The organism is Blautia stercoris, from assembly GCF_054657695.1.
In genome coordinates this window covers 346,029-461,371 of record NZ_BAAHYF010000001.1, presented here as the reverse complement: position 1 = coordinate 461,371, position 115,343 = coordinate 346,029, and the positions used below count along the sequence as shown (strand labels likewise).

Sequence of the window (115,343 nt, the reverse complement as noted above, 5' to 3'; positions counted from 1 at the left end):
AAAGAAGGTGATAGAGAATGGAAGAAAAAGGAACGATGCACGTACATCTGTTGACGGAGCTGACTGGAAATCTTTATTCAGAAGAATCCGAATGGGAAGAAGAGTGGTCGGAGAGTGATGAATATGGAATGCCATTAGATGGAACAGAACTTGCCGATTATGAAGAAGTCATCCGAGAAGAACTGGAACGCTATGGGGAAGATGATCTCATGCAGTATTTTGACGGAAGTGAGTCCATTCAGGAAAAGATACAAAGTGCAGTTGTTACGATAGAAAACAAAGACGGAATCCTGTACGGCTGTACCAAACTGGAATTAAATGAATTTTTAAGTCAGGAAGAACTACAGGAATTCACCGAATACATTACAGGGCAGTACAGTGACGGGTGGGGTGAAGGATTTGAACAGAGGGATATCAAGGTAGATGGTGGAACGATGAATGTGCATTTTTGGCATCCTAATATGGAACAGCCGAAAATGTATGAAAAGAAAACAGAGCAGATTCCGACAAAGCCTGAGAAACAACGTCCCAAGTTACAGCTCCTTGGACATGATGGGAATATTTTTTCCATTATGGGCGATGCCTCAACTCTTTTGAAAAAGAATAAACAGACAGCAGAAGCAAAAGAAATGCGTAAAAGGGTATTGGAAAGTGGGGACTATTACAAAGCACTTTTGATTATCAGCGAATATGTAGAAACTGAGTTGAGTCCGCCGCCCAAAGAAAATAAAAAGACAAAGAAGAAAAATCAGCCGGAACGCTGAGAAAAGAAAGGATGATGCCTATGACAAATGGCCTGAGTTTGGAAGAACTTATGAAAGAGGGAACATACCCGGAGGAATATACTGAAGGGGAAAACTGGAAAATATTACATGGAGATACATTAAAACTGGTCAAAGCATTCCAGCCGGGAATCTTTGATGCAGTTATTACCGATCCGCCGTATGCATCCGGTGGAACAAAACAGAATGAAAGAAATCGTACTACAAATCAGAAATACAGCAGTATGAGTGCTGCCAATGCACTTCCGGATTTCGATGGGGATAACAAAGACCAGAGATCTTGGACGCACTGGATGGCTGAATGGCTCTATGATGTGCGGAAAGCCTGCAAGAAAGGTGCTCCGATCTGTCTGTTCATTGACTGGCGTCAGTATCCATCGATTACCGATGCATTGCAGTGGGCAGGATGGATCTGGCGAGGAACAGCGGTGTGGGATAAGGGAAACTCCCGTCCACAGAAAGGCCGTTTCCGCCAGCAGGCTGAATATATTGTGTGGGGCAGTAACGGACCGATGCCGATCAACCGTCCGGTATCTTGTCTGCCGGGCGTCTTCCGATATGGCAATCCGCAGAACCGGATTCATGTGACAGAGAAACCGTTGCAGCTTATGAAAGATGTTATCCAGATTTGTGAACCGAGAGGGCTGATCCTGGACCCGTTTGTCGGAGCAGGAACAACTGTCCTTGCAGCGGTTATGACAGGTTATCGTGCAGTGGGAATTGAGGTAACAGATGCCTACTACAAACTGGGAAGTGACAGAGTGAAAATTGCATTAGAAGCAGAGCAGAAAGAGGATGAAAAGTAGCCGGGATGTCCAATTGGACATCTTGTTTTTTATAGAGAAAATGAGTGGCATCCAACTGGATGCAGGAAGGAGATGGAGCGTATGGAACAGGCGCTGGCTTATGTGTGCTGTTCAGCAGAAGAAAGCCGGGTAAAAGTGCAGAAATATTGCAGAAAAATCTATGAACTTGGGTATGTACCAATCTGTCCGAGATTTGTATTCTCACCATTCTTGGAAGAGTCTGATGCAGAAGATATGCAGGGATATGGAAGAATGTCCCATATCCTTTTACGGAGATGCCGGATGGTAGTCGTATGTGGGAAAGAAGTGACAGGAACAATGAATACCGAAATCAGTATGGCAGACAGACTCCATATCATTTGTACGACACTTGATGGACTGGTACAGATAAAAGAATCAAAATAAATCAGAATCGAGTCAATCCGGTGCTACAGAAACTGGCGGTACTCGTTTTGCAAGCATAGCGTTTGGATATCCAAACGCACTTTGGGGAGAACCCCAATCCCCCGGACACAGACGGAAATGGAAAGGAAGGATCAAGTCATGTTAAGAAATGGAGTAATGATTGTAATCGCATTGATGAGCGGAGGATTTATAGGAGTGATAGTGACCTGTTGCATGGTTGCAGCGAAAAAATCCGATGAGGATCTTGGCGGTATGATGAAAGAGGAAGAGAAAAAAGAAGGGACGGTGATGCAATGCGAAAACGAAACCATGTGATCCCGGTACGGCTTAATGCAAGGGAAGTCAGGGAACTGAATGAGCAGGTCGAAAGAAGCGGTCTGAGCCGGGAAGAGTTTATGCGTTCGTTGATTTTAGGAGCGCAGGTTCATGCAAAACCCTGTGAGCATCATCCCGAATTGCTCCGAAAGATTGCAGGCTTATGCAACAATGCCAATCAGCTTGCACATGTTGCCAATGCTTCTGGTATGGCAAGCGAGCAGAGTATTCAGGAAATGCTGCGGCTTACCAAAGAGACATGGCATCTGGTAAAGGAAGAGTGGTAATGACCGATGGCTTATACAAGTGTTATCCCCGTCCACCGCCTGGACCGTTCCATCGAATATGTGAAAGACAAAGAAAAAACCACACAGAAAGCAGACTCTTTGGAGGCTGCCATTGATTATGCCATGAACCGGACAAAGACGGAACAGGCGGTCTTCGAAGATACCATCGGATGTACCAATGAAAATGCGTATGCAGATATGGTGGCAACAAAAAAGAGATTCCATAAGATGGGCGGTGTGGAAGGATACCATCTGGTACAGAGTTTTGCAGAAGGTGAGGTGACACCGGAACTGGCACATCTCATCGGACAGGAACTGGCAGACCGGCTCTTAAAGGGACAGTATGAAGTCGTTATCACAACGCATCTGAATACCAGACATTATCATAACCACATTGTCTGGAACTCTGTGAGCATGGCAGACGGGCGTAAGTACCACAGCAATGCAAAGAGTTATTATACGGAGATCCGGAAGATCTCCGATGAGCTGTGCAGAAAATATGGTCTGTCTATCATTGAATCCAATCAGAAAAAATCAATCCCTTATGTACAGTGGAAAGCAGAACAGGAAGGAAAGCCGACATGGAGAACGGCGATCCGTTTGGATATCAGGGAATCGGTACAGGAAAGCTACTCCTGGTCACAATTCCTAAAAGAGATGGAAAAGCGGGGTTATACATGGAAACTGAACAGGAAATACATTTCTTTAAAAGCTCCGGGAATGGAGCGGTATATTCGTCTGCGTTCCCTTGGAAAAAATTATTCTGAAGAGGAAATACGTGGGCAGATACTACAGCCCAAGGTGAAACGAGTCTATCAAAAGGCAGTACAGATTCATCCCAAAAAGAAACTGACCGGGATTCAGGCACTGTATTATTCCTATTTATATCAAATGGGGGTACTGCCAAAAAGACCGAAAAGGAGTCCATACGCTGTCAGAGAGGATATCCGGAAACTGGATCAGAGGATTGAACAGATTGAGTTTTTAATGAAGCATGACATTACGACCAGAGAACAGCTTGCCACATACCGTGAGCCGTTACAAAAGCAGATTTCAGAACTGATGAAGGAACGCAGAAAGCTCTATCGGAATGACAGTGAAGACAGTGGAAAAGCACGGCTGTCTGAAATCAATGAGGAATTAAAAAATCTCGGAAAAGAAGTCCGTATGACCGTCCGGATTGAAAAGCATTCATTGGAAATCGAAGAAAGACTTCGAAAGGCAGAAGAACAAAACCAGAATGAGAAACGTGTGGAACACAAAGAAAAAGAGAGTCAGGAGGTGAGATAAGTATGAATTACGGAGCAGAACCGGCAGATCAGGTGGTGCGGTACAGTCTGGAAGGAATGGAATACTCTTTGAAGATTACCGGAAATGTGGCAAAGCATGTGGCAATCTTTATTGCGGCCGCCCTGAAAGATCAGAAAAAGACAAGAGGGAAAACAAGGCTTACCAGAATGTTAAAGGAACAGCGCCCGATGAAATTTTTTACCGTTCCGGGTGACCGCTTAAAAGAATTTGCGAAAGAAGCCAAAGCGAGAGGTATCTTATATGTTGTCATCAAAGATAAGGTGAATCCGGATCAGACAGAGGTCATGGTATTTGCAGATGATGCAGCAAAGATGAACCGGGTATTAGACCGGATGAATCTGGATTTTGTAAAAGCAGAATCAGGCTCTATGGTTACAGAAGCAGTGGAAAAAGAGAATGCACCGGAAAAGGCAGAGAACCAGATGGAAAAAGAAACCGGGGAGAATGTACGGACAGAGACTGTTGTCCTGCCGGAAGGCAAGATAGAATTTGAACTGGATGATGCGGAAGAAATGTTCCAGATCGGGGATGAGGCTTTCCCGGAAGGAAATTTTACACATGCGCAGGAGGGGAAAGCAAAGAATCCGTCCGAACCTTTCTCGCGCAACAAAAATATTTCTTCCGGTCGGGAAACTAGCTGGGAAGAAAAGAATGAAAAACCATCTGTGCGGAAAGAACTCGGAGATATCCGTAAGGAACAGGAAGAGAAACGTAAGAGGCCGGACAGACGGAAAAATGCCAGAGAGAGCAGGAAGAAACGTAAGAATATGAAAACGAAAGGCAGGTAATGTATATGGATTTAACAGACATGATTTCAGGTGGAACGGAAGAACAGCAGATTCCTGAACAGAAATTGACCAAGGAAGAATATGCAGCCAAGAAGCAGCAGGAAAGAGAAGAGGTATGGGCTGAAGTAGATTCACAGGCACAGGGAGTTTTTCAGGATGGAGAAAAACTGAAAGGCTTTCTGGATTTTATGGCAGAGTGTAATACACAGAGAACTCCGAATCTGCTTTTGATCTACGGACAGCATCCGGATTTTAAGGTGGTAAGGTCTTATGAACGCTGGAGAGAAGAACACCGTTCAGTAAAAGCAGGGGAGCATGGCATTACTTATATGATTTCCACTGAATACGAAAAAGACGGAGAAATGCGGAGAGGATATACGATCGGAAAAGGATTTGACATCAGTCAGATGTCAGGAAAGCCATTAGAAGAACGCCCACAGCGAAGTCTGACAGAACTGGTAGGAGTTGTCTTAAAAGACCAGTCGGTGCGTGTACAGATTGAGGATAATCTGCCAGACAAAGTGCAGGCCCAGTACAATCCGAGATACCGTACCATTTATATCCGCAACGGAATGAGTGAAGTAACGACATTCCATGCACTGAACAGAGAACTGGCATGTGCAGCACTGGACCAGCATACCGGAACCTACAGCCGACAGAAAGTCAGCGCACAGGCATATTGTGCGGCCTATGTGATTGCAAAACGTTATGGTGTGGATGTTACCGGATTCAATCTGGAGTATATTGCACAGAGAAATGAATGTGGAAAGAAAGATCCGCAGGAACTGAGAGACTTTTTAAATGATGTCCGTCAGGCTTCCTACAGTATACGAAACCATATCGAACGCAATTTTGGTGCAAAGGAACAGGAGTATATAACCGATGAGTTCGCAATCGGAGACCCTGTAAAAATACCGGAAACCAAGGATGAAAAACCATCTGAACAAGTATCCGGAAAAGAGAAAAAAGCAAAGAGCCAGCCGGAACGATAAAAGTGAAAAAGTTGGACGGTTGGAGTAGCTATTACGGAGGTCTTGTGATATGGTTGGTGTAATAAAAAAAGGAGGTCAGCCAGATGACAAAATACTATTTGAAGATGGATAACATTATGAAAAATATGTTCGTGGTGGCACTGAATGATGAGCTGCAGGCACAGAGTGAGCAGGATGAATGTTTGGAAGAAACGAAAGCTCTTCTGAAAAAAGTAAGTGAATACGACCTCGCCCAGAAACGGCTGCAGATTACAGCCGGGGAACAAAGGCAGATCCGTAAGGCACTGAACAGGCTTAGAAGTAAATATCTTGCAGCCGGAAGATATAGTGATGGAATAGATAAAATCATTATTCAGGTTGCAAAACCGAATACCACCAGACACATGTTCTGGTAGAGAAAGGAGTGGTTGATTGGTCATTTATTCAAGAGAAAAAGTGGCACGACTTAGAGAACAATATCCGGCAGGAACAAGAATCTGTCTGGATTCGATGGACGGAGAAGCGGGTATGCCGCAGGGACTGGAAGGAACTGTGCAGTATGTGGATGATGCAGGTCAGCTCGGCATCAGTTGGGACAACGGCAGAAGTCTCTCACTGATACCGGGAGTGGATTCCTTTCATAAGAAAGAAGGACAGGAACATCCAGAAGAAAAGCCACGCAAGAAAAGAGAATCTGACTTGCAGAGATAAGTAAAAAAAAGCAGGACTTGGTTCTGTGTCTTGTCTTTCTGCCATTTGTCTGGTGGGCGGCAGCGATTACCGCTTGTGCCATTGCACCGGATAAGAATTTTATTCAAATCTTAGAAACGCTGAGCGAAAAACTCGAACAGCCGTTTTTTATCACGTATACACCGTATACGTTCAAATGTATTCTGATATTCACAGCAGCCTATTTCTTAGGCATTGGTATTTATGAATCCCAAAAAAGAAATTATAGAAGAGGTGTGGAACATGGTTCCGCAAAATGGGGCAACGTGTCCGAAATCTGCAGACGTTACTGCGAAAAACGATACACGCAAAATCTGCTTTTAACACAGCATTTCCGTATGGGACTGGACGGCTATAAGCACAAACGAAACCTAAATGTGCTGGTAGTCGGAGGTTCAGGAGCTGGAAAGAGCCGGACGTATGCAATCCCAAACATCATGCAGTGCAACTGTTCGATGGTGATTACTGATCCCAAGGCAGAACTTTTGCGTAAAACCGGAGGTGTTCTGGAACGGAATGGATATGAAGTCCGGGTTTTTGATTTGATCAATCCGGAGACTTCCTGGTGTTATAATCCGTTTGCGTATGTCTGGGATGATAAGGATGTACTGAAGCTGATCAATAACCTGATCCGCAACACAACACCGAAGGGAGCGCAGAGTTCAGACCCGTTCTGGGAGAAGTCCGAGACTGCACTTTTACAGGCACTTATGCTGTATTTGCTGCATGAGGCTCCACCGGAAGAACAGAACTTTCCGATGATCATGGAAATGCTTGGAAGCGCTCAGGTCAAAGAAGATGATGAGGATTACCAGTCCCCATTGGACATTTTGTTTGAAAGACTGGAAATGCGGGACCCGGAGAGTATTGCGGTCAAGCAGTATGCCATTTATAAGCAGGCAGCCGGAAAGACTGCAAAGTCTATTTTGATCTCGGTTGGTGTCCGTCTGGCAGCTTTTAACCTGAAACAGATTGCAAATCTGACCTGTACAGACGAACTGGACTTATACAGTATCGGGGAGAAAAAAGTAGCACTGTTTTGCTGTATTCCGGATGCCGACACCAGCATGAATTATCTGGTCGGCATGATTTACAGTAATCTGTTTCAGACACTGTATTATGTGGCAGACCGGAAGTACGGAGGAAGGCTTCCAATTCCGGTACACTGCATTATGGATGAATGGCCAAACGTAGCCTTGCCGGATGATTTTGACAAGATTCTGGCAACCATGCGTTCCAGAGGGATTTCCTGCAGTATCATCATCCAGAATATCGCACAGATGAAAGCCTTATTTAAAGACTCGTATGAGAGTCTGATCGGCAACTGCGATGAATTTTTATATCTGGGTGGAAATGAAAAAGAAGGACATAAGTATGTCTCGGAATTATTGGGAAAAGAAACATTGGATACCAATACCTACGGACAGACAAAAGGGCGTAGCGGCAGCTATTCGGTGAATTATCAGCAGACTGGAAGGGAACTTTTAACACCGGATGAAATACGGCTTTTAGATAACCGCAAAGCGATTTTGTTTATTCGTGGGGAGCGTCCGATCATGGACGATAAATATGATTTAAAAAAGCATGTGAATTTCAGATACACAGAGGACGGTGGTGCATCGCCTTATGATTATGCGAAAACACCACTGGCTCACGACGACCTAAAGATTGACATTAACAGATTAGACGACTACGAACTGCTGTCTACCGAAGACATCCTTGGTGAATAGCAGTTTTTTGATGGATTGGAGTGATGTGTATTGAAGAAATTTCTCACAGGAGAAAAGAATAGAACAAAAAAGAATACAACTGAAAAAATGACAACCCCGATGCCGATGGGGAGAAAACAGAAAAAGTGGATGAGCCTTTACATGGCACTGGTACTGACCGTAACGGTTGGAGCAACGACCGCATTCGCAGCCGGTGATCCGTTGTCCGTTATCAATAACCTGTCTACTTTTATTTTTTCCCTGATTCGTGCAATCGGTTTGATTTTGCTTGGATTTGGTGTTGTGCAGGTTGGTCTGTCTTTAAAAAGCCATGATCCAAGCCAGAGGGCAAATGGATTTCTGACACTGGCCGGAGGAGTAATTATTACGTTCGCCAAAGAAATCCTGGATCTGATTATGGCGTAAGCCTCTTTGAAAAAGTATATCAGGAAACAGCAGGAGTGCCGGAAGGTACTCCTGCATTCAAAAGTATGTTCAGGGAGGTGAAAGTTTTTGAGCGATAACTGGATTGTACAGAATCTGAACTCTGCGTTGTCTACATGGAGTGAAAAGATGGCAGAACTGTGGACACTGCTTACTGAAAATCCGGCAACTTTTAAAGGCGGCGGCATCTGGCGGATTATGACCAATATCAATGATGCACTGACAGCTATTGCCTATGGATTACTGGTGTTGTTTTTTGCAGCCGGAATCATTAAAACGTGTGGCAGTTTTACAGATCTGAAAAAGCCGGAACATGTGCTAAAAGCATTTATCCGGTTTGCACTTGCTCAGGGAGCAATCACGTATGGAATGGAACTTATGCAGGCACTGTTTTCCATTGTGCAAGGAATCGTGACAACCGTAATGAGTGGCTCCAGTATGGCAGGAAGCGTGACGGAACTGCCAACGGAGATTGTAGATAAGATCGAGAGTGTGGGAATGCTGGAATCCATTCCATTGTGGATTGTCACACTGCTTGGCAGTCTGCTGATCACCGTATTGTCATTTGTGATGATCCTGACAGTGTATGGCAGAATGTTCAAAATCTATATGTATACGGCAATCGCCCCGATTCCGATTTCCTCGTTTGCAGGAGAACCCACGCAGTCTATTGGAAAGAACTTTATCCGTTCTTATATAGGCGTGTGTCTGGAAGGGGCAATTATTGCACTGGCGTGTATTATCTTTTCTGCTTATGCGGCAAGTCCTCCGGCAGTGGGAGATACGGAGCTGAGTGCAGTTACAATCGTGTGGAACTATGTAGGAGAACTGGTATTCAATTTATTGGTACTTGTTGGAGCAATTAAGGCATCTGACCGTATTGTCAGAGAAATGATGGGACTTGGAGGTTAAAAAATATGGATACAAAGAAAACATTAAGATATAACTGGGAATTCGGACGTGAGACAGTAGCGATACGAGTGAGCTCTTATCGGAACAATGGGAATTTATATGTAGGACTCTGCCATAAGGAAGGGAGAGACTGGGAAGATTTTGGAGATGTAACCATTAATCTGCCCTATCAGTTCTTAGAGCCAAATGAGGCTTTTATAACAGGAGATTTTACCAAGGATATGCTTCATTTTATCAAGGAACATAAACTTGGAAAAGTGTTGAATGAAACAGGAAGATCAGGATATGCAACCTATCAGAAGGTAGCGTTTGACCTTGCAAGACTTGCGGAATTTGATCCGGAAGGCGTTGCGGAACACTGTAGATTTGCCGGGATAGAAGTACCGAAAGAAAAACCACAGAAAACGAAGAAACAAAACAGGGGAGAGGAACGATAATTTATGGAAGTAAAGATGAACAAAGAAATCAGGGACTATCAAGAATCCATGTTTATGGGACTGGACCTGAGACAATGTGTGTGTTCTGTTCTTGCGATTCTTACAGCAATCGGAATTTACTTTGGAATGCGTGATATTACCGGACAGGAAATAACCGGATGGCTGTGTGTGCTTGGTGCTGCTCCATTTGCTGCCTGTGGCTTTTTCAAATATCATGGTATGACAGCCGAACAGTTTTTATGGGCAGTGATCAAATCCGAATTGCTGTATCCGAAGAAACTGGTGTTTCAGTCGGAAGATATCTACTACTCCTGCATGCAGGAGACCATCTCGCTGGGAGAAAAGAATCAAAAGGATGGAGCGGAAATCATAAAAGAGCGGGAGCAAAAAGCAGAAGCAAAACAGAGAAAGAAACGCAAGGGAAGGAGTGATGCCTTTGATTAAAACCTTAAGTCAGGCACTTCGGATGGATAAGGAACGCTTCAAAGTTCCGAAATCCGTCCAACAGGCAATTCCCATCCAGCGAATCTGGCCGGATGGAATTTTTCAACAGGGAACGAAATTCTCAAAAACATATCGTTTTACAGATATCAACTATTATATTGCGAGTAAGGACAATAAGACAGAAATGTTTCTGGATTATTCTGAACTCTTAAATTCACTGGATTCCGGCATTTCTGCCCAAATTACCATCAATAATCGGAGAATCAATAAAGAAGAATTCGAAAAGTCTATTCTGCTTCCAATGAAGGAAGATGGACTGGACCACTATCGGGAAGAATACAACGAAATGCTCCTGTCTAAGATTACAGGAACAAACAACAGCATCTATCAGGAACGGTATCTGACCGTCAGTGTACATAAAAGATCGATTGATGATGCAAGAACCTATTTTGCACGTATCGGAACAGACATCGTAACACATCTGGCAAAGTTATCGTCCACAGCAGAAGGACTGGACGCAGAGAGCCGGCTCCAGATTTTCAGGGATTTCTTCAAGGGAGATGTCCCACAGGCATTTCCGTTTGATCTGAAACAATTTGCCAAGAAGGGAACAAGTTTCAAGGACTGGATGTGTCCGGATTCTATGGAATTTGAACGTGACCATTTTAAAATCGGTGACAGATACGGAAGAGTCCTGTATATGCAGGATTATGCAAGTTATGTCAAAGATGACATGATTTCAGAATTGTGTGACTTTAGCCGGAATCTGATGTTGTCGATTGACATCCTGCCAGTCCCTACGGATGAAGCGGTAAGGGAAATCCAGAACCGACTGCTTGGTGTGGAAACTAACGTGACCAACTGGCAGAGAAGGCAGAACGCTAATAATAACTTCTCGGCAATCGTACCATACGATATGGAACTTCAGAGAAAAGAAACCAAGGAAATGCTCGATGATCTGACAACCAGAGACCAGCGTATGATGTTCGGGATTTTGACAATGGTACATCTGGCAGACAGCAAAAAGCAACTGGATTCCGATACGGAACTGATTCTGTCAATCGCAAGAAAGCATCTGTGTCAGATGGCAACATTAAAGTGGCAGCAAGTGGACGGACTCAATACAGTGCTTCCTTACGGACTGCGAAAGATCAATGCCCTGCGTACATTGACAACGGAATCAACGGCTGTTTTAATCCCGTTCCATACACAGGAAATCCTGCAGCCGGGAGGTATCTATTATGGGCAGAATGCAGTCAGCAAGAACCTTCTGGTAGCCGACCGGAAGAAACTGATGAATGGAAACAGTTTCCGGTTGGGCGTCAGTGGATCAGGAAAGAGCTTTTCGGCAAAAGAAGAGATTGTGCATCTGGCATTGAGTACCGATGACGATATCCTGATTCTTGATCCGGAGTCCGAATTTACAAAATTAGTAGAGGCTCTGGGCGGACAGGTTGTAAAAGTATCTGCGACATCAGACAATCATCTGAATGCAATGGATATGGACGCAGCCTACGGCAATGAAAAGAATCCACTGATTGAAAAATCGGAGTTTATCCTGTCTGTGTTCGAGCAGTTGGTTGGAGCAGGAAATCTGTCGGCAAAAGAAAAGTCGATTCTGGACCGCTGTGCTGCAGATGTGTACCGGGATTATATCCGAAGTGGTTATACCGGAGAAGTTCCGACATTGAAAGATATGTACCGACAGTTGATGTTACAGCCGGAAGAAGAGGCAAGGGGACTTGCACTGTCATCCGAACTTTTTATCAATGGAAGCCTGAACACCTTTGCACAGCCGACCAATGTGAATAAGAAGAACAGGATCATGGATTATGATATCCGGGAACTGGGGGAACAGCTTATGCCACTGGGAATGCTGGTTACCTTAGACAGTATTTTCAACAGGGTAATTCAGAACTGGAAAGAAGGAAAAACGACATGGATATTTGCCGATGAGTTCTATCTGTTATTCCGCTATGAATACAGTGCAAATTTCTTCTACCGACTGTACAAGAGAATCAGAAAATACAATGGATTCGTGACAGGTTTAACCCAAAATGTTGAGGAACTTCTGAAATCGGACACTGCAAGACTGATGTTGGCAAACAGTGAGTTTTTGATTCTTTTGAATCAGGCAAGTACAGACAGGGAAGAATTGGCAGCTCTTTTGAATATTTCCGAAAACCAACTGTCCTATATTACAAATGTATCGGTTGGCAGTGGCCTAATCCGTTGCTCTGGGAATATCGTACCATTTGAGAATACGTTCCCAAAGAATACAGACCTTTATAAACTAATGACAACAAAACCGGGAGAATCATAATGAAGAAAAAAGAAGAAGTAACGATAACTTTTTATGCTGCAGAGTGCGGTGAGTTCCATGATTTAGGAGAATATACAAAATGCAGAACGCTGGAAGAGGCATATAAAAAGTACCAGAAATATTGTAGAACATCTGCCAATATGTGTCCGGCTATTGAGTTTTCTATTCATGATCCAGAATCAATTTATTCAGACATGGAATATCCATTACCGTTGTCATCAAAAGACAGGGGAGACTTGGAACTTGTGCCATATTACAACGAACATCCACTGGTAAATGAGGCAATCAGACAGGTGGAGCAGTTGCAGAAACAGCAGGAAAAAAAGAAACATCGGGATGTTGCCCGATGAGATAAGAGATACGGAAAGAGGGTGACCGGATGAAAGATATCAAGGAACGGGTAAGGGATAAGAATCCGAAGATTCGAAATCCGGCTGCCCGACTTCCGAAAGAACTGGTTCGCTCAGCGGTTCTGGAAGCAAAAGAAAAGCCAAGGGAACTACATGAAAAAAGCAGTGGGCAGTCAGAATCCCCAACACAGTATGGAACTGAAAAAATAGAATCCGTACAGTACAGAGCGGCGAGTGTGGCAGGAAAAAGTATAGGGAAAACCACATATCAAGGTGGAAAAAAACTTGCTGGAGTGACCTACAGGAAGATAAAGGAAAGAAAAAGCAGACAGGAAGAAGCGAAAGCTGCCGAAGAAGCAATGGAGCAGGGGGCAGAAAGCGGAAAGAAATTAATCAAGTTGAAACCGGAGCAGGCAGCACTTGCCAAGGAGAATGGTAAACGGCAGGTGAAAGCAGCACCGAGAGTGGTAAAAGTATCCGGTCTGTCTCAAGAAAAAATAAAGACACAGGCATCCATGCAGAAACAGCAGATGGAAAAAAGTCTTCAGGCGATGCAGAAAGCAAGAGCAGCCCAGATGGCAAGAAAGTCAGCACAGGCATCGGCAGAAAGTGGAAAAGCAGTCCTTCAGGTAACTGGAAAGGGTTCAAAGTTATCCGTACAGGGAATTACAGCAGCGATTCAAAAAGGGGTAGTAGCTCTTGAAAAAATGGGAAAATGGATTGCTGCCGGAGGTAGTGCATTTCTTCTGGTATTTATTCTGATTGTGGGAATCATTGCAGGAGCAGCTTTCAGCAGTAATTCGGAAAGCTCCGAATCCCTAAGTGAAGAAGTGCTTGCGTATACTTCTGTGATACAGCAGTATGCATCCCAATACGGCATTCCGGAATATGTGTCTGCGATACAGGCCATCATGATGCAGGAATCTGGAGGCAGGGGAACAGACCCGATGCAGTGTTCGGAAAGTCCATATAATACAAGATTCCCACACACTCCTGGTTCTATTACTGATCCGGATTATTCGATAGAGGTTGGAGTACAGACCTTTGCAGACTGTATCAGACAGGCAGGATGCAGCAGTCCACAGGATCTGGACAAGCTGAAACTTGCATGGCAGGGATATAACTATGGAAATGGCTACATAGGATGGGCATTGCAAAGAGGCGGTTATACAGAAGCCAATGCATTGCAGTTTTCACAGGAACAGGCAGCTTCGCATGGATGGAGCAGTTACGGAGATCCCCAATACGTTCCCCATGTGATGCGGTATTATTCCGGTGGCAGCCTGTTTGCTGGTTTGTTTGGTAATCAGCAGATTGTGTCGGTTGCAATGGGGCAGCTTGGAAACAGTGGCGGTCAGAAGTTCTGGAGCTGGTACGGATTTGACAGTCGGGTAGAATGGTGTGCCTGTTTTGTAAGCTGGTGTGCGGATCAGAGCGGTCTGATTGCAAGTGGGAATGTTCCTAAATTCTCATTGTGCAGTGATGGAGTGTCCTGGTTTCAGGGAAAGAATAAGTGGCAGAGTGGCGGAACAACTCCGACAGCTGGAATGATCATCTTTTTTGACTGGGATCATGATGGAACATCGGATCATGTAGGAATAGTAGAAAAGTGTGAAGGTGGAAGAGTTTACACGATTGAGGGAAATTCCAGTGATCAGGTACGGCAGAGAAATTATGCAGTAGATTACAGTTCTATAATGGGATATGGGGTGATAAATTGATGGTTTCTTTCATAATTTGTTAAGGATTTTATAAGGGAGTTAATGAATTCTTTGGAAAATAGTCACAAAATAGGCACAGTTGATTGATAAATTGTTATTGTAACTTTTAGTGATAGACATATAAAGAGTTAGAAATCTTTATAATTGACTTGAATTAGGAGGTAGTGAATATGAGTGATCAGAATGTAAAAGCAGCACAAAAATATTTAAATGCGATGTTTGGTGGACATAAGGATTGGGTAAAACTGGATGAAGATGGAAAGACCGGAACAGCCGTGATGCAGGGAATCATTCGTGCATTTCAGATTCAGAATGGAATCTCAACGATTACAGGAACGGTTGGACCACTTACTATTAATACCATGAAGAAGTTAGCCATTATTACAAAAATGGATCCGAATGATACTCCGCAGGTTAATGTATGCTTGATTCAGTGTGCTCTGTTTTGCAAAGGATATGCTGCTGGAGGAATTACTGGAATTTATTATACATCAGGAGTAAATGCAGTTAAAAAGATGCAGGAAAATGCAGGACTGGAAGTTACGGGCAAAATTGATTGGAAAGTTTGGTCTGGATTGTTATCCCTAAACTGGTTTACAAAGGTTTCTGGTGGGGATTCCAATATTGTTCTTATTCAACAGCAATTAAATAGTGACTGGTCAGATGTTATTGGTGTTGGACCTTGTGATGGAATTGCCTCAAGACAGACAATTTTGTCTTTAGTTGGTGCATTGCAGGCGGCTGAAGGAGTTACAACTGAATTAATTACAGATTTGAATTCAGTTAATTTTGGCGATGCAACAACAAATGCGTTTCCGGGTACATTACAGAACGGACAGAACTCGACGAAATATGTTCCATTTAATAAGATTGCTCAATACGGACTATATTTTAACGGATATAATCCGGGAAGATTCGATGGCGTGTTTGATTCGACTACAGAGTCAAAGGTGTCAGAATTTCAGGAGTTTTATGGTCTGACAGGAATTGGACTTGTAACAAAAGGAAAAGTAAATGTTTCTACTATGAAATCATTGCTTACGAGTAAAGGCGATACAAACAGGGCAGCAAAAGCGTGTGACTGTGCAACAGTATTAAATAAACAACAGGCATTAGATATAAAAAATGCAGGGTATACTCATGTAGGACGTTATCTGACAGGTTCTGTTGGAAAAGAACATACACCGAAATATTTGACATCAACAGAAGTGAAAAACATTGAAAATGCAGGATTATCGGTATTCCCGATATATCAGGATGGAGGATATGAATTAAACTATTTTAAGGATCCGTCCCAGGGAAGTGTTGATGCACAGACAGCAATTTTAGCAGCCGAGAGAATCGGTATACCAAGTGGAACGACTATATACTTTGCAGTGGATTTTGATTGTTATTCATATCAGATTGATACATTTATTATACCTTATTTTGAACAGATTCACATGATCTTTTTCAGTTCGACAAATGATAAAAATTATAAAGTCGGCATTTATGCACCAAGATATGTATGTACTAAAGTTTATGAAGCAGGATTGGCAAGTAAATCATTTGTGGCAGATATGTCAACTGGATTTAGCTGTAATTTGGGATATTCGATGCCGAAGAACTGGGCATTTGATCAATTTTGTGAGTTGAACTCATTTTCTTCATCACCTTCGTTCCCACTGGATAAAGATGCATATTCAGGGAGAGATACTGGATTTAAAAAGTTCGATGCCGTATCGACAAAAACAGATGAGGAAATAGCGCAAGAAAATCTTCGGGCAAAGGTAAAAATAGCACGAAATCAATATGTCTATAATGTAATGGAGCCGCTTGGTTATCTGAATAAAATTATGGATGTGGGTGTGGAGTATGATAAGGAAATTTCACTGGGAACAATGATGAGTCCTCAAGGAGCAATTGATATTTCTACTAAAATATCCACATCGCTTGAAAGTTCAACTGGTAAAATTTATAATATAAAAGTGGATATAGGAAATGATGGAGAATTGACACAAACTTGCAAAAATCAAATTATGGAGATTTCATCAAATTTATCAGATACAGGTATAGAGGGAGCAGATAACTTTGGAAATACGATAGAAAAAATTGCTTTATCGGTTAAATCTGGTAATATTGCTTTTGAAATAAATAATGTTTTTGCCAATAGTGTAGAGTTTTCCATTGTATTTAGTACATCAGATTTGCTGCCAGAAGAGGAAAAAGAGTGGACAATATCGGTTGCTTTGATTTTTACAATGACATTAAATTCTAATAGTGGTCTTGAATTTAATGTTGTAGAATTCACAAAAGAGCATAGTAATATACTGGCAGGAGCCGTAATATTAGTTCTTGCGGGTGCATTAGTTGTAAATGCAATTCCGTCAATTATTGCTTTATTTTCAGCTGGAGCAGGTACTGTTTTTGGTTTGTTGATTCAAGCGCTGTAAATTGTAAAAGAATAAAAGAGACAATGGCCAGAGGTTCGATTTTATAAAGAGGACCTCTGGCAAAAGGAGGATTAAGAAGAATGCATATTAAATCAATTGTGTCAGATGAGGATAGGGAAGAATTAGAAAGAATGCTTTCGCTTGGGTTTATAATTCCTAATCAATTATTTAAAACAAGACAGAAAAGTAGAATGATTATCTATATTTTTACACCTGTAGAATTTTTACTGTCGATTAATTGTTATCTGTCGGAAAGTTATTTGATGTTTGGAATAGGGATTGGAACTTGTGTGGCTTGTGTGGCTTGGATTATTTGGTATCAAATGATTGGTAAAAATTTTGAAAAAAATGTTCATGAATTTGTCTGGGGTAGATCAGGATATGAAACGGTGGATATCGATGAAAACGCAATTAAAATAGATGAAGATCAAATTTATGAATTTAAAAATATTGATAGAATGTTCTTATATAAAAACTTCTTTTTTTTCATAACAAATGAAAAGAAAATATTTATATTTAAAACGACAGATATGGAGTCGGATGAACTTATAAAAATTATTAAAACAACAGGGATTTTATTTGAAAAAAAAGAAAAACCATTTAATATTTATAAGTATTGTAAAAAAGGAAAAAGTTTTTAAAAATAAGCAGAGGATGGTGGATTTATCATCCTTTTAGAGAAGAGCATGTATTTTAAAGGGAATCTGGTTTTGCAGGTTCCCTTTTTGCCATCAAAAACGTTGATGTTTTATCAAATGACGCTAAAAATAAAAAGAATAATGCAGGGGGTGACATTATTAGTTATCGCTGTAATATTTGGATAAAATATAAATAAAACATAAAAAATATAAATAAATTATAAAATGGCGACAGTTTTTTCTTGTTCAAGTGTTTATTATATAGAGGACAAAATAAGACAGCAAAGGAAGTGGTGCTGTTGCATCGGAAAAATGACACAAAATTAGTGATGTCCATTCGGGAAAAGAATTGAAGGGGATTCTTTTCCCCATTTGTCGTGTTACGAAAGACTGAGGGTAAGAAAATATGCTAGAACTTGCAATCTGTGATGATGACATCATCCTATGTAATTGGTTAGAACAGAAGCTGCTCCATTATGGGAAAGCGAATGACTGTCAGATATCTATAGAAATATACTATTCTGCGGAGCAGCTTCTTAACAGGCTGGAAGAAGAATCCTACGATATGTTATTCCTTGATATTTGTCTGGAACATGAGAATGGAATTGATATCGGAACGGAGATACGAAAGAAAAATTATGGAAAAGAACTGCGGATTACCTATATTTCAACATATCAGGAATATGCTATGAAATTATTCCGTATTCATCCATTTGATTTTCTTGTAAAGGCAATCCGAGAGGAAGAACTTTTCCGGGTGATAGGTGAATTACGGGAACTGTTAAAAGAACGGAAGAAAATATTTGAATATACGGATACAAAAGGAATCCACAAGATTTCTTATGACAAGATCCTGTATTTTTATAGTCTGGGAAAAAGAGTACATATCGTGACATCGGAAAAAGAATATGAATATCGAGGAAAATTAAAGGATGTAGCGGATGTAACAGAAGAATATTTCTTACTGATTCACAAGTCCTATCTCATCAATATGGAACACGTGGAGCATTACGAATATGACAACGTGGTTATGAAAGACAAGACACGTCTCAGTATCAGTAAAGCAAATCGCAAGAAGGTCAGGGAAAGACTATTACAAACGGAGAAGAAAAGATTATGAATATCCATTTGATCACTTATCTGACAAGTAAATTATTCTGGATTTATACTGTGTTCCGTTACAATACCATCCTGTATCCAAAAAATGAGGATACACAAAAGCTATTTGCATATTTTTGTGCATATCTGCTTTCATGCTGGGGAAGCATGCAGTGGGGAACGATGTACGGAGATCTGATCTTTGAGCTGATAGCTCTGTTAATTATAACAGTGGCATATCAGGCAGACTGGCAACATCATGTCTGGAATACACTTATGGTATATATTATGGGAATTTTATGTGATGGGATTCCAATCGTGTTCTTTCAACGGTATGCGGTAGCAAGAAATCCGGTGCATCATCACATGGGACCGGGAACTATTGTAATGGGAAATTTTATATTCTTTTTACTGGAAGTCATTATTGAAAGAAAAGTAGGTGTAAAGAGAAGTTATTATATAAAGAACCGTCATTGGCTTGCTATGCTTTCTGTCCCGGTGATCAGCATTATAGTCTGTATCAGGATATTGCTGCCAGACAGAAGAGGTGTGCGGTCTACGATTGTATTATTCTTACTGTTTATCAATGTGTTTATTTTCTATCTGCACGATGAGGTTCAGAAAAGTTATATTGAAACAGCAAAACAGGAAGAGATGAAAATTCAGATGAGCCAGTATGCAAAAGAACTGGAGATGATGATGAAATCACAGGACAGGCTGAATAAGATACATCATGATTACAAGCACCATCTTACAACAATAGGGGCAATGGCAAAAACGGGAGGAAATGAAGAGATTCTATCGTATCTGAAACAAATGGAGAATATAGCCGGAACAGCCTTATGTCATCATTTATATACAGAAAACCGTAATATGAATAATCTGCTGAATTATATTTTGGAAGATTCGAAATCAGTAATTGAAAATCCGGAGATTTCTGTAGAAATACCGAATCATATAGGGGAAGAATTATTTGATATAAGTATAATAGTGGGAAATCTTATGGATAATGCTATTCGTGGGACAGCAGCTTCAGATGAAAGGAGATTATCGTTTCAGATGTATTATGGAAAAGGAATCATGAATATCCAGATTGAGAATAGCATAAAAGATACACCAAAAGTGCGGAATGGAATTTATCTGACAACGAAAAGCAGGAAAGAAGGACATGGAATAGGATTACAAAATGTGAAACTCGTAGTAGAAAAATATCATGGTCAGATGGAGATCTGCCATACGGAGAAATCCTTTCAAGTGAAAATATTATTATATATGAAATTAGATGAAAAATAGTAAGGCGATGGTGTCTTACTATTTTTTTCGACCGATTTCATCTATTTTTGCCACCTCAAGGGGCATTTTTACCATTTATGAAAATTTTGTGATTTTTTAGATTATAGTAGTGCCAAAGTCAGAAAAAAGGAGGGTAGCGGTTATTTTGTAAAGGAATTATAGAAAAAGATTACAAGAGGGAGAAAGAGACTATGAAGAGATTTCGAAAGTCGGCTATAGCCTTAGTACTTGCACTCCTGATGGCACTACAGGGAACAGAGCCTATTTTTGTACAGGCAAAAGAGGCCATTGAGGATGTACAGAAGAATGCAGATTTCTCCAGACCAGAGGCTTTGACGGAAGAGGAAGCAGGGATTACAGATTCCACATCTGGAGAACAAGATAAGAGTCAGCAGTCTGATGCGGACGTACAAAATGAAACGACGCCATCAGAAGATACAGAGACGCAGGAAGAACAGACAACTCCAGCGGAAGAAACAGAAGAAAATCCGCAGGAAAAAGAAGTGGAGTTGAAAGAACCACAGGATTACTATCCGATTCCAGAAGAACCGGAAGGTGAACTGATTGATTATGATGCCATTTCCAAGACTTATAAGACAGGGGACAAGCAGTATACAACCGTTTATGGAGGTTATGTCGGAACTTATAAGAATGAGGATGGAGATACCGAGCTGGTTGATAATACACTTGTAAAACCAGAAGAAGCAGATACTCCGGCATCCGAAGAAGAACCGGAAGCCAGCAGTGTAGTGGCAACTGAAGAAAAGGAAGAGAAAACAGAAGTTTATCAGAACAAGGCAAACGATTATGCTATCCTTCTTCCGGAACAGATGTCAGAAGAGAATGGTGTAACGATTGAAAATGGAAAGACCAGAATCGGGATCATTCCGGTAGATGGAGATTATACACATTCCGTTATTAAAGACAATGCGATCCTTTATAATGAAGTTTACGAGGGCGCAGATGTTCAGTATACAGTACTGGATTCCAGCATTAAGGAAGATATCGTACTTCAGCAGCCAACAGACAGGGAAGTCTATGAATACGAGCTGCAGATTCCGGGGTATCAGGCAGAAGTAAAAGACAATCAGGTCTATATCTATCCGGAAGGGAAGACAATCAAAGATGCGAAGTATCTTCTGGAGACGCCATCAATGGAAGATGCTGCCGGGGAAATCAGTTTCCTGATCACATTGGAACTTCGGGAAGAAGATGGAAAAACAATCCTGACCGTAAAACCAGATAGGGATTGGCTTTCGGCAGAAGAACGTCAGTATCCGGTCAGGATCGATCCGACACCAGTAGAGATTCAGAAGAGTTCCTTTAACATGATCGGTGTGGAAGAGGGAAGTCCTACCAGTCAGATTGGTGACAACAATTATCCGTATGTCGGATTTGATGATGGTATTAAGTCTGGGAACCTTGCAGGATTTGGTACTGCACACCAGAACTGCCGGACTTATATCAAAGTAAATTCAAATTTTAGTCAGATTCCGAAAGATTCCAAAATTGACAGTGCAACATTTGCAGTCAGTCAGAAAACTGCATACAGTGGTGGTGCATCCCAGTTTGGACTTTATCGTGTAGATCAGTCGTGGAACACCTCCATCACATGGAAAACAAAACCAGTAAATCTTACGTTTCAGGATGTACAGAATGCAAGTACCAGCAGGAACAGCTATATCAATTATGACGTCAAAGATCTGGTCAATGACTGGGTGCAGGGAACTCATGCGAATAACGGATTTGCACTGGTAGCCATTGCCGAGGCAAATAACCTTGGAGCTTCTATGCAGTGTGAGGTACTGAATAACAGGGCATCCGTTTATGGACCGAAACTCAGCATCCAGTGGTCACCGGCTGAAGATCCATATCTGCGAGATATGTCACTGGATGAAACAACGATCCTGCTTCGCCCGATGACAGAAAAGAATACAAATGGAAAGCTGAAGTTTGATGCCGTATTTGCAGACGGAATTGCAAAGAGCAAATCTACAGTAGAATATTATCTGCTTCCAGATGAGGAAAATGAAGAACATCACGAAACAGATGCAAAACCATTGTATTCCTATCCAGACAGTACTGAATACAATAAGCAGTTCCCGGAGGCGAATAAGTATTACAGCAAAGATTCCAACTGGCAGAGTGCACTGTATTCAGGGCTGACGAAGGACAAGCTTTATAAGATCAAAGCAAAAGCATCGAAAGAGATTGATGGAAAGCTGGAAACAGGAAAAGAAGTGACCAGTGACAGCTTTGTGATCTATGAAGTGAAGCAGTTTGATACATTCCCGAAGATTGCAAAATATTATGGTGTTCCGCTTAAGAACATTATGAAAGACAATCAGGTTATGGACGCACTGGTAGTCGCAAATAACACGATCTTTATCCGTAACCCACAGACAAATGTTCCATATAGTCCTGCACCGCTTACCGATCAGGATAAGATGCGGATTGACGGAGCATTGATGGGAAGAGGCCTGCACTGTGAATTTGGATTTGAACCAGTCAACTTAAATACTGGTAACTTCTACATGGATCAGTCCGATGCGACGATGAATGAACTGAATGGAGAATTCTCCATTACAAGAAGCTACAATTCCAAAGGAACAGACCAGCATTCCATGTTCGGACGTGGATGGAGCTTTAACTATGACCAGTCACTTTCTCAAATGGAGGACGGAAGTCTTCTGTATATGAGAGGGGACGGAAGTTATCTGATCTTTGATAAGAATGAAGATGGAAGCTACACTGCTCCGGATGGTTATGTATATGATTTAAAAGCAGTCAGCTATAAAGATACAGACCATGACTACATCGGATGGGAACTGACAGATGCGGATCAGAGCGTCTGGTCATTTGATAAATATGGAATTTTACGTTATGTAACGGATGTGAATGGATTTAAGACAGTATTAGATTATGACGATGATTATAATCTGAGTAAGATTACAACACCATCCGGAAAAACATTCGGGGTAAAACAGGATAAATTCGGGCATATCAAGGAACTGTCTCTTCCAGATGGTGGAAAAGTTTCTTACAAATATGATGAGCAGGGAAATCTGATATCTGTAACAGATCCGAATGGAACAACAAAAGAGTACAAATATGATGATGACAGCCGTATGACAAGCTGGAAAGATGAGAATGGCAATACGGTTGTAAAGAATACTTACGATAAAGAAGGAAGAGTTGTAGAGCAGACTGATGCAGAAAAAGGAACGGCAACTTTCAAGTACGGAAAGAGTTCTACTACAACAACGGATAACGAAGGAAATAAGACCGTTTATCATTATGATGATCAGTACCGCACAACATCCATTGAATATCCGGATGGAACAACCTGTGAAAAGACTTATAATGCAGAGAATCAGCTTGCTTCCGAAACGACAGCAGCCGGAACAAAAACTTACACTTATGATACATTTGGCAATGTAGCAACGGAGACAAGAGAGGATGGAAAGACAGCCTCTTATACTTATAATGAGCAGAATAAGCTGACCAGTGCAACTGGATATAACGGAGCAACGGTTACTTACAGTTATGACGGTAATGGAAATATGGTCACATCTACAAAACCGGATGGAACAGCCATTACCTATACTTACGATGACAAACATCGTATGGTATCCCAGACAGACGGCAGAGGTGTCACAACAACGTATTCGTATGACGGACCGAACATGACCGGATATGTGGATGGAAATGGAGCAGCATGGGGATTCACGTATGACGCGATGAATCGTGCAGTTACCATGACAGATCCACTTGGAAATGTAACCTCGAACAGTTACGATGCGAATGGCAATCTGACTTCCAAGACAGCAGCCGATGGCGGTGTGACCGCTTATACGCTGGATGGTGTGGGAAATATTACAGCAAGTACTGACGCACTGGGGAATACCACCACTTATACTTATGATAAGATGTACAACATGACCAGTGGTACAGATCCGAAAGGAAATCAGATCAGCTACGTTTATGATAAGAATTATCAGCAGGTCAAAGCAACCGATGCAAAAGGAAATACAATTACTTATAAGTATGACAGCATGGGACGTGTCATAGAAGAGAGTAATAAAGATTTTGGAACAAAGCTCTATGAATATGACAAAGCAGGAAATCTGAAAAAATATACCGATGGAAATGGAAATGCAACCGTATCCAAGTTTGATTCTCTTGGACAGGTGCTTCAGTCCAAAGATGCAGTTGGTAATATAACCAAATATGAATATGACGCATTAGGAAATGAAACCAAGATTACTTATGGAGATGGAAGCAGCCATTCCAAGGAATATGATAACTGCGGAAGACTCGCTAAAGAGACAGATGAATTAGGTGCAGTTACCACTTATACTTATGATGCGGCAGACAATCTGGTATCAAAATCAGATGACAGTGGAAGAACCTGGACTTATACCTACGATAATACAGGAAACCGCTTAAGTGAAACCAACCCAGAAGGTGGAACTACCACATATACTTATGATAAAGCAGGAAATCTGGTATCTTCTACCGATGAAGAGGGAAGAACAGATACTTATGCTTACGACAAGGCAGGAAATCTGACTACATCCAAAGATGCCCTTGGATATACCGTATCCATGAAGTATGACTTAAATGGAAATCTGGTATCCTCTACCGATGAAAATGGAAATACCAGTACCATGACTTACGATGGTAATGGAAACATGACATCGGTAAGCGATGCAAAGGGCAACATTACAGCAATGAAATATGATTCCACCGACAATCTGGAACAGACGGTGGATGCCCTGAAAGGAAAGACCACTTACGAATACGATTCACAGGGCAACAGCACAAAGATGACAGATGCCCTCGGCAATGCGTATAGTTATGTGTATGATAAAGAGGGAAATAACACATCCATAATACTGCCGACAGGGGACAAGGTGCTGATGGAGTACGATGCCATCGGACAGCTTGTAAAATGTACGGATGCACAGGGACTCGTAATTACCTATCAATATGACGGAGCAGGCAACCTGATCCATTCCTCCGACAATGGTGGAAACAGTATGGATTATACTTATGATGGTGCCGGAAATGTACTGACACAGACCGATGAACTTGGCAGGACAGCAACATACAAGTACGATCAGTACGGCAGACTCCTGAAACTTACTGAAGCAGACGGAAGTATCACATCTTATGAATATGATGTTATGGACCGCATTACAGCGGTAACGGATGCGGAAGGTCATAAAACAACCTTTACCTACGATAAAGTCGGCAACCAGTTATCCATGACAGAAGAAGAGGAAGCCACATATAAATACGCTTACGATAAGAAAGACCGGGTTATTTCTCAGACAAATCCACTGGGAGCATCCAGCACCTTTAAGTATGACGGAAATGATAATGTGACGGAATCTGTCGATGAAAACGGTACGGTTACCAAGTATGCTTACGATAAAAATGACAATCTCGTATCCCAGACAGACGGAAATGGAAATACGACAACCTACCAGTATGATGAACTGGACCGCAAGATCGGTGAGACTTCTCCGTTAAAAGAAACAAATGAATACCGTTATGATGCCATTGGAAATCTTACCAAATCAAAAGATCCGATGGGACTCATTACCGAATACAAATATGACAGCCTGAGTAACATGACGGAACAGATTTCTCCAAAGGGAGCAGTTACCAAATATGATTACGACAAGCATGGCAATGTCATTTCTGTAACGGATGCAAAGGGAAATGAGACACAGTACAGTGTTGATCTGAATGACAATGTCACAAAGATGACACAGGCGAATGGTGGAGAGTATACCTATAGTTATGATAAAGCCGGACGTCTGAAGAGTATGACCAGTCCACTGGGTTATACTAAAAATTTCTCTTATGATAAAGTGGACAACGTGGTAAAAGAAAGCGACAGCTTAAAGAGTACCACTACTTATACTTACGATAAGCTCCATAACATGAAGTCTTCTACCAATGCACTGGATGGAACAACCAGCTTTTCTTATGATAAGTATGGCAATCTGGTGAAGGAGACAGATCCGCTTGGACGGAGCAATACCTACAGTTATGACCTGGCAGGTCAGATGACTTCTGCAGCTGATCCGCTTGGTAAGATAACTGCTTACACTTACGACCCGGCAGGAAATATTACTGAGATCACCAAACCGGGTGGAAGAAAGACCAGCTATGGATATGATAAGAATTATAATGTTACATCTGTAACAGATCCGATGGGCTATGTTGCAAAGACAGTCTACGATAAAGACAACCGTGTAACAGAAGAGACCGATGCACTGGGGCAGAAGGAATCCTATACCTATGATAAGGACAGCAGGGTAACTTCTATTACAGACAAGCGTGGATTCACAACGGGATTTGATTACGATGCACATGGGAATATTCAGGTTGTTACAGATAAGACCGGATTAAAGAGCCATCTGGAATATGACAAGAATGACAACCTGACCAAAGTAACTGATGCCCTTGGCGGTGTAACAACTTATGGTTACGACAACATGGATAACCTGGTGACCTTCACCAATGCAGCAAATAAGACAACGAATTATACTTATGACTTAGAAGGCAACCTGACATCCATCAAAGATCCGGCAGGAAGAACGGAGAAATTCGACTATGATGAAAAAGGCAGACTGACCGGACATACACAGGCAAGCGGCAAGAAAACCACGTATGATTACGACAAACTGAATGACCTGTTGGAGAAATCTTATCAGGACGCAAAAGGCGAGACATCCGAAAAGGACGTGACCTACGCATATAACAGTGCCGGGGAACGGGTATCCATGAAGGATCAGACAGGCAAGAGCAGCTACGAATACGATGCACTTGGAAGAATCACCAAAGTGACAAGCGGTTCGAAAAAGGATGTCAGCTACGTTTATGATGACGCAGATAATCTGCAGGCAATCGTATACCCGGATGGGACAAAGATCAGCTATGAATACGACTTAAATGATAATCTGGTAAAACTGACAGACCGTAATAGAAAAGTAACCACTTACAAGCATGATGCACTGAACCGTGTGACAGAAGTTACTAGAAGTAATGGAACAAAGACGGAAGTATCTTACGATGCAGAAGATCATATCACAAAGATTGTGAATACCTGTGGTTCCTGCGGCAAAGTAATCAGTACTTATGAGTACAAGTACAATGATCAGGGATATGTAGTTGGAGAAACAGCTACGGAACTGGAAGCTGGAACAAGAAAGACGCCAAGCTGGGAAGACTGGTACAACTGGGGCGATACACAGAAAGAGACAGACAAAGCAGACTGTGAGCATCAGGAAAAAGAGATCCAGACGACACGTACCTATGAATACGATGACAACTGGGAACTGACACGCTGTACAGAAAAAGCAGAGGGCGGTAAAAAGACAGTCCATAATTATACTTATGACAAGATTGGAAACCGGACCTCTTACGAGAAGATCGAGGATGGTGTCAGCAAAGCAAAATATAACTATAAGTACAACGATTCCAACCAGCTCATCAAACGCACCAATGCAAAGATCTGGGGCGATCCGGGAACAACCTACAGCTATGATAAAGATGGCAATCTGATTCAGGAATGTGATAAGACAAACAGTGCAGATCCGGTTACTTATGAATACACAGCAGAGAATCGTTTGGCAGTAGTAAAACAGGGTGGAACAGTCCTGATGGCAGCCATGTACGATGGAGATAACAACCGGGTATTCGAACTTGATAACACCTATAAATGGGAAGACTGCTATGGCGATGAAGTCCTGATCCCGGCGAACCAGCGTACCGAAGATGGAAACAGCCCGAAAGAGCAGCTTGCCTCTCTGGTAAAAGGCGGTTCCAATGCCAAAGGATACACACTGACAGAGTATATCAACGATATCAATCGCGAGAATACAGAAGTCCTTGCAGAGTATGGAGCAGACGAGAAAGTACGTCAGGCTTATACTTATGGAGAAAGTGGAATCGGAGAACGGGTAAGCGTTGATAAATCGGAAGAAAGCAGTTATTATTTATATGACGGAAGAAACAGCGTGACCGGAATCCTGACCGAAACAGCTAATCTGACGAACAGTTATCAGTATGATTCATACGGTAACCTTACATCAGGAACAGCAGACGGTGTCAATTACTACGGTTACAATGGGGAGTCCACAAATGTAAAAACAGGACTTCAGTATCTGCGGGCAAGATACTATAACGCAGAGAACGGAACCTTTACAACTGAAGATAGTGACCTTGGAACGACAGAAAATCCATTGACCAGAAACCGCTACGATTATACGACCAATAATCCGCTGAATTACAGTGATCCGACAGGACATTCATTGTGGAGCAGGATTAAGAGTACAGCTAAAAAAGCAGCGAAAGCAGTCAAGAGTGTCGGCAAGAAAATCGTTAATACTGCGAAAAAGGTAGTCAAAACAGTAGTAAATACAGCTAAGAAAGCAGCAAAAACTATTGTTAACACAGTGAAGGGGGTAGCAAAAACTGCCAAAAATGCAGCTAAACATGCAAAACAGACATATCAATCTGTGAAAAATCGTGTAACCAGTAGCAGTACATATCAAAAGATCACATCCAGAGGAAGTCAGTTTATTCGTTCTGTAAGCAATGGGGTACAGAAAATTGGAAAAACTTATACATCTTTCAAATCCTATGTTTCAGAAAGAACGGCAGAAATCCGCTCAGAAGTGGTACGACATATGTGTACGACAACAAATCGTATTACAGATAAGCTTGGAAAAGTAGACTGGAATGCGGTGAAAAAAGTAGCCATTGGTATAACTGCGGTTACAGTTTCTGGTCTTGTAGTTGCTGCAACAGGCGGTTTGGCTGCAGGAGCAGTTCTGGCAGCATTGCCAGCAATGGGTGGCTTAGGAACGGCGATGGTTTCAGGAGCAGTTATTGGAGCTATTGGTGGAGCTTCATATAGTGCAGTGAATTCAGGTTTGTCTGGAAATAGTCTGAAACAAGTAGCAAAAGATACGTTAGTCGGTGGTATTGCAGGAGCAGTGACAGGTGGCGTTATGGGTGGCCTTAGTTATGGGGCTGGGAAACTTTTGAATGTAGTAAGGAGTGCAGGAAGTACCCATAATGATGGGATTGATAAATCGTTTAAAAAATTAGTTGCAGAAGTAACCGAAACAAAATTGCCAGAAGGCACTTGGGAAAAACCACCATTAGAGCGAGGAGATATTATTGACAAAGCTATGGGAAATAACTTGGGACACAATTTCCCGACCATAGATAAAGTAGAAAATGGTGTTGTGACTAGTGTTAAAAGCCGAGACTTAGGTGCAAAGACTTATCAAAATGGTAATAAATTGGAAAAGGTAATTGTCAAGGACATTAATAAAGTTTCAGGATTTATAGGAGAAACATTTAATGGTAAATTTGTTAATGCGGAAGAAATAGTGGGTAGACAATTACAAGTAGTTGTTCCAAATGTAACATTAAGCGAAGCTCAGATAAATGCAGTTAATAATGCTACAAAACATGGTATTGATAAAGGTGTTAAACTCATTATTACAGTAGGAAAATAATAGCAAAGTAAATAGCTTAAGGGGAATATTTTATTCCCCTTAAGTAATAGAGAGGAGAAAACGGATATGATTTCTGTATATTATAATCAAAAATATGGTTTCTTAATTGTGCCTAATGCCATTGAAAGGTTTATGGGATGTTATATTTCTATCGAACCTACAATTGAAATTATGGCTGAAGAAACAATAGATAAGATAGGCTGTGCAATTAGAAAAGGAATAAAAATTGCAGAAAGTTCCCCAAAAGTAGACGAATCTCAATTAAACAATTTTTGGAAACAAACAAAATATAAAAGTTTTCCAACATTTTCCAAGAATTATCAAAGAATTGATTTGAAACAAAATGGAGATGAATTAGAAATTAGAAGATGGGAACGGAATAATAGAGGGGGATATTCGCGAAAAACGGAAGAAAAAGATTATATTAATTTTATAGAAATGTCGGATTATGAATTGGGCTTGTTTATAAAAAAAATGTTTGAACCATGTGAAATTAGAATTGATGAAACAGAAAGATTTGAAACATTAGAGGGGAAAATAATTAGTTATTCGATTCCAAATGAGCATTATAAAAATATTGGTGATGGTCATACAGATTCTTATATGACATATAGAAATGAAGATTATGATAAGTTGTATATTTCTTTTTTGATAGGTGATGGAACTGATTGTACAGATGAAGTAAGCATAAAAAATCATTACAAAAAAATATACAAGCAAATGTCGAATATTAAATTTGAAAGTAAATGTAATAAAAAATATGTACATTTTTTAACAGAAAATGGAGAAGTATTGCTGAGTTTTATTGATAATGGTTATGTGGAGTTTTTTATGTGCATTCCATATAATATTGAAAGAAAAGTTCAAAAGGAGTCAATAGAACAGTATTTAAAAATGTTATTTTCGATAAAAATTGAAGATAAATAAAGCGTGAAGGAGAGAATATGCAAAAGAAGAATTGTGTTTTGTGCATAAGTATAGGAATTATAGTATGTATATTGTTATCAGCTTGCTCCAGACAACCAGACTTTGATGCCAAATCCTACGTCCAAAGTTCTCTTGATGCACACTATCATGGAGAATATAAGGACTATGCGAATCTGTTAGAAATCTCGGAAAAAGATGCCAAGAAAGAAATCGAAGAGGATTTTAATGAGAGTATCCAACAGCAATTTGATGATTCCGATAACATTACGGATAAAGGAATTGCTGATTATGCGGAAAAACTGACAGAAGTAAAGAAACTGGCAAAATACAAAGTACAAGATGTGAAAGAAGAGGATGGAGTCTATACAGTAAGTGTACAAGTTGAACCATCCAATGTATTTCAGACATTGCAACAAAGCTCTACAGAGGTAAGCAATGAAAAAATAAAGCAGGGATTGGATGGAAATGATCCGGAAGTCTTTGCAGCTGTATTAACAGAAAGTGTCCAGAAGAGTCTTGAAAAGAACAGATATGGAAAAGCTGTTACTGTAAACGTATCCGTGGAAAAAGATAACTCAGGAAAATATGGTCTTTTGGATACAGAGATGAATAAGTTGGAAGCAGCGATGTTCCCAACAGAATAAGAATGAATGGAAAGCTATCAGAGGAAAAAAACTGGTAGCTTTCTTTTAAACTCCAAGACAAGAAAACTTGTTAAAAAAGCTATTGTAATAGTAGAAAAATTATAATAAATAATGGATGACAAGAGTCTTTTATTCATTATGAGAAAAAGAAGGAATCTCCTATGAACCAACAAGAAATATTCACGTAAGATGGAAAAAAGTGCTGTAATCGAAGAGGTTGCAGCATTTTTTTCTTCGACATTTTTCGAACATTATAACGTACCTATCCGGTCACCGCCATGCTCCGATTTGATTTCTATATCAAAAATCAGATCGGAGGAAAGATAAATGGCTTATAACAAGACAAGTGAAGAACGAAAGTGGAATTATTGGAAAGAACAGGAAGAAAAGAAATTGCGTGAACTGGGAATGGAAGAAGAGAAGATCCAAAAGCTGCGCCAGATGGACAGGGAAGACTTTCTGGAAGAGCGCAGATACCGGGAACATCTGGATGAAACGATGCAGGATATGGATTCCATAAAAGAAAAGGACAGCGAGCTGTTTGCAAGGGATGTAAAGGAGCTTCTGGATCACATAGGTGATAAGCGAATCTATGAACTATTGAAAGAAACGGAGCATCAGACACTGGAAATCCTCTTACTCAGTACATGGGGATATTCTGGAAGAGAAGTTGCTAAGATTATGGGAATGGCAGAACAGACGATTTATACCAAAAGAAACCGTTTGAGAAAAAAATTAAAAAATTTATCAAAAATTGAATAATTATGGCGTTTTTCGTCGGCTATTTAATAGGCAGGTAAATTTTGCCAGTGTACTTTGACAACCTCATACCAGCATTACAGGTACGTTCCCGTAAGTAGAAGCGTGGCAGGAAGACGCGAGGACAGATGAAAAGGGCATGGAAGAAATTAGACCAGAAAGTGAGAGGCAGAGTTCTTTTGTGGCGTTTTCGTTTCGAGCGAATCATCTTTAACTGAAACAGGACCGTGGCGGTCTTTTGCGAGGATCACTTACGAGGGGATAATGATACATAGGAACTGCCAGTGAGCAGAGGATGGACTTTGGGTTGTAATCAGCAAGACTTTTAGAAAATCCGTGAGCGGTGCAATGCCAAGCATCCGCCTGTAATGTTCCCGTAAGGCAATGGGGGAGTCGAGGACAAATACAACGCCAAAAATCAAAAGTATAAGAAATCAAGGAAGAATGTGTCGTTGATATCAGATACATACGGCTGTAGGGAGAAATCCTTTACAGCCGTATTGATGTGATATCAGCACGCATATCAGGTAACAAATTATGTATTACACAAGAGAATATCTCAATAGAGCGCATCGAGAAATTGATACTATTTTCCGAGTGCTGTTCCCGGAACATGGAATGGCAGTAAGGGAAGAACAGATTATGTTATGCCACAAAATGCTGGATAACCTGCTGGGAAGAAACATAGCACTGTGTGACGCGGGTGTCGGTATCGGCAAGACGTATGCCTATCTGGTGGCCTGTGTTCTGATGAGAAAATATTCCCTCCTTGCAGAAGGATGTTCCCCTTATGAGCAGCGTCCGGTCGTGATATCCACTTCCAGCATTGCACTCCAGAAAGCAATTCTTACAGAATATATCCCTTTTCTCTCCCGGATTCTTCAGGAGAACGGGACGATTCAGGCCCCTATTAAAGCTGTGATACGAAAAGGGAAAGAGCATTTTGTCTGCGATGAGAGGTTGGAGCACCGAATCGTTGCAATCGAAGAAAAAAACAAAAATGCGTTGCAGAAAGAAGCTCTGCTGTCGTTGAAAGAACATTATGATATGGACGAAGTGTCCAACTTAAGTGGGTTTGACAGAAGGATGGTGAGTGTACCGAAGTTCTGTTCGGGAGACTGCCCGAAAAGAGGCTCATGCAGGTATCAGCAGTATCTGGAGCGTTCCAGAGATCATGAAATGTTCATTCAGATCTGTAATCACAATTATCTGCTGGCTGATGGTTATCACAGGCTGCAGGATTACCGCCCGTTATTAAAAGACTACCGAGCATTGATTGTCGATGAAGCACATAAGCTGCCGGATGCGGCAAAGCAGATGTTTGGGAAGAGCCTCTGTTATGACGATATCCGAGAAATCTGCTTTTATCTTGGGAATGAGTACCAAGGCCCGGAGATAAGAAAACTGTCCGGGACGATCCGGATGGTGCTGGACATCATAGGAGAAAACCACAGAACCAGATATGGGATAAAAGAAGAATTCCACATGACAGAAGAGTGTGCAATGTATTTATATGAGGGGATACAGACCATGAATAAGATCATAGAAAAATTAGAAAAGAAGATTCCAAAGTGGATCAGAAACAAGCTGGAAGAAACCAAAAGTGTGCTGGAATGCTTTTTCCATCAGGATAAGAAGTATGTGCTGCATCTGAAGCAGGACCATGACCACCGGATTATATTGTGTGCATCCAGCAGACGGATTCCACAGTATCTGGACCAGATGTTATGGAGCAGAGGAATGGGAGCGATTCTGACAAGCGGAACTTTAAAAACCGGACAGGGATTTTCCCACATTCGGAAAATGACAGGATTACAGAGAGTGCGGAGAGTCCGGGAATATGTGGCAGACTCCCCGTTTGAATATCAGAAGAACTGTCTGTTATATCTGCCAAAGAATTTGAAGACATGCAGAAGAGAAAGTCAGGAAGAGGCAGAGATGATAGCAGACCATATCCATTCACTGATCTGTTCGACTTACGGGCATACGCTAGTGCTGTTTACATCTTATCATTTGATGGGAAACGTTTACCAGATGTTAAGGGATGAAATTCCGTTCCCGATGATAGAGGTGTGGAGACATTCACCGGAAGAGATCACAAGATTTAAACAGATGGACAATGCTGTCCTTTTTGCAGCCGGCTCCTGTTGGGAAGGAGTAGACTTCCCTGGAGATATGGTATCTTCGCTGATTATAGTAAAACTGCCCTTTGCTGTTCCTGATCCCATCAGTGAAGCACAGAAGAAGGAATATGCCAGCCTGAAAGATTATATTCAGGCAGTGATTGTTCCAGACATGCAGAAAAAACTAAGACAGGGATTCGGACGTGCTCTCCGCACCGAGACAGATACTTGTGTCGTGTCCATTTTAGACGAGCGTGCAGGAGAAGGTGGCAGGTATCATGAGGAAGTAATGTGTGCGCTTCCGAGCTGCAAGATGGCAAAAGATATCAAGGATGTCCAGCACTTTATTCGAAACCGGAAAGGCGTGGAATACTACCTGTAACCGTTCGTGGTTCTGCTACAGAAAAAGCAGATTTTGCACGAAAAGTTTGGTGGTATTTCAAGGGCGTTTTCGGTGGGATTGTTGGTATTGATGAATAGCTATTTCGGCATGAAGTGGGTATACTGTGTATAGCGTTAGAGGAAAGGAGGCAGCTTATGATATACAAGGTGGAAACGATAAAAGATGGAACAGAAAAATATTTTTTCATCAGAAATCTGGAAACAATGAGTATTGAAGAACTGCCAAGTAAATATCTAATGCATAAGATTAAATGTAAACGTTCACCAAATACAGTGAAACGCACAGCATTTTCAATCTGCTATTATATGAAATATATGGCAGAGAAAGAAATGGAACTCACAGAAGTCTATCAGTTAGATTATGAAAAACAGACAGAACACTTTGTGGAATTTTTATACTGGCTTAAAGCCGGAAACCATACAGAGCAAACGGCTGGAGAAAAGAAGTGTCCGAATGAAGGAACCTGCAACGCATACTTAAAAGATGTGTTCAGGTTCTATTTATTTATAGAGGCAGAATATGAACAGTACGGAAGTCTCAAAACCTTATCGTATAACCAGATTATAGCGGTTAATCAGGTGGGAGTAAAAAAGGTACTGCGGAATCATTCTTTTAAAGCCTATCTGAAGGAAGAGGAACATCGTGGGAGAACAGCAAAAGAAAATCAGATTATTACAATTTTACAGGCCTGTACGAACCGAAGAGATCAGCTTCTGTTACTTATGTTAGCAGAAACCGGATACAGAATTGGGGAACTACTGGGAGTAAAATATGTCAAAGATATTGATTATAGGAATCACATGATAAGGGTATGCTTCCGGGAAGATAATGAAAATGAAGCGAGAGCCAAAAATGCGGAATACAGAAGTGCCAAGATAAGTAATGATACGTTTGAATTTCTCATGGATTATCTGGCAAAATATCGGAAAATCCTGCAACATCAGGATTACCTGTTTGTGAATATCATGGGTGAGAACATTGGAAAGCCATTAAGAGTGGACAGTGTATATGATATGTTGGACCGAATGGAAAAGAAAACCGGAGTTAAAATCACACCCCACATGTTACGTCACTATTTTGCAAATATGCGAAAGCAGGCAGGATGGGAACTGGAAATGATCAGTCAGGCATTGGGGCATAAACATTTGGATACGACTATAAAGTATCTGGACTGGCTGGATGATGAACTGATAGAAGCAAGTAATGAGTTTTATGCACAACACACTGCTATTTATGGGGCGGAACGTCTGCTGGAGTAGGGAGGTGTGAGAAATACCTATATATTTATTGCAACAGGCAGAACACATAACAGAATCTGAAGTAGATATTGAGAAGAAAAAGCAGGAACTATATTCAGAAATTGATGCACTTGGAATAAAAAGCGATTCAAGAATTAACAAATTGAAAAAGTTCTTGGCAGATAGAAAAATCTGGCATCTGGAAGAAATGGATTATCCTTTGCGAAATTCGTATGAACAATATTTAAGAGGACAGATACGATCACAAATTGTATCTTTCTATTTGAAAATATATGATACGGTAAAACAACAACATATCTATCAACAAATGCAGACGCTAAATGGAAAGCGGATATATGAATGGAAATATCAAAATAAAATTTATTTTCTGAAGTATTATCCGGAAAAGGAAATAGCTGAGACCTTTGAAACTTCTTATAAAACAAACCTATTGGTGTGGGATTTTACACAAAATTGTTCAGAAGTTTTAAAGAAACAAATTTTTTATACGTTGAGTCGTATCATTGCCAATACTTCAATGTCTAAGGCTTATAGAAATGTCAGGTTAAAATCCTTAAAACTTCTTTATGATTCTTGTGTTCAGTTAAATATTACGGATATTGGATTGCTGGAAATGGAACAAGTGGAAACTATTTTAAAGAATTTTCCCGAAACGAGTCAACGAAGTATTTTAGGTGAATGCAGAAGAGATGCGTTTATGCAGCAGGAACAGATCCAATGGGAAGCAAATGTATGGTATCTGGAACGATTACATCTTGGAAAACATCGGATAGACGAAAGTAAATCCTTAATTAGCATTTCTTTTATGGAAGTCAAGGAAATACAGAATCGAGAAATTTTACAGGCATACATGAAATATGAACTGGGAATTACTGGACAGGCAGTCAGCACGATTGTACGAAGATTTGTATGTATTAGAAATTTTATTGAACTGCTGGAACAAGAAAAGATACTGGCGATTCATGCAACTGTCGCAGAAGTAAAAAAGTATGCAGACGGCTTGCGAGAACGGGGAATACAGGCAAAGGGATTTAATGAAAGAATTTTCGGTATCGGTCATTTTTATAAATTCATGGAAGTTAAACAGTATATTACAAGAATGCCATTCCGAATTGAATATTTCCAACAAAAAGAAGTAATAGTACATCATGATCGTAGCGTTGAGGAAACAGTATATATGGAAATTTTGAAAAAATTATATCTTTTTCCAGAGCGATTACGATGTATGTTCCTACATCTGTGGTGTCTAGGATTACGGGCGAGTGAAGTGTGTACATTGAAAGGAAATGCTTATTATCAGCAGGGCGAGGATTATTGGATTCAGGTGTATCAGGTCAAAATGAAGAATTATAAAAGGATTCCAATCCCACAGGCACTTTATCAGATTATGAAAGTATACTTGAAAAAACATGAAATTCAGCCTAAAGAATTCATTTTTAAAAACAGCAGAGGTGGTGCTTGTCTATATGGTACATTCCGAACTCAGATGATAGAAGCGTGCCGGGAAAATAAGATTGCAAATGGAGAATATTTATTTCAATCACACGATTATCGACATACAGTAGCAACTATGTTTTATGACAGTCATGTATCACTGCAAAGTATCAGGGATTATCTTGGACATACTTATGAAGAGATGACAAGACAGTATATTGATTATATGCCGCAAAGGATTGCAAAAGCAAATGATGAGTTCTTTGAAATGCAAGGAAGTAGTTTAGCATCATGGCTAAAGAAAGAGGAAAAAGATGGAAAATGATATTATATACTTCAGCGATTTCCCCAATTTACAAGAAACAGGGACACGTAAGGATAATGGAAAATTTGATTTAACGTTGCTTCCAACGCAAGAATTAAAGGAAGAGTTTCGAGGTTATATTATGTATCGCTGCAAAAACGGAACGTTTAGAGCATTGATTCAGGATCGAACAGCTTATAATCATATTGCAAAGTTTTTGAACAGCAGAATAAATCGGAGAATCAAAAGCCTTGGAGATAGAAATCCAGAAAAATGGATATCACTTTTAAAAGGCTGGATGTTAGAACAGGGAATAACTATTGTAAAAGAAAAGAAGAGTGTGTATGGTACAGTAAGCTATGGCGAAGCAGTGACGATATTATATTTCAGAAACGTACTGAAATTTTTAGGGCCAGAAGATTTACGGGATGAGATAGAAAAAGATGTTTGGGAACTAAAAAATCTGGATATTAAAATCAGATCCAATCCAATTTATAATGTAAAAACACTGGATTTCAGAAAAATATATCAGCCAGATATCAGGGAAGAATGTAAGAAAGCTGTTTATATGAATCTGCAGTATGAAGCAATAGGAACTGTACAGGGAGAATTGACAATAATGAGGATATTCTCAGAATATCTCCAAAAAGAGTATTCCAAAATAAAAAGCTGCAGTGAAATAGACAGAGAAGTGTTGGAAGAATTTTTGATACATCTGTCAACAAAAGATACTTCCCATAGTGCGAATAGTTCTTATGTAATTTCATTAAGACGACAGTTAGAGACAATCGGAAAAATTTACAGCTATGAAAGATTGGAGCATTTATTTATTAATACGGATATTCCACCGGAAGTAAATGCAGAATTTAGAGTGTATTCTGATGATGAAATGAAACGACTGAATGCGGAAATTACACAGATGGATGTACAGATTGCAAGATGTCTTCTGATACATCAGATGCTTGGAACTAGGATATCAGATACCCTTACACTGAGACCAGATTGTCTGACGAGAGAAAATGGCCAAGATATGATTGAAATATATCAAGTTAAAACTAAAAGATATAAAAAACCGATCAGTAAAGAACTTGCAAAACTGTTACAGAGTTCTATTGAATATACACAGGAAAAGTTCGGTGATACAGAATACATATTTGTTAATGAAAAAGAACCTGACCGCCCGATGCAGTATATGGCTATAAAAACAAAAGTCATGTCCATGATACAGGAAAAGCAGTTGAAAGATGATCATGGCGAATTATTCGGGTTTGGAACGCACATGTTCCGGCACTACTATGGCGTCAAACTTACAGAAATGCATCTGGATGACTGGACGATAGCGAGACTATTGGGGCATAAAAGACTGAATAATGTACAGCATTACCGGAAAATGAGCAATCAAAGAATGGCAGACGAAACCAGAGAAGTAAGACAGAGGATGAGTGACATCATATATATGAGTCTGGCAAGATGGGGTGAAGAATATGAGCAAATACGACAAGATGATTGAGGAAAATCAGAGAAAAAGTAAAGAGAAAATTGAACTGGCATTGCAAGCAATACAAGATATGCTGGCAAATAAAGAACGTATCAGCGTTCCAAAGCTGATGAAGAAAACTGGATTGTCGAGAGGATTCTTTTATAAAAATCCAACCGTCCGGGATACATTGAACCAAGCAGTAGAGCAACAGGCCGGAATGATAGATCCAAGAAGAGAAATTCTGAACATGGCGATGGAAAAACAGATTGAACTGTTGAACCAGAAGGTGGCAGCTCTGAGCAGAGAAAATAAGGAACTGAAGAGAAAGAACGAAAAGTTACAGAAGGCATTACGGAAACAGGATTTGAATTTTATTAAGAACTTATAACATTGAAAATAATAAGATGGAAGAGATGTGTGCAGACACATCTTTTCATCGTTGAGGATAAAATATATAGAATGAGAATGGGATTGTTTTATGGTATACTAAAAGTGAAATGCTAACTTTGATATGAGGTATAAAACAATATGACAGAAATACAAATTAAAAATTTAATTAAAGAATATGAAAAAGAATATATTGAGTTTATGGAAATTGAGAAATTACCACAGTATAAGATAGATTTTTTTGAAATTAATGTTGAGGAAAGCGATGCAGCAGGATTCGCTTCAGCCGCCCAAGCTTACTATAATACGAAAACAGATGAACATATATTAAGGATATGCAAAAGTTCGGAAATACCAAGGTATATTGTGTTTCATGAATTTACGCATATTTTAGATACGGAAATGTATGCAAAGCAAGATTCTTGGAAATATATGGCTTTGTCTGGTTATACAGAATATCATGCAGCACAAGTTGAATTGATGATAATGTTAGGAGCAGATAGTATACAAACTCAAGATTTTTCATTTACAGTTGATGTTGAAATAGGTAATAGTACAGTTAGGAATTACCTAAACTCAAGACATCAATTAGTAGTGAATATGATGAATAGAACAGATTTTCCAAGAGATATTGAAGCATTAAAAACAACGGTAGGTGTGCTATATAATTATTTTGGAGTGCGTTCTATATGTAAAATGTATGCGAAAGATTATACTGAAGAAGTGGATAACACAATTATTATTCAGAAACTTTCAAAAGTATTATTTGAAGAGATAAATAGCTTTATGGTTGGATGGTTTAATGAAGCACAAGTAGAGCTGAGCTTTGTGTCATATATGAAAATAATGTGGCCTATGCTTCAAAGCTATTTTGGAAAAGAATGAAAGATAGTAACAGTAAACACAGTTTTGTATACAGTTAAACCCAGTAAAATCAACGCATGAGGGGAACTGGCTACATTTTAATTCCCGATCTGGTGGTATGTGGCTCCGACAATCATCAATACATTTTTAGAAGCTTATGATTTCAGTGGTAAAAAGATTGTGCTTTTTGCAACATCCGGAGGAAGTGGATTTGGGAACACTGTGAAAGAATTGCAGTCATCTGCACCAGACGCAATTATTACAGAAGGCAGACTGTTAAATCGTGGAACAAAACAGGAAATCTGTGAATGGGTAAACTCTTTATAAATAACAGCGTTATGGAGGTATATAGAATATGGGAAAAATAGTACAGACAGCAGGAAGAAATACACTTGGTGAATTCGCACCGGAATTTGCACATTTTAACGATGATGTACTTTTCGGCGAAAACTGGAATAACCAGGATATCGACGTAAAAACAAGAAGTATTATCACAGTGGTTGCGCTGATGGCTTCCGGAATTACGGATTCTTCTTTAAAATATCATCTTCAAAATGCAAAAAATCATGGTGTGACACAAAAAGAGATTGCTGCTGTGATCACACATGTTGCATTCTATGCAGGATGGCCAAAAGCATGGGCTGTTTTCAATCTTGCAAAGGAAGTGTGGGAAGCAGGCGAAAGAGATTTGCCATACGAAGAGGAAGCGATGCGTGCGCATGCTAAAGAGATGGCATTTCCAATCGGTGCACCAAACGATGGCTTTGCACAGTATTTTTCCGGCAGAAGTTTTCTTGCACCGATCTCTACTTCTCAGGTTGGAATTTTCAATGTGACATTTGAACCAGGATGCAGAAATAACTGGCATATCCATCATGCAAAAAGTGGAGGCGGACAGATCCTGGTATGTGTTGCCGGAAGAGGATATTATCAGGAGGAAGGCAAAGACGCTGTAGAAATGAAGCCAGGTGACTGCATCAATATTCCTACAGGTGTTAAGCACTGGCATGGAGCCGCACCGGATGAATGGTTTTCACATCTGGCAATAGAAGTGCCGGGCGAAAATAGTTCCAATGAATGGCTTGAACCGGTAAGTGATGAAGAATATAGAAAACTAAAATAGGAAGGTTGAAAAAAGTATATTTATAAGACAATTTGCATATGGAGGTTATATTTATGTTGAAAACAGAAGAATTAAAACTAGTATCTGAATGGGATAAAACTTTTCCAAAAAGTGAAAAAGTAGATCATGAGAAAGTGACATTTGCAAATCGTTATGGAATCACACTTGCTGCAGATTTGTATAAGCCGAAAAATGCATCTGGGAAATATCCAGCGATTGCTGTAAGTGGACCATTTGGTGCAGTCAAAGAACAGTGTTCCGGACTGTATGCGCAGACGATGGCTGAAAAAGGATACCTTACTATTGCATTTGATCCTTCTTTTACGGGAGAAAGTGGAGGCAATCCAAGATACATGGCTTCTCCGGATATTAATACAGAAGATTTCATGGCTGCTGTTGATTTCCTTTCTGTTCGGGAAGAGGTAGATCAAGATAGAATAGGAATCATTGGAATCTGTGGCTGGGGTGGAATGGCTCTTAACGCAGCTGCACTCGATACAAGAATAAAAGCAACGGTTGCATCTACCATGTATGATATGACAAGGGTAAATGCGAATGGGTACTTTGATTCTGAGGACAGTGAAGAAGCACGTTATGCGAAGAAAAAGTCGCTGAATACCCTCAGAACACAAGAATACTGTAAAGGCGAATATTCCAGAGCTGGTGGTTGTGTTTCTCTTCCGGTTCCAGAGGATGCCCCTTTCTTTGTAAAAGATTACAGTGAGTATTATAAAGGCAGATGTTATCATAAAAGAAGCCTGAATTCCAATGATGGCTGGAACAGTATTGGATGTATGTCATTTATGAATCAGCCAATATTAAAGTACAGTAATGAAATCAGAAGTGCAGTCCTCATTGTTCACGGAGAAAAAGCACACAGCTATTATTTTGGAAAAGATGCTTATGAAAATATGATTAAGGACAGCAAGTACACATCCAATAAAGAGCTGCTAACAATTCCAGGGGCTGTTCATACAGATCTTTACGATAATCTGGATGTAATCCCATTTGATAAAATCCAGAAATTTTTTGAAGAAAATGGAGTTGGTTAATTATGGTAAAAAAAGTATTGATCATATCGACAAGTCTTCGAGGAGGGAGCAATTCTGATATACTTGCAAATGAGTGTGCAAAGGGAGCAAAAGAAGCGGGGCATGATGTGGAACTTCTTTCTTTGAAAGGAAAAGATATAAAATATTGTATCGGTTGTCTAGCCTGCCAGAGGACTGGGATGTGTGTACAGAAGGATGATATTGCAGATATTATGGCAAAGGTAAAGAATGCAGAAGTTATTGTCTATGCAACCCCAATTTATTATTATGAGATGTGCGGTCAGATGAAAACACTTCTTGATAGATTGAATCCTTTATATTCGGCAGATTATTTATTCAGAGATATTTATATGATTGCAACTGCGGCAGAGAATGAGGAAAGTGCATTTGAGAAAGCCTATAATGGGCTGCAAGGCTGGGTAGATTGTTTTGAAAAGGCTTCCTTAAGAGGCATGGTCGGTGGCGGTGGAATTGATGCAGCAAATACAGCTGAGGATCATGTGGATATAATGAAGAAGGCATATGAACTTGGAAAAAATTTATAAGTTGATAAAATAATTCTAATTATTAAAACTAATAGTAACTCAATATTATCAATAGCAAAGCTATAAGTTTTCAAAAAATGGAGTCTTATAGCTATTTTTTTGCGCAAAAATAAAAAAATTTCTCCAACACCCTGTAAAAACACCGTTCTTCTTTTGTATATGTGAGAGATAAAAACAAAAAAATAAAATTTTTTGTTTTTGCCCACTGTATTTTACCCTCTGAGCGTTTCGTTATATGAGGGCGTAAAAAAGAAAGTCTGATGCAGTGGTAATAAATTGTTTTTGTGCTCTCAATTGAATCCAGGCCTGATTCATATGGAACAAGTAAATCAGAACAAAAAAAGGAGGAAGATGCGATGAACAAAGTGATTTTAATGGGACGGCTTATAAAAGCTCCGGAGATCAAATATTTGCAGGATGATAACAAAACTGCAATGGCGCGATATACGTTAGCGGTTGACCGGAGGTATGGAAAAGACTGGGAAAGGGAAGCAGATTTTATTCCCTGCGTGACATTCGGAAAGAATGCAGAGTTTGCAGAACTCTATTTGAAAAAAGGAACCAAGATCGTCATCAGCGGACGAATCCGCACAGGAAGTTATACGGACAGCGAAGGAGTGAAAAGATATAGCAGCAATGTTGTTGTAGAAGAACATTTTTTTGCTGAAAGCAAGAAAGCATCCGATACGGATCCAAAGGATGAGAAAGATGGATTTATGAGTGTGCCGGAAGAAGCAGAGTTGCCGTTTGAGTAGACAGATCTCTGGAGCTTAAGCGGAAAAGCGCACTTATATACTTTAGCAAGTATGTGCGTCCTCCGGAAGGATACTTCTTTCTGAAAGCTATTCCAAAAGAAGTTTTCGGATTGCATCCGATGAAGGGGTATCCCTTCCGGCATAGATGCCTAACCCATAAAAAGAAAACATGAAAATAGAAATAAAAGGAGGAAGTTGATTATGGCAAAAAAAGAAAATTTTCAGGAATATGTAGTACGTACACAAAATGAAATCGCAGGGACTGGATTTTTAAAGATCAGCAGAGGCGTGAACGTCTGGTAAAGGTGTACAATGAACGATTTAACAGCATCCGTCCCCGTGAATACGATGGCAGTCATTTGACTTTTCCAGGAATGAATCCGGAAATAGAACTTCGCCCACATCAGAAAAACGCTGCCGCACACCAGCTTTATGGTGACAATGTACTTCTGGCACACGTAGTAGGAGCTGGGAAGACCTATGAAATGGTAGCGGCGGCAATGGAAAGTAAAAGACTGGGATTATCACAGAAGAATCTCTTTGTCGTGCCAAACCATTTGACGGAGCAGTGGGGAGCTGAGTTCCTGCAGCTATATCCGGGTGCCAATATTCTGGTTGCAACCAAGAAAGATTTTGAACCAGCAAACCGAAAAAAATTCTGTGCTAGAATTGCTATGGGCAACTATGATGCTATTATCATCGGTCATTCCCAGTTTGAGCGTATCCCAATCTCTGATGAGCGGCAGGAAGATATGCTGCGGAAGCAGATTGATGATCTGGAAATGGCAATCCAGAGTGCAAGGTATGAACAGGACGGTGGACGTTATACTGTCAAACAGATTGAAAAGACCAGAAAAACACTGCAGACAAGACTGGAAAAACTGAATCAGAAAGAGAAAAAAGATCAGGTAGTTACGTTTGAAGAACTGGGCGTGGATCATTTGTATGTAGATGAAGCACACAGCTATAAAAATGCGTTTCTCTACACAAAAATGAGAAATGTAGCCGGGATTGCACAGAACGAAGCACAGAAGTCAGCAGATATGTTCAATAAATGTCAGTATCTGGATGAGATTACCTGAGGGAAAGGCATTACCTTTGCTACAGGCACACCAATCAGCAACAGCATGACGGAATTATATGTTATGCAGCGGTATCTGCAGAACAGCAAACTGCAGAATATGGGACTTGGATTGTTTGATTCCTGGGCTTCCACTTTTGGAGAAGTTGTCACGAGCATCGAACTTGCACCGGAGGGCTATGCTTTAATAGGACGATAAAGTTAACTGTCCTAAATTGAAAATACATAAGGAAGGAGGTTAAGAGAATGTCAAGGACTTCAAAGATTACAGCACTTTATGAGAGATTATCAAGAGATGATGACCTGAATGGCGAGAGTAATTCCATTACCAATCAGAAAAAATACCTCGAAGATTATGCCCGTAGGAATGGTTTTGAGAATATCCGCCATTTTACTGACGATGGTTTTTCGGGTGTAAATTTCAATCGCCCCGGCTTTCAAGCGTTGATTAAGGAAATTGAAGCAGGCAATGTCGGAACATTCTAAGCAGACGCTTGTTGTTGACCCTGTGGCTTCTGAGGTGGTAAAGCGTATCTTTCTGCTTGCAAATGAGGGCAAAAGTCCACGAGCCATAGCGGAAATACTGACCGAAGAAAAGGTTTTAATTCCTGCCGCATATGCAAAGGAATATCACCCAGAACAGTACAATGGGATTAAGTTTGCAGACCCTTATATTTGGGGCATATCTGCCATTAGAACGATTTTAAGCAGACAAGAATATCTTGGACATACTGTTTTGAGAAAGTCGGTCAGCACCAATTTTAAATTGCATAAGAGAAAGACTACCGATGAAGATGAGCAGTATGTGTTTTATAACACCCACGAGCCTATCATATCGCAAGAACTTTGGGACAGCGTTCAGAAGCGAAAGAAACGAGTGAACAGAGCTGCGGCAAGAGGTACACATACCAACCGATTAAGCGGTTATCTGTACTGTGCCGACTGTGGCAGAAGATTGACCTTGCAGACACATTACAGCAAAAAAGACCGCTCCTTGCAGTATTCGTACCGTTGCGGTGGTTATGCGAGCAGGGTAAATTCCTGTACTGCTCATTCAATAAGTGCTGATAATGTTGAAGCCTTGATATTATCGGCAGTTAAACGCTTTTCAAAATTCGTTCTGAATGACGAAAAAGCCTTTGCTTTGGAACTGCAATCCCTTTGGAAAGACAAGCAGGAGGAAAAGCCGAAGCACAATCAATCGGAGTTGAAACGCTGTCAGAAACGCTATGACGAACTCTCTACGCTCATTCGTGGCTTGTATGAAAATCTTATATCGGGATTGTTACCCGAAAGACAATACAAGCAACTGATGAATCAGTATGACGATGAACAGGCTGAATTGGAAGCGAAAATAGAAACGATGAAAAAGGAACTTTCCGAAGAAAAAGACAGCACTATGGATATTCAGCATTTTGTTTCGCTGATACGCAAGTATAAAAATCCTACGGAAGTTTCCGATTTGATGTTTACCGAACTCATTGACAAGATTGTGGTGTATGAATACGAGGGTGTAGGTAAAGCAAGAACGCAAAAGGTTGACATTTATTTCAATTATGTCGGACAAGTCGATATTGCCTACACCGAGGAAAAACTTGCCGAGATAAAAGAGCAGGAAGAACAGGAAGAAAAGAAGCGATTGGAGAAACAGCGTCAGCGTGAAAAAGCCTATCGAGAGAAGCGAAAGGCGAAAAAACTTGCTGAAAACGGTGGCGAAATCGTCAAAACAAAGGTATGTCCTCATTGCCAGACAGAGTTTGTCCCTACAAGCAATCGACAGGTATTCTGTTCAAAGGATTGTTGTTATCAGGCAAGGCAGGATAAGACGAAAGCCGACAGAGAAGCGGAAAAAGGCGATCACTATTACCGTCAGCGTGTATGTGCTGTGTGTGGTAGTACCTACTGGCCTACACACAGTCAGCAGAAATTCTGCTCCGAGGAATGTAAAAAGGTAAACCACAACAAGAAAACCTTGGATTTTTACCACAAGAAGCAAAAGGAGGAAGCACTATGCAAAGATTTATTACAGACGAAAGAACAGGTATCCGATACGAACTCATCGGAGATTACTATTATCCCTGCCTGACAGTAGAGGAAAGTCCTCCCCTTTCAAAATATGGACGGTTGCGGCAACGATATTTGGGGGAACATAAGCGTGTGCTATATTTTAATCTGCTGACAAGCAGAAAGTTATATGAACACCTTGCCGAAATTGATACTTCGGCTCGTGATATGGCGGAATATCTGATAAAGGAAATGGCAAAGAAGCAGGGTGTAACGGAAGAACTGAAAGCAACGGATATGATGAGATGGATAGGATTGATGAATAACATTCGAGCCTGTGCCGATGAGATTGTATTGAATGATATTGTGTATTCCTAACGGATACCAACCGAAGAAGAACTGCTGTCAAACCAATGGCAGTTTTTCTTTTTCGGCAAGTATTCAAGAAGTCATTAAGTCGTGAGTATAATCGAAGTGGTAGAAAAGTTACCTATTATATCGGTTGTAACTTTTTTATGAACTCTATTGACAAGAAAACTTGGTATGTGTATAATTAAAATATGCAAAGAAAACTTGGCATGGAGGCGTTTTTATGAAAAAGGACGAAATCTTAAATGCAAGCAGAAAAGAACATCGCAATAAGGACTTGGCTGAAATGGAAGTGGTATATCAAGCCGGAAGTCACGCAAGCAAAGTTGGTGCTTTAGTGTGTTGTTTGCTTTCGCTGTTATCTTCTGTGCTTGCTCACACTATGATTTACAGTCCGTGGGTTATATACTTCAGCATTATTGCAACACAATGGTTAGTTCGTTTTATCAAAATGAAGCGAAAGAGTGATTTGGTCTTGACCGTTCTGTTTTTTGTGCTTTCCATTTTGGCATTTGTTGGATTTGTTAGCCATCTTTTAGAGGTGAGAATATGAAAGAACAATTACAACTGAAAAATCACTTAAAGGAAGTTCGCACAGAAGCAAATCTTTCTCAAGCTCAGCTTGCAGAAATGGTAGGGGTATCAAGAAATACCATTAGTTCTATTGAAACAGGACAGTTTAATCCAACTGCAAAATTGGCTCTAATTCTTTGTATTGCATTGGACAAAAAATTTGAGGAACTATTCTATTTTTAGGAGGTCATTATGGAAAATATTATAATGTTGATTTTGGGAGTGTTCATATCTGTTGTGGGAATTGTAAATATCAAAGGCAATATCAGCACAATTCACTCTTATAACAGGCGAAAAGTAAAGGAAGAAGATATACCAAAGTATGGAAAAACAGTCGGCACAGGAACGCTGATTATAGGAATATCTCTTGTATTAGGTTTTATTGTTTCGTTTTGGAGTGAAATAATTATAGATTATATCATTCTTCCAGCAGTTATTGTCGGATTAGGCTTTATATTGTATGGACAGTTCAAATACAATAAAGGAATTTTTTGAGAATCAGGGAGGTATAAAGATGGAATTGAACACAATATCAGGTCTGGCGATAGCGGGAGTTATCTGCTCCGTTGTCCTCTCGATGGGGGTACCGATTGCTTTGTTCATTGCAGGAAGGGTGAAGCTTAAGGCAAGGATTTCCTCGTTCTTTATCGGAGCAGGAACCTATCTGCTGTTTGCCATGCTGTTGGAGCAGCTGCTGCATGTTCTTGTCATTCAGTTCTGCGGACTGAACGCACAGAGCAGGCCATGGCTTTACTATGTGTACGCGGCTTTGGCTGCAGCGGTTTTTGAAGAGACCGGAAGACTGATTGCCATGAAGTTCTGGATGAAGAAATGGCTGGATTTTCCAAATGCACTGATGTATGGAATCGGGCATGGCGGTGTGGAGGCCATTCTGCTCGGAGGACTCTCCGGAATCAGCAATCTTGTGTCCATGCTGATGATCAACAGCGGAGCCATGCAGAATACGCTGGCGGCACTTCCTGCTGAGTCTGCAAACCAGACCGTGTCACAGCTGTCGGCCCTATGGACAACACCGGCACCACTCTTTTTTGTAAGCGGAATCGAAAGAATCAGTGCCATCATTCTGCATATCGGGTTGTCACTGCTGATCTACCGGGCGGTAAAGGCAGGCAAATGCAGGACAGCGGCTTTTACAGCGGTTCTTGCATATGGGATTCATTTTATCGTGGACTTCTTTGCCGTGGCAGGTCCGGCGCTTCTTCCCATCTATGTGATTGAAATTGGTGTCTTTGTGATGGCAGCCGGAACTCTTGTTATGGCGCTGAAGATGGGAAGGATGGAAGAACTGTGAATTCCAGTTTTCTGCTATCATAAAACAGAATATATCTGACAGAACGCACCGTAGAAATACGGTGTTTTTTGTTACCCCAAACCCACAATTTCATACACAACCACAGGTTAGTACAAATACCTTATGTGCGTTTTTGAAAGGCTTAGAAAGGGATATTTACCCCGATTTTCGCCCCGAGAAATGACACAAATAAGGCTGAATGTATCTTCTCTGTGGTTTTTATATTTTCGGCAGGAAAGGAGGATTGCTTGCTATGCCGAGAATGAGCAAGAAGCGGAAACAAGAGTGGGCGTTGTTTCTGAATGATCGAAACCGCATTACCTACAACGAACTTTGCAGAAAATGCAGGAATGACTGTAAGCAGAGTTTCCGCTGTATTGTGGTGCTTTGCCCGAAATATTTATCGAAAAGGAGAACAAAGAAAAATGATTGAAAATGAAATGACTGTCAGCGTGCCTCTTGAAGTTGTCAAGGCGAGTGAAATCGAGCCGAAAGAAGTGAAATGGCTATGGTATCCATATATTCCGGTTGGCAAGGTTACGCTGTTGCAGGGCGATCCCGGCGATGGAAAAAGCAAGCTAATGCTTTCCATTGCCGCCCTGCTCTCAAAGGGCGAACCTCTGCCCTTTACCGAAACGGAAGAAAACGAGTCTATGACTATCATCTATCAGACAACGGAAGATGACGCCGATGATACGGTAGTCCCTCGCTTCAATTCGGCTGGTGGGAACGGAGAAAACCTCATCTTCATCAAGGAAGATGAAAAATCTTTGTCCTTTGGGGATAACCGTATTCGTGAAGCGATTGAGATGTACCACGCAAAACTTTTAATTCTTGACCCGATGAGTTCCTATATCGGAGAAAGTTGTTCGATGAACAATGCCAACGAAACACGAGCCGAGTTTAATCATCTGATAGCGGTTGCGAAAGATACAGGCTGTGCGATTGTGATTATTGCTCATATGAACAAGATGAGAGATACCAATCCCCTTTACCGTACTAACGGTTCGATTGACATTGCGGGTGCTGCAAGAAGTATTCTTGCAATCACACGCACACCGAACAAGGAAGTACCTGCGGAAAGATATTTGGTGCAGGTAAAATCCAACCTTGCCCCGACAGGCTCTGCCATTCTGTTTGAAGTATCTGAGAAAGGTGTGGACTTTATTTCCGAAATGGAAATGACAGCGGAAGAAGCGTTCCAATCCCTCGCCCCGAAAATCGGCAGACCCAACGATAAGGAAGTCAAGGCGAAAGCATTTCTGATTGAAATGCTGAAAGACGGAGAAATGCTTTCTTCGAATTGTGAAGAAAAACTTGAAGCCGCAGGGTTCAGGAAATCGACCATTAAAAAGGCAAAGAAGAACGCAGGAGTTATCTCCCGAAAGAAAGGTTTTCTGTGGTACTGGTCTTTGCCGATGAGCGATATACCGAGAGAATAAATGTAGGCTGTCTGCTGATGGGACAGTCTGTTTTTATGATTGAGGTATCAAAGGAGGTCAAGGGGGAACACCCTTGCCCACGACATCTTTGCAGACGAAGTCTGAAAGTGTCATAGTGGGTTACACACATTCAAAGAATGTTGTGTAATGGCTTCGCCCTGCCGAGAAAGGAGAGCAAAAATGGCGAAAAACAACAAGGCGGATATGAGTTGTGCAAGGGTTAAAAAGTACACCGCTTCTGATGTGAGCAAGGCAGAAAGACACAACGAACGCAAGAATGAAACCTATGAAAATATGAAAGTGATTGAGGAACGCATACCTTATAATGTGCATTTCAAAAAGCCTTTTACTCCGACCTATATGGAGCAATTAAAGCAGATGGAAGCTGACGGTATGGTGTCGCTTCGTGGATTGAGAAAAGACGCAACGCTCTTTAACGAGATTGTGATTGATGTGAACACGATGTACTTCGAGCGTAACGGTGGCTACGAATATGCAAAGCAGTTTTATGAGGAAGCGTTCCATTTCATTGAGGAAAAATTCGGTGCTGAAAATGTAATATCGGCAGTAATGCACGATGATGAAATCAATATAGCGGCAACCGAGGAACTTGGGAAAAAGGTGTACCACTATCATCTTCATGCTATGGTTCTGCCTGTGGTGGAGAAAGAAATCCTATGGAGCAAGCGTTGCAAAGATGAAAAACTGCGAGGAACGGTTAAGGAAGTAGTCAATCAGATTAGCCATTCAAAGAAATGGAAATCGGATATTCCGCTGACCGATGAAAAAGGAAATCCACTTCTTAGAAAAAATGGGAAACCGATGTTCCGAGCTTCATACAGCATACTGCAAGACGAATTGTTTAATTATATGACGGAGCGAGGATTCAAAGGCTTTCAGCGTGGCGAATATGGAAGTACCGCCGAACATCTTACTTCCCTACAATATCAAATCAAGCAGGACAAGGAACGATTGGAGAAGTTGCAGAAGCGTATTCAGCGTGAACAGATGAAGTATGAGCCTGCCCGTAATGTTTCCAAAACCTATAACGAGATTGACAGTATGGGGCAGAAAACAATCACGGGTAAAATGGCAATCTCCAAAGAGGATTATTCTCAACTGACTGCCCTTGCCAAAGAGGGCATTACCAGTCGTGCAGAAATCAGCGAATTAGAACAGAATGCAAACTATTACCGACAGAAATATTTTGACTGTGCAAACGCACTCGAAAGAATGAAAACTAAATACAACGAACTGAAAGAAAAGTGCGGACCTTTTCTTCAAGCGTTGGAGCATTTCCCCGAAGTTGCTAAACTTTTTACCGAAAAAGTGAAGCAACTTTTTTCTTTTAAGGAAGCGCAGGAACGAGCCGAAAAAGAAGCAAGGGAAAAAGAACGACAGGAGCGTATCAAGGCTCGCAGGAGTAAGCGTGGTATGGAAAGATAACCTTTTCCATTATACTCACGACTTAATAACTTCTTGAACTATTGAAAATCTGCGGTTATTGGGTGTTCCAATATGAATGCCCCACAATCAAATCTTATGAAAGAGAGGAGCGGACTATATGAAAGAACAGAAACATTCTTATTCGCAACGCATAGGAAAAACAACATTCATCGTAAATGTAAAGCAGTCCGAAAGTGCCAAAAAGCCTTTGAATACGGTGTTTCAAGACATCTGCAAGCACGAGGTTTTGGGCGATTTCTTTACGGACAAATCATTTAATTTAGAAAATCCACAAAAAGTATCTTGACAAACTCGACCCCGAAGGAACAGGATATCGAGCAAAATCAAGATTCGCCAGATTCTATAATATCCCGGAACTGATGAATATGTTTAAGAAAATTGCTGATATTAAGACTTCCGATCAATTAAAACTCCCTGTGCCGGAAGCAGAATATGAAACTGTAGTATTGAAGCCAACCGATCAGCAGAAAGAGATTGTAGAAAGTCTTGGTGAACGTGCAGAAGTAGTAAGGAATGGCGGTGTGGATGCAAGTGTGGATAACATGCTGAGAATTACCAATGATGGTAGAAAACTTGCATTAGATCAGCGACTGGTCAATGATTTACTGCCGGATGATCCAGGAAGTAAAGTATCTATTTGTGCAGAAAAGAGTTATGAAATTTGGAAAGACACAGCAGCACAGAAATCAGCACAGTTGATTTTCTGTGATTTGAGCACACCGAAAGGCGATGGCAGTTTCAATGTTTATGATGACTTGAAGAAGAAACTGATGGAGAAAGGTGTACCGGAAAAAGAGATTGCTTTTATTCATGATGCAAATACAGAAGGTATCATTGACCAGGAAGAAGCATTGAAATTATACGATGTCGGAGCAGATATCTATCTGAACACTAATTTTTCGTCACCAATCTATGTCACGGAACGCATGGAAATCGAACGAGGACCGGAGCATTATCAGATGTCCATGGCAGAACGGGAGCGTTTCCGTAACCTGGAATGGGAAATGCAGAAATATCCACAGATTCAGTCTTTGAAAGAGGCAAACTTGTTGTTAGGAACAAGGCGAACCTTTGGTATTTATCAGATCAAGGACGATTCACCGGGCGAAAACTATGCATTTATGAATATGAGTTTTATTGAAAGTCATGGTATGCAGATAAAAAAAGAAGATTATAAGCTGGTCTATGTTGGCGAATTACTGGGAAATATGTCACTGGATGATATTTTTGAAAGATTTAATATTGATAGACCGAAAGATTTCCGTGGGCATTCCCTGTCAGTCAGTGATATCGTAGTTCTGAATGATGGGGAAAAAGTAACAGCTCATTTTGTAGACAGTATCAGTTTTGAACAGCTAGATTCTTTCCTGAATCTGGAAGAACAGGTTCTTAGTGAACTGGCATATGAGGTAGGAGAACGTTACTTTGCTATTCAGAGAACAGAAGAAGGATATGATTATTCCTTTTACGATGAAGATTTCCGCCTGATGGATAGTGGCGTCTATGAAAATGATGAAATTTCTATTGAAGAAGCGGCAGAGGAACTTCTGGAAGACGAAGGCTGGACTGGAGAACGCATCCGTGGGGATTATGATCAGTTGATGGAAAAAGTGGAAGAAATGGATGAGGTTGTAATGGCAGAGATTCAGAAAAGCCAGGGCGAATATAAGCCTTTGGCAAAGGTGGAGGAACTGGAAGAGGCGAATTATAACATGATTGATAACGTCCTCAACAATATGCCACCGAAGAAAGAGCCTTATCTGGAATACTTTGCCACAGAATGCGATGAGTTCCATGACATGGGAGCTTATGAAAAAAGTACAGATGTTAATCAGATAGCTGCAGTCTATAAAAAATATAGGGAGAATCCAGAAACTGCGTATCTGGGATGCTCGATGGGAATTATCTATCGTGATCCGGAAGACCGTTACTACGATGATGCTGAATTTGCAATCGTAAAAGGAAATACAGTACTTGGAAATCTGATGGATGATGTTCGGTTTTATGGAGAACTTGCACTGGTACGGGAAGGGATTGAGAAAATTCATGAAGCATTGCCGGACTATAAGTATGTACCGATGAGGGATGTTCGAGAAGCAATGTATCCAGAGAAGATGACCACAGAACAGCTGGCAGAGGCAATGGATGAGATTGCAGAAGCTTTTGATCCGTATGAGTATCGGGATAATGTTGAGATGGGAGAAAATACGGTACAGGAAGTAATGTTGGATTTACAAAGCGGTAATATTCATTATTATGTTTCTTACTTGAAGGATATTGTAGACGAAGAATGCGACCAGTCTGTGCGTGCAGGTGTATTGATGGAAAGACTGAAAGCTTATGAACCGGAACTTCCCAAAGGTATGGAACCAATGGTGTATGTAAACTTCTGTGAAGAGAGTAATTTCATGAATCCAAGATGTCAGAAGTTATCCGAGTTGGATGCAAAAACAGCAGAAATGGATAAAGAATGGTATACAAAACGTGATCCGAAGACAGAGGAACCTACAAAAATCGCAAAGATATATGTGACGGTATATTATGCGGAAAAAGGCGAACAGATGCTGCATCATTTCAAGAAATCAATGGATATTGGAAATGGACATGGCGGTATTGTGAGTCAGTTAAAGTATGATAATGAAATGAAGCTTACAGATGAGTATTGGATCAATTACCAGAAAGGCAAAGGAAGTGAAGAGTTCCAAAAGTATATGTAAGATCTGATGGATATGCAGAATCATGTACTGCCGTATTTGCAGAGCTTTTGCAGTCTGGAAGAAAAAGGTGTGAAGGAGAGACGAGAACAGCAGGTGGCAGAGAAAAATGAGAGCAGAGAAGCTGTGCCGAGAGCTGGTGTTGAAATAAATACAGCAGTTAAGGACGCAGGGAAAGCTGAAAGAAAGGCAGTAGCACAGAAAAAGACAATGCCAGAAAAAGAAAAGAAACCGTCAATCCATGAATGCTTGGAAATCAATAAGAGAATCATCCAGGAAAAGCAGGGAAAAGATAAGCCGGAGAGAGGAGCTGATTTGGGTGTAAGGACAGTGTAGTATAAGCACAATGAGTCGGAGGTCACGGATGATAACGTGGCTTCCGGCTTTTTTGTTTTGAATATTTCTGGCAGAAAGAGGAGGTGTTCTGTTCATAGATGAAGCGTATGCTATGAAGAGTGACACAGCTATTACAGTGCTGCTTCAGGAAATGGAAAATCAAAGAGAAAATGTGATTGTCATTCTTGCAGGATACAATGAAAGAATGAAAGTATTTATGAAGAGAAATGAAGGATTGAAAAGCAGAATACCATATTGAATTGATTTTCCAGATTACACAACAGAGGAACTTACAGATATTTTTAAGCTGATGATCCATGAAAAAGGATTCTGTGTGACAGATGACGCAATCAAAGAGGCGCATTATATCTTTGAAAAAGTTAGAAATATCGATGATTTTGGGAATAGAAGATATGTACGTAATTTGATGGAACGTGCGGTTAGACAGCAATCCGTAAGATTACTTTCACAAAGAAGAAATCTGGGTGATATTCAAAAGGATGAACTCTTTCAGATTACGAAAGAGGATATCCAGATGCTTGGAGAGGGAGAAAAGAAGGAGAGAAAACCGGAAACGGCTAGAAAAGAATTAGATGACATGATCGGTTTAGCTTCTGTTAAAACAGTGATTCATAAAGCGATTGCCAAACATAAGATAAACAAGCTTTGTATGGATAAAGGTCTTCGAATGGAAAAATCTTCTTTACATATGGTCTTTACAGGAAATCCGGGGACAGCTAAAACCACAGTAGCCAGGCTATTTGCAGAAATTATGAAAGATGAGAAAGTATTATCGACAGGCGTGTTTGTAGAAGTGGGGCGTGCAGATCTTGTTGGTGATCATGTAGGCGCTACAGCACCATTAGTTAAGAAAAAGTTTAAAGAAGCACAAGGAGGAGTCCTTTTTATTGATGAGGCTTATTCACTGTGTGACGGCTATGACAATGGATTTGGCGATGAGGCAATCAATACGATCGTTCAGGAGATGGAAAATCATAGGGATAATGTGATTGTAATCTTTGCCGGTTATCCGGAACCAATGAAGGCGTTTCTTGACAGAAATCCGGGTATGCGTTCCAGAATTGCATTTAGCGTAGAATTTGATGATTACACTGTTGAGGAACTTTGTGAGATTACAAAATTGATGCTTTCAAGAAAACAAATGACAATCACAGAGGCAGGAATGAAAAAGTTAAAAAAGAATTTCGAGAGCGTAAAAGATAGCAGAGACTATGGAAATGGAAGATTTGCGAGAAAAATGTTGGAGAATCTTATGACCTGGCAGTACAATGGCAGCAAGTCAACCATTGATGAGTTTCGGACATTGAGCCGGGAAATGCAATATGAAGTGATTGATTTTATAAAAGACTTTATGATTTACGAAGAACTGACAGTTAATGGAAAAAACTATTTATTAGTTCACGGAGGATTGGGAAATTACTATCCGGGAAAAGATATTGAAGAATATTCCTTAAAAGAATTGATATGGGACAGGGCTGAGTATGATATCCAATATTTTGAAGATACATACGTGGTAACAGGACATACACCGACACAAGGAATTATGGGGAATCCAAAACCGGGTTATGTATACAGGGAGAATCATCATATTGCGATTGATTGTGGCTGTAATCGAAGAAATGGACGTTTGGCTGCAGTTTGTCTAGATACAGGACGGGAATATTATGTTGAAAATAAGGTGGGAAAACGAAATGATTGATTTACAATATGCGAAGAAAGCTTTTGAAAACTATTTGAATGATTATGACCAAAAAAATGAAAAGATAAAGTTGAAGATTGTGCATACTCATGGAGTGATGGAATGCAGTAAAAAAATTACAGAAGATATGAAACTGTCCGCAGAGGATTGTGAGCTCGCTCAGATTATTGGATTGTTACATGATATTGGAAGATTTGAACAATTGAAATGTTACAACAGTTTTGAACCGGGAACGATGGATCATGCAGCATTCGGTGTGAGAATTTTATTTGAGGAGAGACTGATTCGGCGTTTTGTCGAAGAAAATAAGTGGGATGAAATTATAAAAACAGCAATAGGACATCATAGTGATTACTGCTTAAAAGGAATTACGAATGAGCGAGAATTGATGCATGCTCAAATCATACGTGATGCAGATAAACTTGACAATTGCAGAGTGAAGCTCGAAACAGCAATTGATATTCTCATGGGAGTTACTGCAGAATAGGTAGGAATGTCAGAAATTACGCCAGAAGTTATGCGGCAATTCAAAAATCATAAATCAGTTCTATTAGAGACAAGAAAGACAAAGATGGATTATTGGATATCTTATCTTGCATATTTTTATGATATAAATTTTAAAGCGACATATGAAAGTATAAGAGATAACCATTATGTGGATAAAATTATAGGAAGGATTCCGTATACAAATCCAGATACTGGAAAACAGATGGAACAAATAAGAAACGAAATGAATCTATATATTCAAAACGCTATAAATGAGAATGGAAATTACAGATAAATATAATTGAGATTTTGAAGGCGATTTACAATTTTCAGCATAGTGAACAGAAGATGAATAATATATGTAAGGTGGTAGGAAATGGCTTATTACATAACAGGAGATTGCCATGCACATTTTGATAAGTTAATCTGGTTGGCAAGATTCAATAAAGAACTTGGAAAAGAGGATGTGATCATTTTATTGGGGGATGTCGGATTAAACTATTTTGGGGCTGACAAAGATCGGGAGAAAAAAATACTTGCGGATTTTCCAAATTATTTCCTGTGTATTCATGGAAATCATGAGGAAAGACCTTATCATATACAAACTTACAGAACACAAATTTGATTAGATTATTCGAAATGGTATTTCGGACATTATCATGACAATATTCAATATACAGATGCTCAACTACTGTATGAAGAAATCAAAGAGTTAGGAGAAGCAGATTCTGTTCAGAAAGTAGGAAGACCAAGGTACAGAGTAGGAGAAATGGTGTATTTTACCTTTGGAAAAGAGGACGCAAGGGAAGGATACGAAACGGATTACCATGGTTTGAATCAGAACAGCCGGATGAAGTGATAAAAGAATATGTGGAACAGCAGTTGGATAAAGCCAAGTGGAATGTGGATATCGTACTCTCGCATACAGTACCGATTGAAGCGGAACCCGTGTGGGCGTTTATTCCAGGGCTTGATCAATCAGCAGTGGACAAGACAACGGAAAAATGGCTACAGAAGATTTATGACAGGTTAGATTTCACAGAGTGGTATGCAGGACATTACCATGTAGAAAGTGAGGAGTGTGGAATACGAATTATGTATGAAGATTATGATGAAATTTGTGCTGAAAAGGAAAAGTTTTGAATATCATAGCAAATAAACTCATGCTAAAGGGGAAAGAGTATGCGATCAGCTTTTTAGATGGCGGTGGATGATGACATCCTTGTAAAGAATCCATTCGGATTTCAGCTTGCCGGAGTATTGGTAAATGACGCAGTCACAAGAGAGGCAATTTCCAAAAACCAGATGAGAAAGTTCCTAAAGTTTGTGCATGACGATGTGGTGTACTGTAAATATTATGAAGTGGTGTACATACTCTTTCATACGGGAACGCGAATATCAGAATTTTGTGGACTGACGCTGAAGAACATTGATCTTGAGAACAGAACCGTAAATATCGACCACCAGTTGCAGAGAACATCGGATATGCGATATATCATAGAAACCACAAAGACTGATGCCGGAACAAGGGCACTGCCAATAACAGAAGGATGTAGCAGAAATGTTTCAGGCAATTATCGAGGACAGGAATGCTCCAAAAGTGGAAAAATCCATTGATGGCTACAGTGGGTTCCTTTTCTATGATGATAATGGAATGCCCCTTGTGGCAATGCACTGGCAGCACCAATTTAATCATATGGTCGGCAGATACAACGATATCTACCGGGTACAGATGCCAAATATTACACCGCATGTGTGCCGCCATACCTACTGCTCGAACATGGCAAAATCGGGAATAAATCCGAAGACTCTTCAATGTTTGATGGGACATTCGGACATAGCAGTAACTTTGAATGTCTATAACCATGTTGGACTTGAAGATGCGGAGAAGGAACTTCACAAGATGCAGAGTATGGAAGATGCTAGAAAAGAGATGGGACTTTCAGATAAGGATGATAGACCATTAAAACAGAATATGTTCAAAGTAGTGTAGTGAGTTATAAAATTAGCACTTAGGCAGAAATTAATATGATACCTCTGAAGTAGACAAGGTAAATAACCAAAATCTACTTTGGAGGTATTTTTATGGGAAGAAAACCCAAGTGTACGGTTGAAGAAAAAATTTCTGCTGTCGAGGATTATCTGAATGGAATACGTTCTGTCTCTGAAATTATGGTAGATTTATCTATAAAAAGTACACGAACTATAAGAGACTGGATACTGGCATATCAAAGTGGGGGAATAAAAGCCCTCTGCTCTGTTACAGCTAACCATTCCTATTCCAGTGAATTTAAAATTGAAATGGTTCGGAAGTATATCAACGGGGAAGGATCGGTTACCGATTTATGCGCCAGATATGGAATTCCTGCACATGCAACACTACAAAAATGGATTTCGTTGTATAATGCCAATAGAGAACTTAGGGATTATGATCCCAAGAGGGAGGTCTATATGGCAGAAGCACGAAGAAAGACAACGTTAGCTGAACGTAAGGAAATCGTTGAATACTGTATTACCCATAACCGTGATTATAAAGGAACAGCTTCTCTATATGATGTTTCTTATAGCCAGGTGTACTCATGGGTCAGAAAATATGATGCTGTTGGGGAAGATGGACTGTCCGATAAACGCGGGCACCACAAAACGGATGATGAAGTCGATGAACTGGAACGGCTGCGCCGGGAGAACCTGCGACTAAAGCGCCAGCTTGAAGAAAAAGATATGGTGGTGGAACTGTTAAAAAAAGTGAAGGAATTCGAAGGAATGTGAGGCTTGGAAAACTACGGTTTGAATCAAAATATCAGGCAATAAAATATTTTTACGAAAAAAAGCAATGGAGTGTCAACTGGATGTGCAAACAATTGGGCATATCACACGCTGCTTACTATAAATGGCTACACCGGACAATTCCAGAGCAGGAATCCGAGAACACAAAACTGGCAGAACTGATAAAGGAGTATGACGAGCGGTTCGGACATATCTTGGGATACAGGCGGATGACAAGCTGGATCAACCATTTCAATCACACCAGCTACAGCAAGAACAGGGTTCACAGAATCATGAGGAAGCTGGGAATTCATTCTATTATCCGTAAAAAGAAGAAGAAATACCAGTCGTCCAGACCGGAGACAACAGCGGAAAATAAGCTGAAGAGGGAATTCAATGCAACGAAACCTAATGAGAAATGGGCTACGGATGTTACGGAATTCAAGGTTCCTGAGACTGGCAGGAAACTATATCTCAGTGTCATCATTGATCTATATGATCGCTTTCCAGTTGCGTATGTCATAAGCGGAAGAAATGACAATAAGCTCGTGTTTGACACATACGATAAGGCTCTCAAAGATAATCCGGATGCCAGGCCGATTTTTCATTCTGACAGAGGTTTTCAGTACACGAGCAGAATATTTCAGAAAAGGCTTCGAGAACAAGGCATGGAACAGTCTATGTCCCGTGTTGGACACTGCATTGATAATGGTCCTACTGAAGGATTATGGGGGATTATCAAATCAGAGATGTATTGTATGTATAAGATAACCGACGAGATATCTTTACGTTCGGCAATCGACAAATATATAAAATTTTATGCCGAAGAAAGACTGCAGGAAAGATTCCATTGCAAAACGCCACTGGAAGTACGAAGCGAAGCATTATCAGCGGAAACCCCGATACAATATCCGATTGCTGAGAACAAAAGAATAGAAGCATACAAAGCAAAATGGTGTGCATAAACGTCTCATAACATAAATATCCGCCACACTGAGTCAAATGTGGCGGATATCTATAAACTTATTTTAGATTTTTTACTTGTCTACTTGACAGGGGGCTGATCAAATGTCTAGGTGCCTTTTGGTGTTAGCGCCACTTAACGATTGTGGGTGTCAAAACACCCGTTTAGTGATATAATGAACTTCGTATATTCATTTAAATGGAGGTGCTTATCATGGCAGTCCCAAAAGTTGACGGACAATTTATAGCAGAGGCTATTAAATATATTGATGAGAATGGAGTTCCTTGGCACAATACAAGTACCAAGTATGAGTTTGTATGGGAAAACGGTAATACCTATCCACCAAAGTATGTCATCGCAGTAGCAAATCATTTGCAGAATGGTGCAGAGATAGATGTATCTGGATATAATGCTGTCGAAGCAAAAAACTATCTTATTGCAAAAGGATATGAGATTCAGATTAAGCAGACAAAATACGAAATTACTATAACATCAGATTCTGTTACTTCTACTGATGATTCATTCACTATGGATAATATTAGTGCAGGAGATGTGTTCAAGCCTTTGGATGCATCATTTGTTGCTGTCGATGGAACTGTTATCAAAAGAAATTATGGGAAAGGTGAGAGACGGAATACAAACCAAACTTTACCACGTATTGCGTTTCAAATTTATGAAAAACAGATTGCAGCCTTGCCAGTAGAAGAAAAAGAACAGTTTCCAATTTGTCAATACGCTCCAGATAAGGAAATGATTCGTGGAATTTATTACAGCAAGGACGAAGCAAAAGCACACAATATAAATCCGTTCAATACAATGTCGTATGATTATGATGATGGTAGACAGTTTGTAATTTATTCATGGAATATCTTTACAACTCTTAGATTTGTTCAGGAGTGTTTGACACGTTTCGGTAATCCGGGAGATTCCTTCAAATTGGTTTATCGTGAGAAGGACGAGAAGGAAAATGCAGAGGAAGAGGCAGCAGTTGTAGAGGAAGTAAAACCAGCAGAATTTAATGGCTATCTGAATCCATATTCTACTATGCTTGTGGAATCTAAGAACATTATATTCCGAGGTGCTCCAGGAACTGGAAAGACTTATCTTGCAAAAGAAATTGCTACTGACATTATTAGCAATGGATATTTTAATGATTATACGATGCTTACAGATGAGCAAAAGCAACAGGTAGAGTTTGTCCAATTTCACCCAAGTTATGACTATTCGGATTTCGTAGAAGGACTCCGTCCAAAGACGAATGAAGATGGTTCTATGGGTTTTGAATTGCAGGATGGCGTGTTTAAGAAATTCGTGGATAAGGCTAGAAGAAACTATGAGAATTCTAAAAAGTCCACAGAGGTCATTGCAAATGAATTATCTGTTCAAGAAGCAATGAAAGAGTTCTTTGATGATGTGGACACAGGAAATAACACATTCAAGACTAAAACGGGTACAGAATTTACAATCACAGATGTCGATGATGAGCATATTTATCTTTCAATACCACAAAATGCATCCATCAACAGTATCCGATTGAATATTTCTGAAATTAGACAGATGTTAGAGTCTGGAAGAGAATTTAACAAATTAAAAGATATTACAGAATTTTTCAATATCAATTTTACACAGCAGAGATATTCCTACAATCTTGTTATTTTTAACGAGATTCAGAAAAAGAAAAAGGCTGCAAAGATTATAAGACAGGAAGAGTTGAAGAAATATGTATTCATCATTGATGAGATAAATCGTGGTGAGATATCTAAGATTTTCGGAGAGTTGTTCTTTGCTGTTGATCCAGGATACAGAGGTGTGGCAGGAGAGGTTTCCACCCAGTATGCAAACCTTCATGCTGATAGCAATGAAAAATTCTATATCCCAGACAACGTTTATATTATTGGTACGATGAATGATATTGACAGATCTGTAGACAGCTTTGATTTCGCTATGAGACGAAGATTCCGTTTTGTGGAGCTTCGTGCAGATGAGCGCCTTGAGATGCTTGATAACTTGAACAACGAAGAGAAAGAGGCTGAGGCAATTGCCAGAATGTCAGCTTTGAATGTGGAAATTGCAGCAACAGAAGGTCTGAATGAAAACTATCAGATTGGTGCATCCTATTTCTTGAAGCTGAAGAATATTGACTTTGACCAGTTATGGTCAGATTATCTACATCCGTTGTTACAGGAATATATAAATGGTATGTATGATGAAGAAGGTATTATGGAGCGATTTAAGAAAGCATATAACCAAGGGAAGTCGGATGGAGTTGATGTAGATGAGTCGAATTAAAATAAAAGATAATTCGAGAATACCTAAGGCGTCATTGTCTGGCATATCACTTCTGACAAGCAAAATTGCAGATAAAACTTTGGAGCAGTTGGAGAATGAAGGGATATTTGTATTCCCGGAAATTCTTAGAGATGCAGATGATATCACAAAAGACCAGATGATTTTACAGAGTGTAAACAATTATTATTTGTCAAGCAATGTCATGGGCTTCATGGGACTTGGAGATGAGAAGCTCATAGTTGAATCAAGATTTAGTGGTAACGGGCAGGACTTCCTGTTTCAATATTTGCTTGAGAGAGTATTTGATGTCCCGAATATTGTGGATTTGGAAACAGATGCGAACAATGATGATTGTGTTTTCAATCTGCTTGTTTTTATCTTCCCACATTACTTAAAGAGTGTCATGCGTAAGGGTGTCTTTAAGACTTATGTGAGAAAAACATACAATGACAGCAATGTTAAGGGAACGATAGATATAGCGAGACACATTGTTAAGAATACACCATTTGTTGGTAATGTAGCATATTCGCAGAGGGAGTATTCCTTTGATAATGATTTGATGGAATTAATCCGTCATACGGTGGAGTTTATCAAACATAAGTCATACGGACATAAACTGCTTGCACAGGCTAAGGATGAGGTCAAGGATGTTGTAGCGGCCACTCCTAACTACGAGATGTGTAACCGACAGAAGATTATCGATGCAAATAAGACCAATACCATTAGACACGCATATTACCGAGAATATTGTGAACTGCAGAGCTTGTGTCTACTTATCTTACAGCATCAGAAACATCAGATTGGAATGGGAAGCAAGAAGGTATATGGATTGCTCTTTGATGGCGCATGGCTCTGGGAAGAGTATATGAATTCAATTGTGGACGAGATTTTCTATCATCCGATGAACAAAGCTACAAAAGGTTTTCAGCGTTTGTTTGACCATAATCGCGGACTTATCTACCCGGACTTCATCAGCAGAGACTCAGAGGCACGAGTGATTGCAGATGCGAAGTACAAACCGATTGATAATATTGGAAACAAGGACTATCTGCAGGTATTGGCATATATGTTCCGATTTGATGCCAAGAAGGGATTTTATTTTTATCCTGAAATGGGAGAGGAAGAAGATGCTGTTATGTGGCTCAATCGTGGTTCGACTTATGAGAAGAATGTAGAGGCACGAGAGGATATTTGTCTCATCAAGCACGGATTTCAGATTCCGACCGGGATAGATGTATATAGTGTTTTCACAGAGCAGATGCGATGTAATGAAATCAAATTCCTTGATGGAATTTTAACGTCCGTGAAATAGGAAAAATATACCTTTTAACGATGCACCCCCTCGGTTTAGAAATACTCCAAAGGGGGTGCAAAATCCAGAGTAGTAATCCCGAAAATTTTGACTACGATTTTACTACGAATGAGGGGTGTGAATTGCACTGTTTTGCCGTATTTTGCAAAATCGGCACTTAAAATGTAACTTTTATAAATAGAAGAAACAAGTCGGCAAAATGCCCCAAAACACGGCATTTCTCGGCTTTTTATGATAGGAGAATTTTATGATAAGAGTTTTATTCATCTGCCACGGCAATATATGTCGTTCAACTTTATCAGAGAGTGTATTTACTTATAAAGTAAAAGAATTAGGTTTGTCCGACAGATTCGTCATAGACAGTGCTGCAACCAGCACAGAAGAGATTGGAAATCCTCCTCACAGAGGCACAGTAAACAAATTAAGAGAAACAGGAATTCCATTAGTGCCTCATAGAGCAAAGCAGATTTCGTTGTCAGATTATGATAAGTTTGACTATATCATCGGAATGGATACTGCAAATATACGAAATTTGAACCGGATATTAAAGGGAGACCCAGAGGGAAAAGTGTACAAGTTTCTTTCTTTTGCAGGTTCGGGAAGAGATATAGCAGATCCATGGTATACAGGTGATTTTGATACAACGTACAATGATGTAATTGAGGGATGTGAAGGATTTTTAGAATATCTGAAACAAGAAAATAAAATCTGATTTAACCGAATCAAGTAAGTTTTCTGTTTCAATTGTAAAAAGCAATAAGTAGAGATGGGAATTTGCTGGTATCAGGTTGACTAAAAAAACAGGGAAAGTAAGAGTGGTTTTTGCTACTTACTTTCCCCGTTTGATTATTTCAATAATTCTTCTAAGTCAGCTTTTGGAACAACGCCAATGGATTTTTTGTAAACTTCTCCATCTTTGAAAACAACGATAGCTGGAATTCCTGCAATTCTATAGCGTGCTGCGAGTTCCGGTGCTTCATCTACGTTAACTTTTCCGACTTTGTAAGCACCGTTTGCTTCATTTGCCAGTTCCTCGACAATCGGAGCAAGCATTTTGCAAGGCATGCACCATACAGCCCAAAAATCAACTAAAACAGGAACATCAGAGTTTAAAACTTCTTCTTCAAAATTTTCATTGGTTAATGTAATTTCCATGAGTTACGTCTCCTTTATAAAGTTAGTAGAAATAAGAAAGTTATTTGGTATTTTTAATAAATTTTACTGCCTTTGTACCAGCCTGTGCGCCTTCGTACACGGCTTTCGCAATCTGCATCATACCTCCGGTGCAATCTCCGGCGGCAAAAAAGCCAGGAAGCATTGTGGAAGTATCTGTCTCAATCATAATATGATTGTCTTTTAAAATCAATCCTAATTTTTTGGCAATGTCGGTACTTCCGGCACTTCCAAGAGCAACAAATAATCCATCAATGTTAAGTTTTGAGCCGTCTTCAAAAGTAATCCATTCTAAGGAATTTTCTCCTCCAACGGAAAGCAGTTTCTTATGATTGACCTGAATGTTTCCAAGTACAGAGGAATCAAAAGTTTCAGTCAGTCCGTTGGTAAAGATAGTCACGGCTTTTGCAAGAGGTTCAAGAACTTTTGCTTCGTGAAGCGCATAGTCTCCGTTTCCAAGAATTCCAACATTTTTATTTCGGAAGAAGAAACCGTCACATACCGCACAATAACTGATGCCATTTCCTTCGTATTTTTTGGCTTCTTTTAAAGTAATCGGATTTCGTTTTGCACCGGTAGCAAGGATGATTGCCTGGCTTTCATAGGAATGAAAAGAAGTCTGAACTTGATAAACACCGTTATCATAAGCAATCGAAAGAAGTTCTTCTTCTGCAACAGGAATATTAAGTGCCTTAAGTTGAGAAAGACCGGTTTCGTATAATTTTTCACCGGAAATGGGAGTGGGAAGTCCGTAATAATTTTCAATTATGGAAGCCTTTTTTAAAGCACCAATTCCGTTATGAATGACCAGTGGTGTTACGCCAAGACGAATGGCATAAAGGGCTGCTGAAACTCCGGCAGGACCTGCACCAACAATGATAAGCTGTTCCATTTTTTCATCACATCCTTTTTTATAGAATTAATGTGTTTTGCTCATCTCTAATAATCGTAGTATCAAATAAAGAGAGATTGTTTCTATTTTACCACAAATTCCAATAAAAAACACGCAATATCAGAAAAAAACGAAAGAGAAAAAAGAAAAATTATATGTAAGATTACACAAAAAATAAGCCTTTTTTTGTGTAAGGGGGCATTTTTTGGCAATTGGTAAAACCAAAAAATAAGCGAAAGTACTAAAAAAAATATTAAAATAGCAAAAAAAACGTACAAAATACAGGAGATAATCCGGCTGTATACTGATAGGTACACAAAAAGCAACGAAAATCACTAGCCAAAATGGAAGAGAAACAAAAAAAATTACCGAAAAACAGACGAAAATTGGGGAAAACAGAGAAGTTGTCAAAAGATTGACAAAACCATTTTTTGGGAGTAAATTTAGACACGAATTAGAGTATGAAGAAAGGAGTTTTAGACAACAAAATTTTAGAGAAAGGGAGGATGTCCTACGGATATAGCGGAAATGATTACGGAGGAGCTTAACTGCGAAACCGTTTTTACCATTCCAGTTTTTGGTGGTATACCAGTAGGAGAGTCTACTGTTGTCACCTGGATTATTATGGCGGCACTTACCATTATCTCTATTCTATTAGTCAGGAACCTGAAAGTGGAAAATCCAGGAAAAAAACAGCTGGCATTGGAAGCTGGAATTGGTTTCTTACAAGATTTCTTCACAGATATCTTAGGAGAGAGAGGAAAGCGATATGTACCGTATTTGATTACGGTGGCCATCTATATAGGCGTGGCAAACTTAATTGGGCTTCTTGGATTTAAACCGCCAACAAAAGACTTAAATGTAACAGCAGGTCTGGCAATTATGAGTATTTGCCTGATAGAATATTCCGGATTTCGGCAAAAAGGACTAAAAGGTTTTGTACATAGTTTTGCGGAACCGATGGCAATTGTTACTCCAATTAATATTATGGAAATTGCAATTCGTCCCGTATCCCTTTGTATGCGACTTTTTGGTAACGTTATCGGTGCTTTTGTCGTAATGGAATTAATTAAAATGATTATTCCGGTTGCAATACCGGTGCCGCTCAGTCTCTATTTTGATATTTTCGATGGGCTGATTCAGGCATATGTATTTGTATTTTTAACATCGCTCTTTATTAAAGAGCAAATTGAAGAGTAGTTAATGAAGAATTAATGAAGAGTAATCAAAAAAAATAAGAAGCGAAAAGGAGAAATGAAATATGTTAACAGCAATTGGTGCGGGTATCGCAGTTTTAACAGGTTTAGGAGCAGGTGTTGGTATTGGTCTTGCAACTTCTAAAGCAGTAGAAGCTATTGCACGTCAGCCGGAAGCAGAGTCAAAAATCAGTAAAGCATTGTTATTAGGTTGTGCCCTTGCAGAGGCAACTGCTATTTACGGTTTCGTAATTGGTTTGTTAATCTTATTCGTAAAATAAGGAAGGCAGGTGAAGACAGGTGCTGAAGTTAGGCTGGGACCTTCTCTGGACCATTATTAACCTGATTATTCTTTATCTCTTAATGAAAAAATTCCTGATTGGACCTATCACAGGAATTATGGAAAAAAGAAAAAATCTTATTGCACAGCAGTTTAAAGACGCAGAAACAGTTCAAAATCAGGCGCAGGAAATGAAAACACAGTATGAAACTGCTTTAAGTGGTGCAAAAGAAGAATCTGTTCAGATTATTGCCGATGCAAGAAGTGATGCGAAAGCACTTAGCGAACGTACTTTGAAAGAAGCAAATGAAAAGGCTTCAAGAATTCTTGAAAATGCAAGAAATACTGCTGAACAGGAGAAACAAAATGCAATGTCAGGTGCAAAATGTGAGATTGCAGATTTGGCTTTGGAAGCTGCAAAGAAACTGCTTAGTCAGGGAAGCAGCAAAGAGGGCAACAGTATGTTATATGACCAGTTCTTAGCAGAAACAGGTGATACAGATGACAGAAACTAATTATGCAAAAGTGTTATATGAATTAAATATAGCACCAGAAGTGACAGCGTCTGCAAACGCAATACTGAAAGTAGCCCCTGAAGTATCAGAGGTACTTTCTAGTCCCGTTGTTTCTTTAAAAGAAAAGGAAAATGTGATTGATAAGATTTTTCCAAAAGAAATATGTAATTTCATGAAGGTGTTGTGCCGTTATCACAAGGCATCCCTTGCACAGGAGATTTTTAAAGAATATCAGGAGTATTACAATAAACGACATAATATCTTAAATGCAGAACTATTTTATGTGGTAGCTCCGAAAAAAGAGCAGTTAGATGGAATGAAAAACTTCCTATGTAAGAAGTACCACACGAAAGATGTGCAGATAAAACAAATCGAAGACAAATCTTTAATTGGAGGATTTTGTATTCGGGTAGAAGATGAAGAAATTGATTACAGCTTAAAAGGCAAAATCAATGCATTACAACAAAAATTAACCTGGAGGTGAACGGTTTGAGTTCAATCAATTCAGAAGAAATAATTTCCATTCTGAAAGAAGAAATAGAAAATTTCGACATGGCAACTGGCGTCCGTGAAGTAGGAAATGTAATCTGGGTTGGTGACGGAATTGCAACTGTTTACGGGATAGACCACGCAATGTATGGTGAAATCGTGACTTTTGAAAATGGCGTCAAAGGTATGGTGCAGGATATCAAAAGAAACGAGATCGGTGTTATTATCTTTGGTAAAGACACAGGAATCAAAGAAGGCACTAAAGTAGCACGTACAAAGAAAAGAGCAGGTATTCCGGTTGGCGAAGGCTATATCGGAAGAGTGGTAGATGCTCTGGGTGCTCCAATTGATGGAAAAGGTAGTATCGAAGCGAAAGATTACCGTCCAATTGAAAATGAAGCACCAGGTATTATTGACCGTAAATCCGTTACCGTACCGATGGAAACAGGAATTCTTGCTATTGACTCCATGCTGCCAATCGGTCGTGGACAAAGAGAATTAATTATCGGTGACAGACAGACCGGTAAAACGTCTATTGCAATTGATACTATTTTGAATCAGAAAGGCAAAGATGTTATTTGTATTTATGTAGCAATCGGTCAGAAAGCTTCTACGATTGCAAAATTAACCGGAACATTGGAAAAATATGGTGCAATGGATTACACAACTGTATTTGCAGCAACAGCCAGTGACTGTGCTCCGCTGCAGTATATTGTTCCTTATTCCGGAACTGCTTTGGCAGAGTATTTTATGTATCAGGGAAAAGATGTATTAATCGTATATGATGATTTATCCAAACATGCGGTTGCATATCGTGCACTTTCTCTGTTGCTGGAACGTTCCCCTGGACGAGAAGCTTATCCCGGTGACGTATTCTACTTACACTCAAGACTTTTGGAACGTTCAAGTCGTTTAAGTCCGGAAGCAGGTGGAGGTTCCATTACTGCACTTCCAATTATTGAGACTCAGGCAGGAGATGTTTCTGCATATATTCCAACAAATGTTATTTCCATTACAGATGGACAGATTTTCCTGGAAAGTGATTTGTTCTTTGCAGGTAATCGTCCGGCAGTAAATGTTGGTGTTTCCGTATCACGAGTTGGTGGTGCTGCGCAGACAAAAGCCATGAAAAAAGCAAGCGGAAGCCTTCGTATTGATCTGGCTCAGTATCGTGAGATGGAAGTCTTTACCCAGTTTGCGTCAGACCTTGATGATGCGACAAAAGAACAGTTAGCTTATGGAAAATGTCTGATGGAATTATTAAAACAGCCACTTTGCAGACCGCTTTCCAACCATGAACAGGTCATTACCTTGTGGGTGGCAACACATAAAGTCATGCTGGATGTGGAATTAAAGAAAGTAAAAGAATTCCAGATGGATATGCTGGCATATTTTGATAAGAACTATCCGGAAATCGGAAAGCAGATTGAAGAGAAAAAAGTTCTTGATGAAGAACTTGGAAACAAGATTCTTGAAGTAGCAGAGGAATTTAAAAACAAGAGCAGGTGATAGAATGGCAAGTGCAAAAGAGATTCAAAGCCGAATAAAAAGTATTCAGGATACGATGAAAATTACCAATGCCATGTATATGATTTCCTCTTCTAAATTAAAAAGAGCAAAACAGGTATTATCAGATACAGAGCCGTATTTCTATGGAATTCAGTCGGCAATCGGACGTGTGCTGCGTCACATGCCGGAAATGGAACATAAATATTTTGACGAGCGTTCTGACATTCCGAAAGAAGATAGAAAAACAGGATATATTGTAGTTTCCGCAGATAAAGGTCTTGCGGGAGCGTACAATCACAATGTGTTTAAAATCGCTGAGGAATGCATGGAAAAGGAAGCCCATCCACAGTTGTTTGTACTTGGAGAGGTGGGGCGTCAGTATTTTGCTAAGAAAAAAATGGATGTGGATATGAATTTTCGTTTTACAGTCCAGAAACCGACGATGCATAGAGCGAGAGTGATTTCCGAGGAAATGATTGAGCGTTATTTAAAGGGAGAATTGGATGAAGTGTATATTATTTATACACGAATGGTGAATGCAGTCAGCATGGAAGCAGAAATGAGCCAGCTTCTTCCTTTGAAAAAAGCAGATTTCCATACACCGGCTCAGGTAATGGTAGACATCCATCAGGAGGAAATTGAAATGGTTCCTTCTGCAGAAGAAATTTTAAACAGCATGGTGCCGAACTATCTGCATGGTTTTACTTATGGATGCTTAGTTGAGTCTTATGCCAGTGAGCATAATTCCCGAATGATGGCAATGGATGCGGCAACCAGCAGTGCAAAGGACATGCTCAAAGATTTATCGATTCAATATAACCGTGTGCGTCAGGCTGCAATTACTCAGGAAATTACTGAGGTAATCGGCGGTGCAAAAGCACAGAAAAATAAACATTAAAAATACAGAAAGGAGGATTCCTCGTGGAAAAAGGAAAAATTGTACAAATCATGGGACCAGTCGTCGATGTGGAATTTCCACAGAACGCACTTCCTGCGATTAAAGATGCCCTTACTGTTGAGAATAACGGAAAAAAACTGGTTATGGAAGTAGCACAGCATATCGGTAATAATACTGTACGTTGTATTATGTTGGCTTCCAGTGACGGTCTTTATAAAGACATGGAAGTAACAGCAACAGGTGCTGGTATTTCTGTCCCTGTAGGAAAAGAAACATTAGGTCGTCTTTTTAACGTTTTGGGAGAAACCATTGATAATGGAGAACAATTAGATAATGCAGAACATTGGGTTATTCACAGAGACCCGCCAAGTTTTGAAGAACAAAGTCCAGTCGTGGAAATCCTTGAAACAGGTATTAAAGTAATTGACTTATTAGCACCTTATGCAAAAGGTGGTAAAATCGGTCTTTTCGGTGGTGCCGGTGTTGGTAAAACCGTATTAATTCAGGAGTTAATCAGTAATATTGCAACCGAACATGGTGGATATTCTATCTTTACCGGTGTTGGAGAACGTTCCCGAGAAGGAAATGACCTTTGGAGTGAAATGAAAGAATCAGGAGTTCTTGAAAAAACTGCGCTGGTGTTTGGACAGATGAATGAGCCGCCTGGCTCTCGTATGCGTGTGGCAGAAACCGGACTGACTATGGCGGAATATTTCCGTGACCAGGAACATCAGAACGTATTGTTATTTATTGATAATATTTTCCGTTTCACACAGGCTGGTTCTGAAGTTTCCGCTCTGCTTGGACGTATGCCGTCCGCAGTAGGTTATCAGCCGACTCTGGCAACTGAGATGGGTGAATTACAGGAGAGAATTGCATCTACAAAAAATGGTTCTGTAACAAGTGTACAGGCAGTTTATGTGCCGGCCGATGACTTAACAGACCCTGCTCCTGCAACTACTTTCGCACATCTGGATGCGACAACAGTATTGTCCAGAAAGATTGTAGAACAGGGTATTTATCCTGCCGTTGATCCGTTGGAGTCAAACTCCCGAATTCTGGAAGCTGATGTCGTTGGCGAAGAACATTATGAAGTGGCCAGAAAAGTTCAGGAATATCTCCAGAAATATAAAGAACTGCAGGATATCATTGCAATTCTTGGTATGGAAGAACTTTCCGATGAAGATAAAAAAGTTGTAGCGCGTGCAAGAAAGATTCAGAAGTTCCTGTCACAGCCATTCCATGTAGCAGAAGTATTTACAGGTATTCCAGGAAAATATGTTCCGTTAAAAGAAACAATTCGTGGATTTAAGATGATTATCGACGGTGAAGTGGATGATTGTCCGGAGAGTGCATTCTTAAATGCCGGAACAATTGATGATGTCTTAGAAAGAGCAAAAGCAGAACAATAGAGGTGATGTATAGATGAATACATTCGGATTAAGTATTGTGGCCAGCGATAAAGTGTTCTTTCGAGGCAGAGGGATTAATATTGTAATTCCTGCACAGGATGGTCAGGTTTCGATTCTGGCTCACCATGCGGATATGATGATTACGGTTGTTCCTGGGGAGATGCGTTTCCAGACAGAAGATGAACAATGGCATGAGGCAATTGTAGGAAATGGCTTTGCTCAGATTATCAATAACCGAGTGTCGTTGTTTGCGGACAGTATTGAAAAACCGGAAGATATTGATGAAAAACGTGCAAAAGAAGCATTGGAGCGTGCAGAAGAACAGCTTCGTCAGAAACAGAGTATGCAGGAATACTATGTATCAAAAGCATCTCTTGCAAGAGCAATGGCCAGAATGAAAGCAAGTAAGAGACATGAGTAAGGAAAGTGTGGAGAGAAAAAGATGTTCTCTCCACCTTTTTTCTATAACAAGATATAGCTTTGAGTTATGATTTACATACTAATTAGTTATAACGTGGTAAATCCATTGACAAAAAAATAAATAGTTGATAGAATTACAAGAAAGTTAAGCAATTATTGTTTAACAAATGAAATGGGGAGAAGGTGCTGTATGAATAAAAGAATTTTATCAATTCTGGTAGAAAATACGGCTGGTGTCTTAAGTCGGGTTTCCGGTTTGTTCAGTCGAAGAGGATACAACATCGACAGCCTTTCCGTTGGCATTACAACAGACCCTAATTACTCACGTATGACTGTTGTATGCAGCGGTGATGAACTGATTCTTGAACAGATTACCAAACAGGTGGAAAAGTTAGAAGATGTTCTCACAGTAAAAGTGCTGAAGGACGGTCAGAGCGTTAACCGAGAATTGATTCTTGTGAAAGTTCGGGTAGAACCGAATCAGAGAGCGGATGTTTCTTCGATTGTGGATATTTTCCGTGCAAATATTATTGATGTGGGCAAAGAGTCCATGATTATTGAACTGACAGGAACAAAATCAAAGCTGGAAGCATTTATTGATTTGTTAGAAGGTTACGAAATTTTAGAACTTGCCAGAACAGGTATCACCGGTCTTTCAAGAGGGGTAGACGATGTATTCTATCTTGAAGAAGATGGGGAAGATTATTAATTAAGTTAGCTAGAGAATGATTTTTTATTCCCTAAGATAAAAAACACAAAATGCTAGGAGGAAACAAAAATGGCAGTAAAAATTTATTATCAGGAAGATTGTAATTTATCTTTATTAGAAGGAAAAAAAGTTGCAATTATCGGTTATGGTAGCCAGGGACATGCACATGCATTAAACTTAAAAGAATCTGGTGTAGATGTAATTGTTGGTTTATATGAAGGAAGTAAATCTTGGGCAAAAGCAGAAGCTCAGGGATTAAAAGTTTATACAGCAGCAGAAGCAGCAAAACAGGCTGATGTTATCATGATTCTGATTAACGATGAAAAACAGGCTGCAATGTACAAAAAAGACGTTGAACCAAACCTGGAAGAAGGAAACATGTTAATGTTTGCTCATGGTTTTGCAATTCACTTTGGACAGATTAAACCACCTGCAAATGTTGATGTTACAATGATTGCTCCAAAAGGTCCAGGTCATACAGTAAGAAGTGAATATCAGGCTGGTAAAGGTGTTCCATGTCTGGTAGCTGTTCAGCAGGATTACACAGGAAAAGCATTAGACAAAGCACTTGCTTATGCAGCTGGTATCGGTGGAGCAAGAGCCGGTGTTCTGGAAACTACTTTCAAAGTAGAAACAGAAACAGACTTATTCGGTGAGCAGGCAGTTCTTTGTGGTGGTGTTACAGCATTAATGAAAGCTGGATTTGAAACTCTGGTTGAAGCTGGATATGCTCCGGAAAATGCTTACTTTGAATGTATCCATGAAATGAAGCTGATTGTAGACTTAATCTACGAAAGCGGATTCCAGGGAATGCGTTACTCTATCTCTAACACAGCAGAATATGGTGATTACATCACAGGACCTAAGATTGTTACAGATGAAACAAAGAAAGCAATGAAGAAAATCCTGTCCGATATTCAGGACGGTACATTTGCAAAAGACTGGATCTCAGAAAACCAGACAGGTTGCATGCATTTCGGCGCTATGAGAAGAAGAGAAGCAGAGCATCAGTTAGAAGCAGTTGGTGAAGAACTTCGTAAACTGTACAGCTGGAATGGTACAGACAAATTGATCAATAACTAATTTTAATTTGAGTATCAGATAAAAAAAGAAAAGGCGACGGACAAATGTTCCGTCGCTTTTTAGATTTTAAGAATGGACAGGGAGTTTATTTAAGGCAAGCCCCTGTTTAGTATTGTAAAATTCAATAAATTCCCGAACAGCCGTGGTTTGTTGTAAATTATCCAGATAAGCAAAACCAATATTTCTGCGGTGAATTGGAAAAGGAAGGGGAATTTCTACAAGCTCTCCTTCTGCGAGTTCTTTTTCAACAAACTGGCGAATGACGCAGGCAACACCTAAACTGATTTTTGAAAATTCGATTAATAAATCCATAGTAGAAACTTCAAGAAGGTTATTGGTTTCAATACGATGAGCAGCAAGATAATCATCGATATACTGGCGGGTCATGTTTTCTTTATCAAGCAGCATTAAAGTGGCATTGCGGAAAATGTCGTCTTTATGATTGGTGCGAAGAGAAAGATTGTTTAAATAAGTTTTGGTGCTTACAAAAATATCTTCGATTTCACCAAGACTGTCAAAATGTACATGATGAGGACGTTCCGGTTCTCCAATTAAACCAACATCAATTTTATTTTCTTTTAAGAGTTGCAGAGTATGATTGGTTGATTGACATTCAATGGTAATCTTTATATGTGGATGTGTTTTAATAAATTCCTGAAGATAAGGCAGAAGCATAAATTTACATAAAGTTGTACTGACTCCAATATGTAAATGACCAATGCCCAGTTCGTTGATTTTTTTAATACGGGATTCCCCTGTTTGGAGCGAAAAAAACGCTTTTTGAACGTAGGTATAAAGAATTTCTCCTTCTTCCGTGAGTTGAACTCCTCGGGAATTTCTGGAAAATAATGTAACGTCTAAACTCTGTTCTAATTTACGGATTGATTTACTGATTGCAGGCTGGCTGATAAAAAGTTGTTCTGCAGCTTTTGAAATATTTCCGGTATTGGCTACGGTGTAGAAAACACGGTATAAGGATAAGTTTTGTTCCATCTTAGAATCTCCATTTTTCTTTATGAATATAAGTTATATCTGATATGTTTTATATGTATTTCTATTATATCAAAATTTGTGCTAGAATATCAATAGATAAAAGCAGACAAAGGTCTGCTACCACAAAATAAATTTTTAGTGTATTTTTAGGGAGGAATATCCATGGGAATGACAATGACACAAAAGATTCTTGCAGCAGCAGCAGGGCTTGAAAAAGTAGAAGCAGGTCAGCTGATTGAAGCAAATCTTGATTTAGTACTGGGTAATGATATTACATCTCCTGTTGCAATTCATGAGATGGATAAAATGACAAAGAAAAATGTATTTGATAAAGATAAAATCGCTCTGGTTATGGACCATTTTATCCCAAATAAAGACATCAAATCCGCAGAACACTGTAAATGTGTACGTGAATTTGCCTGTAAGCATGATATCACAAATTATTTTGATGTTGGGGAAATGGGAATTGAACACGCTCTGCTTCCGGAAAAAGGATTAACAGTTGCAGGTGATGTTATTATTGGTGCAGACTCTCATACTTGTACTTATGGTGCACTTGGTGCATTTTCTACAGGTGTAGGAAGTACAGATATGGCTGCCGGAATGGCAACCGGTAAGGCTTGGTTTAAAGTTCCATCTGCAATTAAATTCAATATTGTTGGAAAACCGGCAAAATGGGTGAGTGGAAAAGATGTTATCTTACACATCATTGGAATGATTGGTGTGGATGGCGCACTTTATAAATCTATGGAATTTGTTGGAGAAGGAATCAAAAACTTAAGTATGGATGACCGTTTCACAATTGCAAATATGGCAATTGAAGCAGGTGGAAAGAACGGAATTTTCCCTGTAGATGAACTGACAGAACAATATATGAAAGAACATTCCAAACGTCCATATAAGGTATATGAAGCAGATGAAGATGCTGTTTATGATGAAGAATATACAATTGATTTGAGTGAATTAAAACCGACCATTTCTTTCCCGCATCTTCCGGAAAATACAAGAACAATTGATGAAATTACAGAAGATGTAGTAATCGACCAGTCTGTAATTGGTTCTTGCACAAACGGAAGAATTGATGACTTACGTTGTGCAGCAGAAATCTTAAAAGGACGTAAAGTGAAAAAGGGAGTCCGTTGTATTGTAATTCCGGCAACACAGAGTATTTATCTTCAGGCAATGGAAGAAGGATTATTAAAGATCTTTATTGAAGCAGGTGCAGTTGTAAGTACACCGACCTGTGGTCCATGTCTGGGTGGATATATGGGAATTTTAGCAGCTGGAGAACGTTGCATTTCTACTACCAACCGTAACTTTGTAGGTCGTATGGGACATGTAGATTCAGAAGTTTATCTGGCAAGTCCGGCAGTTGCTGCTGCAAGTGCTGTAACCGGTAAAATTTCTGCGCCGGAAGAATTAGGTTTATAGTAGGAGGAAAAGACGATGAAAGCAAACGGAACAGTATTTAAATATGGAGACAATGTGGATACCGATGTTATCATTCCGGCAAGATACTTAAACTCTTCTGACCCTGCAGAACTTGCACAGCATTGCATGGAAGATATTGATAAAGACTTTGTAAACAATGTGCATAAAGGAGATATCATTGTAGCAAATAAAAACTTTGGATGTGGCTCTTCAAGAGAACATGCACCAATTGCAATTAAAGCGGCCGGTGTCAGCTGTGTAATTGCAGAAACTTTTGCACGTATTTTCTACCGTAATGCAATTAATATTGGATTACCAATCATTGAGTGTCCGGAAGCAGCGAAAAATATTGAAGCAGGCGATGAAGTAGAAGTGGATTTTGACAGCGGTATTATTACAAATAAAACAAAAGGACAGGCTTTTAAGGGACAGGCTTTTCCAGAGTTTATGCAGAAGATTATCAAAGCAGAAGGTTTAATTAATTATATTAATGCAAATAATTAATATCAACGAAAATAATTAATAAAATGAAATGCAAGTGGAATTGAAATGTTCTGCTTGCATTTTTTTGTGACACATAATCCGGAGCTTGCAAAACAAATTTGTACGAGGACCATTAATCTTGCAGAGATTAATAAAAGATAAGAAAAATATATAATATAATAGGTAGAAAGAAGTACAAAAAACTTGAAAAATCGGGTAGAGTGTTCCTGCCCGATTATCAAAAAAAGGAAGTTTCTTCCTTAAAATTACTTGACATTTTGATTTGGTAATGCTATTTTAATTATATTAAGCACAGAGTAATCTGTAAACAGCAAAATGCAGAGATAAGGATTAGTAGAAATTTTTACGGATTTCAGAGAGCTGTTGGTTGGTGAAAAACAGTAGATGTAATATTTTGAACTGCCCTTGGAGCAGCTGCCCGAACTTTTACTAATAAAGCAAGGCGAGGTAAGATAGTAGGCGTAGACGGAATCCCTACCGTTATCAGCAGGGAAAGATATAAGATGGTTTCATCAGTATCTTTTGAGAGTATGAATTTGATTCATGAAGTAGAGTGGTACCGCGCAGGACGTTAGTCTTTCGTCTCTATTACAAGTATATTGTAAGAGATGAGAGACTTTTTTTGTTTCAGAAAAAAGTGGTAAGTTCTAGGAAAAGAATTATCAAAAAGAAGCTCTAAAGTGATGTGCCAAAATGATTAGGAGGATTTAAGTTATGAAAAACAGCAGTAAGTACAAAAGACAGTATTTTTTACCACCAGTGAAATGTATGGACTGGACCGAAAAAGATCATGTAGAAAAAGCACCAATTTGGTGTAGTGTAGATTTACGAGATGGAAATCAGGCACTTGTAATTCCTATGAATCTGGAACAGAAAGTAGAGTTTTTTAAACTGTTAGTTGAAATTGGATTTAAAGAAATTGAAGTTGGTTTTCCGGCTGCGTCTGAAACAGAGTACACATTTTTAAGAAAATTGATTGAAGAAGATTTGATTCCGGATGATGTTACGATTCAGGTTCTGACTCAGGCAAGAGAACATATTATCAAGAAAACATTTGAAGCGGTAAAAGGTGCAAAAAATGTAATTGTACATGTATATAATTCTACTTCTTTGTCTCAGAGAGAACAGGTTTTCCATAAATCCAAAGAAGAAATTTTAAAGATTGCAGTAGAAGGTGCAAAATTATTAAAACAGTTGACAGAAGAAGCTGGAGCAGATTATCGTTTTGAATACAGCCCAGAAAGCTTTACTGGAACAGAACCAGAATATGCATTGGAAGTCTGCAATGCAGTACTGGATATCTGGCAGCCAACTGCAGATAGAAAAGCAATTATCAATCTGCCGGTTACAGTAGAACATTCTATGCCGCATGTGTATGCAAGTCAGGTAGAATATATGTGCAAGAACTTAAAATACAGAGAAAATGTAGTCGTTTCTCTCCATCCACACAATGATCGTGGTTGTGGTGTAGCAGATGCTGAAATGGGTATTTTAGCTGGAGCAGACCGTGTGGAAGGAACCTTATTTGGAAATGGAGAAAGAACAGGTAATGTTGATATCGTAACACTTGCTTTAAATATGTATGCGCAGGGCGTAGAGCCGGAGCTTGATTTTACAGATATCTCTTCTATTTGTAAAAAATATGAATCCTTTACGGGAATGACAATTAACGAGAGAAGTCCATATAGCGGTGCATTAGTATTTGCTGCATTTTCCGGTTCTCATCAAGATGCAATTGCAAAAGGTATGCATTGGTTGGATGAAAAGAAACCGGAACACTGGACGGTACCATATCTTCCAATTGACCCGAAAGATGTTGGGCGTAATTACGATGCAGATGTTATCCGTATTAACAGTCAGTCTGGTAAAGGTGGTGTCGGATATATTCTGGAAACTAAATTTGGACTGAATCTGCCACCTAAGATGCGTGAAGCAATGGGGTATACAGCAAAAGCAGTATCGGATCATACACATAAAGAGCTGATGCCAGAAGAGATTTTTGAATTATTTAAACGGACCTTTGAAAATGTAGTAAGCCCGCTGTCCTTAAATGGAGTACATTTCCAGCAGGTAAATGGAGGAATTACAACACAGGTAACTTCTATTTTTAATGGAAAAGAGATTACAACAGAGGCAGAAGGAAACGGACGTTTAAATGCGGTAAGTAATGCGTTGAAGAAAGCATATAATTTTGAGTATGATTTAGTAACTTATCAGGAGCATGCATTAGAGCAGAGTTCCAGTTCAAAAGCGATTGCTTATGTAGGAATTCGTAAGCCAGATGGTACACTTTCCTGGGGCGCAGGGGTGGATGTAGACATCATAAGGGCCTCTATAGACGCATTGGTAACTGCAATCAATAATCGATAAAAGCTTAAATTTTTATATCAAAATGTTCTCGAGCAAACATAATACCTAAAGACTTGGTAATGTTAAATTAAGAAAATCTCAATAGCAAAGCAGGTACATAAGAAAAAATCATTCTTTTGTACCTGCTTTTTTTATGAAAAACCACGAAAAATCAGAGTAAATTTGGATGAAAAATTGTCCGAGTTTTCAAATAAATTTATGTAATATAGACAAAAGACTTTTGAACTTATTGACTTCTATCCTTTAACTATCATATAATTCAAAATAACTGATTAGGTGAGAGTATAGAGATAGAGAAAATAGTTTAAGAGAACAAAGGGAAAAGGTATGAACAAGATTCAAAAAATTGAATCGAGGCTTCTTAGAGTAATAAAAAGATGCTTGAGAAACTGGAAAAGAAAGCAAAAGAAAAAACAGGTTCGAAAAAGCAGAAAAAGGGTTAGAACTAGAAGAGAGATTCAAACGAGAAAGACGTCAGGCAAGGTAGCACAGAGAAAAACGGGGAAAACAGGTAGTCAGCACAGACAGTCACAGGCAAGACGAAAAAATGAAAGAAAAATTCAGGAAAAAAGACGACAGTTTATTTTGAAAACTGCTGCGTTTGCGGCGGTGGGAGTATTATCTGCGGCAGGAGTATTTCTGGTTAAAAAACTTACTATACAGGCTGAGGCTTCTTCAGCAAAATCGGTAGAGACTGTAGTAGAAAAAGCACAGGAAGAAAATACCAGACAATACATGTATGGGATTGAATCCATTATTTCCGGTGTCTGTATCAGTCAGGACACAGATAGTGAGGTAAATAAATTAGGAACGTCTTGTGAAGCAGTTTTAGTTGGTCAGCGTGTTGGGAAAAATCAGCAGGAATCGAATCTTGATTTTAGTAAAGTGGCAGCTGATACCGTAGAAAAACTGGAGAATCATTCGTTAGATGTGGAACAGTATTTAAAAGTGACAGACAGAGATTATGAAACTCTGTTAAAGATTGCAGAAGCAGAAGCAGGTGGAGAAGATACAGAAGGAAAAATCATGGTGGCGAATGTTATTTTCAATCGTTTGCAGAGTCCGATTTTTCCAGACAGCATTTATGATATTGTGTGGCAGAATACCGACGGAACTGCTCAGTTTTCACCGACAGCAGATGGAAGAATTAATACCGTTACTGTTTCAGAAGATACCAGAGAAGCAGTCAATCGTGCAATTGATGGAGAAGATTATTCACAGGGAGCATTGTTTTTTATGCAGGAAGAATATTCGGATTCAGACAATGTAAGTTGGTTTAAAAGGGATTTGGAATTTTTATTTAAACATGGTGTTCATGCCTTTTATACATATCCGGAAAAGACATTGAAAGAATTAGAAGCGAATGCTTCTTCAAAAAAGACAGAAGAAGAAAAAGAAGAGCCAGATGATTCTTCAACGAAAACAGAAACTTCAACGGAAACAAAAATTTCGCCTAAAAAGAAAGAGAAATCTTCCAAAAAAGGAAAGACATCTACAGATGAGACATCGAAAAAGACAAGCAAATCCGATGCAATTTAAATGTAAGTAAGTTGCAAGATATGCTAATTGAAAGAATAGAAGTGTATCTTGACTTAATAAATAAGGAAAGGACAAAAAGACAATGGAAATTTTGTACAAAAGCACAAGGGGAACAGGAGAATGTGTAACAGCTTCTCAGGCAATTTTAAAAGGATTATCAGACGATGGTGGATTATTTGTTCCTACACAGATTCCGGTTTTGGATATTCCTGTAGAGAAACTTGCATCCATGACTTATCAGGAAATCGCTTATGAGGTTATGAGTCGTTTCCTTACAGATTTTACAGAAGACGAATTAAAAGCATGTATTGAAAGAGCTTATGATTCTAAATTTGATACAAAGGAAATTGCACCGGTGAAAAAGGCAGATGGTGCTTATTATCTGGAACTTTTCCATGGGGCAACGATTGCATTTAAAGACATGGCACTTTCTATTCTGCCACATCTTCTTACTACTTCTGCAAAGAAAAATAATGTAAAAAATGAAATTGTAATTCTGACCGCAACTTCTGGAGATACCGGAAAAGCTGCTATGGCTGGCTTTGCTGATGTTCCGGGAACGAAAATCATTGTATTTTATCCGAAAAATGGTGTCAGCCCGGTTCAGGAAAAACAGATGGTAACACAAAAAGGAAATAATACTTACGTTGTTGGAATCACAGGAAACTTTGACGATGCTCAGACAGGCGTTAAGAAAATGTTTAATGATAAGAATATGGCAGAAGAGCTTTCAAATGCAGGATATCAATTCTCATCAGCGAACTCTATTAATATTGGACGTCTTGTTCCACAGATTGTGTATTACGTATATGCTTATGCAACCTTATATAAAAATGGAGAAATAAAAGCAGGTGAAAAGATTAATGTCACTGTTCCAACTGGAAACTTTGGAAATATTCTTGCTGCATTCTATGCAAAGAATATGGGACTTCCGATTGAAAAATTAATCTGTGCATCCAATGAAAACAAAGTATTATATGATTTCTTCAGCACAGGAAGTTACGACAGAAACAGAGACTTCATCTTAACAACTTCTCCATCTATGGATATTTTAATTTCCAGTAACTTAGAACGTCTGATTTATCGTATTGCTGGTGAAGATGCAGATAAAACAAGAGAAATGATGAATGAGTTATCCAAAGATGGAAAATATGAAATCACTGCCGAGATGCGTGCGCAGTTAAAAGATTTCTATGGAAATTATGCAACAGAAGAAGAAACTGCCAAAATTATTAAAAAACTGTATGAAGATACGGGATATGTCATTGATACGCATACAGCAGTTGCAGCCTGCGTTTATGAAAAATATAAAACAGCTACAAAAGATGATACAAAGACAGTCATTGCTTCTACTGCAAGTCCATTTAAATTTACACGTAGTGTAATGGATGCAATTGATCATAAATATGATGCAATGGAGGATTTTGAACTGATTGATAAGTTATCTGAAATTGCAAATGTGAAAGTTCCAAATGCAATTGAAGAAATCCGTACTGCTCCGGTACTGCATGATACAGTGGTAGAGGTAGCAGAGATGCCGGCAATTGTAAAAAAATTGTTGAACGCTTAAGGTTTAATGAGAGAAAATGTTGACTTTTTAGTTATTACATGAGATAATACTTGAGAATTTAGAAAAACTTTCATAAAAAACCAATTTTTATTCAGTAATTTTTGTTGAAAAACTTCATATACTAGAGTATAATGAAATCACGAAGTAATCCTGGGTTGTGCGATGCTCCTATTATTTTTGAACCTACATTTACTTTAAACGGGATTCCTATATTGCCAGTTGGATGTCAGGCCGTCATTGCGCAGCGGAAGGCAGAAGAATGGTTGCGGTCACCCACCTAGCAACAGCTAGGAGTCAGAAGATAGGAAACGGCATCTCGGGATTACTTAATTTTATGTTTGAAATTAGGGAGAAAACAGATGGCAATCACAAAACAGAGTTTCGGAAAGAGTACGGATGGAACAGAAGTTTTTCTTTATGAGATTACAAATACATCCGGAGCAACGATGAAGGTAACAGATTTTGGAGCAATTTTGGTAAGTCTTATGGTACCGGATGAAAATCATAAATTAAGAGATGTTGTTTTAGGCTATGATACTGTAGAAGGATATTATGAAAATCCGCCTCATTTTGGTTCTCCAATCGGAAGAAATGGTAACCGTATTGGAAATGCTTCTTTTACAATTGATGGTGTGACTTATCAGTTGGAAAAAAATGATAATGGAAAAAATAATTTACATAGTGGCCCGAATTTCTATCGTACCAGAGTGTGGGATGTTGTAGAAATAGATGCAGAGAAAAACAGTATTACATTTTCTATTAAGAGCCCACATTTAGACCAGGGATTTCCGGGAAACTTTACTGCCTTTGTTTCTTATACATTGACGGAAAAGAACGAATTGGTATTGGATTATAAAGGAACTGCAGATAAAGATACGATTGTAAATATGACCAATCATTCTTATTTTAACCTGGCAGGACATGATGCAGGTGCAGAAAGTGTAATGAATCATATCGTTCAGATTCATGCAGAAGAATATACGCCAACCGATAAACTGTTAATTCCGACAGGTGAAATTGCACCGGTAGCAGGAACACCAATGGATTTTACAACACCGAAGAAGATTGGACAGGATGTAGATGCAGATTTTGAACAGCTTATTATGGCAGGTGGATATGACCATAATTATGCTTTAACCCGTAAAAAAGGTGAAATGAGAGAAGCCGCTGTAGTTTGGTGTGAGGAATCTGGTATTCAGATGAAAGTTTATACAGACCTTCCGGGAATGCAGTTTTATATCGGTAATTTTATTGAACAGGAAAATGGGAAAGCTGGATGTGTTTATGGAAAGAGAAGTGGTTTCTGTATGGAAACGCAGTATTATCCAAATGCATGTAATGAAGAAAAATTTGAAAGCTCTTTATTAAAAGCCGGAGAAGAATATCATACTACTACAGTTTATGCATTTTCTACGAAATAAAAAATAAAAAGTTTGTATGCCCGTCAAATTGTATTTTATCTTAAAATGGAATACTGTTTGGCGGGCTTTTGTACCAAAATGCAGATATTTGAAAAAGAATATCTGCATTTTTTTTCTCATATACTTAAGCTGAAATTTTATTTGACCGGAGCTTAGGGATGAATCGAAACTATCTGATTATCTGCTTATGCTGTGTTCTTGCTCTGAATGGATTAGGAATACAAGAACTGAAAAAACAAAGAATAGAGTTAAAACCAGAAACAGAAGAGCTGATAAAAAGGGAAAATGAAAAAAAAGTGATACAAAGAAACTCTAAAGAAAAAATGGAAGAAACGTCGGAAAGCAAATCAGAATCCGAAGAAAAAAGAACAAATGCAGAAAAATCAGAAACAAAAGAAGCAAATCAGGAGTTAGAAATTTCAGTTGCAATTATGACAGGACAGTATACATCTTATTTTCATGAGCGGGTAGAGTTAGAGTTTGAAACAGATTATCAGGAAGAAAACGGTGGAAAACTTTATTTAGCAAACGAAAAACTGGTTTTAGAAAAAGAAGAGGAATTGCCAGAAGCGGGAAGGCTGGTGTTATCGCCTGTTGATCGGACTAAAGAAAATAGAATCAGAGTATTGTCGGTAGAACGAGGACAAGGAACACCGTCTTATGGGGGAACACTTATTATTGGAAAAGAAAAAGATGGCTGGTATATGGTAAACAGACTACCGTTAGAAGAATATCTTTATGGTGTAGTACCAAGCGAAATGCCTTCTGACTATGAAAAAGAAGCCCTAAAAGCGCAGGCAGTCTGTGCAAGGACGTATGCCTGGATGCAGATGCAGAAAAATCAGGATCCGGTTGGGATTGGTATCGCTCAGGTAGATGACAGTGTTTCTTATCAGGTTTATCAAAATTCAGGAGAGTCTGAGCCAGCCAAAAAAGCAGTAAATGAGACAAAGGGAGAGATTTTAACAAAAGACGGACAGCCGATTACTGCTTACTATTTTTCTACTTCTCATGGAAAGACGAGTACAAACGCAGTTTGGGAAGCATCTGCTCCGGTCAGTTATTTAAAAAGTGTAGAATGTAAATTCGATGCGTCTGTGCCGTGGTATCAGTGGAAAGTATACTTTTCAAGTGAAAGACTGCTTGAACAGGCAAAAAACAAACTTCCAGACGCATCAGTGCTTGAAAAAATGGAAATTGAGAAAACAGGAGAAGCAGATGCTGTTTTAAAATTAAAAATAGAGACAGATATAGGTGTCATTCAACTTGGAAATGAATATGAGATACGTGAATTTTTAAGTCCACAGAATCTTGAAATCGTACGCCAAGATGAATCAACAGTAAAAGGGGGCAAACTGCTTCCAAGTGCCTATTTTACCTTGGAAGCACAGATAGATGAAAATGGAAAACCGCAAGGTTATATGATTCATGGAGGAGGATATGGGCACGGAGTGGGAATGAGTCAGAATGGGGCAAATCAAATGGCAAAGCTTGGAAATAATTATCAAGAGATTTTGAATTATTTTTATCAAGAGGTAGAGATTGCCCCAATTAGTGGGGTGTGATATAATGAGCGTTAGCCGGTTAAAGCAGGTAAAGAGAAAAATATAGTTTAAACCGAGTCAGGTAGCAAAACAGATTGCGAATATCTGCTTGTGAATAGTTGCTTAATAGTAAGTAATAGATAATAAAGGAAAACAGGAAAAAACATTGAGACAAGGATTTTAAATAAATGAGAATAGTCAAAAAAATAATTCGTGATATCTGGGGGTTTTCAAGAAGTATCAGCGAAAAGCATGTACCGGCTTATGCTGCGCAGGCAGCTTATTTTATTATTTTATCATTTATTCCGTTTACATTGCTTTTAATGACTTCCATAAGATATACTCAGTTGAATCGTGAAGAAGTGGTTGGAGCAATTATGCAGGTGATTCCGGATAACCTGCATGAGTTTATACAGGGAATTGTAGATGAAGTATATAATAAATCTGTCAGCATTGTGCCGGTGTCAGCAGTGATGGCAATTTGGTCATCTGGAAAAGGTGTGCAGGCTTTAACAAATGGGTTTAATTGTATTTATTCTGTCTCTGAGACACGAAATTATATTTTAACCAGGATTCGTTCTGCTGCCTATACGTTATTGTTTGTGATTGGAATTATTCTGACCCTTACTTTACAGGTGTTTGGAAATACACTGCAAAGAGAATTAAGACGGCATTTTCCGTTTTTGAATAAATTGGTTTCAATGATTATCAGCATGAGATTAGTGATTACACTTGCAACTTTGTGCGGAGTGTTTTTGATTCTATATAAATTTGTTCCAAATAGAAAGGCAACATTTCGTAGTCAGTTTCCGGGTGCTGTATTTTCATCCGTGTGCTGGGTTGCATTTTCCATGGGATTTTCTTTGTATTTTGAATTTTTTAATAAAACATCGAATATGTATGGAAGCATGACAACTATTATTCTGATTCTTTTGTGGATGTATATCTGTATGAATATTGTAATGATAGGTGCTTCAATTAATCATTATTTTGAGAAACGCTTTCGCTGGATGCATCAGGTTGCAACGAATACAATCAAACGAGAGTATCAGCAGTTTGTGCAGCATGCAGAGGAATTTGCGGGAGAAAAGCGCCAGGAATGGACAGGAGACGAAAAAAAGAGTAAAAAAGAAAAGAAATAGCAGATAGTATTTCTTGACAGAAAACAGAGAAATGACTATCATTATAGGTTGGTGTGCAGCAGATGATATTAGGTGGGGAAAATAATTAGGATACTTAGTTAGGTTATCTGGCGAGTTAGAGAAAGGTTTTAGATAAGTTATGAAACTTTATGTAATACGTCATGGAGAAACAACATGGAATGTAGAAAGAAAACTTCAGGGAGCATCGGATACAGAGTTAAATAAAAATGGAATTGCGCTTGCTATAAAAACAGGAAAAGCGATGAAAGAGATTCCGTTTGACTTATGTTTTACAAGTCCGTTAAAAAGAGCGAAACATACAGCACAGCTGGTACTGGGAGATAGAAAAGACGTGCCGATGATTGAGGATGTACGTCTTCGTGAGATTTCATTTGGTGAGTGGGAGGGAAAAGACTCCAGATTATTACCGGCAGAAATGCTCGATAACTTTTTTCATCATACCGAAGCATATCAGCCTCCCAAAAATGCGGAATCATTAGAATCCATTTGTAAAAGAACACAGGAATTTTATGAAGAATTGATTCAAAAAGAGGAACTTCAGGATAAAACAATTTTAATTGCATCCCATGGATGTGCAGTAAGAGCTCTGCTTCAAAATGTATATGAAAATCCATCTATTGAAAATTTCTGGAGAGGTTGTGTACCTCCAAATTGTAGTGTTAATATCATAGAAGTGAAAAATAAGATTTCAAAATTAATAGAAGAAGATAAAATATTTTGATCGAATCAAGTAGCAAAGAGGATTGTAAATATCCGCTTGAATTACAAGAAAGAAAAGGAGAAACCGATGAAAACATCAGATTTTTATTATGATTTACCGGAAGAATTAATTGCGCAGGACCCGCTTGAAGATCGTTCTTCTTCCAGATTAATGTGTCTGGATAAAAAAAGTGGTGAGTTGAAGCATACAAATTTTAAACATATTATTGATTATTTAAATAAGGGAGACTGTCTGGTTATCAATGATACCAAAGTCATTCCGGCAAGACTTTATGGAAGTAAGGTTGGAACAAATGCCGGAATTGAAATTTTGCTTTTAAAAAGAAAAGATGGAAATGTATGGGAAACATTGGTAAAACCAGGAAAGAAGGCAAAACCAGGAACAAAAATCAGTTTTGGAGACGGTTTATTAATTGGAGAAGTTATTGATATTGTAGAAGAGGGAAACCGCCTGATTCGTTTTAGTTATGAAGGGATCTTTGAAGAAATTCTTGATAAACTTGGAGAAATGCCGCTTCCTCCATATATTACCCATAAGCTTCAGGATAAGGGACGTTATCAGACGGTCTATGCAAAACATGAGGGAAGTGCAGCAGCACCAACAGCAGGGCTTCATTTTACAAAGGAATTATTAGAGCAGATTAAAGAAAAAGGGATAAATATTGCACATGTTACCCTTCATGTCGGACTTGGAACATTTCGTCCGGTAAAAGTAGATGATGTAGAAAAACATCACATGCATTCTGAATTTTATGTAGTAGAAGAAGAACAGGCAAAATTAATTAATGATACTAAAAAAGCTGGTAAAAAAGTAATTGCGGTTGGAACAACAAGTTGTCGTACATTGGAGTCTGCAACAGATGAAAATGGAATCCTTCAGGCAAAAAGCGGATGGACAGAGATTTTTATTTATCCGGGATATCAATTTAAAATGATTGATGAACTGATTACAAATTTCCATCTTCCGGAATCTACCTTACTGATGCTGGTTTCTGCACTGGCAGGGAAAGAAAATATTATGCATGCTTATGAAGAAGCTGTAAAGGAAAAATATCGTTTCTTTTCCTTTGGGGATGCGATGTATATTCATGATTAAATTAAGATTTGATAAAAAAAGAGATTTATAAAAAAAGAGATTTATAAAAAAGATGTTCTGTTCACTAAGAAACGTGGCAGAACATCTTTTTATTTTTGACTTGATTAAAACAAAAAGGAAATCGTTTATTTAGCGGAGCAAATCACGATAGAATCCTGGATAAGAGATATTAACACAATCTGCATTGGTAATTTCTGTTTCACCGTCTGCAACCAGTCCGGCAACTGCAAAGGACATGGCAATGCGGTGGTCGAGATGGCTGTCTAAAACAGCACCATGAAGTGGTTTTCCTCCACGAATAATCATTCCATCCTCTGTACCGGTAATATCACATCCCATTTCGCTTAAATGATGAACGATAATTTCAAGACGGTTGGATTCTTTTACTTTTAACTCTTCTGCATTTCGGATAATCGTTTCTCTATTTGCGCAGGCAGCCATAACTGCAATAACAGGAAGTTCATCAATTAAAGTTGGAATCAGATCCCCTTCAATAACAGTTCCATTTAATTCGCTGTGTTTTACAAGGATGTCTGCGACTGGTTCACCACATTGCGTTCTTGTATTAAGCAATTCTAAGTTTGCCCCCATTTGTCTGCAGACACGTAAAATTCCATCACGAGTTGGATTAATTCCTACATTTTTGATTAAAAGCTCAGAACCTGGAATTAAAAGTCCGGCTGCAATGAAGAAAGCAGCAGAAGAAATGTCTCCCGGAACTTCTACTTTTTGAGCGGTTAAGACTGGTTCCGGTTCAATTGTTGCAGTTGTACCGCAGGTTTGAACAGAAGCACCAAAAGAGGAAAGCATCAGCTCGGAATGATTACGGGATAAAAATGGCTCGGTAACACTGGTTTTTCCATCCGCATAAAGCCCTGCAAAAAGCACACAGGATTTTACCTGGGCAGAAGCAACCGGAGACTGGTAGGAAATTCCCTTTAACGGCGCACCTTTGATATGAAGTGGTGCACATCCATTGTTATGAACACTGGTAATATCAGCACCCATCATAGAGAGTGGTGTCATAATACGTTTCATTGGACGTTTTTGAATCGAAGCATCACCGGTAAGGTCGCAGGAAAAGTTTTGTCCGGCTAAAATACCGGAAATTAATCTTGTCGTTGTACCACTGTTTCCGGCATCTAAAATTTCTTTTGGAGCACTTAAACCGTGCAGTCCCTTTCCATGAACCAGAATTTCACTTTCTGTTTCTTCAATTTCAATCCCCATTTTTTGAAAACAGGAAATGGTAGAGAGGCAGTCAGCACCTTTTAAAAAGTTTGTAATCGAAGTAGTACCATTGGCAAGAGCACCAAGCATAATGCCTCTGTGGGAGATGGATTTATCTCCAGGTACGGTAATTTCTCCTTTTAGAGGATGGGATTTATGAAATAACATATTGTAAACTCCTAACGCTCATAAATAATATAGTTTCGTTTTCTAAGCTGCTCAGAAGCGGCTTTCAGGGCTTCTTCATCGTAGAAATCAATTTTTAAAACACCTTCATCAAATTCACGATTATGAAGAATGCCAATATTTTTAATGCTGATTCCGTTCATGGACAAAATGGTTGCAATTGTGGCAATTGCACCGGTTTCATCTACGATATCGCAGTACAGTGCGAATTCTTTTTTGATTGGACCACTTGAAGTGTTATCAAAAGAGTTTCGATAGTCTCTTGAAGAAGAAAACATCTGATAAAGTCCATTGGAATCTTTCTGGTCGATCAGGTATTTTGCCTGTACAATTAAGCGGATAAATTCATCTAATACTTTGGAAATGTTATCAGGGTTTTCCAGACAAATCTGCTGCCACATATAAGGGGAGGAAGAAGCAATTCTGGTAATGTCCTTAAATCCTCCGGCTGCAATACTTTTCATGTGTTCATCTGAAGAATCCAGTTTTTGAACCAGATTGACAAGAGAAGAAGCAACAACATGAGGCAAGTGACTGATTGCCGCAGTAATATAGTCATGTTCCTGAGCAGTAAGAATCATAGGAAGTGCTCCAATCGAGCTTACCAGTTCGCTGTACCGGCTGATTTTATCCAGACTGGCTTCCTCTGACGGTGTTAAAATATAATAAGCATTTTCGATTAAATGGTCGGAAGAATAAGCGTAACCTGTTTTTTCACTTCCTGCCATCGGATGTCCGCCGATAAAATTTGCGGCCATGGAGAGTTTCGTGATTTCTTTGTGAATTTCTCCTTTGACACTGCCGACATCTGTTAAAATACAGCCTGGACGGATTTTCGTTTTCAGCCATTTTAAACATTCAATATTGTAGTCTACTGTGGCGCAGAGAAAGATATAATCACAGAGCGAAAATTTGCTGTCCATTTCTTCGCAGGCAATGTCAACAATGCCTTCAAAGACAGCATCGTCTAAAGTTTCCCGTGTTCGATTGTATGCGATAATCTGATAATCTGGGTGGAATTTTTTGATGGCTTTCGCAATAGAACCACCGATTAACCCAAGACCAATAAAACCAATTGTTGTCGTTTCCATGAAAATCTCCTTCTTTTTTCGGTAATCAGACAAGACTGATGCAGTGTCGTCAAAAATGAATCAAATACGGCACAGTCTGTCAAACATAACTATTTTATGACATCTTGAAAGAAAAGTCAACGGTTTGACACTTTAAAGCGTTACGCTGGCACTTTGCATAATGAAAATGAAAAGAAATGAAAAAATACCTTGTTTAAATTGAATAAAATACTTGAAAAATTATTTTTTTTTTAGTAAAATATATACATATTAAATTTTAGGAGGTATTACATATGGACGTTTTTAGAAGTGACAGAATTAGAAATGTGGTCCTGCTTGGTCACGGCGGTTCCGGTAAGACAAGTCTGGTCGAGGCAATGGCTTATTTATCAGGAATAACAAACCGTTTAGGTAAAGTTACAGATGGTAACACGGTCAGTGATTATGATAAAGAGGAAATCAAAAGAAAATTCTCAATCACAACTTCAGTAGTGCCAATCGAATGGGGAAAAGTAAAAATTAATGTGCTGGATACACCAGGCTATTTCGACTTCGTGGGGGAAGTAGAAGAAGCAGTGGCAGCAGCAGATGCAGCAATTATCGTTGTTTCCGGAAAAGCAGGGGTTCAGGTCGGAACACAAAAAGCATGGGAGATGTGTGAAAAATATAATCTGCCTCGTATGTTTTTTGTAACAGAGATGGATTTAGACCATGTCAGTTATCGTAAAGTAGTAGAAGACTTAACGGAACTGTATGGAAAGAAAATTGCACCGATTCACATGCCGATTCGTGAAAATGAACAGTTTGTTGGTTATGTAAATATCGTAAAACAGGCCGGCAGACGCTACGTTGAAAGAGGACAGAAAAAAGAATGTCCGGTTCCGGACTACCTCGAAGAATATCTGGAAAAATACCATGATATCTTAATGGAATCTGTTGCAGAAATCAGTGAAGAATTTATGGAGCGTTATTTTGCAGGAGAAGAATTCTCTGTAGCAGAAGTTTCCGCAGCTCTGAAAATGAATATCTCTGATGGAAGTATTATTCCGGTGTGCATGGGTTCTACCGTAAATGTACAGGGTGTTGCAAACCTGCTTGATGATATTTGCGGTTATTTCCCAAGTCCGGCTCAGAAAACCTGTGCAGGAATGAATATGAAAACAAATGATATCTATGAAGCAAATTATGATTTTGCAAAAGCAAAATCTGCTTATGTATTTAAAACAATTGTTGACCCGTTCATTGGAAAATATTCTCTGATTAAAGTCTGCTCAGGTGTTATCAAAGGGGAAGATACTCTTTATAATCCAACAAAAGATGCAGATGAAAAACCTGGAAAAATCTATGTATTACAGGGTGGAAAACCAATTGAAGTTCCGGAACTTCATGCCGGTGATATCGGTGCAATTGCAAAATTAAATACAGTGGCAACAGGTGATACTCTTTCTACAAGAACGACTCCTGTTGTGTTTGGAAAGACAGAGATTTCTGTTCCATATACCTGCAAACGTTATAAAACTGTGAATAAAGGCGATGAAGATAAAGTATCTCAGGCACTTTCCAGAATGATGCAGGAGGATCAGACACTGCGGATTGAAAATGATTCTGCAAACCGTCAGACCTTGATGTATGGTATCGGAGAACAGCATCTTGACATTGTATGCAGTAAATTAAAAGAACGTTATAAAGTAGATATTGTGCTTTCAAAACCAAAAGTTCCATTTAGAGAAACAATTCGTAAAAAAGCCGACGTAGATGCAAAATATAAGAAACAGTCCGGTGGACATGGACAGTATGGTCATGTAAAAATGACATTTGAACCATCTGGTGATTTAGAGACTCCTTATGTATTTGAACAGACCGTTGTTGGTGGTGCAGTTCCGAAAAACTATTTCCCGGCAGTAGAAAAAGGAATTCAGGAATCAGTCTTAAAAGGACCTTTAGCTTCTTATCCGGTTGTCGGTGTGAAAGCAACTTTATACGATGGTTCTTATCATCCGGTTGACTCTTCTGAAATGGCATTTAAAACAGCCGCAATTCAGGCATTTAAGAAAGGCTTTTTGGAAGCTTCTCCAGTATTGTTAGAGCCGATTGTATCTATGAAAATCAATGTTCCGGACAAATATACCGGTGACGTTATGGGTGATTTGAATAAACGAAGAGGACGTGTTCTTGGAATGAATCCAGATGCCCAGCATAAAGGCTGTACAATCGTAGAAGCGGATATTCCGATGCTTTCGATTTACGGATATTCAACAGACCTGCGCTCTATGACAGGAGGAAGCGGAGTGTTCTCTTATGAGTTTGCCCGTTATGAGCAGGCACCGTCTGATATTCAGGAACAGGAAATTAAAGCTCGTCAGGAAGAAGGAGCAGACGCTTAAAATAATTTAAGAAAACTTAAGAAGATATCTCGAAAGAGTGGGGGCTTTCGGGATATCTTTTTTTTCGGTTTTGTGTTACACTGTACCGTAATACAAAAAAAGAAAGGAATTTAGATTTATGAAAAAGAAATTATTAGCAGGAATTGCTGTTCTTTTGCTGGCATTTTTATATTATTATATTGAACTGCCTGCAATTAATATCCATGAAAGTGGATTCTGGTTTTTCCTTGTCGCAGTAATTGGAATTATTGTGGTTGTTTATGCAATTCGGAAAAGACTTTATGGAACAATTCAATTAAAACAAAGCAAAGGAATCAAAGCAGGTGTTATTTTAATGCTTGGAATCATTGCAGTATATGCGGTGGGTTCTCTGCTTTCTTCTCCAATTATCAATGCAAAGAAATATCAAAATCTTGTGACACCGGAGGAACGGGATTTTACAGAAGATATCCAGGAAATCAGTTTTAATCAGATTCCGCTTCTGGATAAAGATTCTGCAGTATTACTGGGAAATCGAAAAATGGGAAGTATGGTAGATATGGTTTCTCAGTTTGAAGTCAGTGATTTGTATTCTCAGATTAATTATCAGGGACAGCCGTATCGTGTCACACCACTGGTGTATGCAAATGCAATTAAATGGCTGACTAATCAAAAAGACGGAATTCCGGCTTATATTCGGATTGATATGGCAACACAGAATACGGAACTGGTAAAGCTGGAGGATGGAATTAAGTATTCAGAGTCAGAGCTGCTTAATCGGAATATTTACCGACATCTTCGTTTCCGCTATCCGACGTATATGTTTGACCAGTTGAGCTTTGAAATTAATGATGATGGAGTACCATATTGGATTTGTCCGGTAAAGAAATTTAATATTGGTTTATTTGGCGGACAGACTATTGGAAAAGTGGTGCTTTGTAATGCAATTACCGGTGAGACAGAAGAATATAAAATAAAAGACTGTCCGCAGTGGGTAGACCGTGCTTATCCGGCAGACTTATTGATTGACTTATATAACTATCATGGTACATTGAAGAATGGATTTTTTAATAGTGTGCTGGGGCAGAAAGGGTGTTTAAAGACAACCGATGGATATAACTATCTGGCACTTGAAGATGATGTATGGGTTTACACCGGAATTACATCAGTAAGTGGAGATCGTTCCAATGTTGGGTTTGTATTGATGAATCAGCGTACAATGGAAACCAGATATTATTCCTGTGCCGGAGCAGAGGAATATTCTGCTATGGAATCGGCAGAAGGACAGGTACAGAACTTAAAATATACCGCAGCTTTTCCATTGTTATTAAATATTTCAAACGAGCCGACTTATTTTATGGCACTCAAGGACGGAGCCGGTCTGGTGAAAAAATATGCGATGGTTAATATTCAGAAATATCAAAATGTTGCAATCGGTGATACCGTATCAGAGTGTGAGAAAGCTTATATCAAACTGCTTGCCTCTAATGGAATTACTTCAACAGATGAAAAAAGTACAGGAACAAATGAAATCAGTGGAAAAATCAAGAGAATTGGACAGGCGGTCATGGATGGAAATTCCCATTTTTATCTTGCATTGGAAGAAAACGATGAGGTTTATGATGTGCCAGTCGTGGATTATCCGGAAATTGTGACTTATGATGTGGGAGATGAGATTACTCTGGAATATAGTGAAGATTCACCGGCAAATGTAGTTCTTGGAATAAAATAAAGTGGTTTTTTGGATTCTTACTTGACAAATACAAGGGTTCTGGGTAGAATAACAATAGTTAAAGAGAGTAGAAAATACTCTGAAACATGAAAAAAACATTGAAGAGGAAGAGTACACATGGTTCTTTAATACAGAGAGCTGCCGGCAGGTGAAAGGCAGTGAGAAGAAATGTGGAACTGGCCTTGGAGTTCCTTTGCAGAACGGAAGAATTTCTTAGTAAGAAAAGGCGGGAGTTCCCGTTACAGAATCAATGAGTGCATCTGTAGATATAGAGATACAGATGAATTAGAGTGGTACCACGGAATGAATCTAAGACCCTTTCGTCTCTAAAAGTTTAGTGACAAAAGGGTCTTTTTTATTTCATGGTAAATAATGTATTCTCAGAGTCTTTTTAGAGTTAGTAAAGGACTTTGAAAGCGCATAATAACAATTAGGAGGAAACAACAATGGCAGTACCTTATAATCATAAGGCAATTGAACAGAAATGGAGAGAAAACTGGGAAGCAAAACCGGTAAACGTAGATGACGGTAAAAAACCGAAATATTATTGTCTGGATATGTTCCCATATCCGTCAGGAAATGGACTTCATGTAGGACATTGGAGAGGATATGTTATCTCTGATGTGTGGAGTCGTTATAAAATGATGCAGGGTTATTACCTGATTCATCCAATGGGCTGGGATGCATTCGGTCTTCCGGCTGAAAACTATGCAATCAAAATGGGAGTACATCCGGCAAAATCAACTGCACAGAACATTGCAAATATCAAGAGACAGATTAATGATATCGCAGCAATTTATGACTGGGATAGAGAAGTAAATACAACAGACCCGAATTTCTACAAATGGACTCAGTGGATTTTTGTAAAAATGTTTAAAGAAGGTCTTGCTTACGAAAAAGAATTCCCGATTAACTGGTGTCCGTCCTGTAAAACAGGTCTTGCAAATGAAGAAGTAGTAAACGGATGCTGTGAACGATGTGGAGCGACTGTAACAAAGAAAAATCTTCGTCAGTGGATGCTTCGTATCACAAAATATGCAGATCGTCTGTTATCCGATTTGGATAAATTAGACTGGCCGGAAAAAGTTAAGAAAATGCAGTCTGACTGGATTGGAAAATCCTATGGTGCAGAAGTTGACTTCAAGGTTGATGGAAGAGAAGATAACATTACGGTTTATACGACGAGACCGGATACCTTACATGGTGCAACCTTTATGGTATTAGCTCCGGAACATAAACTGGCTGCATCTCTTGCAACAGAAGAAACAAAAGAAGCAGTAGAAAAATATATTTATGATTCCTCTATGAAATCAAATGTTGACCGTCTGCAGGATAAAGAAAAAACAGGTGTATTTACAGGAAGTTATGCAATCAACCCATTAAATGGAAAGAAAGTTCCAATCTGGCTTTCTGATTATGTACTGGCTGATTATGGTACAGGTGCAATTATGTGTGTACCGGCTCATGATGACCGTGACTTTGAATTTGCAAAGAAATTCGATATCCCGATTATTCAGGTTATCGCAAAAGATGGAAAAGAAATTGAAAACATGACTGAGGCTTATACCGATGCAGTTGGAACAATGATTAATTCCGGTGAATGGAATGGCATGGAATCTTCTGTATTGAAAAAAGAAGCACCGGCTATGATTGAAAAAATGGGATTCGGAAGAAAAACAGTAAACTACAAACTGCGTGACTGGGTATTCTCCCGTCAGCGTTACTGGGGTGAACCAATTCCGATTATCCATTGTCCTCATTGCGGAAATGTACCGGTTCCGGAAGACCAGCTTCCATTAACTTTACCGGAAGTAGAATCTTACGAGCCAACAGGTACAGGAGAATCTCCACTTGCTGCAATTGATGAATGGGTAAATACAACTTGTCCGGTTTGTGGTGCGCCTGCAAAACGTGAAACGAATACTATGCCTCAGTGGGCTGGTTCTTCCTGGTATTTCCTGCGTTATGTAGATAACAAAAACAACGAAGAATTAGTTTCAAAAGAAAAAGCAGATAAATATCTTCCGGTTGATATGTATATCGGTGGAGTGGAACATGCAGTACTGCATCTGTTATATTCTCGTTTCTATACAAAATTCTTGTATGATATCGGAGTAATTGACTTTGATGAGCCGTTCCACAAACTGTTCAATCAGGGTATGATTACAGGTAAAAACGGTATCAAGATGAGTAAATCAAAAGGAAATGTAGTATCTCCGGATGATTTAGTAAGAGATTACGGCTGCGATTCCTTAAGATTGTATGAACTCTTTGTAGGACCTCCGGAATTAGATGCAGAATGGGATGACAGAGGAATTGATGGTGTTTACCGTTTCTTAAATCGTTTCTGGAAATTGGCTATTGATAGCAAAGAAGCAGGAGTTACCGAGACAAAAGAAATGATAAAACTGCGCCATAAACTGGTATATGATATCACACAGCGTCTGGAAAGCTTCAGCTTAAATACTGTTATTTCCGGATTCATGGAATACAACAATAAGTTAATTGAACTTGCAAAGAAAACAGGTGGAATCGATAAAGAAACAATCGAGACATTTGTAAAACTGCTTGCACCATTTGCTCCGCATATCACAGAAGAGTTATGGGCAGAATATGGTCACACAGATTCTGTATTCCATACACAGTGGCCGGCAGCAGATGAAGAAGCAATGAAAGATGACGAAATTGAAATTCCGGTACAGATTAACGGAAAAACAAAAGTAATTATCAGCATTTCGGCAGAAGCAACCAAAGAAGAAGCAATTGAAGCAGGAAAAGCCGCAGTTGCAGATAAACTGACAGGAAACATTATCAAAGAGATTTATGTTCCGAAGAAGATTATTAACATTGTGGCAAAATAAAAATAAATAAAAATAGAATAAGAACAAAAAGGATATGATGCGTCTGGTGTCATATCCTTTTTTGCTTTTAAGATAATATAAATGGCATTAGCTATGCTGAATAAAATAAAAAAAGAAAGTATGTTCGATTTTGCTGATGGTTTTACAATTATATAATATACTATATGATAGAAAAGAAAAACATTATATTTTATATAGCTTTTATTCTTCCACTAATTGAATTCCTGAAATATCCGGTTCAATAATTAAGGAATAATTGGTATAGTACACAACAAACCCTGGTTTCGAGCCATTTGGTTTTTTGACGTGTTTTTTCTGAATATAGTCAATTTCAACTTTTGGAGCAGTCCTTCCACTGGAATAATATCCGGCAAGGCGTCCGGCTTCTTCAAAGGTGCGGTCCGGCAGTTCTTCGTTGTTTGATTTTACGATGACGTGAGAACCTGCCATTTTTTTGGCATGAAACCACCAGTCATTTCCTGTTGCGAATTTAAAGGTCAGTTCTTCATTTTGATAGTTATTTTTTCCGACATAAATGTGATAACCGTCACTGGAAATATAATGCAGAGGCTTCGATTTAGACTGCATTTTTTTCTTGTTATTAGAAGCATGCTTTTTGATATAACCATATTCTGTGAGTTCCTCTTTAATTTGAGAGAGGTCATTTTCCTGTCTGGCAATATCAAGTGCAGCCTGAATGGATTCTAAGTGAAGAATTTCAGATTCGGTATCAGCGATCTGTTCTTCAAGAGCCTGTGCGGTACGTTTTAATTTATTATAACGTTCAAAGTATTTTTTTGCATTTTCCTGAGGGGTCATAGTTGCATCAAGTGGAATCGTAATTTCCTCATTGGTATAATAGTTTAATGCCTGAAATGACTTACAGCCTTCTTCAAGGTTGTATCCGTAAGTATTAATCAGTTCACCATATACTTTATATTTATCCATTTTTGTAGTGTCACGCATCTGTTTGCTTTGTAAATCGAATTTTTTTCGATTACGGTCAAGTGCAGTCTGGACAATTCGGCGCAAATCAGCAGACTTTTGTCGGATACGGGTAATCTGATTTTTTTGTGCATAATATAATTCTAACACTTCAGAAATCGTCTGGAATTTTTTGACGGTAAACCCATCGTATTTACACAGTAAAAAAGCTGCATATTCTACAGGTTCCCCTTCTTCATTATAAACAATATTCGGAGAAAAGTCTCCATTTGTAACATCTTCCATCATACGGGCAAAGGTATGATAAAGATGAACTCTGGCTTCTTCTGAAAGAGAAGCTGTCGGTTCACTTCCATCAATGGAGCTTCTAGAGCAGATTTCTTCAGCAGCAGCAGGACTTAAACCGGTAAGAGAGGTATAAATCGCCTTTGCGACAGGCATTGGCTTTTCACAGACGATCTGATAAAATTCTTTCTCAGTAATTGTAAGAGGATTTTGTTTTTCCTGTGTCTGAGGAATAAAATAATCGCGTCCTGGCAGTACTTCACGCACGGAACTCATGTTTAGAGAGACATGTTTAATACTGTCTAAAATCATGCGTTCTTCATTTAAGAAAATAATATTACTGTGTTTTCCCATGATTTCAACAACGAGTGTTTTATGGCATAAATCGCCAAGTTCATTTAAGTGCTCGATTTTAAGTTCGATGACACGTTCAAGCCCTGGCTGGGTCACTGCTGTGATTTTTCCGCTGCCAATATGTTTTCTGAGCAGCATACAAAAATTTGGCGCAGTTAAAGGACTTGGTTTGTTTTTTTCAGTAAAGTAAATAAGGGGAAGAGAAGCACTGGCTGAAATCAAAAGACGATACTGAGTACGGTTATTTTTTATAGTAAGTAAAAGTTCGTCCGCTTCCGGCTGTGCAATTTTATTAATTTTACCACCGACAATGGTGTTATTTAATTCTTTTACGATGTTTGCAATTGTAATTCCGTCAAATGCCATGATATGAACTCCTATCTATAGTTAGTTGAACGCAGATAAGCATTCCCCCGCTTCAAGTGTGCGGAGCACTAAGCGGCGGGTGAGGGGGGATGCTTCTGTCAGTGGGAATTGAAAGCTCCCACTGACAGATCGCGAAGCGACTGCGTTCATGAGCAAGTAGCGAAGCGGATTGCGAATGTCCGCTTTACTTGTTCTTTTTATTATAATCGAAATACAAAAACAAAGCAATGAAAAAAAGGTTTGACTGTATTATACGATTGCTTTATAATAATTTATGTATGTTTATGCCACAGGCAAATATAAAACAACAGAAAAGAGTACGACATGATTAAGAGCATGACTGGGTTCGGAAGAGCTGAGATGATTGATGAAGAGAAAAAAATTGCGGTAGAGATGAAATCCGTAAATCATCGATATCTGGATATCAATATGAGAATTCCAAAGAAACTCAGCAGTTTTGAGGGTGCGATACGCGGTGTTTTAAAACAATATATGCAGCGTGGTAAAGTAGACCTTTTTATTACTTATGAGGACTACACACAAAGCGGTGTGACAGTAAAATATAATCGTGAAATTGCACAGCAGTATCTCGAATATTCCAGACAGATAGAGGAAGAATTTCAACTGAAAAATGATATGAATGTTTCAAATATCATGCGGTTTCCGGAAGTACTTACAATGGAGGAAGAAAAGGTAGATGAAGAAGAACTGTGGACTTCTCTTAAACAGGTTCTTGTAAATGCGGTTCAGCCTTTTATTAATTCAAGGATACAAGAAGGAAATCATTTAAGTAAAGATATTTTAGAAAAACTGGATGGAATGTACCGGAAAGTAGAACTGGTGGAAAAACGTTCTCCTGAGATTTTAAAGGAATATCGTGAAAAACTGGAAAACAAGACAAAAGAACTGCTTGCAGATGCCCAGATAGAAGAAAGCCGAATTGCGGCAGAAGTGATTTTATTTGCAGATAAAATTTGTACGGACGAAGAAACCGTAAGATTAAAAAGCCATATCAATCACATGAAAAAGGTACTCACGGAAGAAGAAGGTGCAGGAAGAAAAATGGATTTTATTGCACAGGAAATGAATCGTGAGGCAAATACCATTCTTTCAAAAGCAAATGACTTGGAAACTTCAAATCTGGCAATTGACTTAAAAACAGAGATTGAGAAAGTGAGAGAGCAGATTCAGAATATTGAATAGAGGCAAAAAAGATGTCGAAGTTAATCAACATTGGATTTGGGAATACCGTAAATACAGATAAAATTGTAGCGGTTGTAAGTCCGGATGCCGCACCGATAAAAAGAATGGTGCAGGCAGCAAAAGAAGAAGGAATGGCAATTGATGCAACGCAGGGAAGAAAGACAAAAGCCGTGATTATAATAGAAAATCATACATTGGTATTGTCAGCTCTTCAGCCTGAGACAATTGCAAAACGATTTGGTACATTTTTTGAAACGGAATTGAGAGGGGAGCAAGATGGCTAATCGAGGAATTTTAGTTGTTGTATCTGGATTTTCCGGCGCAGGAAAAGGCACATTAATGAAACATTTGCTGGAGAAGTATGATAACTATGCGCTGTCCATTTCAGCAACAACAAGAGCACCGCGAGAGGGTGAAGAACATGGAAGAGAGTACTTCTTCCATACAAAACAGGAATTTGAAGAACTAATTCTTCAGGATGCACTGATTGAATATGCACAGTATGTGGAGAATTACTATGGAACTCCAAAGGCTTATGTGGAAAAACAGTTAGAAGCCGGAAAAGATGTCATTTTAGAGATTGAAATTCAGGGTGCGTTAAAAGTAAAAGAGAAATTTCCGGACACCTTGTTATTGTTTGTAACTCCACCGTCTGCTGAAGAATTAAAACGCAGACTGATAAACAGAGGAACAGAAACAAAAGAAGTAATTGATTCAAGACTCAGACGTGCGTCAGAAGAAGCAAAGGGAATGCCGTTATATGATTATATTTTAATCAATGACGATTTAGAAGAATGTGTGGATACCATGCATGAAGTAATTCAGAGTCAGCACAATAAATCCAGCAATAATGTTGCATTTATAGAAAAAATAACAGGCGAAGTCGCCGTATTTGCGAAAGGAGAATGAATATGATACATCCATCTTACACAGAACTGATGCAGGCAATTAATGAAGGTGTGGACGTAGAGGATGAACCGATTGTAACAAGTCGTTACTCTATCGTTCTTGCAACAAGTAAAAGAGCAAGACAGTTAATCGAGGGAAAAGAGGCAATGGTTTCCACAAGAGGAAAGAAGCCGCTTTCTACAGCAGTTGAGGAGTTCTATAAAGGACTTGTAAAAATTGTACCGGATGAGAATACAGAAGAAGTAGTAGAAGAAACAACTGAAGAAGAGTAAAAGTCGGGGACTGCACACAAGTTGCAGTCCTTTCTACCACTTGGAGAAAATTAAAGTCAGGATTATGCGAGACTGAAAAAATAGAGATAGAAACAGGGAGGATTATGAGAAAAGTATTATTTATTTCCCTTGGGTGTGACAAAAATCTGGCAGATTCAGAAGAAATGCTTGGAATGTTAGTTACTCATGGGTATGAGATTACAAACGATGAAACAGAAGCAAATGTTGCGATTATCAATACCTGCGCATTTATTCATGATGCAAAAGAAGAAAGTATTGCAAATATTCTGGAGATGGCACGCTATAAAGAGGAAGGTCAGTTAAAAGTTTTATTAATAACCGGATGTCTTGCACAGCGCTATAAAGAAGAAATCGTTAATGAAATTCCGGAAGTGGATGCCGTGCTTGGCACGACTAGCTTTGACGACTTATTAGAAGCAATAGACCAGGCATTTGGCGGAGAACGTTATCTGGAATTTAAAGATATTTCTTATACACCGCAGGTGGAAACAAAGCGTATGATTACAACAGGCGGTCATTTTGAATACTTAAAAATTGCTGAAGGTTGTGATAAGCACTGTACTTACTGTATTATTCCGAAACTTCGTGGAAACTACCGCAGTGTGCCAATGGAAAAACTGTTAAATCAGGCACGTTATCTTGCAGAACAGGGTGTAAAAGAACTGATTCTTGTAGCACAGGAGACGACGGTTTATGGCGTGGATTTATATGGAGAAAAATCACTTCATAAATTGTTAAAAGAGTTATGTAAAATTCCCGGTATTGCATGGATTCGTGTACTTTACTGTTATCCGGAAGAGATTTATCCGGAACTGATTCAGGTCATGAAAGAAGAAAGCAAAATCTGCCATTATCTGGATTTGCCGATTCAGCATGCAAGTGATGCCATTTTAAAACGAATGGGAAGACGCACAACAAAAGCAGAATTAAAAGAAATTGTTGGAACGCTGAGAAGAGAAATTCCGGATATTGTGCTTCGTACGACGTTAATTACCGGATTTCCTGGAGAGACACCGGAAAATCATGAAGAATTAATGGAATTTATTGATGAGATGGAATTTGACCGCCTTGGAGTTTTTACTTATTCCGCAGAGGAAGATACACCGGCAGCATCCATGCCGGAACAGGTGGATGAAGAAGTGAAAAAAGACAGACAGGCAGAACTGATGGAACTGCAGCAGGATATTTCTTTAGATAAAGGAAATGAAAAAATTGGACGAGACATGCTTGTCATGATAGAAGGAAAAGTTGCAGATGAAAATGCCTATGTTGGACGTACTTATGGAGATGCTCCAAATGTAGATGGTTATATTTTTGTAAATACAGATATGGAACTAATGTCTGGAGACTTATGTCAGGTTCATGTAACCGGAGCACTCGAATATGATTTGATAGGAGAACTGAAAGATGAATACACCGAATAAACTTACAATTGCCCGTGTGATTATGATTCCGTTTTTTGTTGCATTTTTGATGTATGATATTGCAGGAGATGCAGGAAAATGGATCGCACTTGTTATTTTTATTGCTGCAAGTATTACAGACACCTTAGATGGCTATATTGCCAGAAAATATCATTTGGTAACGAATTTTGGTAAATTTATGGATCCTTTGGCGGATAAATTATTAGTCTGCTCTGCATTAATCTGCTTTACTGCTACAGGTAAACTTGCAGCATGGATCACGATTATTATTATTGCACGTGAATTTATTATCAGCGGTTTTCGTCTGGTTGCAGCAGATAACGGAATCGTTATTGCAGCAAGTTACTGGGGAAAATTTAAAACAGTATCTCAGATGATTATGATTATTTTAATGATTATGGATATCCAAAATGGAGCATTCCAGACTCTGATTACGGTATTTATTGTTATTGCAGTTGCACTGACTTTAATTTCACTTGCAGATTATATTATGAAAAATAAACAGGTTTTAAGCATGCAGGATTAAATTTAGAAGTTTTATAAAAAGATGGCATCCATTGTTCTTTTCTTTAATGGATGCCATCTTTTTTTCTAAATCATTTAACAAAATCAAGGAAGTCCCCTGCTTCAATTGCAAAAAGCAATAAGCATGGGTGGGGACTTGCTTGTGTCAGGAGGGGGCAAGCCCCTTCTGATAAGCTGCGTAGCAGCTATTTGGTTATGAGCAAGTAGCGAAAGCGGATTGCGAATATCCGCTTGACTACTGCATCATTTTTATAAGCTGTAACATACGCTCAATTCGGGCGGTCTCTTCAGGGGTTTTATTTTGCTTTAAGGCTTCTATGATGCAGTCCATTTCTTTTGAGGTAAAAGAAAGAGTTCCGGATTTTTTTTGAGTGTTTGATAAGGATGACACCAAAAAAGGAAGAAGCTCAGACATTCCTTTTTGACTTCCCTGACTGGCAATTGAATTTAGCATCTGTAATTTTAAGGGGTCAATTCCGTTTATATTGGCAGATTTCATCCAGTCTTCCGGCATAGTTTGCACCTCCTATCTTGTAAACTTTTCTTGAGACAATTCAAAGATTTGAATCATTGCCATTGTATTTAAAAGGGCATCGATTTTTTCTTTTGCAGGACCGTGGCAAACTTTACTGCACGCCGATAACATTTCAATCGGGTCTTTTGGAGTAAAATCCTGAGTCTGCATTTCTCCTTGAGGTTCTAAGAAAACATGAAAAGTTTCTTGAAGTTCTAAAAATTTGGCAAAAACAGAAGCAAACTGCTGACCGCTTTTTGGAAGATAAGGCATAGCAGCTTTTAAGAGTTCAATCTGGTCTGAATGAATCAATTCATCAGATGGAGTAGATTCCATAAACGCTTCCTCCATAAGGGAAACACTTTTTTTAGTTTATGAAAAAAAAGCAGAGAATATTCCAACGAAACATCATAAACTAAAGCAAAGACAAAAAAGGAGACTGAAGGATGGAAAAATCAGAAGTAAAAACCAGATTAGTGGAAGAAAATAATACCATTTATGAAATAGATTTGGAATGTTTAAAAAGAAAAGAGCAGAGAAAAAAAGAGAACAAAGAATATAAAAAACGTTCTCAGAAGATAAGAAACCAATAAGACTTCATACAGAAAATGAGCTGCCGCAAAAACGGCAGCTTTTTAAAATGGTAGAATGAAAAGTAAGAATCAGCAGAAACTATTTCCACCGTATCCGCATAACAGAAGCAGTAAGATGATAATACAATTGCAGTCATTTCCACAACCATTATGTTGTCCGCAACCACATCCATTATTACCATTTCCACAACAGCATAAAATTAAAAGAATCCAGATAATAGAGTTGCAGTCACCAAAACATCTTCCAAGTCCACATCCGCTGTTTCCGGTGCAGGAATCATCGCATCCGCATCCACAGTTTGTAGCAGCTAAATCACTCATATTGTTCCTCCGTAAGGATTTTGATTACAATTTCATCTTATGTAGGAAATGAAAATTGGTGCATGAAAAAATTAAAAAGAGGCAAAGGTTTGAAAAATTTGATAGATATCAAGAATTCCCAATCCCCATTCCCGATTGGGATAAATCCGCTCCTCACTTCGCCGTGCTCCACGAATTAAAAGAGCGGTCAGTTCTGCAGTATTAAAAATTTTAGGAGGCACCCTTTTTTGTCCCCATTCGACTAAAAGAGCACAGGCACCTGCAGTAAGAGCACAGGCAGCAGAAGTTCCGGTAATCGTTGTATAAGTGTTTTTGAGAGAGGGAGCAGAGACATTGACACCAGGTGCTGTTAAGTCTGGTTTTATCTCCTCAAGTCGGGTAAAACCTCTGCTTGAATTTAAAAACAAGCTGTTGTTGTAGGCACTGTAGGCAGATATCGTAATAACGTAAGGAGAAGTGGCAGGATCTGTGATAGTGGTATCTGGGTTTGGACGCAGGAAGATAACATCTGGAGAAAGAAAACCACTGATTGGGAGCCATAAGTGGAAAGAACCTTTATTTTGATTTCTGGCATAGACTCGTATTTTCCAGATCCCAGGAGTGGGGTCTGAAAACCGCATGAAAATAAACTGCTCACCTGAGACATTTTGAATAACAGAAGAAGAAAGAAAAATCTTTGTATCTTCTAGAATAAAATCCAGTGTTTCACGAAAATTAACACGGGAAGGAATCCGGGAAATGATTTCACCTAAAGGTGATTCAAAACCAACTTCATAGATTTCTGGGGAATCTCCCCATAATTCCAGCGTAAAACCAGAAGAATTTGCCGGAACAGAAAGTTCAACAGGGATATAATCCTGTGGCATGGGTGCATAAGAGAAAAAATGATGGGCTTTTCCTGCCTCATTTCCGGCGGCAATCACAGGATGGAAGCCCCAGTAGTTAGAAAGTTCAGTAAACATTTTGGCGAGATAGGAACGACCAGAGTGTGCACCTTGATTTGTGCCGAGTCCAAGACAGAGGACAAGAGGTTTTTTTTGTTCTCGGGATAAGAGTGTGAAAAATCGGATTGCCATCATAATATCGGTCTCTTGAAAAACAGGTTCATTGCTGGTATGATAAAAAATTTCTCTTAAATACTGCTTGGCTGGTTTTAATTTGACCACTGCAATCTGGGAGAGAGGTGCTGCACCTGAAAAATCCTGTTCAGGGATAGAACTTCCACAAGCAATCCCGGCGAGTGCTGTTCCATGACCAATCTCATCATTAGAAGGAACAATTTCAAATGGGTTGGAAGAGGCGAGTGCTTGATTGATATCTTCTTCAAAGTAAACGCTTCCATAAGAAAGGTCAAATGGAGGTTGTCCGGTTTGAATGTTCTGATCCCAGAGCGCAAGAATCCTTGTACGCTTATCACGGGTTAAAAAGGCGGAATGAGTGTAATCAACTCCTGTATCAATAAAGCCAACAATTACATTTCGTCCTTTTAGATCAAGAGAAGGCTGGTTTTGTACCGTTAAAATGCCGGAAGATTCCAGACTGACAAGGTTAAGCAAAGAATAAAGTTTGGGCAAGGTGGTATAGCGCAGCTCATCGGTTTCCAGATAATTTATTAAATTTTCGGGTGGACGTTGGCTGTGAATCATAACCAGATGGCTGTTAAAAAACTGAATTCCATATTCACTAAAATCTTGTTCAATTCCATCATAGTAAGGGAGAATAAAATCCAGATATTCATCTGAGAGGATAACATCACGTAAATTTTTCATAGACATAAAATAGAAAACTCCTTTTGTTTCAAGTTTTTAATATATATGCATAAGCTGGGAACAAAAGACTTTTTAGAGGTTACATCATAATATAGAATTAAGAAATCGGGAAATAGAGTTTGATATGTTGACAGGAAAAGGGATTGGTGTGGCGATGCTTGATACCGGAATTTTTCCACATATTGATTTTGCAGGACGAATTTTGGCATTTCAGGATTTTATTTATGATAGAAAGACTCCTTATGACGACAATGGACATGGAACACATGTAGCCGGAATCCTGGGAGGCAGTGGAGCCGCTTTTCAGGGGAAGTATAAAGGAGTGGCATGCGGATGCAATTTAATTGGGATTAAGGTATTAGACAGAAATGGAAACGGAGAAAAAGAAAGCGTAATCCGGTCATTAGACTGGATTCAAAAAAACAGAAACCGCTATCAGATACGAATCATAAATATTTCTGTTGGGACAACACAGAAAGAAGAACATAAGGATTTAATTGATGCAGTGGAAAGGGCTTGGGATACAGGGTTGATTGTGGTGGCGGCAGCAGGAAATATGGGACCGGGAGAAGGCAGTATTACAGCCCCGGGAAGCAGTCGAAAAATTATTACGGTGGGGTCTTCGGATTTACTTGTAAAAAACAGGGGAATTAGCGGAAGAGGACCGACAAATGACTGTATCATCAAACCGGATGTTGTAGCTCCGGGAAATGCTGTTATTTCATGTGCGAACCGCAATGACAATATGCCTTATACCATAAAGAGCGGAACTTCCATGTCTACCCCTGTTGTTTCTGGCGCTATTGCCCTGCTTTTAGAGAGAGAACCATGGCTTACAAATTTTGAAATTAAAAAAAGATTAAGAAGAACTGCGAAGGATTTGGGATATCCGCATAACTTGCAGGGGTGGGGACTGTTTGAAGTGAAATCATTTTTAAATGAAAATAATGGTTGACAAATTCTGTATCATTGTATACAATGATACAAGAAGTTTGATACAGCATCGCTTTATCAAGAGAAAACACAGATTGAGGAGTGAAGAAAATGATTAACAGAAGTGTCCGAATGAATTATCATACAAACTTACTGGAACTAGAGGAGCATATGTATCCGTTAGTAGATGTGGAGACACCGAATGTCTTTCATAATCTGTTTCCATATACAGAAATACCGAAAATAGCGTTTAATGACCGTATTGTACCGCATCACATGCCGGATGATATCTGGATTACAGATACTACATTTCGTGATGGACAGCAGTCTCGCGCACCATACAGTACAGAACAGATTGTTACAATTTATGATTATCTTCATAAATTAGGTGGAGAAAATGGAAAAATTCGTCAGAGTGAATTTTTCTTATACAGCAAAAAAGACAGAGACGCTGTTTATAAGTGTCTGGAGCGTGGTTATAAATTCCCGGAAGTTACAAGCTGGATTCGTGCAAGCAAAAAAGATTTTGAACTGGTAAAAGAATTAGGATTAAAAGAAACAGGAATCTTAGTCAGTTGTTCAGATTATCATATTTTCTATAAAATGAAAATGACCAGAAAACAGGCAATGGAACATTATCTAAGTGTGATTCGTGAATGTCTGGAAACTGGAATCAGCCCAAGATGTCATTTAGAGGATATTACAAGAGCAGATATTTATGGATATGTCATTCCATTTTGTCTGGAACTGACCAAGTTAATGGATGAGTATTCTATTCCGATTAAGGTACGCTGCTGCGATACAATGGGATATGGGGTAAACTACCCAGGTGCAGTAATTCCACGTTCAATTCCTGGAATTATCTATGGTATTATGACGCATGCCGGATTTCCATCGGAATTAATCGAGTTTCATGGGCATAATGATTTTTATAAAGCAGTCAGCAATTCAACAACTGCATGGCTTTACGGAGCAAGCGGTGTAAACTGTTCTTTATTTGGAATTGGAGAGCGTACCGGAAATACCCCTCTTGAGGCAATGGTATTTGAATATGCACAGTTAAAAGGTTCTTTGGATGGAATGGATACAACTGTGATTACTGAACTTGCAGAATATTATCAGAAAGAAATTGGTTATAAAATCCCGCCACAGACTCCGTTTGTAGGAAGTGCATTTAATGTTACCCGTGCAGGGATTCATGCAGATGGTCTGTTGAAGAACGAAGAAATTTATAATATTTTTGATACAAAGAAATTTTTAAATAAAGCACCGCAGGTTGCAGTATCAAACACCTCGGGTCTTGCAGGTATCGCGCATTGGATTAATAATCACTATCAGCTGGAAAATGAAAAAGCAATCGACAAAAACAGTGAACTGGTTGTAATGATTAAAGCGTGGGTGGACAAACAGTATGAGGATGGACGAGTAACTGTACTGACCGATGAAGAATTAATTGCAGTGATTGAAGAAAGTTGTAAGAGATTAAATATTGAGCTTTAAAATAAAAAATGTACTTTTAGAGTCGAATAAAGATTTTGAAAGTAGATAAAACAAAAAAGGAGAAAAGATGGCAGGAACAGAGAAGTCTTTAAGAGGACAGGTTTTTGATAAAATACGTTCCGATATTTTGAATGGAAAATATAAAAGAGGGGAAGAACTGGTTGAAAGTTCAATTGGAAAAGAATTGGGAATCAGCCGGACGCCGGTAAGAGAGGCAATTCGACAGCTGGAACTGGAGGGATTGGTACAGCTTGTTCCGAATAAGGGGGCATTTGTAACCGGAATTTCCGAAAAGGACGTAAGAGATATCTATCTGATTCGTGCACGCTTAGAAGGTCTTGCTGCAAGAATGGCAGCAAAGAACATTACACCGGAGCTTTTAGATGCGATGGAAGAGACGGTTGTCTTATCAGAATACCATGCGAAAAAAGAACATTATGAACAGGTATGTGAGATGGACAGTAAATTTCATAAACTTTTATATAAAGCATCCGGAAGCCGGATTTTAGAACATACATTAACGGATTTTCATCAATATGTGCAGAGAGTCCGAATGGCATCCATTATGAAAAAAAGACGTATGGAAAAGTCAAATGACGAACATGATGCAATTTTAACAGCAATTCGTGAGCACGATGAGGAAAAAGCGGAATTAGTGGCAACTCGTCATATTTCAAATACAGTAGAAAATTTAAAAAACTATGATTTAGACAGTGTATTAAGTAAGGGCGAATAAACGTTAGGGCTTAAGGAGGATAAGACGATGGAAAAAATTAAAATGACAACACCACTTGTAGAAATGGATGGAGATGAAATGACAAGAATCCTCTGGAAGATGATAAAAGAGGAATTACTTGAGCCATATATTGATTTGAATACAGAGTATTATGATTTAGGACTGGAGTATAGGAATAAGACGAATGACCAGGTTACAATAGATGCTGCAAATGCTACTAAAAAATATAAAGTAGCAGTAAAATGTGCGACAATTACTCCAAATGCTGCACGTATGAAAGAATATGATTTAAAAGAGATGTATAAAAGTCCGAATGGAACGATTCGTTCCATGCTAGATGGAACGGTATTTCGAGCTCCAATTGTCGTAAAAGGAATTGAACCTTGTGTAAAAAATTGGAAAAAACCAATTACATTGGCAAGACATGCTTATGGAGATGTCTATAAGAATACAGAGATGGTGATTCCCGGCCCGGGAAAGGTAGAACTGGTTTATACAAGTGAAGATGGAACAGAGGTAAGAGAACTGGTTCATAATTTTGCAGGTGCAGGTGTTGCACAGGGAATGCATAATTTAAATGATTCCATTGAGAGTTTTGCAAAGAGTTGTTTTGGTTATGCACTTTCAACCAAACAGGATTTGTGGTTTTCTACAAAAGATACAATTTCTAAAAAATATGACCATACATTCAAAGATATTTTTCAGGAAATTTATGAAAAAGAATATAAAGAAGCGTTTGAGAAAGCCGGAATTACGTACTTTTATACTTTAATTGATGATGCGGTTGCACGTGTTATGAAAGCAGAAGGCGGATTTATCTGGGCCTGCAAGAACTACGATGGAGATGTTATGAGTGACATGGTATCTTCTGCATTTGGGTCTTTGGCAATGATGACTTCTGTATTGGTTTCTCCGAACGGTTATTTTGAGTATGAAGCAGCACATGGTACCGTACAGCGTCATTATTATAAATACTTAAAAGGAGAAGAGACTTCTACAAACTCTGTTGCAACAATTTTTGCATGGAGCGGAGCACTTAGAAAACGTGGAGAATTAGATAAAAATGAAGAGCTGCAGGCATTTGCAGATAAGCTGGAGAAAGCAACAATAGAGACAATTGAAAGTGGAGAGATGACAAAAGATTTGGCATTGATTACATCAATTGAAAATCCGACTGTATTAAACAGCAAAGAATTTATCCTTGCAATCCGTAATAATTTAGAAAAATAAAAAATTTAGAATGAAAAAGGGAAGAGGGCATTATGCCAACTCTTCCCATTTTTCATATAATTCTTCGAGTTTTAAAGTGATTTCTGCTTTTTCATTGGATAAAGCAACACATTTTGCAACATCAACAGCCACTTCCGGTTTGGACATTTCTTCATCAATTTCGCTGTCTCTCAACTCAAGTTTTTCAATTTCTGCTTCTGTTTTCTTTAAATCATTTTCGCGTTTTCGTTTTTGAGCCTGTTCTTCTTTTTGCTGTTTCCAGTCTGATTTATTAGAAGATTCTGTTTGAACAGCGATGGTTTCTTCTTGAATGTCCGGCGCATAAATTTTAGTCAGTTCTTCGCGCTTTTCCATATAATAGTCATAATTTCCAATATAATTGACCAGATTATGGTTGGTTAAATCTAAAATTCTGGTTGCAGTTTTATTGATAAAATAACGGTCATGAGAAACATAAAGTACCGTTCCGGTATAGTTATTAAGCGCTTCTTCCAAGATTTCTTTTGAAACGATATCTAAATGGTTGGTAGGCTCATCGAGAATTAGAAAATTGGCCTCTGATAACATCAGTTTAGCAAGAGAGACACGTCCACGTTCTCCGCCGCTCAAAGAGCTGATTTGCTTAAATACATCATCTCCGGTAAAAAGAAAAGCGGCGAGAAGATTCCGAATTTCAGTATTGGTCAGTTTAGGATAATCATCTGAAATTTCTTCGAAGATTGTTTTTTCCATATGCAGAACGTGATGTTCCTGGTCATAGTAACCAATATGAACTTTGCTTCCAAGAGTAAAAGTCCCGCTGTCAGCAGGAATCACGCCATTTAAAATTTTTAAAATAGTTGTTTTGCCAGTTCCATTATTTCCAATGATTGCAACGCGTTCTCCTCTTTTGACAGAAAAACTTAAATCAGAAAAAAGTGGGAGATTTGGAAATGATTTACTTAAGTCTTTTACATCGAGAACATCATTTCCACTGGTAATTTTTGGTTCGAGACGGATTTTCATAGAAGCGTTTAATTCACTTGGTTTTTCAAGAACTTCCATTTTATCTAACATCTTTTCACGGCTCTCTGCACGGCGGATAGATTTTTCACGATTAAACTGTTTTAATTTTGTGATGACTTCTTCTTGATGCTTGATTTCCTGCTGTTGATTCATGTAAGCCTGATAAGCTTCTTTTCGAAGCATTGCTTTCTTTTCACTGTATGCAGAGTAGTTTCCGGAAAAAGAAGAAACTTTTCCGTTATCTATTTCAATTACTTTAGATACAATTTTATCAAGAAAGTAACGGTCATGAGAGACAATTAAGACAGCTCCTGCATAGTTTAAAAGATAAGTCTCCAGCCAGGAGATAGAATCCATATCCAGATGGTTGGTAGGCTCATCGAGAAGTACGATATCAGGTTTGGATAACAGCAGACGACCAAGTGCCACTCGGGTTTTCTGACCTCCGGAGAGAGTTGAAACCAGTTTGGAAAAATCACTTTCCGCAAAGCCCAGACCCTTTAAAACACCGGTTAATTCGCTTTTATAAGCGTATCCGTTTTCCAATTCAAAATTATGGGTTAAGCGGGAATAAGTATCCATAAGCCGTTCTAATTCATCAGCCTTAGCGTATTTCATCTGTTTTTCTATTTCACGCATCTGTAGTTCCATATCAAGAATATGCTGTTTTACTTGAAGTAAAGAGTCATAAATTGTTAAATCTGTATCTAAATCCTGATGCTGTGCCAGATAACCAATTCGTTTTCCTTTAGCAAGAATGACTTCTCCTTTATCAGTGGGAAGCTCCTGCATAATAATGCGCAGTAAGGTAGTTTTGCCTGCACCGTTAATTCCGACCATTGCAGCTTTTTCATGGTCTTCTATATGAAAAGAGGCATTTTGGATTAAAGTTACGCCTCCGAATGATTTTTCTATATTTTGACATGCAAGTATCATAAGTTCCTCCTTAAAAAATTCTACTTATCTGTATAAAAAAACGCCATTGTATTTATTATATCGAAAAAAATGAATTTTACAACAGATAAATGCGGCAATTAAGAGAATTGTATTTGACTTTATTTTAACAATTATATATAATAAAAGTAAATTTGTTTTGTATTGAAAGAACGAATAATCAGGCAAAAGGAGGGTAAAGTCGTGGACGAAAAAAGTATATCGAAGGCTGTAATCAGAAGACTTCCTCGTTATTATCGATACTTGGGTGAACTTTTAGAAGAGGGTGTGGAACGAATTTCTTCTAATGAGCTTAGTTCCAAGATGCATGTTACAGCATCTCAGATTCGTCAGGATTTAAATAATTTCGGAGGATTCGGACAACAGGGATATGGATATAATGTACCTTATCTTTATGCCGAAATAGGAAAAATATTAGGTCTTGACCGAACCCATCATATTATTATTATTGGTGCAGGTAATTTGGGACAGGCACTTG

103 protein-coding genes, 1 other RNA gene, 6 pseudogenes and 2 other annotated features (2 of these 112 cut by a window edge) are annotated in these 115,343 nt (G+C 39.0%); of the genes and pseudogenes, 99 read left to right on the top strand and 11 right to left on the bottom strand.

The genetic code is table 11. From position 1 onward, the window contains the following. From ACYQ2D_RS02310 to ACYQ2D_RS02000, 63 genes and pseudogenes are all read left to right on the top strand, one after another. Positions 1-11, top strand: partial view of a DUF3991 and TOPRIM domain-containing protein gene (locus ACYQ2D_RS02310; RefSeq protein ID WP_006426986.1) — the final stretch only. It extends 967 nt beyond the left edge of the window; the window shows 11 of its 978 coding nt (coding positions 968-978); its start codon lies beyond the left edge, outside the window; its stop codon occupies positions 9-11. A 6-nt stretch (positions 12-17) separates the two neighbouring features. Beyond that, a complete protein-coding gene (locus ACYQ2D_RS02305; protein WP_007884619.1) occupies positions 18-764 on the top strand; it encodes a hypothetical protein in 747 nt (248 codons plus the stop codon). A 20-nt stretch (positions 765-784) separates the two neighbouring features. Further along, on the top strand, positions 785-1,588 hold the full coding sequence (locus ACYQ2D_RS02300) for a DNA-methyltransferase (protein ID WP_226793175.1): 804 nt from the start codon (positions 785-787) through the stop codon (positions 1,586-1,588). 81 nt (positions 1,589-1,669) lie between these two features. Then, positions 1,670-1,993 (top strand): DUF7768 domain-containing protein, encoded by a 324-nt coding sequence (locus ACYQ2D_RS02295; protein ID WP_015513330.1) that lies wholly within the window; start codon positions 1,670-1,672, stop codon positions 1,991-1,993. A 138-nt stretch (positions 1,994-2,131) separates the two neighbouring features. Continuing rightward, positions 2,132-2,308, top strand: coding sequence for a DUF3789 domain-containing protein (locus ACYQ2D_RS02290; protein ID WP_015513331.1), 177 nt, complete (start codon positions 2,132-2,134; stop codon positions 2,306-2,308). Further along, the gene (locus tag ACYQ2D_RS02285; RefSeq protein WP_015513332.1) at positions 2,287-2,595 is read left to right on the top strand and encodes a plasmid mobilization protein; all 309 of its coding nucleotides are present in this window, start codon (positions 2,287-2,289) and stop codon (positions 2,593-2,595) included. Before ACYQ2D_RS02290 ends, ACYQ2D_RS02285 begins: the two co-directional genes overlap by 22 nt. 6 nt (positions 2,596-2,601) lie before the next feature. After that, complete coding sequence (locus tag ACYQ2D_RS02280) at positions 2,602-3,885, top strand: relaxase/mobilization nuclease domain-containing protein (protein WP_110102386.1); 1,284 nt, start codon at positions 2,602-2,604, stop codon at positions 3,883-3,885. Between the two features lie 2 nt (positions 3,886-3,887). Continuing rightward, positions 3,888-4,694 carry a PcfB family protein gene (locus ACYQ2D_RS02275; protein WP_004614511.1) on the top strand — a complete coding sequence of 269 codons (807 nt, stop codon included), beginning with the start codon at positions 3,888-3,890 and terminating at the stop codon, positions 4,692-4,694. Between the two features lie 5 nt (positions 4,695-4,699). Next, positions 4,700-5,686, top strand: coding sequence for an ArdC family protein (locus tag ACYQ2D_RS02270; RefSeq protein ID WP_171027959.1), 987 nt, complete (start codon positions 4,700-4,702; stop codon positions 5,684-5,686). Positions 5,687-5,769: 83 nt separating this feature from the next. After that, on the top strand, positions 5,770-6,081 hold the full coding sequence (locus tag ACYQ2D_RS02265) for a hypothetical protein (protein WP_004614509.1): 312 nt from the start codon (positions 5,770-5,772) through the stop codon (positions 6,079-6,081). 40 nt (positions 6,082-6,121) lie between these two features. Further along, a complete protein-coding gene (locus ACYQ2D_RS02260) occupies positions 6,122-6,376 on the top strand; it encodes a DUF4314 domain-containing protein (RefSeq protein WP_227084817.1) in 255 nt (84 codons plus the stop codon). A 23-nt stretch (positions 6,377-6,399) separates the two neighbouring features. Then, a complete protein-coding gene (locus ACYQ2D_RS02255; protein WP_179976722.1) occupies positions 6,400-8,124 on the top strand; it encodes a VirD4-like conjugal transfer protein, CD1115 family in 1,725 nt (574 codons plus the stop codon). A gap of 87 nt (positions 8,125-8,211) precedes the next feature. Then, positions 8,212-8,529 (top strand): hypothetical protein, encoded by a 318-nt coding sequence (locus tag ACYQ2D_RS02250; protein ID WP_006426976.1) that lies wholly within the window; start codon positions 8,212-8,214, stop codon positions 8,527-8,529. Between the two features lie 87 nt (positions 8,530-8,616). Then, entirely contained in the window at positions 8,617-9,459 is an 843-nt protein-coding gene (locus tag ACYQ2D_RS02245) for a VirB6/TrbL-like conjugal transfer protein, CD1112 family (protein ID WP_171027960.1), read from the top strand. 5 nt (positions 9,460-9,464) lie between these two features. Beyond that, positions 9,465-9,896: a DUF4313 domain-containing protein gene (locus ACYQ2D_RS02240; protein WP_055215240.1), complete on the top strand. Its 432-nt coding sequence runs from the start codon at positions 9,465-9,467 to the stop codon at positions 9,894-9,896. A gap of 3 nt (positions 9,897-9,899) precedes the next feature. Further along, complete coding sequence (locus ACYQ2D_RS02235) at positions 9,900-10,340, top strand: PrgI family protein (protein WP_023923453.1); 441 nt, start codon at positions 9,900-9,902, stop codon at positions 10,338-10,340. Beyond that, positions 10,333-12,663, top strand: a complete 2,331-nt coding sequence (locus ACYQ2D_RS02230) for a VirB4-like conjugal transfer ATPase, CD1110 family (protein WP_199669452.1) — start codon at positions 10,333-10,335, stop codon at positions 12,661-12,663. Before ACYQ2D_RS02235 ends, ACYQ2D_RS02230 begins: the two co-directional genes overlap by 8 nt. Next, positions 12,663-13,013, top strand: a complete 351-nt coding sequence (locus ACYQ2D_RS02225) for a hypothetical protein (protein ID WP_006426970.1) — start codon at positions 12,663-12,665, stop codon at positions 13,011-13,013. The genes ACYQ2D_RS02230 and ACYQ2D_RS02225 overlap by 1 nt, the downstream gene beginning before the upstream one ends. 29 nt (positions 13,014-13,042) lie before the next feature. Further along, positions 13,043-14,734 (top strand): lysozyme family protein, encoded by a 1,692-nt coding sequence (locus tag ACYQ2D_RS02220; RefSeq protein WP_006426969.1) that lies wholly within the window; start codon positions 13,043-13,045, stop codon positions 14,732-14,734. 170 nt (positions 14,735-14,904) lie between these two features. Then, complete coding sequence (locus ACYQ2D_RS02215; RefSeq protein WP_007884642.1) at positions 14,905-17,166, top strand: glycoside hydrolase domain-containing protein; 2,262 nt, start codon at positions 14,905-14,907, stop codon at positions 17,164-17,166. Between the two features lie 80 nt (positions 17,167-17,246). After that, positions 17,247-17,807, top strand: a complete 561-nt coding sequence (locus tag ACYQ2D_RS02210; RefSeq protein WP_006426967.1) for a hypothetical protein — start codon at positions 17,247-17,249, stop codon at positions 17,805-17,807. Between the two features lie 403 nt (positions 17,808-18,210). Beyond that, positions 18,211-18,924, top strand: a complete 714-nt coding sequence (locus ACYQ2D_RS02205; protein ID WP_459784514.1) for a LytR/AlgR family response regulator transcription factor — start codon at positions 18,211-18,213, stop codon at positions 18,922-18,924. Next, entirely contained in the window at positions 18,921-20,195 is a 1,275-nt protein-coding gene (locus tag ACYQ2D_RS02200; protein ID WP_055215245.1) for a sensor histidine kinase, read from the top strand. Before ACYQ2D_RS02205 ends, ACYQ2D_RS02200 begins: the two co-directional genes overlap by 4 nt. A gap of 191 nt (positions 20,196-20,386) precedes the next feature. Further along, positions 20,387-29,743 (top strand): endonuclease toxin domain-containing protein, encoded by a 9,357-nt coding sequence (locus tag ACYQ2D_RS02195; RefSeq protein WP_459784513.1) that lies wholly within the window; start codon positions 20,387-20,389, stop codon positions 29,741-29,743. Between the two features lie 66 nt (positions 29,744-29,809). After that, positions 29,810-30,670 carry a contact-dependent growth inhibition system immunity protein gene (locus ACYQ2D_RS02190; protein WP_007884653.1) on the top strand — a complete coding sequence of 287 codons (861 nt, stop codon included), beginning with the start codon at positions 29,810-29,812 and terminating at the stop codon, positions 30,668-30,670. 17 nt (positions 30,671-30,687) lie between these two features. Then, on the top strand, positions 30,688-31,314 hold the full coding sequence (locus ACYQ2D_RS02185; protein WP_007884654.1) for a hypothetical protein: 627 nt from the start codon (positions 30,688-30,690) through the stop codon (positions 31,312-31,314). Positions 31,315-31,641: 327 nt separating this feature from the next. Continuing rightward, entirely contained in the window at positions 31,642-32,076 is a 435-nt protein-coding gene (locus tag ACYQ2D_RS02180; RefSeq protein ID WP_007886453.1) for a helix-turn-helix transcriptional regulator, read from the top strand. Positions 32,077-32,610: 534 nt separating this feature from the next. Beyond that, entirely contained in the window at positions 32,611-34,578 is a 1,968-nt protein-coding gene (locus ACYQ2D_RS02175; RefSeq protein ID WP_110102393.1) for an ATP-dependent DNA helicase, read from the top strand. A gap of 155 nt (positions 34,579-34,733) precedes the next feature. Further along, positions 34,734-35,858 carry a tyrosine-type recombinase/integrase gene (locus tag ACYQ2D_RS02170; protein WP_006426957.1) on the top strand — a complete coding sequence of 375 codons (1,125 nt, stop codon included), beginning with the start codon at positions 34,734-34,736 and terminating at the stop codon, positions 35,856-35,858. 28 nt (positions 35,859-35,886) lie between these two features. Then, on the top strand, positions 35,887-37,617 hold the full coding sequence (locus tag ACYQ2D_RS02165) for a tyrosine-type recombinase/integrase (protein WP_459784510.1): 1,731 nt from the start codon (positions 35,887-35,889) through the stop codon (positions 37,615-37,617). Further along, positions 37,607-39,106 carry a tyrosine-type recombinase/integrase gene (locus ACYQ2D_RS02160; RefSeq protein ID WP_006426955.1) on the top strand — a complete coding sequence of 500 codons (1,500 nt, stop codon included), beginning with the start codon at positions 37,607-37,609 and terminating at the stop codon, positions 39,104-39,106. The genes ACYQ2D_RS02165 and ACYQ2D_RS02160 overlap by 11 nt, the downstream gene beginning before the upstream one ends. Continuing rightward, on the top strand, positions 39,081-39,464 hold the full coding sequence (locus tag ACYQ2D_RS02155; RefSeq protein WP_015513361.1) for a DUF6262 family protein: 384 nt from the start codon (positions 39,081-39,083) through the stop codon (positions 39,462-39,464). Before ACYQ2D_RS02160 ends, ACYQ2D_RS02155 begins: the two co-directional genes overlap by 26 nt. Before the next feature lie 140 nt (positions 39,465-39,604). Next, positions 39,605-40,348, top strand: coding sequence for a hypothetical protein (locus ACYQ2D_RS02150; protein WP_006426953.1), 744 nt, complete (start codon positions 39,605-39,607; stop codon positions 40,346-40,348). Positions 40,349-40,429: 81 nt separating this feature from the next. After that, positions 40,430-40,654, top strand: a pseudogene (locus ACYQ2D_RS02145) (flavodoxin); the annotation flags it as partial. A 28-nt stretch (positions 40,655-40,682) separates the two neighbouring features. Continuing rightward, positions 40,683-41,450: a carboxymuconolactone decarboxylase family protein gene (locus ACYQ2D_RS02140; protein ID WP_459784509.1), complete on the top strand. Its 768-nt coding sequence runs from the start codon at positions 40,683-40,685 to the stop codon at positions 41,448-41,450. Positions 41,451-41,503: 53 nt separating this feature from the next. Continuing rightward, positions 41,504-42,502, top strand: coding sequence for an alpha/beta hydrolase (locus ACYQ2D_RS02135; RefSeq protein WP_459784507.1), 999 nt, complete (start codon positions 41,504-41,506; stop codon positions 42,500-42,502). Between the two features lie 2 nt (positions 42,503-42,504). Then, the gene (locus ACYQ2D_RS02130) at positions 42,505-43,047 is read left to right on the top strand and encodes a flavodoxin family protein (protein ID WP_459784506.1); all 543 of its coding nucleotides are present in this window, start codon (positions 42,505-42,507) and stop codon (positions 43,045-43,047) included. Positions 43,048-43,403: 356 nt separating this feature from the next. After that, the gene (locus tag ACYQ2D_RS02125) at positions 43,404-43,802 is read left to right on the top strand and encodes a single-stranded DNA-binding protein (protein ID WP_459784505.1); all 399 of its coding nucleotides are present in this window, start codon (positions 43,404-43,406) and stop codon (positions 43,800-43,802) included. Positions 43,803-44,059: 257 nt separating this feature from the next. Then, positions 44,060-45,061: pseudogene (locus ACYQ2D_RS02120) on the top strand (DEAD/DEAH box helicase family protein); the annotation flags it as partial. A gap of 68 nt (positions 45,062-45,129) precedes the next feature. After that, positions 45,130-46,969: pseudogene (locus ACYQ2D_RS02115) on the top strand (recombinase family protein). Beyond that, positions 46,894-47,265: a TnpV protein gene (locus ACYQ2D_RS02110; RefSeq protein WP_459784504.1), complete on the top strand. Its 372-nt coding sequence runs from the start codon at positions 46,894-46,896 to the stop codon at positions 47,263-47,265. Before ACYQ2D_RS02115 ends, ACYQ2D_RS02110 begins: the two are co-directional and overlap by 76 nt. A gap of 214 nt (positions 47,266-47,479) precedes the next feature. Next, on the top strand, positions 47,480-47,809 hold the full coding sequence (locus tag ACYQ2D_RS02105) for a DUF6442 family protein (protein WP_118030115.1): 330 nt from the start codon (positions 47,480-47,482) through the stop codon (positions 47,807-47,809). Next, complete coding sequence (locus tag ACYQ2D_RS02100; protein ID WP_003865061.1) at positions 47,806-48,012, top strand: helix-turn-helix transcriptional regulator; 207 nt, start codon at positions 47,806-47,808, stop codon at positions 48,010-48,012. Before ACYQ2D_RS02105 ends, ACYQ2D_RS02100 begins: the two co-directional genes overlap by 4 nt. Positions 48,013-48,021: 9 nt before the next feature. Further along, on the top strand, positions 48,022-48,324 hold the full coding sequence (locus ACYQ2D_RS02095) for a hypothetical protein (RefSeq protein ID WP_008121271.1): 303 nt from the start codon (positions 48,022-48,024) through the stop codon (positions 48,322-48,324). A 19-nt stretch (positions 48,325-48,343) separates the two neighbouring features. Continuing rightward, entirely contained in the window at positions 48,344-49,141 is a 798-nt protein-coding gene (locus ACYQ2D_RS02090; protein WP_227159429.1) for a YhfC family intramembrane metalloprotease, read from the top strand. A gap of 253 nt (positions 49,142-49,394) precedes the next feature. Next, a complete protein-coding gene (locus tag ACYQ2D_RS02085) occupies positions 49,395-49,574 on the top strand; it encodes a hypothetical protein (RefSeq protein ID WP_199589890.1) in 180 nt (59 codons plus the stop codon). Next, entirely contained in the window at positions 49,567-50,583 is a 1,017-nt protein-coding gene (locus tag ACYQ2D_RS02080; protein WP_459784502.1) for an AAA family ATPase, read from the top strand. Before ACYQ2D_RS02085 ends, ACYQ2D_RS02080 begins: the two co-directional genes overlap by 8 nt. Before the next feature lie 180 nt (positions 50,584-50,763). Next, positions 50,764-52,029, top strand: coding sequence for a plasmid recombination protein (locus ACYQ2D_RS02075; RefSeq protein ID WP_459784501.1), 1,266 nt, complete (start codon positions 50,764-50,766; stop codon positions 52,027-52,029). 118 nt (positions 52,030-52,147) lie between these two features. Next, on the top strand, positions 52,148-52,336 hold the full coding sequence (locus tag ACYQ2D_RS02070; protein WP_117816165.1) for a transposase: 189 nt from the start codon (positions 52,148-52,150) through the stop codon (positions 52,334-52,336). A gap of 1 nt (position 52,337) precedes the next feature. Next, positions 52,338-52,877 (top strand): annotated as a pseudogene (locus ACYQ2D_RS02065) (hypothetical protein); the annotation flags it as partial. A 6-nt stretch (positions 52,878-52,883) separates the two neighbouring features. Further along, a pseudogene (locus tag ACYQ2D_RS02060) lies at positions 52,884-55,100 on the top strand (YodL domain-containing protein); the annotation flags it as partial. Positions 55,101-55,161: 61 nt separating this feature from the next. Next, the gene (locus ACYQ2D_RS02055) at positions 55,162-55,359 is read left to right on the top strand and encodes an AAA family ATPase (protein ID WP_459785295.1); all 198 of its coding nucleotides are present in this window, start codon (positions 55,162-55,164) and stop codon (positions 55,357-55,359) included. 51 nt (positions 55,360-55,410) lie between these two features. Beyond that, positions 55,411-56,820 (top strand): AAA family ATPase, encoded by a 1,410-nt coding sequence (locus ACYQ2D_RS02050; protein WP_459784500.1) that lies wholly within the window; start codon positions 55,411-55,413, stop codon positions 56,818-56,820. Beyond that, positions 56,813-57,307 (top strand): HD domain-containing protein, encoded by a 495-nt coding sequence (locus ACYQ2D_RS02045; RefSeq protein ID WP_459784499.1) that lies wholly within the window; start codon positions 56,813-56,815, stop codon positions 57,305-57,307. The genes ACYQ2D_RS02050 and ACYQ2D_RS02045 overlap by 8 nt, the downstream gene beginning before the upstream one ends. 6 nt (positions 57,308-57,313) lie before the next feature. After that, positions 57,314-57,601 (top strand): hypothetical protein, encoded by a 288-nt coding sequence (locus tag ACYQ2D_RS02040; protein WP_459784498.1) that lies wholly within the window; start codon positions 57,314-57,316, stop codon positions 57,599-57,601. Positions 57,602-57,682: 81 nt separating this feature from the next. Then, complete coding sequence (locus tag ACYQ2D_RS02035) at positions 57,683-57,931, top strand: metallophosphoesterase (RefSeq protein ID WP_459784497.1); 249 nt, start codon at positions 57,683-57,685, stop codon at positions 57,929-57,931. 230 nt (positions 57,932-58,161) lie between these two features. Beyond that, positions 58,162-58,449, top strand: coding sequence for a hypothetical protein (locus ACYQ2D_RS02030; protein WP_372554419.1), 288 nt, complete (start codon positions 58,162-58,164; stop codon positions 58,447-58,449). 57 nt (positions 58,450-58,506) lie between these two features. Continuing rightward, positions 58,507-59,299: pseudogene (locus tag ACYQ2D_RS02025) on the top strand (site-specific integrase); the annotation flags it as partial. A gap of 92 nt (positions 59,300-59,391) precedes the next feature. Continuing rightward, complete coding sequence (locus ACYQ2D_RS02020; protein WP_459784496.1) at positions 59,392-60,075, top strand: helix-turn-helix domain-containing protein; 684 nt, start codon at positions 59,392-59,394, stop codon at positions 60,073-60,075. Continuing rightward, complete coding sequence (locus ACYQ2D_RS02015; RefSeq protein WP_459784495.1) at positions 60,072-61,037, top strand: IS3 family transposase; 966 nt, start codon at positions 60,072-60,074, stop codon at positions 61,035-61,037. The genes ACYQ2D_RS02020 and ACYQ2D_RS02015 overlap by 4 nt, the downstream gene beginning before the upstream one ends. Positions 61,038-61,249: 212 nt before the next feature. Beyond that, a complete protein-coding gene (locus ACYQ2D_RS02010) occupies positions 61,250-63,325 on the top strand; it encodes an McrB family protein (RefSeq protein WP_459784494.1) in 2,076 nt (691 codons plus the stop codon). After that, the gene (locus ACYQ2D_RS02005) at positions 63,312-64,637 is read left to right on the top strand and encodes a 5-methylcytosine restriction system specificity protein McrC (RefSeq protein WP_459784493.1); all 1,326 of its coding nucleotides are present in this window, start codon (positions 63,312-63,314) and stop codon (positions 64,635-64,637) included. Before ACYQ2D_RS02010 ends, ACYQ2D_RS02005 begins: the two co-directional genes overlap by 14 nt. Positions 64,638-64,884: 247 nt before the next feature. Continuing rightward, complete coding sequence (locus ACYQ2D_RS02000; RefSeq protein WP_372554422.1) at positions 64,885-65,349, top strand: low molecular weight protein-tyrosine-phosphatase; 465 nt, start codon at positions 64,885-64,887, stop codon at positions 65,347-65,349. 134 nt (positions 65,350-65,483) lie between these two features. Here ACYQ2D_RS02000 and trxA read toward each other — a convergent pair whose 3' ends face one another. Further along, positions 65,484-65,792: a thioredoxin gene (trxA, locus tag ACYQ2D_RS01995; RefSeq protein WP_372554423.1), complete on the bottom strand. Its 309-nt coding sequence runs from the start codon at positions 65,790-65,792 to the stop codon at positions 65,484-65,486. Positions 65,793-65,832: 40 nt separating this feature from the next. Further along, entirely contained in the window at positions 65,833-66,702 is an 870-nt protein-coding gene (locus tag ACYQ2D_RS01990) for an NAD(P)/FAD-dependent oxidoreductase (RefSeq protein ID WP_187558515.1), read from the bottom strand. A gap of 528 nt (positions 66,703-67,230) precedes the next feature. Here ACYQ2D_RS01990 and ACYQ2D_RS01985 point away from each other — a divergent pair. The 10 genes from ACYQ2D_RS01985 to ilvC all read left to right on the top strand — a co-directional run bounded on the left by ACYQ2D_RS01985 (position 67,231) and on the right by ilvC (position 75,213). Beyond that, positions 67,231-67,902, top strand: a complete 672-nt coding sequence (locus tag ACYQ2D_RS01985; protein WP_022302844.1) for a F0F1 ATP synthase subunit A — start codon at positions 67,231-67,233, stop codon at positions 67,900-67,902. 61 nt (positions 67,903-67,963) lie between these two features. After that, on the top strand, positions 67,964-68,179 hold the full coding sequence (gene atpE, locus ACYQ2D_RS01980; protein WP_022302845.1) for an ATP synthase F0 subunit C: 216 nt from the start codon (positions 67,964-67,966) through the stop codon (positions 68,177-68,179). 19 nt (positions 68,180-68,198) lie between these two features. Next, positions 68,199-68,693 (top strand): F0F1 ATP synthase subunit B, encoded by a 495-nt coding sequence (gene atpF / locus ACYQ2D_RS01975; RefSeq protein WP_022302846.1) that lies wholly within the window; start codon positions 68,199-68,201, stop codon positions 68,691-68,693. Continuing rightward, positions 68,680-69,177 (top strand): ATP synthase F1 subunit delta, encoded by a 498-nt coding sequence (gene atpH, locus ACYQ2D_RS01970; protein WP_459784492.1) that lies wholly within the window; start codon positions 68,680-68,682, stop codon positions 69,175-69,177. The genes atpF and atpH overlap by 14 nt, the downstream gene beginning before the upstream one ends. Positions 69,178-69,182: 5 nt before the next feature. Further along, entirely contained in the window at positions 69,183-70,691 is a 1,509-nt protein-coding gene (gene atpA, locus ACYQ2D_RS01965) for a F0F1 ATP synthase subunit alpha (protein ID WP_022302848.1), read from the top strand. 4 nt (positions 70,692-70,695) lie between these two features. After that, on the top strand, positions 70,696-71,589 hold the full coding sequence (atpG, locus tag ACYQ2D_RS01960; RefSeq protein ID WP_022302849.1) for an ATP synthase F1 subunit gamma: 894 nt from the start codon (positions 70,696-70,698) through the stop codon (positions 71,587-71,589). 23 nt (positions 71,590-71,612) lie between these two features. Beyond that, positions 71,613-73,001, top strand: coding sequence for a F0F1 ATP synthase subunit beta (gene atpD / locus ACYQ2D_RS01955; RefSeq protein ID WP_022302850.1), 1,389 nt, complete (start codon positions 71,613-71,615; stop codon positions 72,999-73,001). 13 nt (positions 73,002-73,014) lie between these two features. Further along, the gene (atpC, locus tag ACYQ2D_RS01950; protein WP_022302851.1) at positions 73,015-73,422 is read left to right on the top strand and encodes an ATP synthase F1 subunit epsilon; all 408 of its coding nucleotides are present in this window, start codon (positions 73,015-73,017) and stop codon (positions 73,420-73,422) included. Between the two features lie 189 nt (positions 73,423-73,611). Then, positions 73,612-74,130: an acetolactate synthase small subunit gene (ilvN, locus tag ACYQ2D_RS01945; protein WP_022302852.1), complete on the top strand. Its 519-nt coding sequence runs from the start codon at positions 73,612-73,614 to the stop codon at positions 74,128-74,130. Between the two features lie 69 nt (positions 74,131-74,199). Next, positions 74,200-75,213, top strand: coding sequence for a ketol-acid reductoisomerase (gene ilvC, locus ACYQ2D_RS01940; RefSeq protein WP_117455570.1), 1,014 nt, complete (start codon positions 74,200-74,202; stop codon positions 75,211-75,213). A gap of 66 nt (positions 75,214-75,279) precedes the next feature. On the opposite strand, the gene ACYQ2D_RS01935 is transcribed toward ilvC, so the two are convergent. After that, positions 75,280-76,206 carry a LysR family transcriptional regulator gene (locus ACYQ2D_RS01935; protein ID WP_459784491.1) on the bottom strand — a complete coding sequence of 309 codons (927 nt, stop codon included), beginning with the start codon at positions 76,204-76,206 and terminating at the stop codon, positions 75,280-75,282. Positions 76,207-76,368: 162 nt separating this feature from the next. On the opposite strand from ACYQ2D_RS01935, the gene leuC reads away from it, so the two are divergent. The 11 genes from leuC (at position 76,369) to queA (ending at position 89,564) form a co-directional block, all read left to right on the top strand. Continuing rightward, positions 76,369-77,637: a 3-isopropylmalate dehydratase large subunit gene (gene leuC, locus ACYQ2D_RS01930; protein WP_022302855.1), complete on the top strand. Its 1,269-nt coding sequence runs from the start codon at positions 76,369-76,371 to the stop codon at positions 77,635-77,637. 15 nt (positions 77,638-77,652) lie between these two features. Beyond that, positions 77,653-78,141: a 3-isopropylmalate dehydratase small subunit gene (leuD, locus tag ACYQ2D_RS01925; protein ID WP_117455574.1), complete on the top strand. Its 489-nt coding sequence runs from the start codon at positions 77,653-77,655 to the stop codon at positions 78,139-78,141. A 311-nt stretch (positions 78,142-78,452) separates the two neighbouring features. After that, positions 78,453-78,731: a binding site (T-box leader), on the top strand. Between the two features lie 124 nt (positions 78,732-78,855). Further along, a complete protein-coding gene (locus ACYQ2D_RS01920) occupies positions 78,856-80,511 on the top strand; it encodes a 2-isopropylmalate synthase (protein ID WP_117455576.1) in 1,656 nt (551 codons plus the stop codon). Between the two features lie 327 nt (positions 80,512-80,838). Next, entirely contained in the window at positions 80,839-82,050 is a 1,212-nt protein-coding gene (locus ACYQ2D_RS01915) for a cell wall hydrolase (RefSeq protein WP_459784490.1), read from the top strand. An 82-nt stretch (positions 82,051-82,132) separates the two neighbouring features. Further along, positions 82,133-83,620, top strand: a complete 1,488-nt coding sequence (gene thrC / locus ACYQ2D_RS01910; protein WP_022302859.1) for a threonine synthase — start codon at positions 82,133-82,135, stop codon at positions 83,618-83,620. 144 nt (positions 83,621-83,764) lie between these two features. Then, positions 83,765-83,947, top strand: a non-coding RNA gene (ssrS, locus tag ACYQ2D_RS01905) — 6S RNA. A 32-nt stretch (positions 83,948-83,979) separates the two neighbouring features. After that, the gene (locus ACYQ2D_RS01900) at positions 83,980-85,041 is read left to right on the top strand and encodes an aldose epimerase family protein (RefSeq protein WP_459784489.1); all 1,062 of its coding nucleotides are present in this window, start codon (positions 83,980-83,982) and stop codon (positions 85,039-85,041) included. A gap of 158 nt (positions 85,042-85,199) precedes the next feature. Continuing rightward, complete coding sequence (locus ACYQ2D_RS01895; RefSeq protein WP_459784488.1) at positions 85,200-86,606, top strand: SpoIID/LytB domain-containing protein; 1,407 nt, start codon at positions 85,200-85,202, stop codon at positions 86,604-86,606. A gap of 167 nt (positions 86,607-86,773) precedes the next feature. Continuing rightward, positions 86,774-87,727 carry a YihY/virulence factor BrkB family protein gene (locus ACYQ2D_RS01890; RefSeq protein ID WP_459784487.1) on the top strand — a complete coding sequence of 318 codons (954 nt, stop codon included), beginning with the start codon at positions 86,774-86,776 and terminating at the stop codon, positions 87,725-87,727. Between the two features lie 139 nt (positions 87,728-87,866). After that, positions 87,867-88,469 carry a histidine phosphatase family protein gene (locus tag ACYQ2D_RS01885; protein ID WP_117455586.1) on the top strand — a complete coding sequence of 201 codons (603 nt, stop codon included), beginning with the start codon at positions 87,867-87,869 and terminating at the stop codon, positions 88,467-88,469. A 66-nt stretch (positions 88,470-88,535) separates the two neighbouring features. Next, entirely contained in the window at positions 88,536-89,564 is a 1,029-nt protein-coding gene (gene queA, locus ACYQ2D_RS01880; RefSeq protein WP_459784486.1) for a tRNA preQ1(34) S-adenosylmethionine ribosyltransferase-isomerase QueA, read from the top strand. Positions 89,565-89,693: 129 nt separating this feature from the next. Here queA and aroA read toward each other — a convergent pair whose 3' ends face one another. Together aroA and ACYQ2D_RS01870 are read right to left on the bottom strand one after the other, a co-directional pair. After that, positions 89,694-90,962, bottom strand: a complete 1,269-nt coding sequence (gene aroA / locus ACYQ2D_RS01875; RefSeq protein ID WP_459784485.1) for a 3-phosphoshikimate 1-carboxyvinyltransferase — start codon at positions 90,960-90,962, stop codon at positions 89,694-89,696. An 11-nt stretch (positions 90,963-90,973) separates the two neighbouring features. After that, complete coding sequence (locus ACYQ2D_RS01870) at positions 90,974-92,071, bottom strand: prephenate dehydrogenase (RefSeq protein ID WP_022303389.1); 1,098 nt, start codon at positions 92,069-92,071, stop codon at positions 90,974-90,976. Between the two features lie 272 nt (positions 92,072-92,343). On the opposite strand from ACYQ2D_RS01870, the gene ACYQ2D_RS01865 reads away from it, so the two are divergent. The 3 genes from ACYQ2D_RS01865 (at position 92,344) to leuS (ending at position 99,006) form a co-directional block, all read left to right on the top strand. Continuing rightward, positions 92,344-94,434 carry an elongation factor G gene (locus ACYQ2D_RS01865; protein WP_022303388.1) on the top strand — a complete coding sequence of 697 codons (2,091 nt, stop codon included), beginning with the start codon at positions 92,344-92,346 and terminating at the stop codon, positions 94,432-94,434. A 118-nt stretch (positions 94,435-94,552) separates the two neighbouring features. Beyond that, the gene (locus tag ACYQ2D_RS01860) at positions 94,553-96,145 is read left to right on the top strand and encodes a CvpA family protein (protein WP_459784484.1); all 1,593 of its coding nucleotides are present in this window, start codon (positions 94,553-94,555) and stop codon (positions 96,143-96,145) included. 89 nt (positions 96,146-96,234) lie between these two features. Further along, positions 96,235-96,476 (top strand) — a binding site (T-box leader). 115 nt (positions 96,477-96,591) lie between these two features. Further along, complete coding sequence (gene leuS, locus ACYQ2D_RS01855) at positions 96,592-99,006, top strand: leucine--tRNA ligase (RefSeq protein ID WP_459784483.1); 2,415 nt, start codon at positions 96,592-96,594, stop codon at positions 99,004-99,006. Positions 99,007-99,207: 201 nt separating this feature from the next. Here the strand turns inward: leuS and ACYQ2D_RS01850 are convergent, their stop codons facing one another. Next, positions 99,208-100,956, bottom strand: coding sequence for an Rqc2 family fibronectin-binding protein (locus tag ACYQ2D_RS01850; RefSeq protein ID WP_187558505.1), 1,749 nt, complete (start codon positions 100,954-100,956; stop codon positions 99,208-99,210). Positions 100,957-101,280: 324 nt separating this feature from the next. Between ACYQ2D_RS01850 and ACYQ2D_RS01845 the strand changes: the two genes are divergently transcribed. The 6 genes from ACYQ2D_RS01845 to pgsA all read left to right on the top strand — a co-directional run bounded on the left by ACYQ2D_RS01845 (position 101,281) and on the right by pgsA (position 105,311). Then, the gene (locus ACYQ2D_RS01845) at positions 101,281-102,159 is read left to right on the top strand and encodes a YicC/YloC family endoribonuclease (RefSeq protein ID WP_117455611.1); all 879 of its coding nucleotides are present in this window, start codon (positions 101,281-101,283) and stop codon (positions 102,157-102,159) included. Positions 102,160-102,170: 11 nt separating this feature from the next. Continuing rightward, positions 102,171-102,443 (top strand): DUF370 domain-containing protein, encoded by a 273-nt coding sequence (locus tag ACYQ2D_RS01840; RefSeq protein WP_117455613.1) that lies wholly within the window; start codon positions 102,171-102,173, stop codon positions 102,441-102,443. Beyond that, positions 102,436-103,068 (top strand): guanylate kinase, encoded by a 633-nt coding sequence (gene gmk / locus ACYQ2D_RS01835; RefSeq protein WP_117455615.1) that lies wholly within the window; start codon positions 102,436-102,438, stop codon positions 103,066-103,068. The genes ACYQ2D_RS01840 and gmk overlap by 8 nt, the downstream gene beginning before the upstream one ends. A 2-nt stretch (positions 103,069-103,070) precedes the next feature. Next, positions 103,071-103,340, top strand: coding sequence for a DNA-directed RNA polymerase subunit omega (gene rpoZ / locus ACYQ2D_RS01830; RefSeq protein WP_022304012.1), 270 nt, complete (start codon positions 103,071-103,073; stop codon positions 103,338-103,340). A gap of 104 nt (positions 103,341-103,444) precedes the next feature. Beyond that, positions 103,445-104,785: a 30S ribosomal protein S12 methylthiotransferase RimO gene (gene rimO / locus ACYQ2D_RS01825; protein WP_117455617.1), complete on the top strand. Its 1,341-nt coding sequence runs from the start codon at positions 103,445-103,447 to the stop codon at positions 104,783-104,785. Then, on the top strand, positions 104,769-105,311 hold the full coding sequence (pgsA, locus tag ACYQ2D_RS01820; RefSeq protein ID WP_022304010.1) for a CDP-diacylglycerol--glycerol-3-phosphate 3-phosphatidyltransferase: 543 nt from the start codon (positions 104,769-104,771) through the stop codon (positions 105,309-105,311). The genes rimO and pgsA overlap by 17 nt, the downstream gene beginning before the upstream one ends. Positions 105,312-105,545: 234 nt before the next feature. On the opposite strand, the gene ACYQ2D_RS01815 is transcribed toward pgsA, so the two are convergent. Both ACYQ2D_RS01815 and ACYQ2D_RS01810 read right to left on the bottom strand, forming a co-directional pair. Then, a complete protein-coding gene (locus tag ACYQ2D_RS01815; RefSeq protein ID WP_459784482.1) occupies positions 105,546-105,824 on the bottom strand; it encodes a hypothetical protein in 279 nt (92 codons plus the stop codon). A gap of 12 nt (positions 105,825-105,836) precedes the next feature. Continuing rightward, positions 105,837-106,160, bottom strand: coding sequence for a hypothetical protein (locus ACYQ2D_RS01810; RefSeq protein ID WP_459784481.1), 324 nt, complete (start codon positions 106,158-106,160; stop codon positions 105,837-105,839). A gap of 110 nt (positions 106,161-106,270) precedes the next feature. Between ACYQ2D_RS01810 and ACYQ2D_RS01805 the strand changes: the two genes are divergently transcribed. Further along, complete coding sequence (locus ACYQ2D_RS01805; protein WP_459784480.1) at positions 106,271-106,417, top strand: hypothetical protein; 147 nt, start codon at positions 106,271-106,273, stop codon at positions 106,415-106,417. A gap of 69 nt (positions 106,418-106,486) precedes the next feature. Here the strand turns inward: ACYQ2D_RS01805 and ACYQ2D_RS01800 are convergent, their stop codons facing one another. After that, positions 106,487-106,738: a chorion class high-cysteine HCB protein 13 gene (locus ACYQ2D_RS01800; RefSeq protein ID WP_459784479.1), complete on the bottom strand. Its 252-nt coding sequence runs from the start codon at positions 106,736-106,738 to the stop codon at positions 106,487-106,489. Between the two features lie 71 nt (positions 106,739-106,809). Further along, positions 106,810-108,513 (bottom strand): S8 family peptidase, encoded by a 1,704-nt coding sequence (locus tag ACYQ2D_RS01795; protein WP_459784478.1) that lies wholly within the window; start codon positions 108,511-108,513, stop codon positions 106,810-106,812. 118 nt (positions 108,514-108,631) lie between these two features. Here ACYQ2D_RS01795 and ACYQ2D_RS01790 point away from each other — a divergent pair, with 118 nt between their 5' ends. From ACYQ2D_RS01790 to ACYQ2D_RS01775, 4 genes are all read left to right on the top strand, one after another. Then, positions 108,632-109,462: a S8 family peptidase gene (locus ACYQ2D_RS01790; RefSeq protein ID WP_022304544.1), complete on the top strand. Its 831-nt coding sequence runs from the start codon at positions 108,632-108,634 to the stop codon at positions 109,460-109,462. A gap of 89 nt (positions 109,463-109,551) precedes the next feature. Beyond that, positions 109,552-110,940: a beta/alpha barrel domain-containing protein gene (locus ACYQ2D_RS01785; RefSeq protein WP_459784477.1), complete on the top strand. Its 1,389-nt coding sequence runs from the start codon at positions 109,552-109,554 to the stop codon at positions 110,938-110,940. Positions 110,941-111,007: 67 nt separating this feature from the next. Beyond that, on the top strand, positions 111,008-111,676 hold the full coding sequence (locus ACYQ2D_RS01780) for a GntR family transcriptional regulator (RefSeq protein ID WP_022304546.1): 669 nt from the start codon (positions 111,008-111,010) through the stop codon (positions 111,674-111,676). A 27-nt stretch (positions 111,677-111,703) separates the two neighbouring features. After that, entirely contained in the window at positions 111,704-112,906 is a 1,203-nt protein-coding gene (locus ACYQ2D_RS01775) for an NADP-dependent isocitrate dehydrogenase (protein WP_187558501.1), read from the top strand. A 30-nt stretch (positions 112,907-112,936) separates the two neighbouring features. Here ACYQ2D_RS01775 and abc-f read toward each other — a convergent pair whose 3' ends face one another. Further along, complete coding sequence (gene abc-f / locus ACYQ2D_RS01770; RefSeq protein ID WP_117455627.1) at positions 112,937-114,847, bottom strand: ribosomal protection-like ABC-F family protein; 1,911 nt, start codon at positions 114,845-114,847, stop codon at positions 112,937-112,939. A 201-nt stretch (positions 114,848-115,048) separates the two neighbouring features. Here abc-f and ACYQ2D_RS01765 point away from each other — a divergent pair, with 201 nt between their 5' ends. Beyond that, positions 115,049-115,343 carry the 5' end (the start) of a redox-sensing transcriptional repressor Rex gene (locus ACYQ2D_RS01765; protein ID WP_022304549.1) on the top strand. It continues 353 nt past the right edge of the window, so the window shows 295 of its 648 coding nt (coding positions 1-295); it begins with the start codon at positions 115,049-115,051; the stop codon falls past the right edge of the window.

Excerpts from the sequence above, each read along its gene's own strand:
- ACYQ2D_RS02225 (WP_006426970.1), top strand. The coding sequence starts at position 12,663 with ATGAAGAAAAAAGAAGAAGTAACGATAACTTTTTATGCTGCAGAGTGC.
- ACYQ2D_RS02195 (WP_459784513.1), top strand. The coding sequence starts at position 20,387 with ATGAAGAGATTTCGAAAGTCGGCTATAGCCTTAGTACTTGCACTCCTG.
- ACYQ2D_RS02105 (WP_118030115.1), top strand. The coding sequence starts at position 47,480 with ATGAAAAAGGACGAAATCTTAAATGCAAGCAGAAAAGAACATCGCAAT.
- ACYQ2D_RS01890 (WP_459784487.1), top strand. The coding sequence starts at position 86,774 with ATGAGAATAGTCAAAAAAATAATTCGTGATATCTGGGGGTTTTCAAGA.
- ACYQ2D_RS01775 (WP_187558501.1), top strand. The coding sequence starts at position 111,704 with ATGGAAAAAATTAAAATGACAACACCACTTGTAGAAATGGATGGAGAT.
- ACYQ2D_RS02070 (WP_117816165.1), top strand. The coding sequence starts at position 52,148 with ATGAAAGAACAGAAACATTCTTATTCGCAACGCATAGGAAAAACAACA.
- ACYQ2D_RS02020 (WP_459784496.1), top strand. The coding sequence starts at position 59,392 with ATGGGAAGAAAACCCAAGTGTACGGTTGAAGAAAAAATTTCTGCTGTC.
- ACYQ2D_RS02175 (WP_110102393.1), top strand. The coding sequence starts at position 32,611 with ATGTATTACACAAGAGAATATCTCAATAGAGCGCATCGAGAAATTGAT.
- pgsA (WP_022304010.1), top strand. The coding sequence starts at position 104,769 with ATGAATACACCGAATAAACTTACAATTGCCCGTGTGATTATGATTCCG.
- atpH (WP_459784492.1), top strand. The coding sequence starts at position 68,680 with ATGACAGAAACTAATTATGCAAAAGTGTTATATGAATTAAATATAGCA.
- ACYQ2D_RS02035 (WP_459784497.1), top strand. The coding sequence starts at position 57,683 with ATGGCTTATTACATAACAGGAGATTGCCATGCACATTTTGATAAGTTA.
- ACYQ2D_RS02295 (WP_015513330.1), top strand. The coding sequence starts at position 1,670 with ATGGAACAGGCGCTGGCTTATGTGTGCTGTTCAGCAGAAGAAAGCCGG.
- ACYQ2D_RS02190 (WP_007884653.1), top strand. The coding sequence starts at position 29,810 with ATGATTTCTGTATATTATAATCAAAAATATGGTTTCTTAATTGTGCCT.
- ACYQ2D_RS01900 (WP_459784489.1), top strand. The coding sequence starts at position 83,980 with ATGGCAATCACAAAACAGAGTTTCGGAAAGAGTACGGATGGAACAGAA.
- rpoZ (WP_022304012.1), top strand. The coding sequence starts at position 103,071 with ATGATACATCCATCTTACACAGAACTGATGCAGGCAATTAATGAAGGT.
- thrC (WP_022302859.1), top strand. The coding sequence starts at position 82,133 with ATGGAAATTTTGTACAAAAGCACAAGGGGAACAGGAGAATGTGTAACA.
- ilvC (WP_117455570.1), top strand. The coding sequence starts at position 74,200 with ATGGCAGTAAAAATTTATTATCAGGAAGATTGTAATTTATCTTTATTA.
- ACYQ2D_RS01920 (WP_117455576.1), top strand. The coding sequence starts at position 78,856 with ATGAAAAACAGCAGTAAGTACAAAAGACAGTATTTTTTACCACCAGTG.
- ACYQ2D_RS02270 (WP_171027959.1), top strand. The coding sequence starts at position 4,700 with ATGGATTTAACAGACATGATTTCAGGTGGAACGGAAGAACAGCAGATT.
- ACYQ2D_RS02135 (WP_459784507.1), top strand. The coding sequence starts at position 41,504 with ATGTTGAAAACAGAAGAATTAAAACTAGTATCTGAATGGGATAAAACT.
- ACYQ2D_RS02100 (WP_003865061.1), top strand. The coding sequence starts at position 47,806 with ATGAAAGAACAATTACAACTGAAAAATCACTTAAAGGAAGTTCGCACA.
- leuS (WP_459784483.1), top strand. The coding sequence starts at position 96,592 with ATGGCAGTACCTTATAATCATAAGGCAATTGAACAGAAATGGAGAGAA.
- ACYQ2D_RS01840 (WP_117455613.1), top strand. The coding sequence starts at position 102,171 with ATGTCGAAGTTAATCAACATTGGATTTGGGAATACCGTAAATACAGAT.
- ACYQ2D_RS02250 (WP_006426976.1), top strand. The coding sequence starts at position 8,212 with ATGACAACCCCGATGCCGATGGGGAGAAAACAGAAAAAGTGGATGAGC.
- ACYQ2D_RS02150 (WP_006426953.1), top strand. The coding sequence starts at position 39,605 with ATGACAGAAATACAAATTAAAAATTTAATTAAAGAATATGAAAAAGAA.
- ACYQ2D_RS02005 (WP_459784493.1), top strand. The coding sequence starts at position 63,312 with ATGAGTCGAATTAAAATAAAAGATAATTCGAGAATACCTAAGGCGTCA.
- ACYQ2D_RS02095 (WP_008121271.1), top strand. The coding sequence starts at position 48,022 with ATGGAAAATATTATAATGTTGATTTTGGGAGTGTTCATATCTGTTGTG.
- trxA (WP_372554423.1), bottom strand. The coding sequence starts at position 65,792 with ATGGAAATTACATTAACCAATGAAAATTTTGAAGAAGAAGTTTTAAAC.
- ACYQ2D_RS01790 (WP_022304544.1), top strand. The coding sequence starts at position 108,632 with ATGTTGACAGGAAAAGGGATTGGTGTGGCGATGCTTGATACCGGAATT.
- ACYQ2D_RS02305 (WP_007884619.1), top strand. The coding sequence starts at position 18 with ATGGAAGAAAAAGGAACGATGCACGTACATCTGTTGACGGAGCTGACT.
- ACYQ2D_RS02300 (WP_226793175.1), top strand. The coding sequence starts at position 785 with ATGACAAATGGCCTGAGTTTGGAAGAACTTATGAAAGAGGGAACATAC.
- ACYQ2D_RS02090 (WP_227159429.1), top strand. The coding sequence starts at position 48,344 with ATGGAATTGAACACAATATCAGGTCTGGCGATAGCGGGAGTTATCTGC.
- ACYQ2D_RS01865 (WP_022303388.1), top strand. The coding sequence starts at position 92,344 with ATGGACGTTTTTAGAAGTGACAGAATTAGAAATGTGGTCCTGCTTGGT.
- ACYQ2D_RS02210 (WP_006426967.1), top strand. The coding sequence starts at position 17,247 with ATGCATATTAAATCAATTGTGTCAGATGAGGATAGGGAAGAATTAGAA.
- ilvN (WP_022302852.1), top strand. The coding sequence starts at position 73,612 with ATGAATAAAAGAATTTTATCAATTCTGGTAGAAAATACGGCTGGTGTC.
- ACYQ2D_RS01785 (WP_459784477.1), top strand. The coding sequence starts at position 109,552 with ATGATTAACAGAAGTGTCCGAATGAATTATCATACAAACTTACTGGAA.
- ACYQ2D_RS01815 (WP_459784482.1), bottom strand. The coding sequence starts at position 105,824 with ATGCCGGAAGACTGGATGAAATCTGCCAATATAAACGGAATTGACCCC.
- ACYQ2D_RS02140 (WP_459784509.1), top strand. The coding sequence starts at position 40,683 with ATGGGAAAAATAGTACAGACAGCAGGAAGAAATACACTTGGTGAATTC.
- ACYQ2D_RS02200 (WP_055215245.1), top strand. The coding sequence starts at position 18,921 with ATGAATATCCATTTGATCACTTATCTGACAAGTAAATTATTCTGGATT.
- ACYQ2D_RS02130 (WP_459784506.1), top strand. The coding sequence starts at position 42,505 with ATGGTAAAAAAAGTATTGATCATATCGACAAGTCTTCGAGGAGGGAGC.
- ACYQ2D_RS02280 (WP_110102386.1), top strand. The coding sequence starts at position 2,602 with ATGGCTTATACAAGTGTTATCCCCGTCCACCGCCTGGACCGTTCCATC.
- ACYQ2D_RS01780 (WP_022304546.1), top strand. The coding sequence starts at position 111,008 with ATGGCAGGAACAGAGAAGTCTTTAAGAGGACAGGTTTTTGATAAAATA.
- rimO (WP_117455617.1), top strand. The coding sequence starts at position 103,445 with ATGAGAAAAGTATTATTTATTTCCCTTGGGTGTGACAAAAATCTGGCA.
- ACYQ2D_RS01935 (WP_459784491.1), bottom strand. The coding sequence starts at position 76,206 with ATGGAACAAAACTTATCCTTATACCGTGTTTTCTACACCGTAGCCAAT.
- ACYQ2D_RS01810 (WP_459784481.1), bottom strand. The coding sequence starts at position 106,160 with ATGGAATCTACTCCATCTGATGAATTGATTCATTCAGACCAGATTGAA.
- ACYQ2D_RS01795 (WP_459784478.1), bottom strand. The coding sequence starts at position 108,513 with ATGTCTATGAAAAATTTACGTGATGTTATCCTCTCAGATGAATATCTG.
- ACYQ2D_RS02125 (WP_459784505.1), top strand. The coding sequence starts at position 43,404 with ATGAACAAAGTGATTTTAATGGGACGGCTTATAAAAGCTCCGGAGATC.
- ACYQ2D_RS02215 (WP_007884642.1), top strand. The coding sequence starts at position 14,905 with ATGAGTGATCAGAATGTAAAAGCAGCACAAAAATATTTAAATGCGATG.
- atpG (WP_022302849.1), top strand. The coding sequence starts at position 70,696 with ATGGCAAGTGCAAAAGAGATTCAAAGCCGAATAAAAAGTATTCAGGAT.
- ACYQ2D_RS02160 (WP_006426955.1), top strand. The coding sequence starts at position 37,607 with ATGGAAAATGATATTATATACTTCAGCGATTTCCCCAATTTACAAGAA.
- atpC (WP_022302851.1), top strand. The coding sequence starts at position 73,015 with ATGAATACATTCGGATTAAGTATTGTGGCCAGCGATAAAGTGTTCTTT.
- ACYQ2D_RS02265 (WP_004614509.1), top strand. The coding sequence starts at position 5,770 with ATGACAAAATACTATTTGAAGATGGATAACATTATGAAAAATATGTTC.
- ACYQ2D_RS01915 (WP_459784490.1), top strand. The coding sequence starts at position 80,839 with ATGAACAAGATTCAAAAAATTGAATCGAGGCTTCTTAGAGTAATAAAA.
- gmk (WP_117455615.1), top strand. The coding sequence starts at position 102,436 with ATGGCTAATCGAGGAATTTTAGTTGTTGTATCTGGATTTTCCGGCGCA.
- ACYQ2D_RS02050 (WP_459784500.1), top strand. The coding sequence starts at position 55,411 with ATGATCCATGAAAAAGGATTCTGTGTGACAGATGACGCAATCAAAGAG.
- ACYQ2D_RS02240 (WP_055215240.1), top strand. The coding sequence starts at position 9,465 with ATGGATACAAAGAAAACATTAAGATATAACTGGGAATTCGGACGTGAG.
- ACYQ2D_RS01985 (WP_022302844.1), top strand. The coding sequence starts at position 67,231 with ATGATTACGGAGGAGCTTAACTGCGAAACCGTTTTTACCATTCCAGTT.
- leuD (WP_117455574.1), top strand. The coding sequence starts at position 77,653 with ATGAAAGCAAACGGAACAGTATTTAAATATGGAGACAATGTGGATACC.
- ACYQ2D_RS01805 (WP_459784480.1), top strand. The coding sequence starts at position 106,271 with ATGGAAAAATCAGAAGTAAAAACCAGATTAGTGGAAGAAAATAATACC.
- leuC (WP_022302855.1), top strand. The coding sequence starts at position 76,369 with ATGGGAATGACAATGACACAAAAGATTCTTGCAGCAGCAGCAGGGCTT.
- ACYQ2D_RS02220 (WP_006426969.1), top strand. The coding sequence starts at position 13,043 with ATGAAAGATATCAAGGAACGGGTAAGGGATAAGAATCCGAAGATTCGA.
- ACYQ2D_RS01800 (WP_459784479.1), bottom strand. The coding sequence starts at position 106,738 with ATGAGTGATTTAGCTGCTACAAACTGTGGATGCGGATGCGATGATTCC.
- abc-f (WP_117455627.1), bottom strand. The coding sequence starts at position 114,847 with ATGATACTTGCATGTCAAAATATAGAAAAATCATTCGGAGGCGTAACT.
- ACYQ2D_RS01885 (WP_117455586.1), top strand. The coding sequence starts at position 87,867 with ATGAAACTTTATGTAATACGTCATGGAGAAACAACATGGAATGTAGAA.
- aroA (WP_459784485.1), bottom strand. The coding sequence starts at position 90,962 with ATGTTATTTCATAAATCCCATCCTCTAAAAGGAGAAATTACCGTACCT.
- atpE (WP_022302845.1), top strand. The coding sequence starts at position 67,964 with ATGTTAACAGCAATTGGTGCGGGTATCGCAGTTTTAACAGGTTTAGGA.
- ACYQ2D_RS02235 (WP_023923453.1), top strand. The coding sequence starts at position 9,900 with ATGGAAGTAAAGATGAACAAAGAAATCAGGGACTATCAAGAATCCATG.
- ACYQ2D_RS02110 (WP_459784504.1), top strand. The coding sequence starts at position 46,894 with ATGCAAAGATTTATTACAGACGAAAGAACAGGTATCCGATACGAACTC.
- ACYQ2D_RS01860 (WP_459784484.1), top strand. The coding sequence starts at position 94,553 with ATGAAAAAGAAATTATTAGCAGGAATTGCTGTTCTTTTGCTGGCATTT.
- ACYQ2D_RS01845 (WP_117455611.1), top strand. The coding sequence starts at position 101,281 with ATGATTAAGAGCATGACTGGGTTCGGAAGAGCTGAGATGATTGATGAA.
- ACYQ2D_RS02040 (WP_459784498.1), top strand. The coding sequence starts at position 57,314 with ATGTCAGAAATTACGCCAGAAGTTATGCGGCAATTCAAAAATCATAAA.
- ACYQ2D_RS01895 (WP_459784488.1), top strand. The coding sequence starts at position 85,200 with ATGAATCGAAACTATCTGATTATCTGCTTATGCTGTGTTCTTGCTCTG.
- ACYQ2D_RS02075 (WP_459784501.1), top strand. The coding sequence starts at position 50,764 with ATGGCGAAAAACAACAAGGCGGATATGAGTTGTGCAAGGGTTAAAAAG.
- ACYQ2D_RS02180 (WP_007886453.1), top strand. The coding sequence starts at position 31,642 with ATGGCTTATAACAAGACAAGTGAAGAACGAAAGTGGAATTATTGGAAA.
- ACYQ2D_RS01990 (WP_187558515.1), bottom strand. The coding sequence starts at position 66,702 with ATGGAACAGCTTATCATTGTTGGTGCAGGTCCTGCCGGAGTTTCAGCA.
- ACYQ2D_RS01850 (WP_187558505.1), bottom strand. The coding sequence starts at position 100,956 with ATGGCATTTGACGGAATTACAATTGCAAACATCGTAAAAGAATTAAAT.
- ACYQ2D_RS02155 (WP_015513361.1), top strand. The coding sequence starts at position 39,081 with ATGAGCAAATACGACAAGATGATTGAGGAAAATCAGAGAAAAAGTAAA.
- ACYQ2D_RS02275 (WP_004614511.1), top strand. The coding sequence starts at position 3,888 with ATGAATTACGGAGCAGAACCGGCAGATCAGGTGGTGCGGTACAGTCTG.
- ACYQ2D_RS02045 (WP_459784499.1), top strand. The coding sequence starts at position 56,813 with ATGATTGATTTACAATATGCGAAGAAAGCTTTTGAAAACTATTTGAAT.
- ACYQ2D_RS02205 (WP_459784514.1), top strand. The coding sequence starts at position 18,211 with ATGCTAGAACTTGCAATCTGTGATGATGACATCATCCTATGTAATTGG.
- ACYQ2D_RS02010 (WP_459784494.1), top strand. The coding sequence starts at position 61,250 with ATGGCAGTCCCAAAAGTTGACGGACAATTTATAGCAGAGGCTATTAAA.
- ACYQ2D_RS02185 (WP_007884654.1), top strand. The coding sequence starts at position 30,688 with ATGCAAAAGAAGAATTGTGTTTTGTGCATAAGTATAGGAATTATAGTA.
- ACYQ2D_RS01870 (WP_022303389.1), bottom strand. The coding sequence starts at position 92,071 with ATGGAAACGACAACAATTGGTTTTATTGGTCTTGGGTTAATCGGTGGT.
- ACYQ2D_RS02000 (WP_372554422.1), top strand. The coding sequence starts at position 64,885 with ATGATAAGAGTTTTATTCATCTGCCACGGCAATATATGTCGTTCAACT.
- ACYQ2D_RS02285 (WP_015513332.1), top strand. The coding sequence starts at position 2,287 with ATGCGAAAACGAAACCATGTGATCCCGGTACGGCTTAATGCAAGGGAA.
- ACYQ2D_RS02085 (WP_199589890.1), top strand. The coding sequence starts at position 49,395 with ATGCCGAGAATGAGCAAGAAGCGGAAACAAGAGTGGGCGTTGTTTCTG.
- ACYQ2D_RS02170 (WP_006426957.1), top strand. The coding sequence starts at position 34,734 with ATGATATACAAGGTGGAAACGATAAAAGATGGAACAGAAAAATATTTT.
- queA (WP_459784486.1), top strand. The coding sequence starts at position 88,536 with ATGAAAACATCAGATTTTTATTATGATTTACCGGAAGAATTAATTGCG.
- ACYQ2D_RS02080 (WP_459784502.1), top strand. The coding sequence starts at position 49,567 with ATGATTGAAAATGAAATGACTGTCAGCGTGCCTCTTGAAGTTGTCAAG.
- ACYQ2D_RS02290 (WP_015513331.1), top strand. The coding sequence starts at position 2,132 with ATGTTAAGAAATGGAGTAATGATTGTAATCGCATTGATGAGCGGAGGA.